Genomic DNA, 115,343 nt, shown 5'->3' on the forward strand with positions numbered 1-115,343 from the left:
CACGACCACGTAGCCTGTTTGAATTCGGTGGAACTGCGGATTTTACACCCGTCTGGCAATATGCCGCCCAGTGTAGTCGAAACTGCTCGTTTCCTTCAGGTGAGGCCGCTACAGCAGCAGCAACACTGGCTTTGATTGTGTTCATCCCGGTGAGATGGCGGTTCCTTTCAATCGCACTGGTTTCGCCAGTCTTACTTTTCGCGTCCATTAACCGTGTATTATTTGGCGCCCACTTTCTTTCAGATGTCTTCGTCGCCTGGGGTCTGATGCTGTGTCTAATGGTGTGGCTTTGGAAGAAAGTTTCTGAAAATGCACGTAACATTGACGACTTGATCGAAAGCTTCGGGGTCAAGAGCGGAGGCACTGACTGAAGTTCTTATCGAGTGCACTAGAAAGCCAGGAGGCTTGCCTATGTTATTGGAATTTGCAAGTCCAACAGTCATGCTTTTGGCTTCAATCTCGCTCCAAATGGGTGCAGCTGGCGCGCTTTGCCAGCTCGATTGATTAGCTAGAGAGGCATGAGGGTTTCAGACTGGTAGAATATTCTACGTGAAGTTTCGAGCTCGACCGCCTATCCTTGCGGCAAAGCCGCTATAACGGTGACTTTGGAGTCAAAAAATATGTTCAGATTTAACTTTCGGATCGCAGTATAGGCGATGCTCTTTGACAGATCGACACAAATATCGTCGTAGTTTAATATGATCCGGTCAAGTGGGTAGACTGCTTTATAGACGGCTTCCTTCACACAGAATAATATGCGGTCAGCAAGAGCTGAGCTGTCATATTGACCGCAAATGTCTTCCGGTGTTCTCACCAGCGAGATTATATCCTCCGGTAAAGGACCTGCAGTTTCGATATCAATACCCAGACCCAGATAGTCTTTGTTCCGACCTATGACAGCGACGGCCATTTCGTCATCATGGGCAAGTGAACCAACAACGCCCTTTGGCCACAGAGGCTCACCGGTGGAAGACCTGAGAATCGAAAAATTATTGAACCCAATCTTAGCCAAAATCTGCCGTGATAGAACGCGCGCAGCGCCGCTCGCATCAAGTCGTTTCGTATTGTTGGCAGGAAGCGATGATTGTTCCTCAGGCCTGAGAAGCATCCTGTCATTTAACTGGATTGATCTCCGCCCCAAGAACACTTCGCTTGGAAAACAAGGGCTCAGTCCAAGCGACGTGATCGAACTATCCTTCAATGTTCATTCTCGCAATCATTTCATCATCTTCATCAAGGCCAATTTCGACAAAGCCAGCTTGCGCGTATAATCGGCTTGCTGGCAAATTCTCAGGATCATAGCAGACTGAAACTGATTTAATTCCTCCAAGCCCATTGATTTCGTCGAGAAGAACGCGCAACGCAGCCTTTCCGTAACCCAATCCCTGAAACGACTTATCGATCATGAAACGGTAGAGTTGCGCTTTTCCGGGCTCGCTGGTGGCATCATACATTAGAAAGCCCACCAAGCGTGCATCCGCCAAAATGGCTCGCGGCATTGCATCGTCGTCTTCGTCTGCCTCTAGCAAAGATTCAATGTTGCTGGCAACCCAATGGATTTGTTCCACACCTATCGTCAATGCGGAAACCTGCGACCAATTTTCATCAGTCACAGGCACAAGTCTGACGTTACTTTCCGCTGACGCCACCTTTTTCAGCTCACGGCCTTTTCTTCGTCATCGCAACACTACCCTTCTTATGAAGTTTTCCCGCATGGATGACATCTTTTATGACGATACCGTTCTCATCCACCGGCACAACGAACCGGTTCAGTTTAGCAGGATTTCCACGCCAAACTGAGTAAGCTTCCAACACTTCGCCTTTCATCACGAAGGAATCCACGTCCACAATAGAACCCTCTCCCATTACGACACCGTAATGCACAAATGCCGATGGGCCTAAGGTGCAGCCGCTACCGATACGGATAAAGTCGGATTTGAAAGCGCCCTCCTCTAATGAGTGAGGTTGAATAACCGACCCTTCATTGAGGGTCGCATCGTCACCGATTTCAACAAGTGAGCGCTCTGTCAAATTGGCTCCCCCGTCATAAATGCGTTTTCCTACCTTCACACCGAGCATTCTCAAAATGATCGGACGGAACGGCGTTCCCGCAAAGAGTTGTGTTATCGGAGAATCTGACAGTTTCCAATGGCGTTCATGTCGCCAGAACGCTTCGTCATAGATCGTCGTCATTCGTGGCTTGAGCCCTTTGAAGCCCAAAGAAAGTCTCTCGATAATAACATAGAACGGTATCGCAATTCCGGAGGTTAAGACCACGGCTGCGAAAAGTGCCTTATGTGTCCATGCATCATAGTAGTTAAGCGCACGGTCCCAGATCGCAATCGTCACAAATAACATCAACCATTGGCTCGCCAAAAACATCAATCCAGTCCGAAGATTGTGAAAGTTCTTGCGGCGCAGGCGGCGGAGGCGATCTTGTCCATTGATGTTAGCAATGAGTTCCTTATCTCGATTAACGATGCGTGGTATCTCGAACGATGGTGATCCCAACAGACCAACATTCTCACGGATAGCACCATCGATCGGCACCATCACCTTCGTTCCCAACAAGCAATTGTCACCGGTACGGCCATCTGGTGGGTAAAAGATATTGTTGCCGAAGTAATTGCGTTCACCGATTTTGGTATGCTCAAGGCGAAATGTTGCCGCCGACTTGTGCATGTTGATCATAAACAGCCCGTCAGACACCATTGTCTGAGTACCAATTTCGCAGAGAAGGGGGTTCTCTTGTTGTTGGTTGGTTCCGAAATTCGATCCAGTCTGCACGACTTTATTTAGGTTCCATCCGATCGCACGCATGTAATGGACGATGGCTGAACTGTCGCCAAACAGCAAATTGAGAAGACGCGAATTTCCGCTCAACTCCACCATCGACTGCAACCAGTAATGAAAGCCGTAAAGGGTGTAGGTACGGTTGGGCTTGAGCACAATGCTGACAAATCGTGGTACGACGACGGCGGCAATCAGTGAGACTGCGATCGCTCCAAATAGTGTAACAGTCGTACCTATCGCCACGATCCCGATCGTTTCCTGATAATCGTCACTCACATTCTGCCAATAACTATGAAAAAGCAGAGGAAATGGCGTAATAAGAGTGAACAAACCGACAAGCTGGACGATTTCAAAGGCAATACGACGCGTTTTCGACAAGGTGATGCTGCGAACCTTGCAATATTCAGCGTCCGTCGGCGTTGCTGGCGAACCATGCCAATGCTCACCGTCCGGGATGTATTGACCGCGCTGAAGGGAGGAAGCGTGTCCCAGCTGCGATCTGTTCCCCATCTTGGTGTCGATATCCAGGGTCGACCCCACCCCCACGAATGCATCGTTTCCGATCGAAACGGAACCCGTATGAATATAGCCGCTTTCCGCGCGGTAGCCCAAAATATTGGATTCTCTCCGCAAGATTGAGTTTTCACCGATGGAAATCAGGTCTGTACATACAGGAATTGCGCGACATTCAATGGCGGTATTTCGACCAAGCTTAGCACCCAAAAGCCGCAAATAGAGACTGTAAAGCGGATTGCCACGAAACAGGACGACTGGTGCGGTCCTTATTAGCGTCTTTACAACCCAGAAGCGGTAATAGCGCAAGCCCCAGATTGGGAACTTCTCTTCTTTCCAACGGCCGATGAGCAACCACTTTGCTGCGACTGCAAATCCAGTCATTCCAAAGAAGGAAGCACCGGCGAGCACGACGCAGCGGAAATATAGTTGGAAGGGCTCGTCAAGTTTTGCGTAGACCCAATCAAGGCCCTTGTCGAAAAACATTAGTGCGATATAGCTGTATACCGCATAAAAAGTGAGCTGCGCTGCACCACAAGTCCAGTAGATCAGGTTCGAAGCTTTATGCGTAACGCTTTGTTCGGTGACGGAAGCTACGGTCTGTTGTGGAAGATGAAGGTGTTTGGCAAGACCTGCAATAGATGGATGCAAGTAAATATCGCGCATCGATGCCATTTCCCATCCTTGTGCGGTGCGTAACCGGGCACAAAAGCGGGCCATTAACAGTGAATTGGCGCCGAGATCGTCAAAGAAATTGTCCTCGACGGAGACCTCATCCAGATTGAGTATCTCGGCCAAGGATTGCGCCATAAACCGCTCATCGTCGTCGCGAGGTGAGACAATGCTGCGTTCAGCAGATAGACGGACGTTCGTTGGTTTTGGCAGCCGACGAAGATCAGCCTTGTTTGCGACTGTCATCGGGATTGCGTCGAGTTCCTCCAGATAGGAAGGAACCATGTAAGAAGGTAAGCGCCGTTTTAACTCGCGTGCAATATCCGCACGGTGAACGGATGGGACCCCTGATTTTTGAGCATAGTAAGCAACAAGCTCGACACGACCTGGTTCCACCTCCCAAGTAGTGACTGCGGCCTGGCCAATTGAAGGATCGTCGAGGAGAACCGCTTCAATCTCACCAAGTTCGATGCGATATCCACGGATTTTGACCTGCGTGTCAATTCGCCCCCGGTATTCAATTTCGCCATGCTCATTGATCCGGCCAAGATCACCAGTTCGGTAAATTCGCTTCGAGGGATTATTTGGCAAGCCTATAAAATCGGGAATGAATTTTTGTTCTGTAAGATCTTGTCGGTTCAGATAACCGACAGCGAGCCCTATTCCAGCGATACCAATTTCACCCAGCTCATCTGGACTTGTCAGTTTTGATTCACTTGGATCAATAATGACGATTGAGTAGGTTGGCAGCGGCGTACCGATTGTTACAGCTTTGTCGGGTCTCAGAACGCCCATCGTCGCTGTGACTGTTGCCTCTGTTGGACCGTAGGTATTCAAAAGCAGGCGCCCGGGCTTTGTCCAACGGGCGACCAGGTTTAATGGGCAAGCTTCACCGCCCACCATCAGCAATCGAAGCTTAGGCACATCGCTTTCGATGGATGACAGCAATGTCGGACTGCATGCCATACAATTGATGTCATTTATGCGCAGAAAATCTGCTAGTTCTTCTCCAACCAAAGTCATTGGTCCCGGAGCCGGTATCACTGTCGCACCGGCAACAAAAGGAACCCAGTATTCCTCCGCAGAGAAATCAAAGGCAATCGTCATTCCGTGATAGACGCGATCGCTTGGAGTATAGCCATATGATAGAGCTGCAACGCGGAGAAAATTGCAGAAACTTTGGTGACGGATGGCAACGCCCTTTGGACGACCAGTCGTCCCGGAGGTGTAAAGTATATAACAAATCTGGTCTGGATTTGCTGTTCTCTCCGCCACATCGAGCCGAGCGCTTGAATATTGGGAAATCTCAACGGAGCAATTATCGACCAAAAGATGAGGGACCGGCATCGTATCCACTCGCATGCTATAGGCATGAATGGAGATAACGAGCTTTACTTTGGCATCCTCGATGATGAGCGCCATACGATCGTCAGGAAAAGCAGTGGCAAGCGGAACGTAAGCTGCACCAGCTTTCATGACGGCCAACAAAGCTATGTAAGTATCAGCAGACCGATCGAGCAGCAAACCAATCCGGTCACCCGGTTGAACACCGCGTTCAATTAGCAGCCGCGCAAACTGATTGGAGCGTTCGTCCAGCTCTTCGTATGTCCAGCTGCGCCCGTCAGCAATTACAGCGCACGTATCGGTATATTTGTCAGCAAGCTCTTCAAAGAAAAGATCCAGCCGCTCGTCAATCAACGCAGGCCGTGGAAAGTCGGCTCCGAGCAAAATCTGCTGCCCGTTACCAACCCTGTTTGGACCTGCCTCCTGTTGGGCGTTTTGGTAATCGCTTAATTCATTCGCATTCTGTGTTGCTGGAAACTTGTTTGATCCAGCATCATCAATACCATGGCTCATATTTCTTACTCACTGACCGAAGGTCGCGCATCGCCGGGCATTCGTACGCGTTAGCTTAGACACCTGGGTTCCTCAGGTATGGTCTATCGTCGGACTGTGCACAGCGGCTCATAGACCGCTTTTCGCGGCTAGCGCTGTATCAAATTCTAGAAAATATGAAAGTGACATTATCTTTACTAACAACATTGCCTGGACGGTGTTGCAGATTGGTACGGAACTGTCTGACCGTGTTCGTATGAGTGGGTTGTCGTTCATCGAAAACAACCGTCAAGAGCCAACAGCAAACCGTGAGGAAAATACTGCTCCACGGGTGCGACTAGGACGCGCAGCAGTTTATGACTATGTGCTCATATGATCGGTGACACAGAAGGTTGCAACGACACAATAGCTTGTCGGCTGTATGTCCCTTGCCCAGGAAAGCAGATGCCTCTACTGTCGGCTGCGGAGGTCGCACGCTCATTACAATGTACCAATTTCTTAAAAATCACATAAATATTGGCTGGGGTGCGTCCGTCTCCCTCGCGACACATCTTCTGCTCGCTATTCTTTTATTCTACACCCCTTTTTGGCGATCAGTTTCTGAAGTTTCTCAAGAAGTTGATGTCCAGCTTGTTCCTCCGGCAGTTCAAAAACCTGCCCCTGAAGAAGAGAAAATGTCTCAAGCGCCCATGCCGCAAGCATTCGAAAGCGCGAGCAAAGAGCAATCGGAAGAGTTGAGTGAACCGGAGCCTCTAGGTAATAACGCCGCATCGCATGTGGCGAGCCCCCTGGCACCTCAGCCGAATCCGATTGAGCGGGGCGCGGCTTTAGAACCACAGGCACAAGGCAACGAAGCAACAATGCCTCCGACCAGCGCAACAACTGATGGCGCTGCTCACAATGCTGAGGACGGGCAGCGACCACCTTCGAGCGCAGCAAAGCCGGCAGCGGCCAATGCTTTGGATAAGCTTGAGCGAGCACGCAAGATTTATTCAAAGGACGCGTTAAACAATCCGCGGGTGAAGCAAGCACTCGGAAAGCTTCCCTTTCGGGATCGCCTGGTCCAGATTTGTGGTATCGAAGCATTAGAGCAAGTCCGTAACCATCGATCTGGATCATTTCCGGATATGCTCGCCCCTGACGGAGGCATAGTTGCTCAGAACAGTTTCACCATAAGGGATGGTGCCTTTCGTAGCAAAGGAACATGGTATTCAATCGACTTCCGCTGCCTGGTTGATGATGACGCTATGGAAATCAAGAACTTCAGTTACGCCATCGGCAAAGCGATTCCGAGGGCTGAATGGAATTCACGGCAACTACCAATCGATTGATACAGGTGGAGGATCTCATCGATTGTTCATCGATTGACCGATCCGGCATGACCTCGTTGGTCAATGCATCTCATCAACGTGCCAAAACAAGATCATGAGCATTTGCACCATCCCAACCCAGTTTGATGTTACGAGATTTCGCAGCTTGAGAATGTGTCTGTTCAAGCTGCGAACACTTATCACCCAAACTTGCAGCACAATCCTTCTCCGTAGTGGCACAACCCGCAGAACTTAGCGATATTACCAGCGCAATTAGTATTTTGACTGTCTTTATCATTCTATTACTTCCGTATAATTTAATTTACGAATCCTATTGATAGATGTTTTTGGATCGATTCATTTATATTTTGTTCGCTTTCCTGATTTGACAATTTCTACTAGATATGTGAGCGTTTACTCACATTGTCTACTCGCTTTCAGGAGATGAATTTTGACGACCAAAATTTTAACAAAACCCAGGAAAACCGCGTCTCAGAAGCGATCACAAGTAACAGTTGAGGCGATTTTGGATGCGACTGCTCGCGTTTTAGTACGGGAAGGCTATGCCCGGGCGAGTACAAATAGGATCGCCCTTGTCGCAGGTGTCAGCATTGGTTCTCTTTACCAGTATTTTCCCAGTAAGGAGGCATTGGTTGCAGCGCTAATCGCCCGTCACAATCGAGACATGCTTATTCTGCTTGAAACCTCTATGCGCCAATGTGCCAAAGATGATCTGCCGACTGCGATGCGGGAGCTCATTCGTGCAATGTTCGCGGCCCACCGCGTTGAGCCTGAGCTACACAGGATCCTGAAGGAGGAGGTTCCAAGGATAGGAAAACTCGCAGAAGTGGAAGACATCCGAAAAACGACTTTTGAACTCGTCAGGCGCTACATGGAGGAGTGCAAGGATGAAATTCACTTAAAGGATCTTGATACTGCAGCATTTATTTGCGTAACGGCCGTAGAAAGCTTAACGCATGCGCTCATCATCAATGAATGCGGCCATCCCCTCTCGGACGAGGCCGATATCGTCGAACATTTGACACGGCTCATTGCAGGTTACCTGGGCCAGGCCCCTTCTCCCGTGCGTCCGATACTCAAAGTTGAGGACAAGCCGAGCGAAAGCTGATTTGAATAATCAGCTGCCCCGGCACATCACTGCAAAGATGGAATGACTTGGCATCTTGCCAATGACAACTCAAGGTCAGCCATTTAATTGTTGCTTAGCTCGGAAGCCCCAGTAATGGGGCATCCGGTGCGTTGCAGAGGCATTGGACTTGAGAAGCGCCTTTATTCGTGGAGCTCAACGAGTTCACTAACGTTCTCAGCAACTGATCTGGCCTGAACTTGACCGTTATTCGGTCGTCGCTGCATTGATATCAGCCAAATTTGCGACGATTGCTGCAGCCTCATTTTGCAGCGCATCCTTTACAGTGGTTCGAGCCTTTTCGATTGCGAGATCGGCATTGAGGCTTCGCTCATTTGCCTGCAAGCCGTCATCCTTGCTGGCATCAAGTTCACCTTGGTTCTCACCACGGGCAGCCAGACGTTCCGTTTCCTTGTTGATTTCGTCGCGACGGTCGGCTTCATTAAGCGATATCACTGTTTTTTCACGCTGTGCCTTCAAGGCTGCAATATCTTCAACAAAGCGCTGATACTCTTTATCTGTTTTCACGCGCTCCTCATGTTTGGCTTGCAGCGCTGGCAAAACTTTGCTCACATCGCCAAAAAGCCTGTACTTGGCGGGATCAACTTCGCTCCACGGCAAGGCGTTTTCGAAACTCGATTCCCCTGTGGTCTTGATATCGAACGTGCCGGGCAAACTTATATCCGGGGTGACGCCGCGCAACTGGGTAGTGCCGCCATTCACGCGGAAAAATTGGGCAATCGTGAACTTCAATTCACCCAACTTCGGGTCTGGGTTCTGCACGACTTCGTCTAGATTGACGACTGTCTGAACTGTTCCTTTCCCAAAACTTGGTTCTCCAATGATAACCCCGCGGCCGTAATCCTGGATAGCGGCTGCAAAAATCTCGGATGCCGATGCCGATCCTCGATTAATAAGGACTCCGAGCGGTCCGCTCCAAAGTGGCTTGTCGAGATCGTCACTTTCAACCTTAACTTCACCTTTCGCGTTACGCTGCTGTACGACTGGGCCCTTTCCGGTGAAAAGTCCGGTAAGATCAATCGCCTCAGTTAATGAACCTCCGCCATTGTTGCGCAGGTCGAACAAGATACCGTCAATATTCTCCGCTTTAAGCTCGGTGATAAGTTTGGCGACGTCACGACTGGCGCTTTTGTAATCCTTGTCTTCCTTCCGGCGGGCTTCAATATCTTCATAGAAGGCTGGAAGCGTGATCACACCAATCTGACGCGTGAGATTTCCGTCCTTGATCGGCAAAATGGTCTTTTTGGCAGCCTGCTTATCCAGGCTGATTTTATCGCGCACCAGGTTAATCACGTAGTGTTTGCCATCTGGGCCGGCGTCTGCTGGCAGAATATCAAGGCGTACAACCGAACCTTTGGCGCCCCGTATGAGCTGAACAACCTCATCAAGGCGCAGACCCACGACTTCTTTAATTGGGCCGGTTTCGTCCTGTCCAACGCCGACGATACGGTCTCCGACAGCAAGTTTTCCAGATACTTGGGCCGGTCCGCCTGCCACAAGCTCGCGAATGGTGGTGTATTCATCGCGCTCTTGAAGCACTGCGCCAATGCCGACCAGCGAAAGCTTCATCGAAATATCAAATTCGGCAGAAGCCTTCGCGCCAAAATAATCGGTATGGGGATCCACTGAGGTCGTGTAGGCCGCCATAAAAATCTGAAAGACATCCTCCGCTTTCGTCTTATTGGCGCGCGCGAGAGTGTTTTCGTATCTTTTATTGAGAGTTTCACGGATAGTAGCGTCATCCTTGCCGGCGAGCTTTAATCTCAACCAGTCGTTCTTGACGCGTTTCCGCCACAAATCGTCCCGTTCTGCTTCTGTGGCCGGCCATGCAGCTTTGTCGCGAACAATCGTGTAGTCTTCTTGTTCGTTAAAATCGAACCCCTTGTCGAGGAGGCTACGGGCATAGTTCATCCGATCAACGATACGTTGGCTATAAATGTTGAAGATTGCGAATGGAATACTGAGATCTTCTTTGTTGATAGCGTCATCGAGCTCTGCGCGGCCGGTCTTGAAACTGTCGATATCGGCCTTCAAAAAAATCAACCGGTCAGGATCCAGCGAGTCAATGTATCGATCCATGATTTTCGCTGACAGATCGTCATCAAGCGAAACGGGCTTGTAATGAAAGCGCGATAGAAACTCGGCAGTTATACGGGCAGCCTGAAGTTGCTCGGGCAATGGCTTTAATTCTGGCGATGATACGGCTTCAAGAGCATAGGCTGGAGAAGCAAGCATTGCGACGCACAGAAGAAGAGAGGCAAACTTTTTATGTATCAACGTGAATTCCGTTTTCTCGAGGCAGACGATTGCGGTCATAATATCTGGAACAATTATGGTCTTTTAGCAACCGGCTGTCACCCCGCCACTGACCTACGTTTTTACGCTATCGAGAAAAAGTTACCGAAATCCAGTACCACTTAGACCTCCGGCAAAGGAGTGTCGAGGCTCATTGCATGGTCGAGAACACGCTGCAGGTTTGCGGCATGGCTGAAATTGGGTTCCGAGCCGACACCATCACCAACAGCACGTGCGAACCGTTGATAATTTGTCTCGACAGGCTCGACTTCCAGATCTCGCCAAACTGGCGTTTCGATATCCTCCCCGGTACAGCCGCGCAAAGAGGAGCCGGTTGGCGTGTGAATGACCTCCAAAGCACCCTTGTCACCATGTATCCGCAGACGCAATTCATTCAGATGGCCCGTCGCCCACCGGCTTGCATGGATAACACCAAGGGCACCGTTCGAACATTCGGCCATCATGACAAAACTGTCATTTGCGTCCAGCTTATACTCGCCAATATGGTTATTGTCAGCCTTATCAAAAGTTTTGAGCCTCGCAGAGGCTCTTTGCACATCACTTCCGATCGCATAAGAGGCGAAATCGAGAATATGGATACCAACGTCGCCTAAAACTCCGTTGGAACCATGCCGCGTGGACAGCCGCCATAGCCATTTGCTTTCTGTTTTCCAGTCACCCCAAGTTTTGGAAACAAGCCAGCTCTGCAGATAAGAGGCTTCAAAATGGCGTATCTGCCCGATTTCGCCTGATTTAACGATTTGGCGTGCTTTCTGCAAAGGAGCAACATTGCGATAAGTGAGATTGACCATGTTCACTATACCGGCCTGCTCAGCAGCGTCCGCCATTTCGGCGGCTTTCTCATAGCTCTCAGCAAGCGGCTTCTCACAGAAAATATGCTTACCCGCACCGATCAGGATCATAGATGTCGGATGATGGATCGCGTCCGGGGTCACATTTGCAACGGCATCAAACCGGTTCCATGCGAGGACATCCTCAAGACGGGTGAAGCGATTGTGAATATCATGATTTTCGGAGAAGCCATCAACCCGTTCTGCAGAAACATCGCAAGCCGCAACTACTTCCACGCCGTCAATCGCTCTGAACGCCTCGACATGGTTCTTCGCCATACCGCCTGTACCAAGAATGAGAAGACGCATCAAACACCTCACCGATATCCGGCTTCGCCAGCTTCGTGCAGTTTTGGACCGCGTTCAACAATCGGTTCAAGAGCTTCATCAATTGGAACGTTCGGTGCCGTATGAATAGCCGTAAAAGCTGTCTGCTGATTATATGCCCATTTAACCGAGTTCCGTAGAACGGTTTGAACATTTGCATCGTGGTAAGTCGGATAGGTTTCGTGTCCAGGACGAAAATAAAAAATGTTGCCTGCACCACGGCGCCAGGTCATGCCGGATCGAAAGACTTCCCCGCCCGCAAACCAGGAAATAAATACTGTCTCCAATGGTTCTGGTACCGAAAATTGTTCACCATACATTTCCTCGTTTTCGAGAACAAAATTCTCCCCGATCCCGGCGGCAATTGGGTGTCCTCGATTGACAACCCATATACGTTCCCGCTCTCCAGCTTCACGCCATTTCAACGCGCAAGGTGTTCCCATCAGCCGTTTGAAAATCTTCGAGAAATGCCCTGAATGAAGAACTATAAGCCCCATACCTTCGAAAACCCGCTTTGCAACACGCTCGACGACGGCGTCGGAGACAGCGGCATGATCTTTATGCCCCCACCAAACCAGAACATCGGTATTATCTAGACGTTCCACTGGAAGTCCGTGCTCGGGCTCTTGAAGCGTCGCTGTTGAAGCCTCGATTGCGCTGTCTTTGTTGAGGGTGGCCGCGATTGTATTATGCATACCCTTTGGATATAGCGCGCGAACGGTTTCGTTGGTTTGTTCGTGAATATTCTCTCCCCATACAATCGTACGTATCGACACGAGCATTCTCCTTGCTTTGAGCTATTTCAAGCCCTGTGGAAATTCAGGATCGGGCCATCACTTTAGGCAGAGGAACCAACGCCTGAGGGAATTGGTTCCTAAATTACAAATAATTCATGGGCATATTCACGCGATTTGCGCCTTCCCATATTCATCAAAACGATGGATACGCTCACCCGTCGGTGAGACAGACACCATCTCGCCCTGCCTCCTCGCGGAGACACCCGCCTCGCGGACCACAAGCGGTTCGGCGCGTGATAGATCCACATAAATGAAGCTGTCCGATCCCAAGACCTCGGTATGCACAACTCGACCATTCCAGTGGCCTTCTTGAGAAACAATTCTAAGATGCTCAGGTCTTAAACCGACTGTATGTGCACCGAACGCCGCCGCATCCGCTCCATTGAGCAGGTTCATCTTCGGTGAGCCTATAAATCCGGCCACGAACACGGATTTTGGTCGCTCATAGAGCTCCAGCGGTGTGCCTATTTGTTCAACGCGACCGTCTCTGAGAACGCATATGCGATCGGCCAGCGTCATCGCTTCAACCTGGTCATGGGTAACATAGATCATAGTGGTCTGTTCCATACTTCTGTGTAAATTCGCGATCTCCAGTCTGGTGGCGACACGCAAAGCTGCGTCAAGGTTTGAAAGCGGTTCATCAAATAAGAAGACTTGTGGATCCCGAACGATAGCCCGTCCGATCGCTACCCTTTGACGTTGTCCGCCAGAAAGCTGACGGGGCAATCGCTTCATATAATCAGTAAGCTGTAGCATCTCGCACGCCTGCTGAATACGACGCGCACAGTCCTCCTTGTTCCGGCCGGCCAGTTTCATCCCAAATTCCATATTCTGGTAAACCGTCATATGCGGATAAAGAGCATAGGATTGGAACACCATCGCAATTCCACGCTTCGAAGGGCTGAGGCTGTTGACAAGCTTCCCGTCGATCGCAAGGCTGCCTGAACTAATTTCCTCCAGACCCGCAATGAGCCGCAGCAGTGTTGACTTTCCACAGCCCGAAGGCCCGACGAAAACCATAAACTCACCGCTTCGAATATCGAGATCTACGCCCTTGATGACTTCGAAATTTCCAAAAGACTTGCGCAGACCGCGCAGCTGAAGTTCTGCCATATCTTTTTACCCCTTTACGCCGCCCGCAGTCAGCCCTGACACGATCCGTCGCTGAAAGATAAGAACAAGAACAACGAGCGGTACCGTCACAACGACGGACGCAGCCATGATGTTGCCCCATGGAATTTCGAACTGACTGCTACCTGATAGCAGCGCTATCGCAACAGGAACCGTCCGCTGCCCTGACGAGGACGTAAAGGTCAGGGCGAAAAGGAACTCATTCCAAGCGGAGATAAATGCAAGCAATCCAGTCGTCGCCAATGCGGGCCACATGAGAGGCATGAACACCCTTGTGACGATAATCCAGGCCGAAGCACCGTCAACGATCGCTGCTTCTTCGATTTCGACAGGGAGTTCGCGCATAAATGTGGTCAAAACCCACACCGTGAACGGCAATGTGAAGATCAGATATGAGAAGATTAAAGCGAGCGGTGTGTTAAAAATGCCGAAGAAGCGAACGAGTTCAAAGAGGCCCGCGAGCACGGCTATCTGAGGAAACATAGAAACTGATAATATTGTGAGCAACAAAAGGCCCCGTCCCCGAAACTTGACCCGGGCCAGCGCATAGGACGCGGTAACTGCGAGCAGAAGTGATATGGCAACTACAATAGTCGCCACCAATAAAGAGTTGCCAAGGCTTTGCAGGAAACTGCCTTGCGACAGAACCTCCGTATAATTTCTCAAGGATAATGACGATGGCCAGAAGTCTGCCTTAAAGAGGGCAGTACCCGATTTAAAACTCGTCAAAAGCGCATAATAGAATGGGAAGACCGCTACGATCACAATGATTGCGACTAATGCGTAGAAGCCTACAGATTTGGCTATTCGCATGACTATTCTCCCATATGCCCGAGTTTAATCCGCCCGAACATCATGTAGAAAGCGGTGATGGCTGCGATGATAAGAAACAGCATCGTCGAGGCTGCCGCACCATAGGCAAACTTGTCGAAGTCGAAGAGGTTCTCGCGGGCGAAAACTGACATGCTTTTTGTTTGCGCGTTGTTTGGTGTGAGGACATAAACCAGATCGAAGATCCGCATCGCATCAAGCATTCGGAAGATCACTGCCACCATCAAAGCAGGCCTTATAAGGGGAAGGGTGATACGCCAAAAAACTTTGAGCGGATGGACCCCATCGATCTTGGCTGCCTCATAAATATCAGAGGGTACCATTTGCAATCCAGCCAGGATAAGCAACGCCATGAAAGGCGTCGTTTTCCAGACATCCACAATGAGAATTGCAATCATTGCGGTGTCGGGATTGGCGGTCCACGCGATTTTTTGACTGATGAAACCGAAATTCAAAAGGATGTGGTTCAATATACCGAATTGGTCATTGAGCATCCACGCCCACATTTTTGCCGAAACAATTGTCGGAATGGCCCAAGGTATCAAAATTGCAGCCCGCACCAGCCCGCGGCCGCGAAAGATCGCATTCAAAACGAGCGCTACGATCAACCCAAAGAAAGTTTCCAGGCTGACCGAAATAACAGTGAAACGGATTGTGTTCCATACAGCATCCCACCATGCCGGGTCGGCCAGCAAGCCTCGAAAAACAGTACGTCCGCTTTTCAGAGTAACCCAGGTGAGATAGTTCTTGAAACCTACAAACTGAGCGGTCGCAAGGTTTGTAAGGGATGCATCTGTAAAGCTGAAATATACCGTGCGAAACAATGGCCACCCAGCAACCAGCGCTAAGACGAATAAGGTAGGCCCCAGAAAAATCCATGCAGAACGGGTTCGCATATGCTGCAGATCTGATCGGCTTTGAGGCCTGCCTGTTGTACCACAGACATCAGCAGAAGGGTCTGTCATAATCTTCCTCAGCTTATATCGAGGTCCGGACAGGACTCAGTTCGAGTTTAGGCGAGGCCTGCCGAGGCGCCTCGGTGGGTTACCATGCGGAACCTTGAAGCTCTGTGAGTTCGACCTCGAGCATCTCCAAGTTTTCAGCAGCCGTTCCCCGACCGGAAAGGGTGTTATGAACCGCAGACCAGAATTTTGATGAAACCTCATTATATTTGACTTTTGTAGCCGCCGATGGTCTCGGCACCGCATTTTGGAAAATCGGTTTCCAGTGAGCCATGAAAGGCTGCGCGCTTAGAATATCTTTATCGTCGTAGAGGGCCTCAATTGTCGGTAATCGAGAAATTTCAACGGCCTGTACTTTTTGTACTTCTGGTGACGCCAGATATTTCACCAGCGCAATCGCGGGTTCCTGCTGCCGGGAATATTTCGACACTGCCAAATTCCAGCCACCAAGGGTCGATGATGGTGCGTCTCCCTCCTTCGCCGCTGGAAGCGGGGCGACATCGAACTTTCCTTTGACCGCGCTATCTTCATTGTTCCCCAATGCATAAGCATAAGGCCAGTTGCGCATGAAGACCGCATTGCCCGTCTGCCAAACACCGCGGGATTCCTCCTCCTGATAGGCAAGAACACCCTGCGGCGAGATGGTTCCAATCCATGATTTTGCACGCTCTAATGCAGCCGCTGCCGCTTCATTGTTGACCGAAATGTCGCCGTCCAATTCAACGACTTGCCCCCCTCCGGACGACTTGATCCATTCCAATGCGTTGCAAGTCAGCCCCTCATAGGCGTTGCCCTGAAAGACATAGCCCCAAAGATCTCCATTCCCTCCAGCGCGTTCTTTGTCCATAATTTCTTTTGCGGTCGTATTCATGCCATCCCACGTCCTGGGCACCGCCTTACCGTATTTTTCCAACAGGTCTTTACGATAGAACAGCGCTGGCGCGTCTGTGTAGAATGGCAGAGCCACCAACTTGCCATTTACCGTCTGAGACGCGATGATCGATGGAAAATGGCTTGAAGAAACATCCTTTGTAGCCTCCGTTAAGTCCAAAAACTGATCGGCAAGCTGCGGCGCCCAAACCACATCTGTCTGATAAACGTCGATATCAGCATTCCCTGCGGCAAACCATAATCGGTATTGGCTGAACTGTTCGCTACTTGATGGCGGCATGGAGACAATATGAACTTTGTTGCCTGTCGCCTTTTCAAATTTGGCAATCTGTTCCGTCAGAAATTGAATATTATTGCCGGTTGAATTTGCGGCAATCGAAATATCAGCTGCTTGGGCAAACGTGGTCACATAGCCGAATGCGACGCAGGCGATGAGTGCACCTTTTAAAGCCATCGTCCTTCTTTCCTCCCATCCACTCTACTGGCAGATTTCAAAAATCGAAAACGGTTTGGATCCTAAAAAGGTTACAGAAGCCCACTTTACTGTCAAGTCGCAGTTTAGTAACAGTAGATTTCTGGGAGCGATAATGAATTTAGTTATTGAAAATCATCTTGTTATGGCGACACGATCAAAAAGATCGAGTCCGATTGGCTCACAGCAAAAACTGCGTCCTAGATTTTTTTTGAAAACGGTTTGACTCAGTCACACCTTTCTAAGAGGATGGAAAACCGCTTCTCCTTGTGCAATTGTGAATAAGGAGCAACTCGTTATAATCGGCTCGGCAAAGCTACCCTCTGAAAACCAATAGACCAATGAAACTTCGCGAATTCGCCAAACTTATTCGGCTCTCCCCGACCACCGTCAGTCGCGCACTGAGCGGATATCCTGAAGTAGCAGAATCCACGCGTAAACGCGTAATCGCAGAGGCTGCAAGACTCGGATACCGACCCAACGTCAACGCAGTGCGTTTGGTGACGGGTCGAGCGGGCGCTGTCGGAGTGGTCATGGGACGCAACAGCGAGTTTCATTTCGCGGAATTCATGCGCGGGATGGCTGAGCGGCTTAGCCAGGACGAAGTTGATATTCTTGTCAGTCCTATTGCCAGTAACGGAACTGACGACGAGGTGGATATCTGTCGTCGTCTTGCGACCAGCCGACGGGTTGATGCCATTATTGTTACATCGCCAAAACCGAACGATGAAAGAATTCGTCTGCTCGATCAGCTCGGAATGCCATTTCTTGTCCACGGCCGTTCAGAAATCGAGATACCTCATGCTTGGCTTGATATAGACAATGACGGCGCGGTCTACCGATCAACTGCACACCTGCTTGACCTTGGTCACAGTCGGATAGCGATGATCAATGGTCGATATGGTTTCACTTTTTCACTTCATCGGGATGCGGGATATCGCCGCGCGCTTGAAGAGAGAGGGGTCTCTTTCGATCCCGCTCTCGTGGAGCATTGTGATTTTACCGATGAAGCGGGCTATCGCATCGCACTGAAGTTGCTAGACTCCGAGTTGAGACCAACTGCATTTATTGCCGGTTCGATGATGTCAACCTTGGGTATTTATCGTGCTGCACGTTCAGTCGGATTGGAGATCGGGAAAGACATATCTGTAGTTGCCCATGATGATGTCATATCCTTCCTAAGCGCTGACAATATGGTTCCTTCACTGACCGCAACACGGTCTTCCATGCGCTTGGCAGGAAAAAGATGTGCGGACCTTGTGATGGAGATGCTGGACGGAAGGATCGCCACAGATATTCAAGAGTTGTGGCCGGTGGAACTGATTTTAAGGGAGTCCGCTACCCGCGCTCCCTATTGAGATGAGGAAATGGCGAATGAAGTCTGAGGAATGTCTCACCTTCTCCGAACACTTATGGGCGTGGCGCAGGGTGTCAGCCTTCACACCCTTACGTTTTTGATCGCAAAATATTGCTATTGAGCACAAGGTAGGCGAGCAAACCGATAAGCAGCCCCCAGAATGCGCCGCCAATTCCAAAAAGCTTTATATTTGCAGCCGAGGCAAGGAACGTAATCACTGCCGCTTCTCGGGTTGATGGTTCAGACACTGCTCCAGCAAGACTGCCACCGATCGTGCCCAGCAAAGCGAGACCAGCAAGTGTCGTGATAAACGTGGAAGGGAAAGCCATAAACACGGCCGCAAGCGTTACGCCGAATATTCCGACGAGAATATAGAACAATCCAGCGGCAATCCCAGCGATCCAACGCTTCGACGGGTTTTCATGTGCCTCATTTCCTGTTGCAATCGCAGCGGTGATCGCCGCCAAGTTAAAGGCATGTGATCCGAATGGGGCCATGATAAGTGACCCGAGGCCTGTGACAGTGACGATAGGATCAGCACTTGTCTTAAAGCCGTCGTTTCTCAGAACAAGCATCCCAGGCACGTACTGGCCCGTAAGGGTGATGAGAAACAAGGGTAGCGCCATCGACAACGAAGCATTGAGCGAGAACACAGGCATCGTGAATATAGGGACAGCAAATTCCAGGCTCACTTCCGAAAAAGCAATCTTATCTTGTAAAACCAGAAATGATATTCCGACGATAAGAATACCGACCACTGCGTAGCGTGGAATGATGCGTTTCAGGATTATATAGGATGCGATCAGTAAGGTAACCAACACCGGATCCATGGTCGCACCCCCGAAAGCCCCAATTCCAAACTGCAAGAGAACGCCCGCGAGCAGTGCGGAGGCTATCGGCTGCGGAATTAAGCGAACGACCCGCTCAAAGTAGCCTGACAATCCAAGTACAATGAATGCGATTGCCGATAGGATGAATGCCCCTACTGCTTCACGATACGGGGTTGTCGCAAGGGCGGTAACTAGAAATGCTGCTGCCGGTGTTGACCAGGCCGTGATAATCGGCTCGCGAAAGCGCATGCTGAGATATATCCCTGTTATCCCAACACCTATCGAGACTGACCAGACCCAGGAAGCAGTGAGATCAGGGCTTAGGCCGGCAACCTTAGCGGCCTGAAACACAAGTATAAATGTCCCACCGTAATTGACGATCACCGAAACCAAACCGGCTATAATTGGATGAGGCAGATCGCGCAGACTGATGGTGGATGTCGAAGCTGTGGACGGCAAGAGAATATCTCCGGAATTTTGGCATTTGCGAACAGGTTCACATTGACAGGTAACGGGTGATTGGTCTGATGTATCCATCCACTTTCTGTCTGAAGGACCATCCAATTGTTCAAGCATGCCCAGTTGGAAACTGTAAAAGCCTGGATCGCTCTGCCAGCAAATGCAGCGATGCCGCTGCATGCACGCATACAGCGTGCCATCCGGCAGTTGATTATCGACGGTGCCTTGTCCTCAGGTCGACCCCTTCCAGCGTCCCGCATGTTGGCGAAGTCGCTTCAAGTGTCGCGCGATACGGTCGAGGCAGCTTACACTCAGCTTCATGCTGAAGGTTTCATCGACCGGAGGGTTGGCAGCGGCAGCTTTGTTGCTGAGATGAGCGAATTGCTGTCTCATCAATGCTCTCAGAACCGCGTCGTGCCAACGCGTAACCCAGGAAAGCTAAGTAGACGTGGCAACGTCATGGCCCGCAATGGCGGCGTGCGAGAAGCATCATTTCCTCGCCCTTTTTCGCCGGGAGTGCCGGAAACTCGGGCATTTCCGTTAGCTCTTTGGGAACGATTAGAGCGGCAGGTGCGAAAAGAATATGGTGTGCAAACGCTTACGCATGGCGACCCGCAGGGGAGCGAACGTTTACGAAAAGCCGTTGCCGATTATGTCAATCTTGAGCGAGGCGCTCGAGCCACTGCAGAGCAAGTACTGATCTTAACTAGCTCTCAACAAGCTCTGTCACTTTGTGCAAATGTCTTATTCGATCCCGGCGATCGAATTTTCATCGAGGATCCTGCATATCACGGCGCCCGTAAAGCCTTTGAGGCAGCTGGACTTGAGTGCATGCCGGTCCGCGTCGATGAGAATGGGCTTGTCGTCGAGGAGATGCTTGGTTCGGATGTTCAGACCAAGGCAGTCTTTCTCACACCCTCCCATCAGTTTCCCACCGGGGCAACGTTATCCCTTGAACGACGATTGTCAATTATCGAATGGGCTCGGAAAAATCAGACCTGGGTTATTGAAGACGATTACGACAGCGAATTTCATTACGCGGGAAAACCAACTGCCTGCGTGCAGGGGTTGGACGCAGGCGAGCAGACAATTTATATAGGGACATTCACAAAGTCGCTTTTTCCAGGTTTGCGTATTGGCTACGTTGTTCTGCCACCAGCCTTGGTTCAACCGATGACATCCGCCCGAACGCTCTTTGATGGTCATTCAGCTTTAACATCACAATTAACACTCGCGCGTTTCATGGAAGGGGGCCATTTTGGGGCTTATGTCCGCACAATGCGTATCCTTTACGCAAAACGTCTCAGCATCCTGACCGATCTCATTTCCAAGCACCTGTCAGAGTATCTGACGACAAATGTTCCAACAGGCGGCCTGCAATTGGCTTGCACACTCACCGGCCGCCTTTCTGAAGCGTCGTTGATTGAGGCCGGCCGTCGCGCTGGTATCGATCTTTTGGGGCTGTCGCACTTATACATGTGCGATCGCCCTCCAGCAGGTATATTAATGGGCTTTGCGGCCTATACCCCCGGGGAACTCGAAGCAGCCGTGAAGAAGCTGGCGATCTCTATTGAAGATTTGACAGTGAACCGCATTCAAGGTCTGAAGTGAGCAGAAATTGGTCTGCCATTGCAGTTAAAATTGGCGGGGAAGTGCGGACCAAATAGGCGATATAGTGAGGCCTGCATAACGTCGACTTGCCAGCGAGTTTTCCTATGGAAGTGTCTTATGATGGTTGTCTCACTGATGAAGACATCAAGCGGTTTGGGAATGATCCTGCGGCTAGGTTCCGTGAAAATCTTCAGGAACTGCAAGAAAGAATTCTGGTGTGCGCTCAAAGCAACTCTCGCCAGTCACAGGAAGTTCGGCTTCTCCCTGTGACAAAAACTGTCCCTGGTCATATTTTGCGGTTCGGATTTGCCGCAGGTATCAGGGCTTTTGGGGAAAACAAGATTCAGGAAGCACTGCAAAAGCAAGACATTCTGTCCGATCTTGATATTGATTGGACAGTTATTGGTCACCTTCAATCAAATAAGGCCAAGCATCTGATCCGGTTCGCATCTGAGTTTCACGCGCTCGATAGCCTGAAATTGGCGCATGAACTCAATCGCCGACTAACCGCTTCCAACCGCACGCTTAAAGTGTACATCCAGGTCAATACATCAGGAGAGCCGAGCAAGTATGGTCTCCAACCAGATGAGCTTTTACCTTTTCTCGAGCGACTTCACGAATATCCTCAGCTTAAGCCTCAAGGCCTCATGACGCTTGCAGTCTTCGATCCAGATCGTGTTCGCGTCCGGGAATGTTTTCGGCGCCTTCGTCTCCTGCGCGATAACGCCATTTCGATACATAAAGAGATTAAAGGGCTTTCGATGGGGATGAGCGGCGACTTTGAAATCGCGATTGCAGAAGGTGCGACCGTGGTGCGCATAGGCCAAGCCATTTTCGGAACCAGACCCTCTGGAGGCGCGGTCTACTGGCCTGGGTATGTGGGTTCTCCCAGCTAACAAAACAACGAACAAGACTGGCGGTAGAATCTGTCCGCATCGCCCGACAAAACCCGGAAAACTCACGCTTAGCAGCGAGCGCGTCCCTCTCATCGATGGAAAGTCTTACTAAAACATCCCTTAAGTGAGGTGAAGATCAGAGCCCTCACCCCATATTCGTTCGGCTCGAATGACAAAAGGTCCGTTTTGGTCGATGTGTCTGATATTGCATCGAACAAGAATTCTCCGGCATCAAAGATCAGAGGTCGTCGATGCTAGATTTCGATGCTTTCAATTGATAGGTCGCGACGCCTTGCGGATAGGATCAGGCAAATTTTTAAACCCGGCTGAGACTTTGAGCCTCATGGCCAGCCCGTCTGGATCGGGGCTGACCATTTGAGCCTTAGCAACATCTAAAGCCGCCTTTTCCCCCATAGCGTACTTCCTGGCGCTCCCGGAAGAACTCAGCATAACTCATTGGCGTAGTTTCAGGATGGTTCTCCGTAAAATGTCGAACATAATTGTCATAGTCTGGTACGCCGATCATCAGCCTTGCCGTTTGGCATAAGCATTTTCCTGCTCGTAGCATTGTGTCAAACATGAATGTGTCCTTTCGGGAATTTCGTTGCATCAATGCTGATGTGCCAGCTGTGCCTCCCAATTTTCTGGTAGCCGCTCATATGGGACTTCACGAATGCTCGGCTCTTTTTTGCGCCACGCAATCATCGCCGTCTTCACCGAAAAGACTGCAAGCACAATAACAACAATCATAAAGAATGCTGTTAACGTGCCATTGATATAGTTGGCGAGCGCGTCGTGAGGGGTTTTAGCGTTACGTGCGGCTGCAAAGAAACCAATCTTCTCACTGAAGATTTTCTGCCAACCCGCAGTCATCGTGCAGATAAACAGCCAGATCGCCGGAAGGAGAGCCACAAAGACGTAACGCTCGCGTTTCATTTTTACCAGTACCACCGCACAGAGCATCAACGCCATCCCGGCCAGCATCTGATTTGCGATGCCAAATAGCGGCCATAACGTATAGATCCCACCCTTTGGATCGATCGCGCCCTGATAAACAAAATATCCCCAGCACAAGACAACCAACGCTGTCGCAAGGACATTGGCATACAGACTGTCAGTTCGGCGCAGATTTGGGTTCATCATTCCCAAGAGGTCTTGCAGCATAAAACGCGCAGATCTTGTCCCCGCATCGACTGCCGTTAGGATGAACAGAGCTTCAAACAGGATCGCAAAATGGTACCAAAATGACATATTCAGCCAGCTGCCAAGCGCATTGTGAAGAATATGCGCGATCCCTACAGCAAGGGTGGGTGCACCGCCTGCCTTGGCGACGATCGATGTTTCGCCGACATCCTGGGCGATAGCCTGCAGCGCCTCAGGCGTGATATGAAATCCCCAATTGCTGACCACTGTGGCTGCCGATTGTAGAACGTCTTGTGTACCTGCCGGCGCCAGGACGGCCAAAGGCGTATTCATTGCAAAGTAAATGCCAGGATTGATTACGCAGGCGCCAATCAAGGCCATGATGGCGACAAAGGATTCCATCAGCATGCCGCCGTAGCCAATGTAACAACTCTGGTCCTCGTTCGCCAACATCTTGGGCGTGGTTCCCGATGATATCAGCGCGTGGAAACCCGAGACAGCACCGCAGGCAATGGTGATGAAGAGAAATGGAAAGATGTCGCCGCTCCACACGGGACCAGTTCCGTCCGTGAAACGTGTTAAGGCCGGCATTTCAAGGACTGGACGTAGAATAACTATTCCCACCGCCAGAGCGATAATCGTGCCAATCTTCAGAAAAGTCGACAGATAGTCTCGGGGTGCTAAAAGCAGCCACACGGGCAAAACAGCCGCAACGAAACCATAAACGATGATAATTCCGGTAAGCGTCGTCGCTTCAAAAGTGAACAAGGATGCATAGGCGCTGTCTTTGATCCAGCCTCCAGAAACGATTGCGAAAAGCAATAAAACAACGCCGATAAGGGAGACTTCGCCGACCCGACCCGGCCGGAGGTAGCGAAGATAAATCCCCATGAAAAGGGCGAGCGGGATGGTGAAACCGACAGTATAGGTCCCCCACGGGCTTTCAGCGAGCGCCTTCACCACGACCATGGCAAGTACACCCAATATGATGATCATGATCATGAAACAGGCAACAAGCGCAATGACGCCTGCGACATTTCCCATCTCTTCGCGGACCAGCTCGCCGAGCGATCGGCCATCACGCCGGGTGGATATGAACAGGATCATAAAGTCTTGCACGGCACCGGCCAGTACACAGCCCGCCAGAATCCACAGCATTCCGGGCAGATAGCCCATTTGCGCGGCTAAAACCGGGCCGACCAAAGGTCCCGCGCCAGCAATTGCCGCGAAATGGTGTCCATAAAGAATATGCTTATCGGTGGGGACATAATCGAGCCCGTCATTATGCCTGAATGCAGGTGTCATGCGTGTCGAATCCGCCCGCAGCACCGAATTGAGGATAAAAATGCCGTATAGCCTGTAGGCGATGAAGTAGATGCATACAGCGGCGATAACGATCCACATTGCATTAATCGGTTCATCGCGGTTGAGCGCGATAAACCCTAACGAGAATGCACCGACGATTGCAATGACGGCGAGAATAAAAATGGTTAAAGCTGATTTCGGTCTTGAGGTTTGCATGCGTGTCCTCGTTCAAAAAACAGAGAAAGCCCGACCACCCCAAACCTGAAAGACAAGATAATATTTGTCAATCAAACGTCGTCGTCACGACAACAACCTTGGGCGAAAGCCGGTCAAACTTCAAAATCCGTAAGCGCAGTAGAGGTTTTTTCAGTCAGCAAGACCGATGTTAGCTAACCGGCGCTTGATGCAACAGCAGACTTGATTGCAATAATTGAAACCTCTATGAAACCAGTACTTTTGCGAGACACTTGGCTGGCGTGAACCCTCGTCGTCAGTTAAACCAACATTGAGATAGCGATGACCCTTTATCAAGATTACCTGGCTGAGATCAAAAGCAGAGAACCTCAGGGCCTTGCCCCCAAGCCAATTGACGACGGCGGGCTCATTGCTGAAATCATTACTTTGATCGAAGATACTGGAAACGCACTTCGTTCAGAAGCTTTGAAATTCTTCATATACAACACCTTGCCGGGCACCACGAGCGCCGCAGGCGTCAAGGCAGCCTTCTTGAAGAAGATCATCCAGGGCGCATCAGTTGTTGAAGAGATATCGCCACAATTTGCACTGGAACTGCTCTCGCATATGAAGGGCGGCCCCTCCATTGAAGTGCTTCTTGACATCGCACTGAGCGATGGCGACGCTATGGCTCAGGCGGCCGGTGAAATCCTTAAAACCCAGGTATTCCTCTACGACGCAGATATGTTCCGTCTTCGTGACGCATTTCAGGCTGGAAACTTGATCGCAAAAGACGTGCTCGAAAGCTACGCGAAGGCTGAGTTTTTCACGAAGCTTCCCGATGTCGATGATGAAATCAAGGTCGTAACTTTTGTTGCCGCCGAAGGCGATATCTCAACTGACTTGCTCTCACCAGGAAATCAGGCGCATTCGCGCTCGGATCGTCAGTTGCATGGACAGTGCATGATCACGCCTGAAGCGCAGGCAGAAATCGTTGCACTGCAAAAGCAGCATCCCGACAAGCGCGTCATGATGATTGCTGAAAAAGGCACGATGGGTGTCGGATCTTCGCGCATGTCCGGCGTTAACAATGTCGCTCTTTGGACAGGCAAGCAGGCAAGCCCTTATGTGCCTTTCGTCAATTTTGCACCGATCGTCGCTGGAACCAACGGGATCTCGCCGATTTTTGCAACGACTGTCGATGTAACTGGCGGTATTGGGCTCAATCTGAAGAATTGGACCAAAAAGCTCGGCGAAGATGGCAAGCCTATCCTGAACAATGATGGAAATCCCATCCTCGAGCAGCAATACGCGGTCGATACAGGAACTGTGCTCAGCATCGATGCCAAAAACAAGAAGCTGCGCGATGAGGCTGGCAATGAGCTTGTTGATATTGCTTCTGCATTCACTCCCCAGAAGATGGAGTTCATGAAGGCTGGCAGTTCCTATGCCATCGTCTTTGGCAAAAAACTCCAGACGTTTGCGGCCCAGACGCTTGGCATACCGGTCACACCGGTCTTTGCACCCAACAAGGAAATCACCATTGAAGGCCAAGGCCTGACAGCCGTAGAAAAGATATTCAACCGCAACGCGGTCGGAGTTACCCCTGGCAAGGTTCTGCACGCGGGTTCGGACGTACGCGTGAAAGTGAATATTGTTGGCTCTCAGGATACAACCGGCCTGATGACCGCTCAGGAACTTGAAGCGATGGCGGCGACGGTGATTTCACCGCTGGTCGACGGCGCTTATCAGTCTGGCTGTCACACTGCATCCGTTTGGGATAAAAAGGCGCAGGCCAATATTCCTAAGTTGATGAGCTTCATGAATAATTTCGGCCTCATAACCGCCCGCGATCCAAAGGGCGTTTATCATTCCATGACCGATGTCATCCATAAAGTCCTCAACGACATCACCGTTGACGACTGGGCGATCATCATCGGCGGGGACAGCCATACACGCATGTCAAAGGGCGTGGCTTTCGGCGCAGATTCCGGAACGGTGGCCCTTGCGCTGGCAACGGGCGAAGCAACAATGCCGATCCCGCAATCCGTGAAAGTCACGTTCAAGGGCTCGATGCAGCCACACATGGATTTCCGTGATGTGGTTCATGCGACGCAGGCTCAGATGCTTAAGCAGTGTGGCGACAATGTCTTCCAGGGTCGCATTATCGAAGTCCACATCGGGACACTGCTAGCGGACCAGGCGTTTACCTTCACTGACTGGACGGCAGAGATGAAGGCAAAGGCCTCTATCTGCATCTCTGAAGATGAAACACTTATCGAGTCGCTGGAAATTGCAAAATCCCGCATTCAGATCATGATCGATAAGGGGATGGAGAACGCGGCTCACACGTTGCAGGGACTGATCTCCAAGGCGAATGCGCGCATTGATGAAATCCGCTCGGGCAAAAAGCCGGCTTTGGCGCCAGACAATGATGCGAAATATTTCGCTGAAGTCGTCGTAGACCTCGACCTGATTGACGAACCGATGATCGCGGATCCGGACGTTAATAATGCCGATGTTTCAAAGCGCTATACCCACGATACCATTCGCCCGGTATCCTATTATGGCGGAACGAAGAAAGTTGACCTTGGTTTTGTTGGCTCTTGCATGGTGCACAAAGGCGATATGAAAATTGTCGCCCAGATGCTCCGAAACATCGAAAAGGCCGAAGGCAAAGTCGAGTTCAACGCACCATTGGTTGTTGCAGCTCCGACCTATAACATTATCGACGAACTCAAAGAGGAAGGCGATTGGGAAATATTGCAGCGCTACTCCGGCTTCGAATTCGACGATCAGATGCCAAAGAATGCAGCACGCACAGTTTATGAGAACATTCTCTATCTAGAACGGCCGGGTTGCAATCTTTGCATGGGGAACCAGGAAAAGGCCGAAAGGGGCGACACTGTACTTGCGACGTCGACACGACTCTTCCAGGGTCGCGTTGTTGAAGATACAGCAGAGAAGAAGGGGGAATCCCTTCTCGCGTCAACACCGGTCGTTGTGCTTTCAGCAATCCTTGGCCGCACGCCAAGTCCTGAAGAGTACAAGGCTGCGGTCGAAGGCATCGATCTGACAAAGTTTACGCCGCCAAAATCCCCATTGCTGGACACTCTCTCCGTCCACTACTAAACATTCCGATCTCATTTAGATCATGCCCTCCCCCACTTTAATTGCGTTCACGCAGTTAAAGTGGGGCTAAATACACGTGGGCAAGACAACGCGATAATTCTTTCTTTAAAATGGTGAAGCCATTTGCAGCGCTTGCCTCACTTCGTCAGTATGGCGTCAAAGGCTTCGAACCAGTAACTGAGCCGACTAATTCCACGAGCGACCTCAGCCGGCCAGCTCGGCGGCGTTACCAATTCCAATAGGTTGCTCTTCGGCATTCCCGGCAATGCACCGTCGGCGTATCTCGCGCCGAGGATCAAGAAGCTGTTAGCATATTACCTTAGAGAAGCAGACTAGAGCAGTTTCGCTGCCGACTTGGTAAGCGTTATGCCGCCAATAGGCGCTTTCGAGAGCTGCAAGTCACCGCCTGTTAGCGTTTCCAGTTGTTGGGCGGCAACTGCCAAGTCTGAAAAGTTTTGTTTTCCCATAGTGCCCGATACAGCGGTCTCGACCGGCGCTCGCATTGCTGCGAGCCTCTTCAAGCTCTGCAGCCGGGCTCTCGACCTTTATAGATACCTCCTGAGCGGCTTTGCCGTGAGGTTCAGCCACGCGCCGCTGAATAACATCATTTGTCATCTGCCTTGATGCATTCTGGCGATGCGAATTTAAAACACCTGCTGGATAAGCGAAGTCTGTGATCGCCCCTTAGCTAGCACTTGTACGAACGATTCATGTTTGGCATTTTTCAAAACTTGTATGACCAACCTTGGAGGGAGAGTGGATGGAAGAAATGGTGGAAGGAACTAGAGTATATACAAGGCGAAACGGCACCTTTGTTGCGGAGGTAGTGGTAAACCGACGAGTGGTATGGCGACGACAGGGCTATAGATCTCAACAAGAAGCACAGGCGGAAGCTGACCGAAAGTGGACAGATATCAAGCGCAACCGCTGAATCTGATCAACCTAAAGCAATTCAAGTCCCTTGTAGTGGCTTGAGCCTCACTCAAGGGCGGCGCTGTGATCAATCTTCTCCCATTCCGATAGATCAATGATTAGCCCACCACGCACAAAGTGATTGGCCATATCCAACCAAAGCGACGTCGCACTCGCTCTTGCAAGCGTGACCTGATTACCGTGATTGAACTATTTTCGCATCCTCGCGTTCTTCAAAAGGGCAGGTTCAGCGCGAAAGGGAAGTCATTTGAAACACGCCTCTGTTACTGAAAAAAGAAAACTGAGAGAAGCTTTCCCTTACTGGCAAAAAACCCCGAATATTAGCGTGCGTTCGAAGCGCTATCCTACACGCCGACATTACGATGTGGTTGTGGTTGGTGGGGGCATCAGCGGCGCCCTCGTCGCCCATGCGTTAATCGATGGGAAGCGAACAATTGCCGTAATCGATCGCCAAAAGCCTGTGCTTGGAAGCACGATCGCAAGCACAGCCATGCTTCAGCACGAGATCGACGTTCCGCTTTATAAGTTAAAGAAAATGATCAAGGCTGAAGATGCAGAGCGGGTTTGGCTCCGATCTGCCGCCGGCGTCAAAGGGCTTATAGAGCTCGTCAAAAATCTTGATATTTCCTGTAGTATGCAACCCAAGAAAGCCCTTTACCTTGCAGGCGACGACTACGGGTCGCGAGCATTGATTTCTGAAGTGGAAGCGCGAAAGGCTATCGGTCTTGATGCTACACTGCTTGATCGTACTGCGCTTATGCGCAGATTTGGCGTTGATCGAGAGGCCGCAATAAAAAGCAATATTTCTGCTTCAGCCAATCCCGCTCAACTGGCAGCGGGGATTTTGCGGGTTTGCGAAAAGCAGGGCGTTGAGATTATCTCGGACACTGAGATTACCGACTTTGTCGAGATCAATCACAAGGTTGCGCTCGCAACTTCCATGGGAAACGTCCTCAGTACCTCGCATGTGGTGTTTTGCACCGGTTACGAGTTCCTAAAATCGCTGGCCAATAAAGAACACCAGATTATATCAACCTGGGCGATCGCCAGCCGACAGGCCGCCAAGGCGCCGGAATGGCTGCGGGACTACCTGGTCTGGGAAGCCTCCGATCCCTATCTCTATTTCCGTAGCGGTCCCGATGGCAGGATTATTGCAGGTGGCGAAGATGAACCGTCAGACGACGCATTCGAAGATGAGAAAAAGCGCTCTCAGAAGAGTTCAACGATTGCAAAAAAAGTCGGATCTTTGCTGGGATTTGACATGGGAAACCCCGATTACAGCTGGTCGGCAGCTTTCGGTTCAACGAAGCTCGGAACACCGATGATCGGAGCGGTACCAGGTCATGCTAACGTCTATGCAGCAATGGGATATGGCGGAAACGGGATCACATTCAGCAAAATAGCCTCAGAGATTATTGCTTCGATGCTTGCAGGCAAGGACGACCCAGATGCCGATGTCTTTGCTTTCAGATGAGTTTTTTTAAAGGAAAACCCATTCCTGACCGTCCCAATGACGACTATTGGAACTATTTTTGTGACAGTAAGTTAGTCTTCAGATGTGTTTGCCCGTCTAATGGTAAAGCGCCGAGACACAAGTGTTGAATTTTATCCCGCAACGTGAAGTCAGACCCAACTGCAGGGGAATGAAGAGCATGAATTCTAAAAGCACCGATCCACTCACCCAGGATGAAGATATCAAGTTTCTGGCGGAAAATACCGACCTTTCGCCCCTGCAAGCAAAAGATATGATCGAAAAACATGGTCGTGATCGCAAGGTACTCCTTGAGGAAGCCAAAAAATTCAAAGCAGAGAGCTAATCAGTTCCCTTTTTTTGGCAGCAGCCTTCATAACAGTTTTTACTGACTGGTTCCCACATGAAGGAGCCATTTCAACGTGATGCGTTCACCTTCGTCTAGCAGGGGTGCAACGAGACGCTGCTTTGATGCAAGCTCAGCCTCGTCATGCAAAAGATCGTCTTCCCACTGTTTTAGAACCAAGGGATGAATATAAGAGCTTCGGCAGACCGCTCTGGTATTGCAAAGTTGCTGCGCGATTTTGTCGATCTCACAGTTAAGCATCTTTTTGCGTGCCGCGGTCGTCGACGGTCGCTCCAAAGCGATCAATCCTTTAAAGGCAGAGGATGTGGCAGCCCATGTTCTGAAATGCTTGGAGGTAAACTCCGCGTGGGTTGCATTGCGCAAATATGCGTTGATGTCTTGCGATGATATTGCGTGACGCTGTCCAGCCTCGTCAAGGTATTGAAATAACTGTTGTCCGGGCAGTTCTTGCAAGGAACGAATGATCTTCGAAATCCTTCTATCTGAGATTTTCAAATTCCAGTCCTTGCCGGATTTCCCTTTGAATATAAGACGCAACTCACCGCTTTCTTCTCGAAGATGGCGGTTGCGCAAAGTGGTCACTCCAAAGCTTTTATTGTTACGCGCATAGTCGATATTTCCAACGCGCAGCAATAGCCGATCCATCAACCAAATGACGGTTGCAATGACCTTGTCGCGGCTAAATGCGCGTCGCCGCATATCCTTATCTACTCGTCGACGCAAATCACTGAGACCGCTTGCAAAACCGGCAAGATTTGCGAATTTTGAGTTTCCCTGCAAAAGGGTCCAATCCGCGTGATAGCGATATTGCTTTCGACCCCTAACGTCGCGCCCCGTCGCCTGAATATGACCTCTTGGATTTTGACAAATCCAAACATCCTTCCATGCGGGTGGGATGACTATTTTTGCGATACGCTCCTTGTCTTCAAACGAGAGAGCTGCACCTTTTGCGTTTAAATATTGAAACCCCTTGCCTCTTTTCAGGCGTCGAATGCCAGGTTCTTCGTCACTCACATAGACCAGTTCGCCCAGCGATAACATTTCTTCGTGCTCCGACGGCGGAGAAGTTCTCTCTAACAAATTTCACCTCACCAAGGCAGCTGCGCTCAGACTGTCGCCACTAACTCTCGAGAGGCGTTGGAGGTTCCTCAGAGTCATCGAAATGCGGAACCAAGCCCCGTTTTATGAGTTCACTTGGCGAGTGAGAAGGAGCAAGGTTGTGCCGAATGCTTTTTGGAAAGGCTATCTCAAGCTGTCGTTGGTGACTTGTGCCGTCGAACTGCGGCCAGCAACGAGCGAGAGTGAGAGAGTTCGATTTCACACCTTGAACGAGAAAACCGGCAATCGTGTGATAAGCCGTTACATTGATCAGGTCACAAAAAAGCCCGTGCGCGACGAGGATCAGGCTAAAGGCTATGAGAAGGCTGAGGGCGGATATATTATTCTCGATGATGATGAGTTGGAGCAGGTGGCGCTCGAGAGTACGAAAACCATTGATATCGATAAATTCGTGCCCCAGGACCGTATCGGGTGGATTTGGTATGATAAACCGCATTTCCTCACTCCCGCCGACAAAATTGGTGCCGAAGCTTTCGCGGTTATTCGTGAAGCCATGCACCAATCAGCCGTCTATGGCGTCGCGCGCTTGGTTATGTATCGGCGTGAACGTGCTGTATTATTAGAACCGCGTGAGCGTGGCATTGTGCTCTGGACACTTCGATATGGCGATGAAGTTCGAGATAAGCAGGAATACTTCGCTAAGATCGAAGACAAGGATCCGGAAAAGAAAATGTTTTCAATGGTCCGGAAATTAATTAAGGCCAATACCGAGGAATGGAACGGCGATGTTTTGCAGGACCCGGTTCAAAAAAACCTCAAGCGGATGATCGCCAACAAAAAGAAGAAAAAGAAAAACGTTCCTTCTACAAAGAAGGAGGACGCCTCCCCTAAAAGCGATGGCAAGGTGGTCAATATAATGGATGCTTTGCGTAAGAGCCTTGCAAAAGAAACCAAAGGATAATTGGGCGCGCAATTGCCCGTTAGACGGACCAGGCTCCCAAAAGAGGCTCCACGTTGTGAGGAAAATTCTAAGGTTGAAATAGATTAAAGTGACTAGCCAGATTCTCAGCTTGCCTTTTTTGTCGTGGATTTCTTGGAGGTTGATCGCGACTTCTCATTTCCACTCTTAAGGCCAGCGCTCTTGCGCAGTGCCTCCTTAAGATCAATAACAGTAGCTGATTTTGGCTCGGCAGGTTTCTTGAACGGTTTACCTGCCATCTTAGCCTTAATAAGTTCTGCCAGGGCAGCATCGTAGCGATCATCGAAGGTGCCGGGGTCAAATTCTCCTAGTTTCGTCTTTATAATGTGGCCAGCAAGTTCAAGCATTTCCTTATCAAACTTGAAGGTTCCGAGATCTGAAAATGCGTCCCGCGCGGACCGCACTTCGTAATCGAAGTTGAGTGTGGTTGCGACAAGCCCATCGTCATATGGACGGATCAGTAACTTTCTTGCCCGCCGGAAAAGGACTGCTTCGGCGACAGCTGCAACCTTTTCTGTACGCATACCCTCGCGGATTAGCGCGAAAGCCTCGTCGTCGTCGGTGGGAGCGAGATAATAGGGACGATCCAGATAAATATCGTCAATCGCATCGCATTTTACGAAATTGAGCACATTCAGCGTTTTATCGTTCTCAGGAAGTGCCGTCGCAATCTCTTCATCATCGAAGCTGACATAGTTTCCTGAGGATACTTCGTATCCCTTGATTTGCTCATCACGTGGCACAGGCTTCCCGGTGTCACTATCCACGAACTCACGGTTCAGTCTGTTCCCGGTCTTGCGATTGACCAGGTGAAAGGACACTCGGTCTGAAGTTGAAACCGCGGTGAAAAGCGCAACGGGGCATAAGAGCTGATCGACTTTTAGCTGGCCTTTCCAGTTTGCACGAGGCGACATCATTCAAGCTCCGTCTTCATGAGAGGACATATTGCGTGTTTTGCCGAGATACCGGGCGTATAGGAACCCACACGCGACCAACAAGGGAAGCCCAAGCAACACAATCCAGATAAAAAGCGCTCCCATTTTAAACTCCTCGATGTGACGGGGAAGTTTCGATTTAACCTTTATACCGCGTGATGGTTCCAGAACTCGGCCATTTCTGCTGAACAAAAGGGCCGCGTGGGCGCTTGATGCCCAAAACAACAATCTGTTCCAATGGCAAGGCACTGCGTATGGCGTCTACCGCACCAAACCGACCATTTTCAGCTCTTTGGGAACGAAATCGGGCCACAGGCGTTTTGTACCAATTCTCGTATCGGGACGGTTACAATGCAAAATATCGACAGCAAAGACAGGCTGATCCTCGCTCTGGCTTCACTTTTGCGGGCTGAGCGAGAAACGCGCGGCGCGCTGGAAGCTGCACTTGAAAACGATGATGTTTCGCCGGAGACTTTGCGTGCTATCCTGTCTGATCCGGTTCCGGTCATTACACAGGAAGACGTTGATTTTGCTGAGAAATTTGCGATGTCGAGGTATTTTTCGGACATCAACCGGAATGCGCAACGCGCCTTGACGGAAAAAGGGACGCAATAGCGATGTAAGGAAGCAGACTAGAGGATGGCCCGTCGAACCCATTTTCATTCCACGGCCTCTTCATGCAGTTGCGGTCCACAAAAATCAAGCTAGTCTATATCGAGCTCAATGACGTCACAGCTTTGCATCAATTATCGCTGTGTCTTATTCATTATGATTTATTTACTTTGGGGAGAAACAGGTGAGCGAGAAGGATAATTTGAAGGCTGCTTCATTGAGTTCGACATTGGAAGCATCGACGCCCGAGAACAAAGACATCACTCGATCTGTAACCTGCAAAGAATTGATGGAAACCATGGACTGGACCACAAGCCCTCTCGGCCCAGTTGAACAATGGTCGCCAGAATTGCGCTCAACGCTTGACCTGATACTTCCTGCTCATGCCCAGATCGTCATTTTCTGGGGGCCTGAGTTCATAGCGCTCTATAATGACGCCTACAGCCCAACAATTGGCAACAAACACCCACAGGCTTTTGGTCGCCCGGCCCGCGAAAACTGGTCGGAATTGTGGGACGATCTTGGCCCATTGCTTGAGAATGTGATTGCGACCGGCGAGACATTCTCCGCGGAAAATAGAGCGTTTTATATTGAGCGATTTGGTTATCCCGAGACGGTCTATTTCGACATTTCCTACTCCCCAATCCAGGTATCAGAGAACGGGCCCATGGGAGTGCTTTGCATTGTGAACGAGACGACTAAAAAAGTCGTTGCAGAACGCCAGCTGGCGGAAAACCAGCAGCGACTGGAATTGGTTTTCTCCCAGACCGATGCCGGGATTGCCTTAAGTGATCGCTCGGGCCGCTTCATCAAGATCAATCCGCGCCTTTCGGAGATATCAGGATTCCATCATGAAACTCTCTTAGAGACCGGCCTCGCCAAATTGCTGGTTCCTGGGGACATGGACGAGTACAATGCAGCACTTGAACGGCTTTTTTCATCGGGTGAAAGTTTCGTTCATGTGTTCAACCTTACCCAAGATGGCCAGCGTACATTGCCTGTCAGTTGTTCTGCCAGTCCGGTACGCGACGTTAATGGCACGATCACCCACGCGGTCTGGACTATCCTTGATGTGAGTGAACAGTTGCGGGCGCAAGCCTTGGAAAGCCAATTGGCAGCAATCGTTTCTTCGTCGCATGATGCCATTTTAAGCACCGACCTTGAAATGCGTATCTCGAGTTGGAACGAGGGTGCGCAGCGACTTTACGGTTACACGGCCGAAGAGGTTATCGGAAAAAAAGTGACTATGCTTTTACCGCCCGACCGATTGACCGAAGAAAACGATATTATAGAGCAAATCTCGAGCGGATCTCGCGTTGCTCCGCACGAGACTGTTCGTCTTCACAAGGACGGAACGCGATTGGACGTGCAGTTGACTGTTTCTCCCGTTCGCGACGGTGAAGGGAAGATTGTCGGCGCGTCAAAGACTGCACACGACATAAGTGACAAGCGCAAAGCCCGTGAACTGCAACAGGCGATCCTGCTTGAAATGAAGCACCGCGTTAAAAATGTTCTGGCTACTGTCCAGGCACTTGCACGGCAGACTTTTCGCAATGATACCCATAAGGCTGCGTATGAAACCTTCGAGGCCCGTCTTGCAGCGATGGCGAGAACCCACGACATTCTGGCGGCCGACGGCTGGCAGGCCGCAAAGCTAAACGAGATTATTGAGCAGGCACTTTTGCCTTTCGGCCCAAATAATTTCACAGTTAATGGCCCATCCGTTATCGTTTCATCGCGCGCGGCAATGGCCTTCTCACTTGGACTGCACGAACTGGCCACCAATGCGTCGAAATACGGCGCTCTTTCGGTTTCAGGTGGCCGGGTTAACGTTAACTGGCACGTCGATCTTGAGCAACAGCGCCTGCATTTCGCATGGACTGAACAAGACGGTCCACCCGTTATGAAGCCTAAAGACGCAGGATTTGGCACGAAACTCATCCGGGGCGTACTGGCTGCGGAAATCGACGGCGTGGTGGAACTAAACTACAACGCTCAGGGCTTTGTCTGCTCCATCTCGACAGCGCTTAGCAAAATTTCGCAAATCGATTAACGCAGAAGTGCACGAGAAACAGTGTGCTCGCCAGAATGTGAGTAATGGCTTGTGCCGTTACGAAAGAGTTCACTTGCAAACCAAGATGAACATTGGCGCAGTCCCGCTCAAAATTCTCAACGTCAGACAGAAATCGTTTTTGACAAAAAAACGCTGAATGAAGGAAACATTTTTCTTCCTAGACGGTTTGGTGGCTGCCCGCATGTATGAAGCCTGCGGCTAATGCTACCAAGCTTGTAAGGAGAAGTTCCGATGGCCAGAACGAAAGAACGTAATCTTGAAGATCTCTTCTATGATACGCTCAAAGACATCTATTACGCAGAAAGAAAAATCCTGAAGACGCTTCCTAAGATGGCACGCGCTGCTGCAGACGAAAAATTGAAACTTGCTTTTGAGAAGCACCGCGAGCAAACGGAAACGCATGTCGAACGCTTACAGCAAGTGTTCGAGATTCTTGGCAAACGCGCGCAGGGTAAGACTTGTGATGCGATTGAAGGGATCATCGCAGAAGGTGAGGAAATCATGGAGGAGTTCTCCGATAGTCCTGCGCTGGACGCGGGCCTTATTTCTTCAGCTCAGGCGGTGGAGCACTATGAGATTACTCGTTATGGCACCCTGAAGCGCTGGGCAGAGACTTTGGGCTACAAGGATGCGGCGAAGCTGCTTGATGCCACTTTGCAGGAGGAAGGTCAGACCGATAAGGATCTGACGGGTCTTGCTGAGACTTCGGCCAATAGGACTGCCCAAGCTGCATAAGCTAAGAGATGGCAAACATCGGATCGGATGGTGACCATCTGATCCGATCTGTCCAATTCCTTTCGCAATGTGGGCGGGTGAACTGATTTCGCCTATTTATTGGGACGCGCACGCAAGGAGAATTGTCATGGTCTTCGTTACAGGACTTTTCGACACCTATGATGAAGCTGCTAACGCAGTGCATGCGCTTGCAGAGGCGGGAATTGCGGAAGAGGACACTTGTCTTGTAACGAACAACTTCTCTCAGTGCTCAGGAGAGGTGGCTCAGGGCGACAACTCTAGTTTTGCGCATGAGACCCCTTCGGGACCCTTGTCGACACAGTTAGCTGAGGGCCAGAAATGCAAAACCCTCTCCGCAGTTGGACTTGTCGTACTCCCAGGGATCGGCCAGATTGCAGCCTACGGCTTTCTGACGGCTTCGCTCGCCAGTCTCGCTGGCGCATTCAGCGCTGAGGCGGCGACAGGCAACCTTGTGGACACTCTCGTGCAAAACGGAATATCCGAACGAAGCGCGCACACTGTGTGTGAGGCGTTACGACGGGGCAGTACATTAGTCATCGTGAGATGTAGTGAAAAAGAACAAAAGATTGCCGAAGCGACGCTCGATGATTGGGCCCGGATCAACATTGATGCACGCCGTGATAGCTATATCGCAGAGGGATGGACGTTTTTCGACCATTTAAAACCAGCCATGAGCACTGATGAACTTCAGCGGGATCAACGGCTGAGATTGCAGGGTTACGAAAGATTTCCTCCGCAGAGCCGTTCCTAAGGTCTCTTAAACGCTTGGCCGATTTCAGGCCCCTTCCTGCCAAAAACGGGTTTTCCTCTTAAGCTCGCGTTCGTTCACACCCGGACATTTGGCGTTCAGCAGGGATTGTGATGTTCATTGGGGCCACCCCTCCTGCGATCCGCGATCACGAAAATCTCCCTTCTTGTCCATGGCCGAAAACAAATGGCCCTCGATACTCGAAAAGCGGGCGCAGCCCTCGATCACGAATTCGTTTTTGAGCTTCAACGCAAAAAACGCATTGCCGCAAAAATTATCGGATTCGTCGCCCTGCCCATCCGATTTTAATCGTGAAGTATATTACAGACGGAATGAGGAACAACGGTCCTTTCGTATGGTTAGGCGCAGGTCACACAAATTGTGGCAGTCACACCTACACAAATTGGGAAGGAACCGAAAAATGGCCCAGAACCATACACAGGGCGGAAGTCACGAACAGCACGTAAAGGCCGGTCAGCAGAGCCACAAGAATACTGACAAGCAGGCCAGTGACGCTAAAGGTCGCGACAATGATAAGCAATCCTCCTCACGTGGCGGTAGTCATGAGCAGCACGTGAAGGCGGGACAGCAGAGCCACAAAAACTCTTAACTCCCCAGGGGCAGCTTATGCTGCCCCAACCGGACACGCTTCCGGAAAGGCTAAAGCAATGTTTTGCCAGCCAAATTCAAACTATGTGTTACAAGCTGACGACCTTGTCGAGATGATACCGGCATTGCGTGCTTTCTCTCGAACCTTCTACAAAAATAAGGAGGATGCCGAGGATCTCGTTCAGGAAACCTTGATGAAAGCGATCGCAAAGAGGGAAAAATATGCTCCTTATTCACCGCTCAGGTCATGGCTTTTTACGATTATGAAGAACACGTTTTGCACACGTTTACGGGTTGAGAAGCGAGAGGCACCCGGACATGATGCCTGTGTTTCTCCGCAGTTGACGATAAGAGCGTCGCAAGAGTCTGCTCTGGAAGCAAAAGAAGTGCGGATGGCGCTAGAGGTCTTGCCGGAGAAATATCGTCGAGTTCTTATGCTTGTCGTCTTTGAAGGTAATTCTTACGACCGGACGGCCGACATCTGTTCATGCTCGGTAGGTACCGTGAAAAGTAGGTTGCACCGCGCACGTCACAAACTCCATGAGATCGTAGATGGGGTCAACTAGTCCGAGCACGTTGGAATTCCGTGAAAGTGCCAACAAAAAGCACAGTTCGCGCTTGAATTTCGTTCTAAGACATGGCCAATTGTTTGTAATGGCTCATACAATACGAGATGCAATGCATCTACTTGACGGAAAAAATGTTCTGATTTTCGAAAACGATTTCTTCTTGTCTGAAGAAGCGGAACGAAAGCTCGCTGACCTAGGTGTTATAATATCGGGTCCGTTTAACAGTCCAAGTCGGGTTTTAGACTACTTGGCCATTAATTCCGTCGACGCAGTTATCATGGATGTCACCCTTGAACCCGAAGAAGCGCTACCTGTAGTAGCCGTTTTAGATAAAAGCGGCATTCCTTTCATTTTCGCTCTCTCCAGCAATCCAAACCATGACGGTCGTCATTTTGCTGGTTTTATCTTGAGTGGAGAGGATGACGATCTTGCCGCAATTTCGACGGCTCTGTTTTGCAATCGCTCCAAGACGCACTGACGTCAATATGCTACTTTTAATTGTGTTTGATAAGACCGATTGATTGGTTTTAATCGCGTTTATTATCACTGTCATGTGCAACGCTCAGTGTGGTCGCGTTGCTCGTGGTGCAGTCGCTTGAGATTTGAACCAAAGAAGTTCAACCCGTGACTTGAATTCTCATCATCTCGCTTTGCCCAACTGCTCCAAGCGAGAAGTCGTTACTGTCTGCTATCGTACAGAAAAACAATGTCGGATCAGGGTGTTATAGATTGTCCTTCGTCAAGCAGATTCGAGGGGGCATCGTGGTGCGAAGTGCAATAGTTGTCCCAAAAGCAGGATATATGGACGGCGTAATTCAATTGAAGAACCGAATACTAAGAAGCCTTTCTCCCGACGTATTTCATGATATTTTTTCTTCCTTTGAGCCAGTCGCGCTGGAGCGCGGTCAGATAATTGTTCCTGCAAGCAAGCCGATTGATTATCTCTATTTCCTTTGCGATGGAATTGCTTCCGTCATTACCGTGTCCGCAAGCGGCCAGCTTGCTGAAGCGGGCATGGTTGGGCGCGAAGGTTTTGCACCAACATCGATCGCCGTTGGTGCAAATACGAGCCTGCACCAGGTGGTCATGCAGGTGAGCGGCACTGGACATCGAATAAGGGCGACCGATTTACGAGCCCACCTCGACAAACACAGTGTTTTAGCAAATTTACTCGCCCGTTATATTCAAAGCTTTGCTTCTCAAGTTTCCTACACAGTTTGGGCCAACGTCAATCTTCATATCCAGGAACGTCTTGCGCGGTGGTTATTAATGGCGCATGACCGAACAGATACTGATGAGATCGAGCTGACGCATGACTTTATTGCGCTGATGCTCGGCGTAAGACGTCCAAGCATCACAACCGGTATGCATACGCTTGAAGGAAAGAAGCTGGTTCGTTCAGAGCGGGGCCGGATTACAATTCGGGACAGAAAGGGACTGGAAGACTTTGCAGGCGACGCTTACGGGAAACCGGAGGAAGAATATCTTACTCTTTTCGGAACGGTGCTCTAACCGGCCGCAACGGCTTCGACGTCCAGCATGAGGCGCTGATATTCTTTTTCTGCCCATCCATACGCACCTCCAGCATACCGTTCCAAGCCCGAGCGGTCACGAATAATTATGGAGCCACGCAGCGATCTGATCAGGCCCATACCTTCCAGCACGTGCAATGATGTCGTCACACTGGGGCGTCGAACTGCTAACATTACAGAGAGAAATTCGTGGGTCAGCGCAATGTCCTGCCCTGATATTCGATCATCACACATCAAGAGCCAGCGGGCCAGGCGTTGTGTAATTTCATGGAGCGCATTGGTAACTGCCGTTGATGCGAGTTGAACCGAGAAGGCCTCAATCGCCCTTATCATTATCCGGGCAAAACTCCGGCTTTCTTCCATTAAGGCCCTGAAATCGCTGTAGCCCAGAGCATAGCCATGCCCTCCTACCTGCATAATAACCTCATAGGAACTGGTTTCCACACCGGCGACGGCCGAGGTTGGAACATATCCATCCATTCCAAAGATCCCGGCCTCGGCCCTGTCACCTTCTTGAGTGGTAACGATGACCGACCCTATACCGGCAGCCAGAAAATATACGGTATCGATTGGTTTGCCTGTCTCTGCCAACACAGTGTTTCGAGGGAGCTCGACAAAATGTGAACGTGCCCGCACCTCATCGTAATCTTTAGGGGCAAGAAGACTAAGAAGCCTGTTACTCATATTCGCTTTGGCTGGAAAGTCCATTCACGTCACCTCACGTGGTCGCTGAATAAAGCAAACCCAGTGGGACACCCTATTGTTCCAAATGTTGCAAAGACACCGATCACAATTTGTACGGTAACGGACGAAACTCCATTCCCGTGCAATTTTGATTAAGCTAGGATCCTGCCAATGTCTCATTGACTTCACAACAAGGAGATCGACTTGCCCCTTTTTAATGAAGCGAGCAGAATCTACACGCCGGAGGAGATCGAATTCTTACGCGAGTGCGTTACTCAAGCTTCAAACAAGCTTTCGGACAATGGTTATGCTTCACCGCTTTTAGCGCAGCGGGTCCTCAAGTTTTATGAAAGCGGCCTTAGGGACGCAGAACAAATCGTCGATCTGACCGTCCGAATGCACGATCGGGTTAAACAATCCCTTGAACAATATGCGGCAAACTTTGATCCCTCAGCGGACGTAGACGTTCACCGACGCGATTAAGGGGATTCACCCCAAATCCGCTTCAAGTTGGTTTCTCGCACGACACAATCTGCTTTTAATAGTACCGATTGTACATCCAGCCTGCGTTGCAGCATTTTCGTAGCTTAACCCGTTAAAGACGACCATATCGATCACGTTACGGTGGCTTTGAGTTAATTTACTGTATGCGCGCCCGACATCCTGTAAATCCATCGCAGAATCTTGCGGTGGATGGATCACAGGGCCCACTTCATCTCCAAGCGGTCGTTCTCTGCGCGCCTTTTTAAAGCGACTGCAAAAACTGTTCTTCATGATGGTAAAGAGCCAAGATTTAAGCGTCCCATACGGAGTGAACTTTTCCCGGTTCTTCAAAGCTTTGACAACTGTTTCCTGCACCAAGTCGTCAGCATCGGCTGGCTGGCGACACAAAGAGCGTGCAAACTGGTTAAGCGCGGGTAGCAAATCCATTAGCTCGCGCTCAAAATCCTTTTCCGATAACATTTTCGTCTCCCTGTCTCCTTCCCTCGCCTTAAGGTTAAGACGTTATGGCTCGTTTGGTTCCGATAAAGAGGGATTTGGTCCGACACCGTACGGTAAGACCATATCTTCGCTGCAAGCAGAATGCGGTACGGCCGCGATTGGAACGAAAGCACCAATTCAGAGTTCGGCTATCGGAAACCCACTTGTCGATTGGAACAACAAGCTTTGCGATGTCAGCCACCAGTCGAGCACGCAGCGAGGAATAGCGATGGCGCGAGACGCAGACATAATCAGAGACAATCTCCGTTTCGGAAGCGTGCACCTATGCGTTGATATGCAAAACCTATTCGGAGCAGGATCGCCGTGGAATGTACCCTGGAGCGAAGCGATCCTTCCAAAAATTGTAAGCATTTGCGAAGTTTGCGCGGAAAAAACGGTGTTCACCCGGTTTATTCCCCCTAAAAATCCCGGCATCGCAATTGGCGCATGGAAGAAATATTACGAGAAATGGGAATCCGTTACACTTGATAAGATCGACAGCAGACTGGTCGAACTGGCTGACCCTCTGCAAAGGTTTGTCGGTCGCGCGAGGGTGTTGGATAAATCCGTGTATTCCCCCTGGACGGAAGGCCACCTTCAGCGTTCGCTTTACAAACTGCGCATACGTACACTGGTTGTCACTGGTGCTGAAACCGACCTTTGCGTGCTTGCAACAGTTCTTGGTGCGGTCGATCGAGGCTATCGCGTCATTTTAGTGAAAGATGCTGTTTGCAGCAGTTCGGATAAGACACATGATGCCGCTTTATCGCTCTATCACAACCGATTGTCCGAGCAAATTACCCTGATTTCTACCGACGAGCTGCTTGATGCATGGTAAAATTACTCTGCGAGCAGCCATTTAAAACCGGCGCAGCGTCGGCTGGTCAGGGTTTGTCGGCGGTGGTGGCAGGTGCTCAGGCGCAGGCAAGTCAGGCTCTGGTTCGGGTTGCGCAGGAATATCGGGGCCCAAAGGCTCCGGCACGACGTCCGGCTCTTTCTCAGGGACTTGAGCGGGCGGAACGTCTGGAATTTCCGGCGTACCATTGATTGAAGCAAGATTGAAAGCCCGGCGAGTTGATGAATTGATCATAGGGTTTCCTTTCATTCAAACCAACTCGTGGGCAACTGGGTTGTTCCAAATCAAATATGCTCATCGACAGGCAATATATGCTTCTGCACGTCCAATGCTGCACCTAACCGCCAGTCTCTTCATTTGTAGCGTCAACAGGCTTGGATTCTGGTGACCCCTTTTCTCGTAAGTATATTGAGAGGACAACCAATACAGCGGTTAAGAGAAACTCGGACTGCCAGTTCTGAAACGACTCAAACCATAGGCCCGCATCCAAAAGATATGACCAATAGTTGCCAGCGGTCTCTCCGTGAGCGGTCGCCTCATCCACAGCTGCGCGGAAGCTTCCCGCCGTATGAAGTCCAGAACAGAGAATAAATAGTAAGAACAGCGCTATACCCAACGAATGCCGGTAGAAAAAACCCGTTCTAGAATGTTTATTTTCGGCGCTGTTGGGTTCTTCGTCGGGATCTTTTGATTCAGCTGAGCCGCGCTGGAACAGCCATGCAGTGAGGACCACATAAACCCCCATCTGTAAAAATTCACTTTCCCAATTTTCAAAAAGCGCCGACAAGAAATTGCCGCCTGTTATGAAACTTATGAGGCTGACACTTGCTTGTCTGTGCCGCAAAAGTTCTTCATTATGGTGAGCGAAGCCTGCAGCGATCATGCCAATAAGCGAGAGCAGGAAGAGAATAGCGAGAGCTATCGTTAAGCCGTTATCTCTAAAGAATGAATGCTTCGCTTTCGGCATTTGGTACTCTCCTGTGCCATTCCGCTTCGTGTCAAATGCCATCAATCCTGGATGCTCGAGTTTCTCATGCCGGGTCGTATTCGCAGACAACTCGCGGCTCTTTGCCCGTGTTGCTAAGGGGTCGTAAGTTGGCTTCATGTCAATATTTCCTCTCCATCATCGAACTCTCGGAGAGGTGACATGTTCCTTGAGCGCTGAACCGCCGGGTGGACCTGGTGCGCCATGGGAAGGTTTATCCCTGACGTTCTTGGTGTTGGTAAGCTTCACGGCTGCACATAGCTTGTTACGGAAAGCTTGAGCGACCCCTCGTTTGGATTGGTTCCGAAAAATAACGCACCACGCGAGGTGGCCTCTGACGCGACGTAATCAAATGTCGTCACGGCCTGCTCGGGGCCACCTTGACCATCAAGTTCTCCAACGACACGTACTGCAGCAGCACTCGCCTGGCTGAGATTAGTCACGGAAAAGGCCACTCTATAGCTGTCGTTAACGCGCGTGATTTCAGTTGTTTCCAGGCGAAATGAGGCTTCCTGCGGTTGGTAGCGGTAGGTTTCATAGCCGAGCCAACCCAGAAGAAGTGCGATCAGAATGCCTGAGATCGCACCTGCACACCATTCAGTCCAATGCACTTTTTCCGACTGCTCGTCATTCTTGCTGGTCTTGTTTTGGGTAGAATTCATAATGCCTCACAATATCAGTCGTGCCGAAGCCGCACCGATGGCGCCGGGAAAACTCAAGACGATGATCGTTGTTATTGATTGCGCCAATGACGCATCATCTAATCGCTCGAAGGTCCACAGCGCATAGGCACTCGTTGTAAAGGCGAGCAAATATCCTGGCAGCGTAAACCGAACAAATGAGTTCCACCATTGAGTGTTTTCCGGCCCACGATGACTACCTCGAAAATGGATGCTGTAGACGAAACCATGCATGAGAAGGATTGAGCTCAACAGAATAAGGAGTGTTTGAGCCGGCACGATCTTGTAGGCGATTAAGATCATTTCCTCGGTCGGCGCGACGTTCAGGCTCAAGAATAATGCGCCGACGGTCATCATGAAGAGCTCGTTCCAGTAGCCCTCCTCACCCTCATAATCACCTTCTTGTTTATCATCTTTTTCCGAGCGCATTCCGAGCTGGCTCCGACCGAGCAGCGCACCGATGCTCGCTGGCACTGCCTGCAAGGCAATCATTGCGATCATATGATTTAAGGTAAGATCGCTATTGATAAGACCGAACATGGCCAAGACAAGCGCACTTAGGATAATCCCAAGCGCGTAGGCGATAAATGCGTCTCGCGCCGACTGCCGCCAATTCGTAGCCCGCTCAAATCCGATCCGATAGGCCAATCCAATCAACAAAGGAATGTTCACAAAACAAAGCAACAGGATGCGGAAAGGACTAGCATAAAGGCCCAATTCCCACATTTCCATGGTCATAAGCATGGGCAATGCAAATAAGAGCGCACCGGCCAGTCCGCGCGCAAGACCTGTATAGAAGTCTGGATGCATTTCTAACGGCTTAACCTTCACATTATTTCCCCTTCATGGGTGCTAAGGAACAATTTGAATTTTAAACATTGCTTCTCCAATCTTGTTCCACTCACTGCGCACGAGCATTTACGCCTTCATTCATTTGCTCGCCTGCGAAGGCTCCGAGAAACATTTTTTGGGAACCTAGTTCGATCTGGGGAGTTCGGTAAGGGTAGATTTAAAATCACTGGAGAAAACTGATGAAAATCAAGATCTTAGCGCTTGCTTGCGCATGCTTTGTTGCGCCGTCAATTGGCTTCGCCCAAGACACTGGGACAACTTCTCCCGAGACTCCAGCGGTTGCAACCCCTGAGAACAACAATCCCGATGCGCCTGTGAAGGGAGCGAATAGTTTTACAGAGGATCAGGCAAAGTCCCGGATTGAAGAAGCGGGTTACAGTGATGTGACAGCTTTGAAGCTACGAGAAGACGGTGTCTGGGAAGCTTCAGCCATGAAGGGGACTGAAAAGACCGAAGTTCAACTCGATTATCAAGGCAATGTCACCAAGAAGGCGATGTAACGGCCTCGGACATTTTTATGACCAATCAAACTTTCTAAGTATCTCACAAGGGAGACGATAATGAGAACTGTAACAGGACTTTTTGATAGCTATGAAGCAGCAAAAGACGCGGTCGCTCGTCTTGAAAGCGCTGGGATTCCGTCGGATGATATTTCCATTGTTTCTCACCATCGCGACAGCGAAAGCAACGCAGGTTCCGGCGCAGGCGTCGGTGCCGGTTTGGGCGCAGCGGTCGGCGGAGCCGGTGGTTTGCTAACTGGTCTCGGCATCATGGCCATCCCTGGCGTTGGTCCCGTTGTTGCAGCAGGTTGGCTCGCCGCCACCTTGACCGGTGCCGTGGGTGGCGCAGTTGTTGGCGGCGTTGCTGGTGGATTGATCGGGGCTCTTACCGAAAGCGGTGTTTCTGAAGAAGACGCCCATGTCTACGCTGAAAGCGTACGTCGTGGCGGTTCTCTCGTGACAGCCCGTGTTCCCGACGAGCGGGTTGCAGAAGCCGATGCTATTCTCGCCGGTACAAACCGTGTGGACATTGGCACGCGTCGCAAACTTTATGCCGATGAGGGCTGGCAGAGCTTCGATGCCGACGCTGATCCTTATACGGACGAAGAAATTGAACGCGAGCGCAGTCGTTATCTCTAAAATTTAAGCGAAGAGCGGGTGAAAGCCCGCTTTTCTCATTTTGGAAGAAATGTATCAATTTCTGTTTCTTCCCCTTCAAGGAGGAAAGTTATGAATAAGATCCCGAAGCTGCAGGACCCTCGTGGCTTGTATCCGTCACCGCCGTTTCCGCAGCAGCGACAAACAATGCCAGGCGTTGCAGAAAAGATGCAACCCGAACCAGATCATGGGGAAACGTCCTATAAGGGCAATGGGCGCCTTGAAGGGCGGCGTGCGCTTATCACTGGTGGAGATTCTGGAATTGGGCGCGCTGCTGCGATAGCATTCGCCCGTGAAGGTGCTGATGTGGCAATTTCCTACCTGCCGGAGGAAGCGGAAGACGCAGAGACCGTGCTCGCGCTGATTTCTGCTGAAGGGCGTAAAGCTATAGCACTTCCTGGAAATATTATGGACGAGACCTGGTGCCGTGAAATGGTCGAAAAGGCTGCCAGCGAACTAGGCGGGCTTGATATCGTTGTGATAAATGCCGGCCGTCAGCAGTTCCGCGAAGATATCTCGGAACTCACTACAGATGATTTTGATAAGACTATGAAGACCAATCTCTATGCTCTGCATTGGATAGCACAGACGGCAGAACCCCATTTGCCGCCAGGTGCATCGGTCATAACCACGGCTTCGATACAGGCATATCAACCCTCTGAAATTCTGCTGGATTATGCGACCACAAAAGCAGGCATCGTTGCTTACACCAAAGCGCTATCCAAGCAGTTCATCAAGAAGGGGGTGCGGGTAAATGCGGTGGCGCCTGGACCTGTGTGGACGGTACTTCAGCCTTCTGGTGGGCAGCCTGACGAAAAGGTAGAAAATTTTGGCGCCAATAGCGATTTTGGCAGACCCGGACAACCGGTGGAACTGGCTCCTATTTACGTCTTTCTGGCTTCCAGCGAAGCAAGTTTCATAAATGGTGAGGTTTATGGAGCCACCGGTGGCAAGGGCATTGGTTAGCCAGCACTGTCCCCGCGGTCGTCATTGAAATGAGTCTGAGTTAAGGATGCTGGCGGCGGCGTAATTGCCGTCGCCATGTGGATACCGATCACGCTAACCATCTGGCTTGGTGCCTGTAGAGAAGCACAGTGGGCGCGTTCTGTATCGTTTTGGTCAATCCGTCGAGCGCCCTTGCGGATATCGTCGCCTGTCGACGACAAACACCGGAAAGTGTTTGCCCGGCCCAACGATCGTTGGGCATGCAGCTCCCTTAAAAGGATCGCTTCCGTACTCGCCACCTCAGCCGAGTTCATACTGTCAGTCTCAATCGAGCTGACAGTATGTAAGGACAGGCGAGACACCCTATCCGTTCGGACTGATCACAACCTTCACACAGCCATTTTCTTTATCCCGAAACCGTTTATAAGCATTTGGCCCTTCTTCGATCGTCACCCGATCAGTGATGAGAAAGGTGGGGTCAATCTTGCCATCCGCAATAAGCTGCATCAGCGGTGCAAGATAACGCTGAACGTGTGTCTGACCAGTCTTCATCGTCAACCCTTTTCCGACGAAGGGGCCGAGTGCTATCGGAACAGCAGGACCGATAAAAACCCCGGGTAAAAATACGGTACCACCCGGCCGACAAGCAAGCAAAGCTTGGTTAAGAGCATAGGGCCGTTCCAACGAAGTGAACTTGGACTGCATCGTTTCAAGTGCCCCACCCGATCCGTGGCTTTCCATACCCACCGCTTCAATGACTGCATCTGGCCCCGCTCCATCCGTCATCTCTACGATTTTCTGCTGCAGATCTTCGTCGGTATAGTCGAGAACGTCTGCTCCCGAAATTCCGGCCAGTTCCAATCGCTCAGGGACAGTGTCGATAGCAATTACTCTGCCAGCGCCTAAGAGAAATGCGGACTTGATTGCAAACAATCCCACCGGGCCGCATCCGAATACGGCGACAGTCTGTCCAGGTTTGATATCGCAATTTTCTGCAGCCATATAACCGGTGGGAAAGATATCGGATAGAAAAAGGACCTGCTCATCAGAGAGACCATCGGGGACCACGATTGGTCCAACATCAGCGAAGGGAACCCTGAGATATTGCGCTTGTCCTCCCGGGTAGCGGCCATACATTTCAGAATAACCAAAAAGACCAGCGGTCGGATAACCGATCTGTTTAGCCTGTTGGGTTGCGGCAGGATTTGATCGTTCGCAAAGAGAGAATAGGCTCTGGCGGCACATTCTGCACTCCCCGCAAGATATCGTAAAGGGAACAACGACCCGATCCCCTATTTTGAGGCGGCTATTTCCACGGCCGACCTCCACTACCTCTCCCATGGTTTCGTGCCCCATGACATCACCCGCATGCATACCAGGTACAAATCCTCCATAAAGATGGAGGTCAGAACCGCAAATTGCGCAACTCGTTACCTTAATGATTGCGTCGCGATCATCCTGGATAAACGGATCATCGACTGTTTCGCAGCGAATATCACCTGTACCGTGCCATGTGAGAGCTTTCATTGTCAGTTTCCTTTTTGATTAAGTTTTGTTCCCCTGTGACGCACATGCAGTAATGGACGCATCATTCCGGTATGCGGCTCCCCCCAACTCACCGCCGGACCAACTGTTCCCTGCGGACCAATGACTAAAATCTTTGAAACTAAATGGCGTTGGGGGAACATGACGCGGCCATCGGGGTTTGATGTACACCAGCCGTCATTGCATTTACCAAGGAGAAAAATCATGCCCTATCGAGATTGGAATGGCTTTAGCAAGTGGGGAGAAAAACCTGATCCAGGGGTCGCCGTTTCGCCATCGTCTGATCTGTTTTTGTTTGCGTTAATGCCCGCCGAAGGTGCGCAGTTTCAAGATCGCGCTGATGTCGCTGGAGGTGCATTAGTGGTGGCTCGCTCCGCAGCAGATGCGCGACTGGTGGCCGCCGAGAGTGAATACTTACAGGAAAATAGCGTAATACCTGAAGCTGGGATCACTCATAGTTCGGCATTTCGAGATGAGAAGCTTTATCATGTTCAGCAAGTCGACGGCAATCCAGTGGAAGGCGAACGAGCGGTGGTGGCTTCTGAATTCAAAGGCGACGACCGTTGGCGCACCTTTGAAGATTAATGTGTCAGCCCGCGAAATGAAAAATCAGGCACAAGATTCTGGCGTTCCCGATATAGGCGCGAAAATGCCCCTAAAGCCAAGGAGTAACTTGTTGTTCTTACGCCAGGGAATTGAGAGAGACCGAGGTATAAAACCACAGGACCGTTGAATGGGGTTGGCCTCAGGCTTTCTCTCACGCTTGCGTTCAATCTCTGGTCACCCGCGCATCGGGGGCAGTGCCCCCGATGCGATACGGACTTAAAGTTTGACTGCCGGTTCTCGTGTCCACAACCTGATACGACCGCATTGTTCAAAAAAGTTGGCGATCGACGTCTCATGCTGAAGCAGTATCAAACCTTCATCAAGGGTTGGATCGATACCAACCTTTTTCATCAAGCTTATGGCACCTTCTGAGTAGCCTATGAATTTACAGTGTGCGAACGCATCTGAAACGAAATCTCGGGCCGTTGCCTCGCCAGTCAAGCGCTCGGCTGCCTCAGGCTCCAATAGTAGAACCACTGCATCGAACAAGACGGATGGACCTCCGTCAATCATATAGTCGCCTGCTATGATGGTCCCATCATCTGCGACGGCTCCGCCGACCCGTGGCGCGATAACTTCAACCACAGCGCCTCCACTTTCAAACTGGTCCTTGAGCGTTTGAAAAAGAGTATGATCCGTTCCCGGTCCGATCAATATCCCCAATTTGCGACCGGCAAAACTTTCAGGACCGTTCTTGAGAATGCTCAAGGCGTCCGACGGTGGAAGGTCGTCGCGAGGTTCGATAGCTGCGTCTGCGGGTTGGGGCAGTGTTTTAATACCCAGTTTATCAGCAACGTTTGTAGCGAGCCCCTCGTCAATTCGAAGAAGATGAGAGACCATCCTCTCCCGGATGGTTACATTTTCACACCGGCTCAATTCGAATGTTAGAGCGGCTGCAATATGGCGCTGTTCCACTTCCGTCTGGCTAATGAAGAATTGACGCGCTTGACTGTAGTGATCTGCAAAGCTCTCTGGGCGAAGTCGGATCTTTTCTCCTTTTTCGGATTCAGGATAGGTCACAAAACCTTCAGCTGCGCCTTCGCGCGGTTGGTCATCCCAAGAGTTGGGCTGATAATTGACCCGGCCGACGGGATTTCGCATTGCCATGTGTCCGTCCTGTTGGAAATGATGGAACGGGCACTTGGGAGCGTTGATCGGCAGATGTGTGAAATTAGGACTTCCCAAGCGTTTAAGTTGCGTGTCGAGATAAGAGAAGTTCCGCCCTTGAAGCAATGGATCATTGGAAAAATCGATACCGGGGGGAACATTTTGCGTCATGAAGGCAACCTGTTCTGTTTCGGCAAAGAAATTGTCCGGCATGCGATTAAGTACGAGGCGACCAACGGGGATTGGCGGGAGGATCTCCTCGGGTATAATCTTGGTCGGATCTAAGATGTCGAAATCAAAACTGTCTGCGAAATCCTCATCGAACAGTTGGAGAGTAAGCTCCCATTCGGGAAAATCGCCAGATTGTATCGATTGCCACAAGTCGCGTCTGTGAAAATCTGGATCCGCGCCGTTAATCTTGACGGCTTCGTTCCAGGCGACAGATTGCATACCTAGCTTAGGCTTCCAGATGAATTTCACAAATGTGGAGTCACCTTTCGCATTTACCATCCGGAATGTGTGAACGCCAAACCCTTGCATGAAACGGAACGATCGTGGAATAGCGCGGTCAGACATGATCCACATAATCATATGCATGGATTCTGGCGTCAGGCTGATAAAATCCCAAAAATTGTCATGCGCTGACTGTGCCTGAGGAAATGCGCGATCAGGCTCTGGCTTCACCGAATGCACAACATCGGGAAACTTTATCGCGTCCTGAATAAAAAATACCGGGATGTTGTTGCCGACGAGATCCCAATTCCCTTCCTGGGTATAGAACTTCACGGCAAAACCGCGAACGTCGCGCGCTAGGTCGAAGGAACCCTTTGAACCAGCAACCGTTGAGAAACGGACAAAAACTGGTGTTTGTTCACCAGCACGCTGAAAAAGGTCTGCACGCGTATAGGCTGCCAGCGAAGCGTAATTCTCAAAAAAACCATGGGCACCATAACCACGTGCATGAACGACCCGCTCAGGGATACGCTCGTGATCAAAGTGAAAGATTTTCTCCCGAAAATGGAAATCCTCCATCAATAAAGGACCCCTCGCTCCAACTTTGAGCGAGTTTTGGTCATCCGACACGGGCGCTCCTTGCGAAGTCGTCAGTTGTTCCTTATCCTCTGCTGCCACTTGGTGGAGTTCTCCACCATTTCCGCGCTGGAGTTTCTGATCATGAATTTTAGCGGTTGCTGGCTTTTCGTCTCTGGCTGGCATCGCTGCTGTCTCCGTTAAAGATTTTTGACCGCCTAACTTGCCGCGTTCCACAAAGTTCCCCCCGTAAAATTGCGAACGCGATCGAATGTCCCTCATGGAAACAAATCGGCTCTTTCCCGGTTAGTGCTGGGAGCCACACCGTATGCCGTCGTTTACGTTGAGAATTTGCGGCGGCGACTTGCCGTTTCGAAAAGCAGCGGGACCGGCTGACTGTTAAACTGCACCAAAAAGGAAAATCTGATGAACTCGTTGCATCGCAAGCCTCTGACTGCACTCGCACTCAATGCGACCTTGAAAAATTCGCATGGGGGACCTTCATCTACACAGCAACTTCTCGAATATGTCGAAAGCCATTTGGCACCGCTTGGAGTTACAACCCAACATATAAGGCTCAGCGATTACGAAATCGCCCCTGGCGTTACATCCGATGAGGGCGATGGCGATCAATGGCCAGAAATACGCAAGAAGATCGTTGCGTGTGATATCCTGCTCATGGGGACGCCGATCTGGCTTGGACAGCCTTCGAGCATTTGTAAGCGGGCGCTTGAACGAATGGACGCGTTTTTATCCGAAACAGACGCCGAGAACCATATGCCTTTCTATCCGCGTGTTGCAGGCGTAGTTGTGGTGGGCAACGAGGACGGTGCACATCATGTGTCGGCTGAATTGTATCAGGCACTCAACGATGTTGGATTTACTATTCCTGCAAATGCGGTCAGTTACTGGGTTGGGGAAGCAATGCAATCAACAGACTTCAAAGATTTGAAGGTCATCCCCGACACCGTGGTTGAGGCAACAAAATTGTTAGCCATAAACTGCGCGCACCTTGCCCGCATTCTGCGCGAGGATCCCTATCCGGCGAATGGGTGAGACGTGAAGTAAGCATGCATGGACGTGTCGATTTAGATGAGACGGAGGAAGGAGCACGTCGCCATAATCTGGCGGGAACTCGTGAAAGGCTCATTATCGACTGACGTGTTGTCCGCTTTTAGAGCCGTTCCCCCGGCGTGCAGATGATCGACTGACGCAGGCGTTATCGCTCATCCAGAACCGCCATTCGACGTCCACAGCCCGGCTTATGCCAATGCGAGCCCCGCATGAAATCAAAGGAACTTGTTGTCGCGGCTCAAATTCGAAAGGTGCTGCACTCAGCGGCACGCCATCCAACGCAGCCGAAATACCGAGTGCTTGCGTCAATTTTGCGGGTCCTGAACAAAGCGCAGTCAACTGCTTTATCCGTCGCCGCTCCTGCATCTGTTCGATACCTTTGATCGGAACAATTGCTCGTAACAGAACAGCTGAAGCGTCGGAACAAACAAAATTCATGCACCAATGTAACCCATAGATACGATAAACATAGGCGCAGCCGGGAGGGCCAAACATGGAACGGTTACGCTTACTCGGGCCGGTGAAACTGTGAGATGCTGGATCTAACCTATTATAGGCTTCGGTCTCGACGATTGTCCCGCCGACACCGTTAACAAAGAAATTCCAACCAATCATTTCCGGCGCGACTTCAGACGCATCGCGGAAGAAAAAGGCATTGAGCTCCTTATTCTCCACCATAATCGCCTTTCATGCGCAGCAGTTCAGTCTTGAGGGCATCATCACCATGATGAAGCTAACCTGTCAAATCGTATGAAAGAAGATCATTTGCGCTTCACGCCGTATTCTCGACATTCCTTCGCGTCTTTTCCTGGCTTACATTTCTCTTGTTTAATAACTTTCTGCTTATCCTTCGGTGGATTGGCCTTTGGTTGACTTTGTTTTTTGGGCACAACAGGCTTTGCGTTATCGTGAGAGGGGGTGCCTGGAACTTCTGGTTCCTGGCCGCCGGACTGGGTGGGCATACCAGACTCCTGAGCAACCGCCAAACCACAGCTCGTTGCAAATGCCGCGGCAAGAATAATGCGAAACATATCACTACTCCATTTTGATTGAGCTATGAATGCTAAACAAATCGAAGCCAATGGAAGTTCCGCGTTTCGCAGGTGCTGGAAGGTCCAAAATGCGATTGCCCACATTTCTAGTCAAATGGGCTAAAGATGACCACTAAAACACATAGGCTTAGAAGAAAAAATGACAGGCAGGCATATTTGAAAAGCAATCTTTCCCATCGGGAAAGTGACTGAGACCCGTTGGCGGGTACTTTTTTATTCAATGATCGAACCAATTGAAAAGCGGTCAGAAATAAAATTATGACAAGCAAGCCGATTGTCCATGCTAATTCCACCGCTCGGCTCGGATGCCCCGGAACACCTAAAATCCAGGGAAATAGCAACAATCCACACACCGCCGCCACGAAGCCTGCAAACCTCTGATAGATGAAAAACAACATGAATGCTCCGTCAAACTTGCCGTGCTTGCTTGCAAATGACTTATAACGACCCGAGCCGAAAAGAAAGATCGAGCCGAAGTATGAGGCCCGCCTCCAGAACAAGCCACAGGGCTGCGTGATTTTTAAGAACGATCTGAAGTTATGGCGTCGCAACGCTGTGAGCTAAACGCCCCAATGCGCAAATATAGTTTTTGCGGACTTCGGGCATTTGCATTGCGTCAAATCAAACTGATCATTTTCAATAAATATTGAACTTTCCAGTGCGGACAGCGTTTGGAGACAGAGGATTTGATTATCGATCTGCCGAGCGTCGAGGCATACAGACGGGAGAAGCGGCACCGAAGATGACGATTTTTGATTTTACGATATCGGAACAGGCATTTCTCGTCAGCGGAGCAGTTTTCGCTGCCGCATTGGCCTGCATTTTGCTCTGGTGGCTACCTCAGTAAAAGCTATCTATCTGACAGCTTTGGCAAATTTGATTTCAGCGACCAAAACACCTATGTAATGATAATAGGAAAGTTCTGTTTTGGAGTATGATGAGAGAGCTGTTCAAAATCATCTTAATAGGCTTTGGTCTCTTGCCATCAGTCGCTGTTGCCGCGACCGACGCTGAGATCATCACTCAGGCTGCAACAAAGTGTTGGAAGGTTCCTGCAGACGCTTCTTATACGCGGGCCTCGGCGACTTTCGAAGTCACTTATGACGGAAATGGCGAAATCACTGACATTGTCACCGTGGAATATCAGCCAGTCCGCAAAGCAGGGGAAGAATTCGCTGTTAGTGCACAAAACGCCATTCTTGAATGCGCGAACAAAACTACAGTTCGGTCGAGGACCGTTCGGATCGTGATGCGATACGCACAAGCAAAATCGGACGGTCCGCTGATAATGAAACGCAAGCTGCGTTAGCAGAGTTTGAAATGCCAGATTTGGCATTACTCTGAATTAACGCCGAGAACGCGGCATTTCAAGTTGGCCACTGAAAATGCTTCGAAAATTGGCTTCACATTTCTTGACTGACCGCTGATGCTCCCTATTTGGTCGTCTATTCACATCATGTGATTGGAGGGACTAAAAATATGAAGAAAATCGCATTTTGTTTAGTTGCGCTCATGGCCGTTTCAGGCTGTACGTCGACGGAGAAAGATCTCAGTGTCGGAACCGTGGCGGGTGCCGCAATTGGCGGCATTGCAGGTGGAGGTCGCGGTGCACTGATCGGTGCAGGTGCAGGCGCTGTAGGCGGACTGCTTGTTCGAAATCTTCGCAACGGAAATTGTCAGTATCGCGATCGCCATGGTCGAATTTACACCGCGCGTTGTCGCTAAGCCTTCATCGGCGGATCTCTAGGATCCGCCATTCCTTCGCCGCAAAATCACCCTGGAAGGTTCGCGATCAATATTTCTTATTTAAGACCCGTTCAATCATTGCCATTCGCTAAAACCGTTGTTTTATTGAAACCAAATCCTCGCCGGCTCGTTTCCATCTCATAGTCTTATCAAATGATAAGATGAACGATGAGAAGGATAATAGAAATGGCAAATGAGCCAGAGAACACCATCGCCAACCAGATTAGCGAACTTCGTAGCCAGCTAGGCGCGCTTTCAGCTGACCTTTCAGCAAGGCTTGGTAACGCAACTGAAAAGGCTGATGACGCTCTCGTTTCGGCATCCTCTGCATTCGAGGAGGTTGCCACAAACGCTCGTTACCACGGTTCGCGCGCGCTCAGTGCTGCTCGAGAAAATCCCGCCGCCGCATCAACGGCGTTAGCGACGATCGGAATCGTGGGTCTGATTGCCGGTATTTTGGTCGGGCGGTGCCGCCGCTAAGGAAAAGCGCAGACCGGGCCAATTGCTGCGTGGTCTGCATTTCTTTAGGATCCTGTTCAAGGAGACCGAATTCCGCTCCTTGGCCGCGCAATTCTACGCCGAAAATCGATCGTCTCGTCGTCCATTGCTCCCACAGAGCCCCCCACTGCACTAAAGGTGGTTTAGTTGGTAGGCGGTTCGCGTGGGAAAATACCGCACAGAGACGCTTCGCAATGATATAAATTTCAGTAGCAAAGAATTGTCTAAAATCATGAGATGAAGTCTGACCGGTCTCGGATCGTCGATCGGCCCTCATTAATCGCGCGACATTTTAGAGAACAAATATTTCATCATATTGATTAGGCATTTGACAGTTGCGGTGTCAGGGTTTGATTGGTGCGGTTTAAATCGCCTCCTGACCTCGCATGATGAATGTCTACATCTCCGTCAAGCGATTATCGCCCATATCCGGCTTAGTTCCGGTCACCGCAGCGACCAACATTTTTGCCTTTGCCGCCATCGTTCCTGGTCCGTCCCAGAACTCCGCTTGAGCTGGCGTGACGACAATCAGCCGAATGGCAGGATCATCTTCTGATTCCCAGAACGCTTTCGCAAATGGGGTCCATAGTTCCTTGATTTTTTCACGATCATTTGAAACGGCGGCACGCCCTTCCACCAGGAGATAATCATTAGCGCTTTCATCTGAAAAGCTAAGCTGTACGGTTGAGTTTGCATCAATATCTGTAATTTTGTCGCTGTCAGCATCGGTGAGAAAATAGATGGTATTTTCCTCTTCGCGGACGATAGGCGACATTGGGACTTGCTTTCCATTCCAGCCATAAAAACAAACACGATTATTGTCTGCGATTTTCCATGCTCTTTGTTGGTCTTTATCGGACATCGTCTTTCTCCTTGTTGCATAAACAACGATGACGGAATGAATATGTTCCTTATTTTCCTTCGTCGAAATTCCGTTTCTATAAGAGCATCATAACAAAAGCAGACATCGTATTTCGAATTGTCGGTGCCGCCCTTGTGGCATTGGCAACAAAGCGCCATTTGCGAGCCTCAGAAGATAAGTTCATTTGTTTTCCGTTAGTTAGCTTCCCTAAACTTGCAGTTTCTCTGGGCGATATTGAAAGCGCGTTTATATCCAAAGCGCTTGTCTGTGTTGCGGTCGCCTCTTGGCGTTCGGGGCTCGATATGTTTTTAGGTGCAAGCTGCAGCTAGGGAAAGATTAGCTGTGTTTCAAACATTGCTCCGCGTGAACCTGACGATTAATCCGCCAATTTTATTGCCTTTGCGTCCTAAGACTCTTGTTCTTTCGGTAGAGGCTTGTTATTTGACAGGAGAAAGAAGAACTGGCGCATATTACGAAGTTCTTGTGGGCGAAGTTTTGGAGAGAGACCTACGCTCGTTTTTGGTCTTTAATAGCGTCAGCTCAGGCTTGAATAGAAGAGCTTGTAGCGATAATATGTTGTCATTTATTGAGCTATCACACCGGTGTTAGGATTGAAGCGCCCGCATGAAATTTCCAGGTAAACGTCTCATCGTCGAATATAAAAATCGCCGTGTGCGCAAAGATGCGAAATCGCTATGGGGAGACATCAATCTCCAAGAAATCTCTAAAGCGATAGAAGATGAAGCCGCACCGCCGCCGAGCAGCCAGCCGGTGCGTAAGTCGCGCAATATAGCGACCCACAAACAGCCACGCCCCATTCTGAGTACGCCAGCTACGAACGGGAGCCCTGCCGCCTTGGTCGACAACGCCGCCACTGGGCGCATTCTTCCTGCCCTCAATGATGCGACTCCTGTCTTCTATGGCGACAGCCATCAACCTGCTGCAGTTCCAGTCAGCGAAACTGAAACTCCGCCTGTCGTAAAGCAAGAAGCCCCATACGCGACGCCGTCCTCGAAGCAGATCATTCAATCTGTGCAGAAGCCTGAAAAGCCAGTTTCTCGCGCTGATATTGAAACTGATACAGCGAAGCAGTCAGAGGAAATTTTGCCTCCCACAGCGACAGTGTCATCACCTCCATCGGTTGAAAAGGGATTAGTCGAGCCACGCCTCGATCCGGCTTCAGACAAACCTTCAACCGCTGAAATTGTTGAGAAGAAGGTCCCATCCGTTTCGACCAATAAAGCGCTTACGCGTGAGGTGACAGCTCGAAAACCCAAAAAGGCCGATAGCGTTAAAAGCAGCGTATCGGGCTCCCGAAATTCTGCAATTGCACCCACCACAGGGTTTTACTCATTACCAGAAGGGTTTTCCGACGATTTGGAAGCGCTTGACAGAGAAAATGCTGCTCTGAAGCATCGGCTGGCGGAAACGCTTCGCAAAGAAAATTCGCAACTTGAACGAATGTTGGTCCGGGCATCGAGCCCTATAGGGGAATAGGGTAATTCAGCCGTTAAACACTGCTCATTTTTTTGAGCAGGCGGATGAGGCCTTTCCCTCTTAAGTGTTGGGATGCCGAAGGCGATTTTGTATCCGTCGGCATCCAGAAGTGTGCACTGAGGAAAAATATAGGAAATCGCACGCTACAGCATATCCTTAACGGGCCCTCGTTAAGGGTCGGTATTGTTTATGAAATCGGCCTCTTCAAGCTCGTTGGCTTTCTTTTGAGAAGTTTTTTCACCGTCTCTTTAGTCTCTTGCGGCGGCGCATCAGAAAGACACTCCAGTGTCGCGTCAAGCAAATTGAAAGCCACAAAGTCACCCCTCACTTCAGGCGGTAGTTTGCTTTTTTCCGCATCGTCTTGCTGTTGGTTTTCTCGCCAGTTGGCCAAGCCAACACGTGAACCAGGACTGAGGCGTTTCAAGCGACGAAGGAGAAACTTGGCGCGATGTGCAGATTCCAGGTCAAGAACACACAGGACTATCGCAGTAGCGCCGTCCAAATCTGCTTTCCGCAACTGGCTAGGTTGCGAACTCTCGTGATCGACCACGCGCACATCTGCACCTTGAACCGATAACACTTGTGCCAACATAGCGGCGCTCACATCATCAAGGGGACCACGTCCACCAACACAGATGATCCTCTTTGCCTCTCCTGACGGCAATTGCACCGTCTCGGCGCCCTCGCGGTCACTCAGTGTATCAACCGAGACATCCTCATCGTTGTCCTCCTCCTCGTCCGCAATCTGCCTGAGATTTGCGACCACAAGACGTGCGCTTTGAGACACTTGCTGGAGCTGAATGTCACTGAGTACGCCACGTGTGCGATCATTTTCTGCAATCAGCAGCGCGGGTATCGCGACATTTCCATAATATTCCACAAGAAACTGCTTCGAAAGAAACTCAATCGCATTGTCGGTCGCTTCGTTGGGATCGCCCGATAATAAGCGTTGATATAGGCGCTCTTCGGGATTCAGAACGGGCTCGGAGCCGAATAGGATTTCCAAGAACCTGAACTGTGGTACGTAGCGCCCGAGGACAACCAAGCAGACGGTAAGCGGCGTCGACAATACGAGCCCAATGGGTCCCCAAAGCCAAGTCCAAAAAATCGCAGCAACAATGATTGCAAGTGGCGATAAACCGGTTCGCGAACCGTAAAGCCAAGGCTCCATAACGTTGTTACTGATCAGCTCAAGGACAGCAAATAATGCGATGGTCCACAACAACAAGCTCCAGCCCGGCGCGATCGCGATCGCCAAAAACAGGGGCATGATTGCGGCGATCACCGGTCCAATGTAGGGCGCGAAGCGAAGCAGGATAGCGAGCATGCCCCATAACAATGCGTTAGGAATGCCTAGGATCCATAGCCCAATCCCTAATGGGACACCATAGGCCGCATTTACCAAGAGCTGTGTCAGCAAATAGCGGCCGACCCGCGCACCCGCGTCCTGCAATGCAATTGTAGTCTTATGTAGATCACCATGCCCTACCAGGCGGATAAACCGATCTCTCAATTCTTCCCGCTCGAGCAACATGAAAATCACAACGACAATAACGAGGCCAAAGGTTGCAACGGGCCCTACCAGTGGGCTGACAATCGTTTCGAGCGTTTGGATAGGATTGCGTTGAGAAAAAATCTCTACCAAAATTGGCTTGCGTTCTGGCTGCTGTGTTCCAATATTCTGATCGGACTTCTTCTCCTCTTGACTGATTTCCGCACCGATGCGTTCTGCAAGACGGTTTAGACGATCAATCAATCCGTTATCTGTCCCGGCCTCTTTTAGCAGGCGTATTTTTTCAACGATATTATATTGATATGTGGTGACATTCTGGCCGACTTCGGCGACCTGAAACGCCAGCACTGCACCGAACAGGACAATGACAAGAAAGCCACTCGTAACGCTTGCCAATATGGCGGGCAACCGGGGAAGGCCTCGGCGTCTCAAAAAGGCGACAATCGGCGCGAGCATGAACGTAAGCAGCACGGCAAACGCCAAAGGCAGGAAGACATCTTTTGCAAAATACAAAACTGCAACACCAGCAGCAATTGCTGCAAGCGCCGGCATCCGGGACTGCTCATGAGCTGGCATATAGGCGCGCTCGCTTATTTTCAATCCCGGTTCCATCGTACCCCTACTTTTATCGACGCCATTCCCATTGCGGTAGATAGCGCTGAAAAAACAGATGGCAATTGCTATCAGGTCAATCTGGCCAGCCGGTCCTTAACGTTTCATTGGCGGATTACTTTCAATCAACCGAATAAGAACGCATACCGTTCTTGCCTTCCGACTTCACCTCGTAAAGAAGGTCGTCGGCCCGAGCCAGCAAGAGAGTGATCTCCCTTTTTTCGCGGGTCCAGACACATCCGACGCTGATCCCCACTCCGGTGACCACCTGATCGATCACAATGGGAAGACGCATTGCTTCAAGGATTGAATTTGCCAGCCTCAGTCCATCCACCCGGCTCCCGCCATGCACAATTGCAAATTCGTCCCCGCCCATGCGCGCGACAAGATCGCAGGCGTCTACAGTAGACGACAGTCGTTTGGCTGTTTGAACCAAAACTGCATCACCCATTGCGTGACCTAGACGGTCGTTGACAGCTTTGAACCCGTCAAGATCGATAGCCAGAACGGAATAGCCTTCATCGCAATTCAGTTCGCGATAGCCGATCTCTAACCCGTGCCGATTTAAAAGTCCGCTTAATACGTCCGTCCTGGAACGCAACTCGAGATCCGCAAGCCTTGTCCGTTCGGGAGTGAAATCAAGTGCCACTCCGACAATCTTAAGCGGTGCGCCATCGCCGTCACGCAGGAGCCGACGTTCACAACGCATCCACCGCTCGCCATTATTTGTATTGAGCCGATACTCAGTAACAGCGTGCTCGACACGGCCGCTCAACAAATGTGTTAGGTCAGCTGCTGAAAGATCATGGGGATTGATCTTACTCAGGTAGGCTTGCAAGTTAAGCCGTTCCGCGCCCGGGCCATTGATCAGCTCTGCGAGTTTATCCGAGGTTTCGAAGATATCGCTCTTGACGTCGAGATGCCAGAATCCGCCATTTATTGCATCCATTGCGAGCGATAACATGGCAGCCCGCTCTCGCAATTCTCGCTCGGCAGTCTTTGCGCCCGTAATGTCCTCAATCTGAGAAATGAAGCGAACGACCTCCCCTTTGTCATCACGCATTGCAGCAACGTGAATGACGACATAAACCGTTGCTCCGTCGGATCGTATATAGCGCTTTTCAACTTTGTAGCCGTCGCGTTGCGCCGCAAGTACTTCATTGAAAAGTCTTAGATCGAGAGCAATATCCTCAGGGTGAGTGAAATCCTTAAAATGCATTCCCTCAAGTTGGGTTAGCGGGTAGCCAATAAGATTGGAGAACGCTTGATTTGCTCGCAGTAGATGACCATCCGTGTCCACAAGCGCAATGCCTATTGGGGCATGCATGAAAGCGAAGTTAAACAGTGCAATCCAGCTTTGAACGCTAGTGCGATCAAAACCCCCCTTGTCCATTCTGCTCCTCCATTCCGCGGTATCTTTTAAATGGCCCAAGAACCGACAGTTCAACATTTAGCATCTAAATATGTTAGCGAGCAATATTTTCACCGTTTAAATTCGCTCGCTTTACTATTGAGGATGGCGTGAGCTTCAACACTAAAGTACGAAACTCCGACCAAACCATTTTCGGATCAGTCTGAGTTCTTCATTTATTTCCGATAGGACCGACCACTGAAACAGCGGATGATAAAACAAGGTGCGCTCGGGAAGAAATCTTCAATCTAGTTCCGCTATTTCAGCTTAAAAATGGAGCGTTAGGCGCGACACAACCATGAAATTTGGGAGTTGCAGGACGGACTAGACCCAAAGTTAATTCTATTTTATAGAAGTTTAAGAAAAATGTAGTATCTTTAAGCAATAAGTCGATCGAATATTACATAGTCTACAACCCTAACCACGATACCGCAGGAGAACCTCTCAATGGCTGAACAAAATCCAAACGAAGTGACTGAAGCAGCAACCGCTGAAAACGCGCAGCAGACCAGCGCACCAAAAAAGAAAGCGCCAGCAGCAAAAAAAGCTGCAGCTCCTAAAGCTGCCGAAGCGGCTCCTGCTCAAAAGTCACGCCGTCTTACACCTGCTGAGCGCGCCGATTTGCTGGCTGCTGTTGCGAGCGAAACTGCAGACGGCAAGAACACGCTGAAAGACACGCTCAAGAAATTCAACATTAAAGAACAGACATACTACAACTGGAAGAACGACGCACAGGCTAAGACTGCTAAGGCGGCATCGGGCTCCAAGAAGCAGGCAGCTGCCAAGCCTGCCAAAGCAAAGGCATCTACTTCAAAGCCAGCGGCAACGGTGTCCGCACCGGCCAAGGCGACCTCGAGCAAGTCCTCCCCTGCAACCGATGAACTCAAGGCTCTCGTTGCACTTGAAGCTGAAAATCAGCGCCTGCGTAAGTCGCTCGCTGAAAAACTACGCAAGGAAAATGCTGAGTTGCGTAAGCGCCTCGGCCTGTAATTAGATACGACCGCGTCACCTTTCGGGTGACGCGGTCGTCTGCATTCCACCGCCTTTCAAGGACACGGTGTTGGAATGAGGACATTCTTTTTGTTCTCGACAAGCGAATTTGTGCTGTTTAGTCTTCTTATAATGGAGCAACCGGTAAAACGTCGCGCACTCTTCTTCATTGGGGGATATGATCCGAAGACGCCGGACGCGTATTTCGGACGCATGACCAAGGAACTCCGTCGGTTTGACGACCTTTGGGAGACGCGAACTGAACTCTTAGAGTTAGATGGAAGCACAGACATCGCTTCGGCTCGAGTTCAATCACAATGTGTGGCTGAAAGCTGGCAGACCGATTGTGACTTCACCTTCCTGGCACTTAACTCTCTGGTTCTCTCCGACTTCAACCGTCCACTCCCCTGGCGGCTCGCAAAATATCTCTATGCGTTCATAGGCTTTTTGTTCTCAGGCGCCTGGCGCTTTTTCCTGACTGCTTGGCGCTTCGGACTCTATTTTCTTTACCCATTTCTAGCGATTGTCGGCTTTTCGGTCATCGGCGTCGTGGTGGCCCTGCTTGTGCCTTCGATCTTTGGTCCCGCAAAAGCGGTAATCGGCATAATGACGTTTTTTGTGGTCCTTGCAGTTTTCGGCAAACGCTGGTCCGTGAACCATCTCATGGATTTATGGTCATTTTCATTTGATTTCATCAGCGATAAGAGAGACGATGCCGATCAGTTGTTGGACCGCTTTGCCGAGAAGATTGTGCGACAAGTCAAAGACGGCGCGTATGACGAAATCATATTGATCGGGCATAGTACGGGCGGAATGTTGATCCTCGATACAGCAGCCCGTTGTTTGCAACGGGACCCAGATTTTTCTCGACGGGCCAACAAAGTCATTGTCCTCACGCTCGGTTCAACAGCGATGAAGGCCGGGTATCTTAGTCAGGCGAAAAGATTTCGCTCGAACGTACAACTGCTTGTAGACGACGGGAAAATCGACTGGGTGGAAATCCAATGTTTAACAGATCCGATTAATTTTTATAAAACCGATCCAGTCGTTGAGATGGGACTCAGAAGGAATGCGGGCAGAACTTTTCCCCTCGTAAGGGCGGTAAGGATGCGACAAATGCTGTTGCCTGAAACCTACCGGCGGATAAAGCGCAATCTCTTTCGCGTTCATTACCAGTATGTGTTCGCAAATACAGAGCGCTATTGGTACGACTTCTATCAGATCTGTTACGGTCCGCTTTTTCTGATCAACCGGGCGAAACATCACATCATAGGCAATCCATCCGACGAGGAGAGTGTTATATTATGACGTCTCAGATTGCTGTGCTCGTTTGGGCAATTGGTCTCATCATTTGGACCGTAGTTCGGATCCCACATCGTAGGCGCGCACGTAGAATCGGCGTCAACAGTGATGAGCGTACGCTTGCAGACAGACTAGCTCTGTCCATAGCGACTTTGTCGCTTTCAGTGATACCGATCGTCTACATTGTCACAGGATTTCCATCAGGTGCTGACTATAGCTTTCAGAGCTGGCTTGCATGGATCGGGCTTTTTGTTCAAATTGCCTTCCTCCTGATATTTTATATTAGTCACCGGCAGTTGGGACGGAACTGGTCAGTTTCCCTACAAATTCGCGAAAAACATGAACTTGTCACCGAAGGTATCTATCGCTATGTGCGACATCCCATGTATCTCTCATTCTGGCTATGGGCTGTAGCGCAATTTTGTCTGCTCCCGAACTGGTTTGCGGGTGGCGCAGGAATAGTCGGCGTGGGCATATTGTATTTTTGTCGTGTCTCTCAGGAGGAAGCGATGATGCGTACGCATTTTGGTCCCGATTATGACGAGTATTCAAAGAGAACAGGTCGCGTCGTTCCTAAGTTCTGGTGACTAATTTGAGAAATCATCTTCGCTTCTCCACTCGTCCCCTCAATCGGCGCTACATTTTAGCCGCTGGTCTGACACTCTTCGCTGCGCCCACATCGCTTGTGCAAGCGGCGACTAATTCTCGTAGGAGTTCTTTACAAAGCGACGCATCGATTCATCTCCTCCGCGGCTTTGCGAATATTTTTTCCAGGGGACTTGACCAAATTGCAACAGACCTTCGCTCAGCCGGTATTGAAGCGATCGTTCACAATCACAGCGCGTGGCGGTCCGTTGCAGCGACCATAATCGCAGATTATAAGAGCGGTCAGAAGAGATCTGTCGTCCTTATCGGTCACTCTTTGGGTGCCAATGCAATTATATCAATCTCTGAGGAACTGGCCGAAAATGGCATACGTGTTGACTTGCTGGCAAGTTTTGCCGCCACGGCGCCAGCGCCCATACCGCGCAACGTCAAGCACGCTATAAACTATTATTTTTCCGAGAACGGCTGGGGTCTGCCCCTTGTAGCTGGTCCACGATTTAAGGGAAAGCTCGAAAATCGGGACTATTCCCGCGCCAAAGATATCGGGCATTTTAATATTGATAAACAGCGCGCGCTTCAGGTCGAGGTAGAGCGCCAGATCATGTTAATCGTAAAAAGGCGAACCTAGATCGACTAAAATTCCACTATAAGGGTGAGTGCTCGAACTACTAAGCTTATCCGTCGTTCTTATCGAGTTTAAAGGCCTTTATGAAGTGGTTACCGATCGGCGCAGCTCTCCAAAGAATGCTATTCAGCCGAGCGATAATTTTATGACGATAGACCGGCAGCCTTCCTGGAAGCAGCGACCTTATCGCCCTTTCGGCAGTAATCCTAGCATCTATGTCGCCTGCCTTGCTGCCTACAACGACTTTCACCGCTGCACCCATCTGATTGCGCTGGCGCATCGCGTCGAGGGTTCATATGACGAGGTTCGCACCATGTGATCGAAGTCGAAATCTTTCCGAACACTGGTCGGCGCTTTAAGCGTGGAACGGCGGCGTTCATATTTCTATGCCGAAATTTCTCAATCGCCAGGATGAAAATGCGAGCATTTATGTGATTGAAATAAGCGATATTTTCCGAGTAATGCAGCAACGTTCGTCGTACGGCGACAACCGAACGGCAGCCAAATGACGGGTCATCGAGGGCCGACAACCTTCCGTCATTTGGTGTGCTTTCTTCTCAAACGTTCTCAGTTCACAGGGCTAGGATTGGTTTTGGGGTAGGTCTTGACCACCTCAACCGATGAGACCCTGTCATCCATTCCATAACGGCCCAGATTTTGAAGGCCCCATCTAGACAGAGTGACTTTTTGGCTTTGTCCGAAGCGCGGGTCGCTAAAGTCATGGTTGTAAAGGGTAACGTTTAGCCGCCCAGCACGTTGCTTTGGAACGAAGATGCTGCTCATCGTGTCATTCGGTATCCCTAGACTTGCAACATTGAAGCGATATGTTTCCTGTATGTTGGTCTTTAGCCCTTGAGGCGTAAAGATCAGCATTTCTTGTCGCGAAATCAACTTGTCTGGAGTGAGACGTAAGGAGGAGTTCTTGCCTAATCCCATTTCATGTTCGAACACGTGTACATTGTCACCCCATGGGTAAGGCCAGTTTGTCGTATCATCGATTGAAGGAGGACCTTCTTTCGGTATTTCTGGCGCATCGACGTATTCAAGACCCTTAATGTCGAACCAGACTTGCACATTTAGATCGGTCTTTTGTGGATCTGCTGCTATCACGCTCCAGGTCGTGTACGGACCGAATTTGTCCATGTCGATCGTTATCTCGCCTTTTGCCCTGTCGTCTGGGTCGAGCCATTGAGGACCGTCACGCTCAATGGCGACAAGACGCACGTTGAACTTGTTGTTGACGACACGAGGGTGAATTGTTGGACGTATTGTATCCCGTCCGAAATATCCAGGAGCCGGAAGCAGGTCGCTTGGGCCTTTGTCAAATAGCCGATAGGCTTCCCGACCTTCAAACCAAAGATACCACTCCAATTCGTGGTCATGGCCGCGGTTTTCGGAATAGTTGTTCGGGTTCCAACGCGTAAGTTGAACGCTCAATTCCTTTGCCAGCATTTTCTCTTTTCCTCCCATTAAGTAGATATCGAAGCTTGGCAGAAATTCACGTTTTGACAAGTAAGCCGCTTAACGCATGAGGTTTGCTAGGCAAAGGCGCCCTTAGCTGGGTTTACTTAAGCAGCCTTACGCAAAATAGTGCAATCAAAACAGACCGATGCACTGCGGCGCACAAAACACCGGTTTTTTATAAAGGCGGTTCCAAGCCTGCAATGGAGCTGGGCTAACGATGTTCAAACGAAACAATTCATGCGTGAAAGCGTTGTCCTATTCGGCGGCTGAGTTTCCGAGCTTCAACGAAGGAGAAGTAGCCATGATAGAGAACGGTTATAAGGTGAGACAAGAAACCGATGGTACGTGGTCAGTGGTAGAAGCCTATCGCGGCGAACCCGTAGAATACAAAGGTAAGTTTCAGACCGGTTTAACTGAGGCAGAAGCGAATGATTGCCTTGTTCAAGTCACTCGCACATACATGGAGCGACAACACGAAGGCGGAAGCGGTAACTTGCCTTAGATTACTGACATGGGCGACGCCGCCCCAAAGACCGACCATCCCATTTCCTTGCACAATTTTTCAAGGGCGCGAGTTCCAAGCAAGGAGTTGCCATGCTGGTTCAGTCCTGGCGACCAGACAGCGATCGACGCGATACCGGGAACAGTTGCAATGATCCCACCGCCCACGCCACTTTTAGCCGGCACTCCTACCCGAAAAGCGAAATCGCCAGAGCCGTCATAATGGCCGCACGTCATCATCAGCGCGTTAATTCGAAGAGCTCGCTCAACACTGACAATTCGGTGACCACTTAATGGATCCCGACCTGAAGCGGAGAGGAAGAGGGCAGAGCGTGCCAGTTGTTCACAGGACATCGCCAATGCACACTGGTGATGGTAAACGCCTAAAACATGCGAAGGATGGTTATCGAGGTTTTTGTTGGCTTTGAGCAGGTTGGCAAGCGCTGCGTTATTAAAGCCTGTTTGATCCTCGGCTTTCGCAACGCTCTCATCTATGAATATATCGTCGTCATCCGAAACTGAATGAACAAATCGAACAATCTCGCCTATTGTCTCCCGCGGTTTATGAGAACTTAGCAAGATATCGGCGACGACAATTGCCCCGGCATTGATAAAGGGGTTGCGCGGGATGCCTTTTTCTAGTTCCAACAGAACGCTTGAGTTGAATGGATCACCAGATGGCTCGCGGCCTACCCTATTCCAGATGCTGTCACCGCGTTTACCGAGTGCAAGCGTCAAAGCAAAAACTTTGGAAATACTTTGGATCGAAAATTTTTCCTTTGCGTTGCCAACGGAGAGCAATGCTCCCTCATGTAGCATCACCGCCATTCCAAATTTAGCTGGATCGATCTGCGCAAGAGGTGGAATGTAATCCGCAACCTTTCCGCGGGCTTCCTGCTGTGAGATCTCTGCCTCGATATCGGACAGAACGGCGCTCAATCGCTGCTTCAATTCAACTTCCTTCAAGGCTTCCAATTGTGAACGCGAAAGCCGTGATTCGGCTGTCTTTGAAAGAGCTAACACAAGGATTATAGGGAAAACCAAACATTAATGTCCGCCCCGCAAATATCAGATGAACCGTAGCTCTCTGAGGGTCTGCTTCGCTTGAATCAGTATCATGATTGCGGATCTATGTAGTTATATAGAACAGTCTTTCCTGCTCAGTGGTTATTGTGTCTGGCTGTCCTGAAGCGCATTTTGAGCCGGTTCCAACCCTTGAATAGCCCGCGTTTGGACGTGGATTCGAATATTTCCTCTGGACCATTGGGATCGAGGATTTCATTTTCAGCCAACCATTTTTCGATTTCGGAGAGTTGCGGCAGCTTATAGGGATACAAGCTGCGTCCGGTTCCACTCAAGTTTTCGATCGTTTTGATCATTGACCCGGTTTTCGCATAAAGACGCGATACGACCTCTTCCGTCACGCCCAAATGTTCAGCGATAAGGTCGTTACGCAACCAACTGATTTCCAGTCTCAATCCTTCGTATTTATCCCGTTCAGCAGAAAGGATGACATCACATTCACTATCCAGGCGCATTGAGCGATTGTTGAGATTCGATGAACCGACCCGCAATATTGCATCGTCAACAACCATGACTTTGGCGTGGACATAGATGGGGTGCCCGTTCGTCGTCTGCGGATGCCAAATCCGCAGGCGACTTTTATGGTCGATGCGCTGCAAAGCCTTTACCAATCTCGCGCGGGCCGTGTCCATCGCAAGCGGCTCTAACCAACCTTGAGCTGAATTGGGTGTGATGATAACGATCTCAGGTGGGTCTGGCTCTAAGAGACGCTCGGCCAATGCATGAGCGATTTTTCGCGATGCAAAATATTGGCTTTCTGCGTAAATCAAGCGTTTCGCTCGCCGTATCATATCGAGCCAGGCTGCCTCGATTTCATGTACCGGCAACTGATTTTCCATTTTTGGAAGGGTCCGTGCGATACCCAGATGCATATTTGCAAAGGTCGCAACCAAGGTTTCAGGCCAACAATCGTGCCGCTCGGCGCAGGGTCTAAGGGCCTCACCTGTAGCCGCTTCCCACCGCATTCTGGCGAGATCTCCGATTGCCTTGGCGGCGTCGCCATCAAAGGCGCTAGTTGTGTCATGCCACGGCTCCTGTGGAGAGCCGCTTGGCGTAACCCTGCGCGGATCGTCGTCAAGGTGCTCACGGGTGTCCCAGCGCCGCATTGTAAGGTCAATTCCACCGCAAAATGCGATGCTGTCATCGATTGCTACGATTTTCTGATGGTGGGAAGCAGCAATTGGATGTTTTGCATCGAACTTCAACGTAATCCGCGGGTGAGCCTTCCATCTCATCACAGTCCACAGCATGTTACCGCGTAACAGGGCCCTTAGTGCCCCCGTATCCCAGCGCAGCAATCGGATTTCTAATGAGGGCGTCCGATCTGCCAGCCAAAGGATAAAGTCACCCAGATATTGCGGCCCCCCGTCATTTCCCGCGCCAAGCGAGATCCGAGTGTCAAAATCCCAGCCGACAAGCAAGATCGATTGACGTGCCTTCAAGAGCGCCTGTCGAAGGGAGATAAAGTAGTCGGCACCATCGACAATGAACGCAAAGCGTTCAGCGTTTTCGACGCGCCAGCAATTCACTCCAGGCTGCAACAACTGATCTTCGGACATGTCCCCCGTCCTTTACTCGTATCGCCTGCGAAGTGCGGTTCCAACAAAATGGAGCCTCAAACGATCTTGTCGCTTTCAGTCGACGTTCCCGCTTCAATTTGATGGACATCTTCGACTTTTCCATTCGAAAAGAGGACAAGGGTGATTAAGGCAAACACCATAATGATAAGAGCGATGTCAAATGCGTTCACCGCGCAAGCAATCCCAATTGCGCCTGTGGCCCAGAGACTTGCAGCTGTGGCCGTTCCTTTTACAGAGGAACTAAGACGAAGGATTGCGCCTCCGCCTATGAAACCCATGCCGGTGATAACCCCTTCAATTATCCGGGCCAATGCCTCGGGGCTTTGGGCTGTTATCCCTTCGGTTGCCTGGACAAAACCACAGCTAGCAACCGCAACGAGAGGGAATGTCCGCAACCCCGCACTTCGCTCTTCTCTTTCTCGGTGCCACCCGATGGGAAGAGCTAAAACATAGGCGGCTACGAGCGTGATCACATGGGGCCAGATGTTGAAATTGTCGGAATTCAGAGCGTCATAAAGCGCGGCGTGGAATTGTTCCATACGTTCAACCCTCAAGATTTGTGCGTCATAAACGTACCAAGCTCAATAACGTTCCCCCGCCTCTCAAACTGCAGGATGGCTGCACGGTGTTGGAACAAAGGTTCAACAGTTAAGTTAACGCACACCCCTCGGCGGCGACGGCAAAGCCTGACAAGCCGTGATGTAGATGCAGAGAAACGGGGTATTTGGAATTTCTCGGCCTTTCAAAGACCTTATTGATTTGGCAGCAATGAAAGGAACTTCCGTGCGGATTGCGACCTACAATGTGAATGGTATCAATGGTCGATTACCGGTCCTGATGCGATGGCTCAAGGAAGACAGACCCGACATTGTAGCGCTTCAGGAATTGAAGACGACGAACGAGAAGTTCCCTTACTTGGCGTTGTCCGAAATAGGCTATCAGGCAGTTTGCCACGGCCAGAAAAGTTGGAATGGCGTTGCCATTCTTGCCCGGGGCCAGATGCCTGTTTTGACACGCGTTGGCCTGCCAGGGGATACCAGTGATACACAGAGCCGCTATATTGAAGCTGCCGTAAATGGTATTCTTATTGGTTGCCTTTATCTTCCTAACGGCAACCCGGTGCCGAGTTCAAAATACGACTTCAAGCTTTCCTGGCTCAAAAGATTGCACACTTATTCGGCTCAACTCCTGGACCTGAATGTGCCGGTAGCATTGCTTGGCGATTTCAATATTATACCGACAGATTTTGATGTTTACGCCCCTGAACGGTGGCGCGATGATGCGCTCTTTCGTCAGCAAGTCAGAGAGGCCTTTTCTCTGCTCTTAAGCTTGGGGTGGACGGATGCGGTCAGACAGCGGCATCCCAAGCAACAGAGTTTTACGTTTTGGAAATACTGGCGCAACTCATTTCAAAGAGATGCCGGCCTCAGAATAGACCATGTGCTGCTCGACCCCAACCTTGCATCAAGGCTTCGAACGGCAGACGTTCGAAGAGAGCCCCGAGGTTGGATTCGAACAAGTGACCATGCACCTGTAATGGTCGTTCTCGATTAAATCCCCGGATGAATTTAATATGCGCAAAGGTTTATGGGCTGCCGAAATGCGCACTGTCGCGGATTCTTCGAAGTCTTAGGTTAACCGTGCTTCTCCCTCCCACGCGTCAGGTTCTCAATCGGATTGAGCAGGCTTGCTCGGCTGGTCACCGCCAGTACCCGTCTCTGGGGTATTATCTGTCTTGATCTCGCGAGGTGGTTGGCTGGGCGTGTCCGATGTGGGAGGCGTTTGAATGCCCTGTGATGTCTGCCACGAACCGCCGCCACTCATACTCCACACCAAAAAGATGCCGATTATTACGATCAAAACAATCAGAATAAGACGTGGAAAATATCGCAACATCTTAGAGGATCCGCCTTCACCTTTTAAATTCTTCTTCTCGGGCATCATTTCCTCCACCCCAAAAAAGTCGCTACAAAGACCAGTATAACTATGACGAGGAGCGCAGAGATTATTGGAGCAAGTCCTCGCGATTTGCCTTTTTTCTCATATTCGCGTGGCCCGTGATCCCATGCCCTCATGCCACTCGCATGAGTTGTTGCGTTGACGTTTTGAACGCCCTTTTCAAGCTTGGGTGATTGCGCTTCGGTCAGGGTAGGATTCCCGCCCACCTCCGCGTCAGTCTCATAGGGTGCCACTGCCGGATCAAAGCCTGCGACCTTATCACCAGTTTCGCCTTTTTGAATGGCACCACGCGTGCGGGCACCAGAACTCCGGTCAGGCTGAATTTCTTTTACCATTCTAAACCTCCCAATCAGAACCGCACAGTCTCGCAAATGTTCCCTCGCGATACCTCTCCGCGCGTTACAGGGTTTGGGATACAGCAGCCTGATTTCTAATACTCTTAGAAATGCCATCTTTCGTTCACGACAAGCCTTCGCTGATCGCCGTGAATAAAGTTCCGAAGAGGCTGAAACTTTTTGATTGCTGTGGAGTTATTTGAGCAATGCCAAACCAGCTCGCCAGTGAGATAACGACACATTCACTGGCCCTGGTGTCTATTATAAAAGGAGATAATCAACATGAATTCTATCATCTATTTAGTAGGCCTTGTCGTAATCGTGTTGTTCATTCTTTCTTTTCTGGGATTACGCTGATGGTTGACCAAACTGTAATCGATAGTACTTCGGACCGCGGATACATAGACTGGGCCGCAATTTTTGCTGGCGCTGTCGTTGCGTCGGCTATCATGGCCGTTATGACCGCTTTCGCGAGCGGGCTGGGTCTAAGTTCCTTCTCGGTCGATGATGGTGGCGACCTCAGTGTCGCCTGGCTTGTAATAACCGCACTTTTTCTAATTCTGTCGATGGTCGCCTCCTATATGCTGGGTGGTTATATCACTGGCAGAATGCGCCGCCCCACCGGGACGGCCACACGCGACGAATCCACCGTTCGCGATGGGATCAATGGCCTTGTCGTTTGGGGTCTTGGTACTGTGATATCTGCGCTTTTCGCGTTAAGTGTGATTTCAGGTGGAGCTAAAGTTGTTGGAAATGCTGCCCAGACAGCTGTGGAAGCCACGGGTTCTGTGGTTGGCGGCGCTGCACAAGGCGCTGGACAAATAGCTGGTGGTGTCCTGTCAGGCGTAGGAAACGCAGCAGGTGGTCTAGCGCAAGGTGCAGGCCAAGCGGCAGCACCCTCTGTTGAACAGATGTTGCCAGAGGGCTTAAAGACCAATCCGATGGACTATCTGACTGACACGCTTCTTCGGACTGATAATCCAAACACGACAGCTGGTCAGGAAGCCCAGGATGTTGCCAATTTCCAAAGGCAGGCCGCTGGCATCCTCGGTAATTTGCTTTCCACAGGCGAAATATCTGAAGCAGATAAGACTTGGCTGAGCACACAAGTCGCTAATCGCACGGGCATCAGCCAAACTGACGCCGACACGCGTGTTAATCAGGCAGTGGAACGTGTTCAGACACTTCGAACAGAAGCTCAAACGAAATTTGATCAAGCCCAAAAGGCAGTTGCTGATGCAAGAGCTGAAGCTGAGAAGGCAATTGAGGAAGCTAAGACGAAAGCCGCTGATGCTGCGGAGCAAGCAAGGATTACCGGTATTTTGACTGCATTCTTCCTTGCTGCTTCTGCGCTTGTTGCTGCCGCAGCAGCCTATATTGGTGCTGTGCATGGCGGCCGCCATCGCGAGGAAGGTCGCATATGGGGCGGTCTTGCGTATCGCCGATAAGTAGGGATACGAGCAGCCAAACACACAGGATCTCTGTAAAGACAGAGATCCTGTTTGCTATTTATATATTGCAGCCCGATCAAAAATGAGGTTCGGACCTTTGAAAACAGGACCGTTACAAGCCCGATCGGTGTGAAAAGGATCGTGCTTTTAAATCGCGTTACAAGACCAAATGCGGGATCAGTTTGATGTTTTGACGCTCTCTCAAAGTGTTGTGAGGCGCTAATTACAGCGCCTCATCACGCTTTATTATTTTTGAGCGAGTGCTTGAACACCGTCGAGTGCGCACTCGGCGTCGATGCTGCCCGTCGGCGCACCACCGACACCTATCCCCCCGACCAGCGCTTCGCCGATCTTGATTGGAAGACCACCTGCCTGGATGACAAAGCGGGAATCCATATCTCTCATGCCACTATTTGCTGGCTTGGAGGCGATGAAATCGGCGATTTCACCGGAATCGCGGCCGAGCGCTGCTGCGGTGAACGCTTTGCCTGTTGCGCTATTGTCTGTGTGCGGGCCCGAGAGGTCCGCTTTGAGAAGAACCTTGGTCGAACCATCGCGCCCTACAACTGCGACACTCACATTGTGTCCCTTGGCGGCGCAGCTTTCGAGTGCAGCCTGGGCCGCTTTTGTTGCCAGTTCAAGCGGGAGATAAGGGGTGGTAGGAAGCGTCTGGGCAACAACTGCGCCCGGAGCCATCGACAAAGCCAAAATTGCAAGTTTGCGGATCATGGTTACTCCTTAATCGTAATGAGCGCAGTCTAACCCTGCTTTTTGCCTTAGAGTATCCGTAATTACTGCATGATCCTCCGTAGTTCTACTGAGGAGCAACGCCTTGCAACAACATACGTGTCATTTCTGCCTGTGATGTTGTCCCCAATTTTAATCCAATTGCAGCGCGGTGACTGTCGACGGTCCGAGGGGATAAACCAAGGCTATCGGCGATTTGCCTGGTGGTGAACCCTTCTGCAATGCGCTCAAGAACTTCACGCTCCCGGGCAGTCAATGTATCGAGCAAAGCCTGATTTTCAGCCCTGAGGGCCTTATCAATGAGCAGCTGCGAAAGCTTGTTTTGCGCCTTATGAATAGCGTCAATCAAGTCTTGCTCGTCTATGGGTTTGGAGAGGTAATCTACAGCGCCGTTCTTAAACGCTTTCCGGCAAGCCTCGATATCCCCATGACCAGAGATTATAATCACCGGCCAATCAACAAGTTGACCCTCAAGTCGCTCCTGGAGTTTCAGACCGGTCATGACAGGCATGCGGATATCAAAAATCAAACATCCTGGTTGTAACCGGGCGAGTTGGGCCAGGAAAGCCGTCGGATCGGCAAAGGTTCTGACTTCAATGTCGATGGTCGAAAGAAGAAGGCTTAGCGCTTTTCGGACTGCTTCATCGTCATCCACGAGATAAACAGGGTACGCCACTTTGCTATCCTTCGCCTTGAGTATTGGGCAATTCAACCCGGAACAGCGCCCCGCGGCTGTTGGGAATGTAGTGAATCTCACCGCCGAAACCTTCTACCAGCCGCTTGCTGAGCGCCAATCCCAGGCCCGTACCCTCGGAACGTCCGGTCGCAAAGGGGGTGAAAAGCCGGTCGAGCAGTTGTGGGTCCACGCCCGGGCCATTGTCGGCAATTTCGAGGACCGCGAGATTATTTTCAAGCTTCAATGACGCCTCCACCCGACGATCGTTTTGCGGAGCATTGTCTGTAAATGCCTCAATCGCATTGCGCAGGAGATTGAACATGACCTGTTCCATTTCCACCGCATCCACGGTGGCTATTACGGGGGTCAGAGGCATTATAAGGTCAAGACTAACGCTTCGACGGCGCGCTTCAGGGTCGAGCAACGTCTTAACCGTCATCAGCGAGTTTCTCAGATCTGAGGGTTTCTTTCCCTGGCGTTGCGGCCGAGACCAGTTCCGGAGCCGATCCAAAATAGCCGATGCTCTGCGTGCCTGCTGCACGATATCATCAAGCGCTTCTGCGACAGCAGCGAAATTGTTTCGTTCCAACAGTCGCCTGCTTGCCTGAGCACTTGCAAGAAGGGCCGTCAAAGGCTGGGTGAGTTCATGAGCCATGCCACTGGCCATTTCACCGAGCGAATTGACACGCGTTGCATGAGCAAGGCGGGCTTCAAGACCACTTAATTCCGCTTGCTGTTCAGCTTGCCGCGTGCGTTGCGTCTGTCGCGCAATAACCAACCCGCCAAAAAACAGCAGATTTACCAAGACCAGGATCGGAACCAGACGATTGGGCGGCAGTAAATCAGACCAGCCTATAGCGATGGCCGTTTCAAAAATGAGCGGTTGTGTGCTGCTTCCCAGCTTCTTCGAAAATTGTCCGCTATCGAACGATCCGGGATGGCTGGCCAATACTGTTCCATCAGGCATGAGGATGCGACGCGCGGTGCCAGGACGATCCCAAAACGGATCGTCCGAGCTGATCAACGCATCGGCATTTATCGACAGCATGAGCCCATCATGGGGACTTTCGGTTTTGGGGCTGCGTTTTACGATCAAATAGTGGCCGGGTCTTTTGTCCGACGACATGAGGTGGGGAACTTTGCCCGATGACAAAGCTGCTTGTCGAACGGCTGTGATGAGCTCTGGTTCGAGAGGACGACTTCCGATCACTCGTCCTTCGGGATTTACCGGCACCAGCTGGATTTCATCAATTCGCGGGTAAAAGCGGATGATGGTCCCGGCGACTTCCTCAAAGACATCAAGCTGCGAAGTCTCTTCGCTTCTGGCTTTGGATTGTGCGATTGTGGAAAGCGCTGTGAGATGTGCATCGTGCTGATCCGCGCGCTGCGATGCCTGGCGATGCAAGGTGAAACTTGCTGCCTGAAGCTGGGATAACGATGTGGTATGCTGATAAATCGATAGGCATAGAACGCTTGCTATATTGATGAGCAACCAGACGAATAATGGAAGTAGCGCGCGCCGCGACAGCAGGCGCTTTTTTCCATTTTGTCCGTTCATCAATTATACCCGGCTTCAGTGATCCTTTATCTAGCATAATGGCAGAGCTTTGCGTAGCCAACCCCAAATAACAGATCTTTAGTCTCAGTCAGGCATGCGCAAAACAAAAGCTGCGTGATCGCTTTTGTAACGTCCCAAATATCTGGCGATCACGAGCTTACAACAACGAAAATACCAGAGATTGCGGAACATTGAGACGGTCCTGGAGTTCAATTCGTGCATCGCGAAAATTGTGTGATGTGGCTTAGGCTCAAACCTGAATAGAGAAAAATGGACGTCGCACTCATCATCGGCTATCTCGCCTCCCTTTGTTCTGTAACAAGCTTCGTTCCGCAGGTGTTGAAGGTCGTACGGACAGGTGACACCGAAGCAATCTCGATGAGGATGTACACCGTGACGGTGATTGGCTTCGCCTTATGGTCCGCGTTTGGTTTCCTGCGGCATGAGTGGCCAATCATTCTCACGAACTGTTGTTGCTTTTGTCTTTCCGGATTTATTTTGTTGAAAAAATATAGATCCACGTGAGCAGCTGTTTCCGTCGGTCGCGATCATATCATTTTGTGCAAAGCGTCTGTGTGTCACGTCACCGACCATATCAGGGTAGCTGCGACCCCTCACAGGCGCATTCGCGAAAAGCCCGATAGATAGTAGACCCCGCAACTGTTGACTTTACCATGCATCAATTCCATGTAACCAAGAGTATGGGAAAGAAAAGCGACACCGACGCTAAGCGCATGCAAGTGACACAAACCTGGCAGCTCCCTGTTACAGCCACGCTCGGCTCTGGCGTACGCGCCAAGGGGATTCTCCAGGAGATACGGGCACGTGTGCCCTTTATCGTGCGGGACGCTATCAATTTGGAAGCTGGGACAATTTCACTGTCGTTGCCAGTTGATTTACGTGATCGCTTTGATGCAATCGTCGCTTCAATAGACCAAGCCCTTGAAAAAGTGACGGAATTGCCGGTTATTCCAAGAGAAGTAGAAGATATTCTCGCAATATCAACAACTGAACGTCACAAGTGGCTAAAAGACGGACGACTTCCAAGCGCTGGAACGCGCACAGTGAAACTGCGCGGTCGTGCCAGAAAAATTACCTTTCATGTCTTTGATCCCAAAGTGATCGAAGACATACTTGATCGTGGGGCTGCGGAAATATGGCGTGAGCACGATAAGGAGACCGCATCTGAAAATAGAAAACGCGCCGCTGCAAAGGCTAAATTGGCACGGTCCCAGAAGAACCGTGACAAACCAGATCCAGCACTCAAAAACGCAAACGATGGCGGTTTGAAACCAGACGGCTGGGATGAATTCAATGCAGACGGCTTCCTAAAATAAGCACCCCTCATCTTGACTTGATTTGCTTGGGTTAGGTGCGAGCGTGTGTTTTGCCCGAAACAATCTTAAGCAGTTAAAAATCTGAATCCTGATTGGTGAATACTTCGACCTTTGGCCATCCTAGCTTCGGGTCGGGCGAATAAATGCGACAATTGCCGGTATTGAGCGATAAAACCCCATCAGAGCGAGGCTTAAAATAGCGACATTTGTAGCGAAGAACGTCCAATCGACCTGCGTTGGAAACTGATCAAACTTTACCCAGCTTAATCTGACCTGTTGGGGATATCGCGAAAATTGCAAACGTGAGATATCCTGCTCGATCCATTTGAAAGGCCAGCCGAAATTTACCGAGGCTTGATCCGAAAAAGAAGTGACAGATTCGCTCTTCGCGTTAGCAATCGTCCAGATTATGATGCTTGAAAGCGGTAAGCAGCATAAAAACACCTTTATACGATTGGCAAACATAATGATGGCCTTGCTAATACTCGAAAAGTCCGTGCAATATTGTGCTTATTGAGCACCGCATCAAGGTAAATTCTTGGCTTTCGGGCTAAAGCTTAACGCACTTGCGCTTTGGCCCGGTTGATAAGATGTCGCTCGACTTCCTAGCTTGTCATCTTAGCAGTGAAGCGACGTAAACAGCGACCACTAATGAGAACGCCGTACTGCACAGCCTTGAACGCATATGATCACGCCTCTTGGCAGATGAAGAAGCGGCGTTAAGTCTTTCCAGCTTGATCAGAGAACGTATCCTGCATTTGCACGATTCTAAGCAGGGCAGTCCGCAACCAATCTGCGCACAATGAAATTTGTACACTCCTGATTATAGCGTTGATTGTGCAAATGCAAACGCAAGGCAAAATTGTCTCACTAGGCAGGTCAGCTGCGGTTAGCGACACAATCATTAATTTCTACAGGCTCATCCAACCCGAGCTGCGACGCTGATATCATCAACTCAACTGCCGCAGATATTGGAGCGATAATCGGTATTTCAAACCAGGTTCGCAAAAATTCCGCAGCTTCTCCAAGCGGCCCTCCTCCAATTATCACCGCGTCGGCATCGTCTTGTAGACAGTCGTTTACAGCTTTCGCCAATTCTTTACATAATAAGTCATTATTGCCAGCTAATTGCTCTGGATCACCGTGTGTGCAGCGAATTCCCGTATAGGTTTGAGCATAACCAAGCCAATCAGCGCGTGCCGCTATCGCATCTGCCAGATCCGGCGTTACCGTAGCAACTCCAAATTTCCGACCATTTTGTCCAGCCTCAATCATCGATGCCTCACAAATACCGATGACAGGAATTGCAAGTCTGTTTTGAAGAGCAACAACGCCTGGGTCGCCATAGGCACTCACGATGATCCCATCATAATTAGGAGCCTCTCTAGTCGCGATTTCGATAACTTGAGCTGCCGAAGCTTGGAGCTGCACCTCATTCACGATCATCGATGGACTGCGGTCGGCGGTGGCCATATCAAGTTCAAGCCGCCCCTGAGCTGTCCGACGTGCGATGTTGAGCATCATCTCCGTCGTAGCCACTGTACTGTTCGGATTAATCAGCAATATACGCGGAGATGATGACATCAATTTCAAACCTGTTCTTTTGCAGTTTTTAATGTTGTTACTTCTGTTGTATCTAGATCAGCCGGCTGGGTCAGATCTTCCATGGAACGACGATAGGTTTCCGGTCCCAATTGGATACAGAAAGCAAATACCGCATACATTGAAGCTGCGAGACTGAAAACTCCAATCATGCCGAAGTTATCAAACAACGCGCCCGCAATTGTTGGCACAAATGAACCCGCAGCAGAACCACTCGCGAGGATAAGTGCCACGCCGAAGCCGCGTATACGTGTTGGATAAAGTTCTGGTGCGTAGATCCAGATTGATGTGTTTAGGAGCAACACAAAAAACTGGAACACCGCTCCAAAGAACAGAACCAAATACAAGCTGGTTCCTAGATAGATAATGGCCAAGGCGGCAGCACATGCACAAACTGATCCCAGCGTGAGTACTTTCTTACGTGGGAAGTAATAGCCAAAGGCTGAAGCTGCAATTGCGCCTAAAACACTACCACTTTGAATAATCATGCTGTAGAGCAGACTGCCCGAAAGAGTGTGCCCCATCGATATGAAGATCATGGGCATCAGAGTGAGCACAGAAAGCTGCGCGCCGTAACTCATCAAGATTGCGATCGCCACAGGAATAGTTCTTCCGATAAATGGCTGATGGAAAAGCTCTTTCCAGTTTCCTTTTGTCGGTGCAACTTCACTGGCCTCTGGCTTTGAGAGGTACTCTTTCATCTTGAGATTCTTAGGCCGCAAGGTTCCTGAAGCCAAGATTGAGAGTACTTTGTTTGCTTCTTCAGTTTTCCCTTGAGAGGCCAGAAAACGAGGGGTCTCAGGAACATATCGGCGGAAGAATACCACCAGAAACGCAGGGATTGCTAATACAGCAAATAACCAGCGCCAGTTGTTCTCGCCAGGAAACAACGTAAACACGAGCAAGCCAAATGCCGGTGCCAGAAAATTGCCGAAACCACCCGCCCCCACATTCACAAGGCCTGCTGCTGTCCCACGAAACTTTGGTGAGCAAAATTCAGCGAGCATTGTTACAGCTGTCGATATCTCACCGCCCACACCAAAGCCCACAATTGCCCGGGCCACACACATCCAACCAAAGCTCGGCGACAGAGCGCATAATGCCGAGCCTAAGGTGAACAGGAGCAAATTTATGCTAAGCATGACGCGTCGGCCATAACGATCTCCGAGAATTCCGGAGAGAAGACGACCTGCAGCAGCACTCGCAAAGGTTATCGTATTCAAGAATCCAATATCGGTACCCGTCAGGCCCCATTGCTCGCGCAAAATTGGCCCTACCAAGCCAATAGTGTTTTGTTCGAAGCTGTCGAACAGGCATCCGATAAGAACCAAAAGCAATATCTGTTTGTGCGCGCCCGTCACTCCTATGCTTCCCAGCGCTTGTTCCATTTGCTTATTTGCTGGCGAAGAGCCGCCAGTTTGTATCATTTGTTCCCCTGCCATAACGGTCTAACTCCCTTGTTCAGCCGTATGAAATTATTTTTTCATATTGAAGCACAAGAAAATTGATTTTGATAGTTATTTTTTATGCATGATAAACAGATAGATAGTGGATTTCTCGTGCGATTAAAAAGGATGCATGAGGCTTGAAATTCTGCTAATAACTTGCTTCAGTTGAAAATTGGATTTCAATCTGACTCATGAATGCGGCGCCAAGATCATTCCTTTCCCGTGTACGAGATGCGCTGGAAGAACTGCCTCCGGCCGAAAAGCGGCTGGGCGAATTTGTATGTGACTTTCCTGGTGAACTTGCGAGTTACTCGGCGTCCGAACTCGCCTCGCTTGCACATGTTTCAAACGCGACCGTCACGCGTTTCATACGTCGGCTTGGCTATGAAACTTACGAAGAATCCCGTCGTCATGCCCGCGAGGAGAAGCAAACGGGGTCACGTCTGTTCTTGTCGAGCGTCACTGACCTGGCTGAAGGACAATCGCTTGCAGCACATGTCGGCCAGGGAATTGCTAATCTTGAACAGACATTTGTTTCTATTCGCGATGCCCAGATTGACGCTGTGACCCAAACATTGCTCACCGCGCGCCGAATTTGGGTCATGGGCTTTCGCAGCAGTCAACCTTTTGCCTCTTATCTCCAGTGGCAAATGACGCAAGTGGTCGATAACATAGTGGCCATCCCTGGTCCTGGACAGACCCTTGCCGAGTATCTTGTGGCGATTGCGCCAGAGGATCTCGTTATAGTGTTCGCGTTGCGCAGACGCATTTCGAAGTTGGACGACATACTGTCGGCAATTGAGAAGCGGGGCGCTAAGCTCCTTTATATAACTGATGAAGGTGCTCCATTTCGTGCTTCCGCAGATTGGCACTTTCACTGCCAGACTCTTGCACCAGGTCCGCTTTTCAATCATGTGTCGGTCATGGCACTTTGTCATGTACTCACAACAAGGGCGATTGAAAAAGCAGGGGTTGCGGGTCGCAAGAGATTGCGTGAGATTGAAACACTTGGCGATGCACTCGAGGAGCTTTGATCCACCATCAACGTCAATAGATCCCGCGCGAAGTGTTAAGATGGAGCGCCGAATATCAACAAATTGAAGAACCTAGATTTTCCACTGCCCTGAGAGTTTGAATATGTCTGCATTACTCAATCTAGATCAGCAGACCATGTTCGCCCTCAACGCTCTGTTGCTTCTGGTTTTCGCTACCGCTTTTGCCTTTGCCGGAACCGGACGCAATGATCGCCTTTATTGGGCGTATATGGTGATCTCGAACATTGTATTTGCGATATCTTTCCTTGTCTTTTCACAAAAAATACGCGGAAGCTCAGCAGACCTTTTTCTACCGAATTTTCTGATTTTCGTAGGTTTGAGCCTGCGCTGGATTGCAATTCGCGAATTCTATGGCAAGTCAGCGACCATAAAAGCCCTTCTGATCGTCCCGTCAGCCGCAGTGCTCGCCTACATTTCCTGGCCACTGACGGGGCTTGGCACAGTTTTCGGCACAATAAATCTGCTGATTGCCGTTCAGATCCTTGTAATCATCTGGTCTATTGCTTGTGAAAAAGAAGATCTGAAATCAAAATGGGGGCTGATCGCGAGTTACGCAGTGCTGGTAGTATCCTCGTTATTGAGGGTCCTGCAAGGTTCGATCCTTCACCCATCTATGGATTCGCTTTTACCGGCCGATCTTTTTCTGCAGCTCAACCTGGTCGCTGCCGCTATCCACATCAGCGCCTCGGGAGCCTTTTCTTTATTGATCGCATACGAGCGTAGTGTGAACAATCTGCGCGCAATCGCACTACGTGATCCGTTGTCAGGACTCCTTAATCGACGGAGCATAGAGGCATTTGCAAACCCTGACACAGGAAAGAGCCCAACGTCCAAGGCGACGATCATCATGATCGACATCGATTATTTCAAACTGATAAACGATTCCTATGGCCACGCAGCAGGTGACGCCGCGATAAAGCACTGTGCGAATTTAATCAGTGCAACATTCTCCAAAGACAGCTTGATCGCACGGGTGGGTGGAGAGGAATTCATGGTAATTGCCCCGGGCCGGACCTCGGCATGGAGTACAGAAACTTCCGATAGATTTCGCGAAAAACTTCTAGCTGAGCCATTTCATCATAATGGGCAAGCGATCCCGTTTACAGTGAGTATGGGTATTTGCAGTGGACATATAAACACAATCGCAGAGTTCGATGCCCTCTGGAATTGCGCAGATAAAGCTATGTATATTGCAAAATCCGCGGGTCGTAACAAGACCTAAGTAAGTGGGTGCCTGGCAGTAAAGCAGCCGCAGCTAGATGGCCGCGGCTCGATTTTGCCGGTCTCATCCCCATCAGTTTCACGCAACTGAGGTCAGTTGCAACAACGAAACCGCTTTCGCAAGCTGTTCCGTTATTGAGATAATAAGCACTGCGATAGCTGGCATATTTTAAGGCATCAGAATTGCTCGCGGTTCTACAAACTCATCGATCCCAAATGCGCCAATCTCCCTCCCAAGCCCGGATTTTTTGAAGCCGCCAAAGGGCGCTCTTGGATCATGAGGAGCGCCGTTGATGACCACGCGACCAACAATCAATTGCGATGCCACGCGCTGCGCACTATCCATGTCTTGCCCCAACACGTAGGCTTGCAGGCCGTAATCGCTATCATTGGCAATGGCTACGGCCTCTTCTTCATCCCTGTATGGAATAAGGCTAAGAACCGGCCCGAAAATTTCTTCTCGAGCAATACGCATGTCATTTGTGACATCGGTGAAGATCGTTGGTCGGACAAACCAGCCTTTGGTAAGACCATCGGGACGCTCGAGCCCGCCGGCAAGTAAAGTAGCGCCTTCTTCCAGACCAAGACGGATATAGGATTTCACTCGGTTCCATTGCGCCAGACTTGCCATTGGTCCAATTCGAACATCAGGATTACTTGGGTCTCCGACCTTGAATTTGGCAACTTCCTGCTTCAACCGGGTCTCGATCTGGGTAAGAAGTGCCCGTGGTACTAGAATTCTAGTGCCTGCTACACATGCCTGGCCGCTATTGGCAAAGCCCGACAGCAAAGCGATGGGCAATGCATGATCCAAGTCCGCATCAGGCAAAATGAGCGTTGGACCTTTGCCTCCCAACTCAAGAACGACGCGCTTCATATCCTCAACGGCTGCAGTTTGAATGAGCTTGGCTGCAGAGGTCGAGCCTGTAAAACTGATCGTTGCCACATCTTTATCCCCCGTCAAAGCTGCGCCGACAACCGCCCCTGTCCCGTTCACGATGTTGAATAAACCGGCGGGCAATCCGGCCGAATGTAACCGCTCAACAAAGAGCTGGGTCTGGATCGCGCTTTGTTCGGCTGGTTTAATGACGACAGTCGAACCAGAACCAATTGCATGTGCAAGCTTACTCGCAATAAAGCCGAAATTGCTGTTCCAAGGGGTGATTGCAGCTATAACGCCTCTGGGCAGCATTTTCACCATGCTCCGGCCGGCCACACGATCGAAATCATAATCTGCAACCGCTTCTGCCATGACATTGAAAGCTGAGGCTGCATTTTGCGCGGAGAAGCTGCTGAAATAGTGGGGCGCTCCGTACTCTTCACGCATTGCATCAATAAGCTCTTGAGGATTCGCAAGTACCGCTTCTGCAAGGCTCTTGAGCATATCAATGCGTTCGGCTTTGCTAGTTGCTGCCATCGCAGGAAACGCTCGCTTTGCAACCATAACCGCCGCCTTGGCATCATTGGCATTACCGAGGCGAACACTGCCAATCGTTTCCTCGGTAGATGGATTTGATAGATCCAACCATTCATTGCCTTCAGGCGTAATAAAGGCTCCGTCGATATAAATCTGTTCGATCTTTCGCATGATAAAAATCCTTAAAGGTTGCTGCAAGAGAGTTAAGTCTCTGCTATTGACAAGTAAACATGCACGAATGTTTGCGGACTGATGAGGAGAATCGCGCGATGACCAATGCCACACTCGCCGAGTTGCAAGCCGTTGCGGCTGTGGCAAGAAACAAAGGTTTTCGGTCTGCAGCGCGCGAACTCGGCGTCTCCTCATCCGCATTAAGTCACGCTGTTAGAGGTCTGGAAGAGAGGTTGGGTGTCAGGCTTTTCAATCGCTCCTCACGCAGCGTCGCACTAACGACTGCTGGCGAAAGATTGGTTGAGGCCGTCATCCCAGCACTTAATGACATCGACATTGCGCTCGATAACATTCGGGAGGAAGGGCCCGAACCCACAGGCATCCTGCGGTTGAATATGGCACTTGGCGCGGCCCGGATGCTTTTGATCCCAATGATCCTTGAATATCTGCGTCTTTATCCGCGGATGGAGGTGGAGATGATTACCGAAGGTGGCCTTATCGATGTCATTGGCGAAGGTTTTGATGCAGGCGTTCGCCTCAGAGAAGCCGTTTCGCCAGATATGATTGCTATTCCGATCATTCCGAAGATCCGCTCCATAATTGTCGCCTCACCTGCTTATTTTTCAGGGCGTGATAAGCCTGTTCATCCACATGATCTGATGAACCACCAATGCATTCGCGCCAGAATGGTCAGTGGGCGTTACTATCATTGGGAGTTCGAAAATCAGTTCGAAGCGTTCCGTATAGATGTGCCTGGTCAACTCGTTCTAGATGAGAGCGGCTTGATGCTCGAAGCCGCTCTCGCGGGTGCGGGCCTCGCCTATCTCTCCGAATTTTCAGTCGACAAATATCTCAAGACTGGCGAACTCATTCAGGTGCTTGATGAATGGACACCTCCCTATGAGGGATTGTGTATCTACTATCCCGGACGCAGACACGTACCGGCGAAACTCCGAGCCTTTATCGAGCTTGCAAAGCAATATGCTGCCAAACATGACAGTTGAAGGATTATGGCATGATCCGTCCCGATATTGCCGACCGGGACGGTGCCTTCGCCGCAACGCTTTGAAAGCCTCAGCTCGCGCCTGTCAGTAGACTGAACAGCCCAGTCAACGCTGAAGGCTCTGTCGATGTCAGATCATACGGACATGCCACTGAAAGCAGCGCAAAGCCAATAAGTCCAACAATCATATACTTCATCTTAAGCGCTCCTTTTTTGCAGATTAAGTCTCTAAGATCGTCAGTTCCACAGCGATGTTGCCCCGCGTTGCTTTCGAATAGGGGCAGGTCTGATGCGCTTGTTCGACAATTGTGCGAGCCAGCTGCGGATCAATTCCCGGCAAATAGATCTGCAAGCGCGCCTGCAGAAAATACCCGCCGTCATTGGTTCCAAGGTCGACCTCTGCGTTGACGGCTACCTCGGACGGAAGACGAAGCTGTTGCTTGCCTGCAGCAATTGTCATTGCACCAATGAAGCACGCAGACCATCCGGCCGCAAACAGTTGCTCGGGGTTGGTTCCGGTCTTACCGCTGCCGGGAGGTGAAAGCCGTACATCAAGTGCGCCGTCATCACTCAGTGCTGCACCATCACGACCACCCGTCGTGCGGGTTTTTCCGGTATAGAGAACCTTTTCGATAGCAGACATTTTTCTTCCTCTCTTTTTGCAGCTTCGCAAAATAACTGCCAAGCCGCTGACAAGAGAAAATTTAATGTCCAGCAGTATCCTGCATGTTTCAGGAAATACCCAAAATGTATCACTAAGTAGTCAGGATACACTGTTGAGCGGGATCATCACTCCTTTGGAATAATAACCTCAGCAGCCAAACCACCTCCCTCACGGTTGTAAAGCCGCACTTTTGCGCCAATCGCGACACTGAGCTGCTGTGCAATCGCCAGCCCCAGCCCGGTCCCGCCGGTTTCTCGATTACGCGAGTGCTCAAGGCGATAAAAAGGTTGCATCGCGGCCGCTAGTTTATCGTCTGGGATCCCTGGCCCTCTATCGGAAACAGTGATGACGAGCTCCTGGTTCTCCATCCTTTCGACCACTATCTCTGCTGCCCCAGAGAATTTCAGCGCGTTATCGATGAAATTGGTCAGAATCCTTCGCAAAGCGTGCGGCTTGGTCAGTGCCGTTCCTGAAACATTGCTTAAGACTGTGACCTGTTTTCCGGTATCCTGATAGTCATAAGCTACGCTGTCGATGAATGATGACAGGTCGATACGGGACGGCTTTTCACCACGGCCATGTGTACTGCGCGCATAAGCAATCCCGTCCTGAACAAGCTGTTCGATTTCACGAAGATCTTTGATAAGTTTGCGCTTGTCTTCGGTATCTTCTGCCATATCCGCCCGCAGACGCATCCGGGTGATTGGCGTTTGCAGATCATGAGAAATCGCAGCCAGTATCTGAACCCGTTCCTCCAGATAATGTGCAATTCTATCACGCATTGCATTGAACGCACGTGTTGCCTTAATCACTTCAACAGGCCCCGTTTCCGGAACCGGGGGCGTCTTGGTATTGGGATCAAGGGCCGCGGCCGCAGCTGCAAAATCACCGAGAGGTCGCACGGCCAACCTTACGGCAAACCAGACGCACAAAATCAGCAAAATCATTTGTAATATAAATACATAAGGCAGCCAGGATGCGATTGGCATTACCCCGCGGGGCGTTACATCAATCGTTAAAGGCTCGCCATCAGACAATGTCAGATGTGCCTGCAACCGCCGCCCCTCCCCCGGGATAGCTTCAACGCGCAAGGGATATTTATGCCCCGCAGCATCCTCAATACGTTCAGCAATTTCAGCCCCCCGTCCGCTTGTGTCTTCAACTCCAGGATCACCCGCGCCTAAAAGGAGACGGTAATTGCCACGGCTAAGCCGGTTAAGCCACTCGGGCCGCTCCTGCGAAGGCAGGCGATCAATAACCGCGATCGATGTTGCCAGATCGCTCTCTAATGTGCCGAGCATAATTGCTTTAGCCGACATATATCGCTCGGCCACAAGAATACTAAAAGACAATCCATAAGCAATCAGAAGACCTGCAAACAAAATGAGGAAAAGCCGCGCACGTAACGTACGGGGCCAAAAGCGAAACTGAGAAATGTGGCTGCCTTGGATCATTATACGCGCGGCTCCGATATCTCAACAGGTACGGAAAAAACATAGCCCTCTGCACGTACGGTCTTGATGTAAAGCGGCTCTCGGGCATCGTCTCTTAATCTCTGTCGCAAACGGCTGACCAGAAGATCTATGGATCGGTCAAAGAGTTCTGCATCGCGCCCTTGTGTCAAATTGAGGAGCTGATCGCGGTTCAAAACCCGCTGCGGATGATCAATGAAAACGCGTAAAAGTCGATATTCTGCACCACTTAGAGCAACCTCTGTTCCTTCATTATCGAGCAGATGCCGTCCAACAGTATCCAGTCGCCAGTTTCCAAATTTAAGCAAGGTCCCAGCTTCGCTGATCTGAAGGTTCGGTGGCAACATGCGGGTTCGGCGCAGAACGGATTTTATCCGGGCCAGAAGCTCGCGGGCTGCAAAGGGCTTGGAGATATAATCATCCGCCCCCATTTCAAGCCCGATAATGCGATCCATCTCGTCATCGCGCGCAGTCAGCAAAATGACCGGAACTGCCCTGTGTTTGCCAGCCCGCAGTTCGCGGCAAAGCACGAGCCCGTCATCACCGGGCATCATGATATCCAAAACAACCAGATCGACAGAGTTGGCTTCAAGAATACTGCGCATCTGGCGGCCATCAGCCGCAACCGTGGTGCGGAAGCCGTTCTTCTTCAAATAGCTTGAAACTAGCTCGCGGATCTCCCGATCATCATCGACAACCAGTATATGATCGATGTGTTCCATAACGGGCCTTTCAATCTTGTTGAGTTCAGATGGTCTTTATTGCTGCGAAAGCTTGCAGTACACAAAAGCTTTTTGAAGCGAACGCCCGGATATTTTCAATCCGGGCGTCGTACTTCGAACCTGGAACAGGCGTATGTTTCATTGAATCGCACCACATCTGCAAATATTTTCATGCAGCCGTGCCGTGAATGCCTGTCAGCCATCATACGAGTGTCAGTGTCACAGAAATATTGCCACGGGTCGCTTTTGGCTAAGGGCAGGTTTGATGTGCATCATCGATAATGGCCTGTGCGACACTTCTTTCCAAACCTTCAAGCGTAATACGCAATCGTGCCTGCAGCAGATAAGCGTCCCCTGCCATTCCCAGATCGACCTCCGTATCCACTGCCACGTCAGCAGGTAATCGCAATTGGCGTTTGGCGGCTGCTTTCGTCATCGCGCCAATGAAACAAGCAGACCAACCAGCTGCGAAAAGCTGCTCCGGATTGGTGCCGGGCTTGCCGCTTCCAGGCGGTGAAAGACGAATATTGAGCGCTGCATCATCACTCAGCGCCGAACCATTGCGGCCACCTGTGGTGTGTGTGCGCCCTGTATAAAGTATTCTCTCGATTTCAGCCATCATAGCTCTCCGTTCGGTCATTAATGCCTTAACCGGGCATCTGTTACTCTCTTCGAAGAAGTTTTTATTGCGTCGTCGTGTCCCGTGTATTTCACAAAGTACGGGTAATGTATCAAATTGTATCAACCCGAATTTTCCGGTCTGAGCACAAAATATACGCCACGACTGGTTGTTACATTTAAATACAATTGGGCCACAGGTCAGAAACATACCGGATACCCAGGCACATCATAACAGATGCTGTTGCTGGTCGAGCCACATCGCCGCCCAGAGCCTTGCAATCCGGTTTTAAAGGAAACGATGATGACGCTTCTGATAATCGCCTATCTTGGCGGCGTTCTGACGATCTTCAGCCCCTGCATTCTTCCAATTCTCCCCTTCGTCTTCGTCCGTGCGGAGCAACCTTTTTTACGCAGTGCGCTTCCGATGCTTCTTGGCATGGCCTCCACATTTGCACTTTTGGCAAGTCTAACTACCGTCGGTGGGAGCTGGGTGATCAATGCCAATAGTTATGGCAGATACGCAGCTATATTTCTGCTGGCGCTGTTCGGACTGGGACTGGTGTTCCCCCGTTTTGCGCAGTTCGGTACCCAATCTATCGTGAGTTGGGGCAACAGCCTGACAAACCGTTCATTATCCAACAAAGCTGGTCCCACCGCCGCCAACTCCTTCATTCTTGGGATAGCGACAGGACTGCTTTGGGCGCCATGCGCCGGACCTATCCTTGGTCTCATCCTCACCGGTGCAGCACTCAATGGCGCGAGTTTCCAGACATTGTTTTTACTGCTCGCATTTGGAGTGGGTGCGGCAACTTCACTTGGTGTTGCACTTAGCGTCAGCGGGAAGCTGTTCACATCGATGAAGCAATATCTTGGTGTAAGCGAAGGTATTCGCAAAGCGATTGGCATTGGTGTCATCTCAGGCGCCTTGGCGATAGCATTTGGACTGGATACTGGGTTTCTTGCACGCATTTCCTACGCAAATACGGCATCCCTCGAACAATCCGTCCTTGATCGTTTCAGCAGCGCAAAAAACCCAGCCCCAGTCCTCGATGGCACTCAGGTTTCAAGCACGAGCCATGATGAGCCTCAGCTTTATCGCAGCAACCTTCCGGTCGAAGGTTTAGCGCCTCCACTCGATGGTGCCGTTGAATGGCTGAATTCTGCGCCCTTAACCATGGAGCAGCTCCGCGGAAAGGTAGTTTTGGTTGATTTCTGGACATATTCTTGCATCAACTGTATCCGGACCGTGCCATATGTCCGCGCCTGGGCGGAGAAATACAAGGATAAGGGCCTCGTTGTTATCGGAGTGCATACCCCTGAATTTGCATTTGAAAAGAAAATCGACAACGTCAGCAAGGCTGTAGAGAGCTTTAAGATTGGCTATCCGGTCGCCATTGATAACGACTACAAAATCTGGCGCGCCTATAGCAACAATTACTGGCCCGCTCATTACCTAATCGATAGCAATGGCAAAATCCGCTATCATCATTTTGGTGAAGGCAACTATCGCAAAACCGAGCAAGCAATTCAGGACCTTCTCCATGAAGCCGGAATCCAGGCTGCGGCAGAGCCTGCAGTAAATCCGGATGCGAAAGGCGCGGAAGCAAGCCCCGATCTAGGCAATGTCCGCTCCCTGGAAACCTATCTTGGATATGAGCGCGCAACGGGTTTCACCGCATCAGAAAAAATCGTCGAAGACGCAGCCGCATCGTATTCTCTAACCACGCTTGGGTTAAACGAATGGGGCTTATCGGGCACTTGGACAGTTGGCGCCGAAAAGGCAACACCGGACCGGTCCGATGGCAGTCTGGCAATTCGCTTTCGTGCGCGCGATCTTCATCTCGTGATGGGGCTGAGCGAGACCTCGAAGCCAGTAAGATACAAGATCACGATCGATGGCAAAGCCCCCGGCACAGATCATGGTTCAGATATTGACGCGCAAGGCAATGGAACGGTTGAAAACACAAAACTTTATCAACTCATCCGCCAGAGCGCCGATGTGAAAGAACACGAGTTTGAGATCCGCTTTCTGGATAAAGGGGCAGCGGTTTATGCATTTACTTTTGGATAGGACCTGTTGGATAGGCCCCTTTGGATAGGCTTGTGCAGTCCTGCATTTCAATCAGCGCGATTTTAGAACCGTCGGGCGATGGGTGAAACCATTTCCCGATGGTCTCGTTTACTGCTATTGCCGCACTGATATGTACGATTTCAGATACACAGAGAAGCATTATCGACATATCTGGGATACAGCATTGCTCCAGTTTTTGCAGGTCAACTCAGCAATAGGAGTAATGAACTTGCTAAACAAAATCTTCCTGATCGGCGCTCTCATGACATCAATCACCGGGGCGGCCTTCGCCGAGCAGAATCCGACAATTGTACTTGTCCATGGAGCATTTGCAGAATCCAGTAGCTGGGACGGAGTTGTCAAAAATCTCGAAAACGACGGTTTCAAGGTTGTGAGCGCAGCCAACCCGCTTCGAGGGCTGAAGACTGACGCCGACTACGTCTCCTCTATCGTTGGCTCAATCAAGGAGCCGGTCATTCTGGTCGGGCATTCTTACGGTGGCAGCGTCATTTCCAATGCCGCCAACGGTCACACTAACGTAAAGGGCCTGGTTTACGTCGCAGCCTTTGCGCCAGAGGCTGGTGAAAGCGCAATCGCGTTGAGCGGCAAATTTCCCGGCAGTAGTTTGGGACCCACCTTGGCTCCCCCGGTCGAACTGATGGATGGGGGCAAGGATCTTTATATCGATCAGGAAAAATTCCACGATCAGTTTGCAGCCGACGTGCCGGAGAAACAGGCACGGTTGATGGCAGCCGCGCAACGCCCTATCAAAGATGAGGCGCTTTCAGAACCAGCGGGAAAACCCGCCTGGAAAGCCATACCATCATGGTTCGTCTATGGTGACCAGGACAAAAACATACCGCCGGCTGCACAAGCTTGGATGGCCGAGCGGGCACATTCAAAAAAGACCGTCGTGATCAAAGGCGGTTCGCACGTGGTCATGGTCTCTCACCCTGATGTCGTCTCTAACCTTATTGAGAATGTGGCCACCGCCTCTCGATAGCCGACAAGACCTTGTGTTTGCCTTTACGCGATCGGTTACCCTTTACAGCAAAAACTCCGGCTGCAGCTGCAGCCGGAGTTTATTTTTGGTCGAAGTATCAGTTCGAAAATGTTTGTGAAAAATACGTTTGATTAAAACTTGTCAACGTCAAGGATGGCCTGCGCAAATGCTTGAGGCGCTTCCTGGGGAAGATTGTGCCCAATACCGCTGCCCACGTTTCGGTGTTCATACTTTGCTATAAACATCTTGGCATATACTGCCGGATCAGGATGCGGGGCGCCGTTGGCATCGCCTTCCATGGTGATTGTTGGAACGGTGATTTTGGGCGATTTTGCAAGCTTTTCTTCATAGGTGTCGTATTTTCTTTCGCCCCGTGTAAGCCCCAATCGCCAGCGATAATTATCGATAGTGATTGCCACATGATCGGGATTTTCAAACGCTTTCGCCGTTAAATCGAAGGTCGTATCGTCGAACTTCCATTGCGGTGACGCTTGCTCCCAGATCAGCTTATTGAAATCACGCGCATTTGCCGCATAACCGAGCTTGCCTCGTTCAGTGGCGAAGTAAAACTGGTACCACCATAGGAGTTCGGCTTTAGGTGGTAAGGGTTTGGCGTTGGCTGCCTGACTGCCAATGAGATAACCACTAACCGAAACCATAGATTTGCAGCGCTCGGGCCAAAGTGCCGCCATGATATTAATGGTGCGTGCGCCCCAGTCAAAGCCCCCTAAAATGACTTTTTCAATCTTCAGGGCATCCAAGAGTGCGATCATATCAAGCGCGAGTGCACTTTGCTGACCATTTCTTGACGTTTTGGCCGAAATAAAGCGTGTGGAACCATAGCCTCTGAGAAACGGAACGATGACCCTGTATCCCTGTCCTTTGAGCAGTTCGGCAACGTCTGCATAGCTATAGATGTCATAAGGCCAGCCATGAAGCAGCAAAACTGCGGGACCATCAGCAGGACCAACATCCGCATAGCCAATTTCAAGGACGCCGGCCTTGATATGACGTATTTCCGGAAAACCTCCACTTGGCTTTGTTACGCCGCTTTGAGGAGAAACAGATTGGTTTTGGGCGTGTGCAGAGGACACAGTGCCAAGTTGCGCTGCGGCGGCAGCAAAAGCCGCGGCACCTAAAACAAAGCGTCTGTTTGGATGAAACGATTGAGTCATTTGTCATTCTCCTGAGTTAATCAGGAGATAACGACGCTTTTGTGTGTCTGGCGATTGTCGCAGCAAGCTCGTTCTGTGTCTTACTGTATACCGAATGCATCGTGATACAGAAGGCTACAATGAAGTTCTTGAGCGAGCGTTGCTTCCTGGCGCCCCGACCACTTCAAAATATGCAACGGATCGGGCAATTTTTTGATCTCCGTCTCGCAAACAGTGAAAAAAATCCCGTACTTTCGCTTGTCGCAAGATCGTCCGCAGGCACTGGCAATCAACTGCAGCACCTGCGTAACGGAGGCAAGTTCGAACTCCCGCGGAATTTAATGAATGTCGGCTATCGAAAGATGATTGCAGAATGCCGTGTCCGGTCTGTTCATTCCATTCTATTCAAAAATTCGGAAACGGCCTTCATGCATAATGCGCGTTCTTCGACATGCGGCATATGACTGGATTGCTCAAACATCACCCATTGGTTTTGCTTAATATTTTCCACGTAAGGCTTTACCACAAGCGGAGTCGCCTCGTCATAATATCCTGAAATCACAAGGGTGGGCACAGATATGTTGCTCAGACGATCTTCAATCGTCCAGTCTTTCATCGTACCGATGACATGAAACTCCGTTGGCCCATTCATGTTTCGGTAGACGGTATTATCTTCGTCCATGATTGCGAATGTTCTCGCAACTTCTGGAGGCCATGGGTTTAGACGGCAAACATGCCTGTCGTAAAAGACGCGAGAAGCCGCCAGATACTCTGGATCTGTCAACGTGCCCAACCTCTCATGCTTGAGAAGTGTTTGTTGGACCTCTGTGGGAAGTTCGCTTCGCAGTCGGTTTGCTTCCGAGACCCATGTTCGCATATTTGCGGGAGAGTTAGCGATGATCAGCGCTTTAAGGCCCGATGGTTGCCGAACCGCGTGTTCCGCACCAAGCATCCCGCCCCATGATTGGCCGAGAAAGGCATAATGTTGATTAATGCCGAGGAACTGCAATAAATTGTCGAGTTCCTCTAGAAAGAGCTCTACAGTCCAGAAATCAGCCCCTTTATCTCTAAGCCGGGTCGAATTTCCGTTACCAAGCTGATCATAATGGATGACCGCACGGCCATCGAGTGGAGCTATATCCTTGAACGCATCCACATAATCATGCGTACAACCGGGACCGCCATGTGCAACGACGAGCGGGAGTTTGCCTTGATCAAGAGAACCGGTGATACGATACCACGTTTTATATTCGCGAAATGGGATGAAGCCTTCCGTTTGCCTGATAGCAGCCAAGTGATCCTCCGTTTGTACGATTTTTGAGGACCATAGCGCGGCTTTACTGCCCCTGGCAGCTATCACAACTTATAGGTTCTGACTTGAATCAGGCATCAAGAAGTCGGCCGCGCGTCGCCCGCACCACGGCCTGGGTTCGATTTTTTGCACCGAGTTTTTTCGCAGCTGCATTAAGATGCATCACGACCGTTGGCACAGACCGAGCAATGATCCGCGAAATTTCCTTTGCCGATAAACCTTCCGCAGCATGACGCAGACATTCGCGCTCTCTCTCGGTCAAATGTACCTTTCCGGTGCCGCGAATTTGCTCATCAAAGAGTTCATAGGCTGCTTGATGAAAGATCTGCGCCATTAAATTGAAATCTGCTACATAGCGAAGGGCACGTTGCTTGAAATCAGTCCGTGAACCAGAGAACACCCCGGTCACCGTCGCGTAATCGCCGAATGGCATGTGGATGGGAACAGTAACACCCGCCGATATATCTCGCTCGTGGAGGTAGTTTGCGACGGGTGCAGTATCCTCCGTCATAAACTTTTGCAGCAGCGTTTCAGCTTTCTCATCGTAATTCCAAAAGAACGGTGCGGATGCGCGGCAAGCAAGACGCTGCACAGGATCTATCCGAAAATAGCCTTTTTCAGCCCAGAATTCCTGCATATCATCGCTGATATTGCGTAATTTCATCAATGATGGCCCCATCATATTGCCGTTCATATCGAAGGCGGAAGGGGTGTAATCGTAAATAAGTGCCTCAAAGCCAAGTGGCTTCATGGCCGCAAATATCTCATCAATCCGACCGTCGAGTGTCTGATGGGCGGTAAAGCTCTGCCTGAACGTCTCAATCTCGTCGCGCATCGTAATCTCCGAAACTTACCTCCCAAGGCATCCTATCACTTCTTATAGGTGGCATAGTTCATCAATTCGGTCCAAAATCAAAAGAAAAAGATGCTGACAATTCGACGCGGTAAACGAGTCGTTGTGGTGATCGGGGAACAAATGTGGCGTGAGTTGAAGCCGGATGACCGCTATGAGGTGGCCGTTGGCCCGCATAAGGTCGTAGCATATAGCTTTGGAACGGGTGACGATGTCGTCTTCTGTCTCAATGGCGGACCTGGTCTGCCTTGCGATTACCTGCGAGACGCGCATTCGTGTTTGATTGACCATGGCTATAGAGTTGTGGCCTTTGACCAGCTTGGAACCGGTGCATCTGATCGACCGACGGATCGCCATTTATGGACGATCGAGCGTTATGTCGAAGAAACGGAAACTGTCCGTCAGGCGCTTTCGCTCGGAAAAATCCATTTGCTCGGGCATTCCTGGGGAGGTTGGCTTGGGATTGATTATGCGCTGACTTACCCTGAGAACCTCCAAACCGTTATTCTCGAAGACACAGTTGCTGACATGCCGCATCTGGTGAGTGAGCTTGAGAGATTGCGCAATGCTCTCGGCCCAGAAACCGTTGCAATGATGCAAAAGCATGAAGCGCAAGGAACGCTCGACCATCCTGAATATGCTGCCGCGATAACAATCCTGAATTATCGCCACGTATGTCGATTGTCGGACTGGCCACAACCAGTGAGGCGTTCACTCGATGACTGGAATATGGGTCCGTATAAAACTATGCAGGGACCTAACGAGTTTCTCTATACCGGTAACCTCAAAGACTGGAATCGCATCCCTGATCTTGGCAAGATTGATGTCCCTGTCATGATAAGCGTCGGCGAACATGATGAACTGACGCCTGCTTGTTCGCTGCGTATGAAGCTTGCTCTGCGAAATGCCGAGCTGCATGTGATACCAAATGCCAGTCATATGCCGTTTTATGAGAACCCAACCTCATATTACCCGGCCTTACTCGCGTTTTTGAACAAACATCGCATCTCGCAGTCAGTCAAATAGCAGGGAGAAACTGCACGCCTCATGCATCGCTTTCAGTTTGTATTGCGCCGTCCGCTACAGCTCTTACCAGTCCTCTTTGGGATCAGCGTCATCACCTTCATCCTGGTGCGACTGATCCCCGGAGATCCCGCGCGCGTGCTGCTTGGCACCCGCGCAACGCCTACTGCGATCGCAAATATTCGCGCGCAATACGGTCTCGATGAGCCGATGTGGCTTCAATATCTTTACTTCCTGCGCAACATCGCAAATGGCGAGATGGGCAAATCAATCCTTTATAAGATTGATGTTCTCAAACTGATCGCAACACGTATTGAACCCACATTGATGCTTGTTATCTGCAGCGTGATCCTGTCGGTCGTCATTGCTGTACCGCTGGCCGCAATTGCTGCTCGTCGCGCTGGAAAAATGAGTGATCATGTCATTCGCACCGTTTCCACATTTGGCATCGGCTTTCCTCCGTTCTGGCTCGCTTTGATGTTGATCATCCTGTTCAGCGTCAAACTCGATCTGTTGCCTGTATCTGGCTACGGTAATCGTTTGAGCGAAAAACTGGCTCACCTCATTTTACCAAGCCTCACCATCGCGCTTTCACTTTCAACCGTACTGGCTCGGAGCCTGCGCGCGGCAATGATACAGTCGCTAAATTCGGATATTGCGACTGCCGCGCGCGCCCGCGGAATGCCAGAGAGTATCGTATTTTGGCGGCATGTCCTGCCCAATTCAGTCGTACCAACGGTCAACCTTCTGGCGGTTAACATTGGGTGGCTCATTGGCAGCACCGTTGTTGTAGAGAGTGTGTTTGCGCTTCCCGGCATGGGGCAATTGCTGGTTCGGGCGATTTTTTCACGCGACTACATGGTCGTGCAAGGGGTGGCTATGGTGTTTGCTTGCGCAACAGTTCTGGTCAACTTTCTTGCAGATATTGCCACTGTCGCGCTTGACCCGAGAGTGAAGCTATGAGCACCCGTCTTATGTCTGTAGCCTTCATCAACTGGCGCCGCTATTTAAGCCGCCGCACCACGCTGGCAATTGGTATTGTGGTGCTGACCTTTTTTGTGTTGATGGCATTTGCTGCACCGTTGATAGCACCCTACGATCCGGTTTTTCAAAACGCCGAAGTACGCATGCAATCGCCTTCCTGGCTGCATCCCTTTGGAACCGACAACTTTGGCCGCGATGTGCTTTCACGTGTCATCTGGGGCGCGCGAATTGATCTGCAGATAGCGATCTTTGGTGTCATATTCCCTTTTGCCATAGGGACCGTTGTGGGAACCGTCGCTGGGTTTTTTGGTGGCATTGTTGATACGATTTTCATGCGGATCATCGATATCATTCTCGCATTTCCATTTTTGGTCTTGATGCTATCGATTATCGCCATTCTTGGGCCTGGACTAACGAGTTTTTACATCGCAATGGCGCTGGTGGGATGGGTTTCCTATGCTCGCCTTGTTCGAGCGCAAATTCTGGTTCTGAAGTCGACCGACTACGCCCTCGCGGCAAAAAGCCTCGGTTTTAGCCGCTTCCGCATCATGTTTCGCCATCTGCTACCGAATGCGATAGCGGGTTCGCTGGTCTTCGTCATGTCGGATGCAGTCTTGGTGCTGCTAAACGGCGCGGCAATTAGTTATCTTGGCTTAGGAGTTCAGCCCCCACTGGCGGAATGGGGCGTCATGGTTGCCGAAGGCCAGCCTTTTATCACAACCGCCTGGTGGATCACCTTGTTTCCCGGACTTTCTATTGTCTTTTTAGCCTTCGGGTTTAGCATGCTTGGCGATGGCTTGGGCGAAGCGATGGGGGTGCATGAATGATACCGCCAGTGCTTGCCATTCGTAATCTACGGGTTGAAGCCGACCTTCCAGATGAAATGCGCCTTCTGATCGATCACGTTTCGATGGATCTCTACAAGGGAGAAATCCTCGGCCTGGTTGGAGAAAGTGGTTCGGGCAAAAGTTTGCTTTGCCGATCCATTGTGCGGCTTCTTCCGTCCTCAATTTTAAAAATAACTGCTGGCTCTATTTTGCTCGGCGATGCTGATTTGATGAAGGCGAGTGAAACCGACATGCTTGCCGTGCGCGGCAAGCGGATTGGCATGATTTTTCAAAATCCCACAAGCCATCTTGATCCGGTCATGAGTGTTGGAGACCAGATCGCGGAGGGAATTCGCTTTCATCAGGGGCTCAATAAGACAGCTGCAAGAACAGCTGCAATTGAAATTATGAAACAGGTGGGCTTCACGGATCCCTCTCGCCAATATGGCAGCTACCCCCATGAATTTTCCGGTGGCATGCGTCAACGTGCGATGATCGCCGTAGCGCTTTCGTGTGATCCCGAAATCCTTATTGCGGATGAACCCACCACCGCGCTTGATGTCACCATTCAAGCACAAATTCTCGAACTCCTGATGCAGATCCGAGATCAACGCGGACTATCCATCATCCTGATCACACATGATCTGGGTGTCGTCGCACAGACCTGTGATCGAATTGCAGTGATGCGTCATGGTAAGCTCGTTGAACAGGGCGTGAAAGAGGATGTGCTATCGCACCCTGTTCATCCCTATACAAGGAACTTGATCGCGAGCCATCCATCCTTGCCAGAGACGGCACTCGAACATGGAGTTCAAGGGACTGGCGAGAAACCCTTGCTTCAGGTCAATGAACTCCATGTTCGATATCCAGTGGCTGGCGGGTTCCTTAAGAGCCAAACAACAAGTGCCTTGAAAGGCGTTAGTCTTGAAGTTCGTTCCGGCGAAACAATTGGGATAGTCGGGGAGTCAGGCAGCGGGAAAAGCACTCTTGCACGCGCGATCCTTGGTCTGTCACCGATTGCTGGAGGCAGCATCATCTTTGATGGCGAGGTGCTCAGTGCAGATCGAAAAGACGCTCTAAGGCTGTTGCGTCGCGATGCAGCAATGGTGTTTCAGGATCCGTTTAACTCCCTAAATCCACGAATGACTGTGGGAGAAACACTCACTGAGGTGTTGAAGGTCCAAGGAAAGATTGATGGGGCCGAAATTCCAGCGCGCATCAACGAACTCCTGGACCTGGTAGGATTAGACCAAAGTTTTTCTGCGCGGAAGCCACGTAGCATGAGTGGTGGACAATGCCAGCGCGCCGGCATTGCTCGCGCCTTGGCCGTTGATCCAAAGATGATCATTGCCGATGAATGTATTGCAGCTCTTGATGTCACGATCCAGGCGCAGATTGTGGAGCTCTTCCGTGAGTTGAAAGACAGAATGGAATTAACGCTGCTTTTCATCGCTCACGATCTCGCGGTTGTTCGCAATCTCTGTGAGCGCGTCGTTGTTATGTATCACGGAGAAATTGTCGAAGAAGGATTGAGCGCAGAGGTTTTTGCCCATCCGAAAGAGGCTTATACCGCCGCACTTATTGCAGCAATACCAGACATCGACCCGGAAAAATCATTGTTCGCCAGGCAGGTTGTTGCGACAGCTACCTGAACTTGCATCAAGCACACGCATTCAATCAAAACAAAAGGGGATATGAGATGCTAAAAAAATGGATGAAAATCGGTCTCATCACCGTGATGACAAACCTCACATTTGGAGCCGCACTCGCGGAAGCAGCCGGGGTTTTGACTATCGGTCGACGCGAGGATTCCTCAACCTTCGATCCGATCAAAACCGCCCAGAACATTGATAACTGGGTCTTCTCAAATGTCTACGACGTTCTTGTGCGGGTTGATAAAACTGGGACCAAGCTCGAACCGGGACTTGCGGAGAGCTGGTCAGTTTCCGATGATGGTTTGACATATACGTTCAAGCTACGCGACGCTAAGTTTTCTGACGGATCGCCCATCACGGCTGAAGACGCCGCCTTTTCAATCTTGCGAATTCGAGATAATCCGGCATCGCTCTGGAGCGACTCCTATAAAGTGGTCGATACAGCTGGCGCATCAGATCCACGCACCCTGGTCGTCAAGCTGAAGACACCGTCTGCACCCTTCCTTTCCACACTTGCCTTGCCAAATGTTTCTGTTCTTTCAAAAAAGGCATTGGAAGAGATGGGTGAAGATGCCTTCGCGGAGAAGCCGGTCGCGTCAGGAGCCTTTGTCGTGGATGAATGGCGCCGTGGCGATCGCGTAATTCTAAAAAGAAACCCGAATTTCTGGGAAGCGGATCGGGTCAAGCTCGACGGCGTTGAATGGATTTCCGTTCCCGACGATAATACGCGTATGCTGAACGTCCAGGCCGGACAGCTTGATGCAGCTATTTTCGTTCCGTTTTCGCGCGTCGCTGAACTGAAGAAGGACCCTAATCTGAAGGTTCACGAAGATACCTCGACGCGTGAGGATCACCTTCTAATCAATCACGAGCATGGAACACTTGCGAAGAAAGAAGTGCGACAAGCGCTCGATATAGCCATCGACAAGCAGTCGATTGTCGACACTGTCACTTTTGGCATTGGTCAGGTCGCAAATTCTTATATTCCAAAGGGCGCGCTTTATCATTATGCAGACAATCTCAAGCGGCCATATGACCCTGAGAAGGCAAAGCAAATGCTTGCGGACGCTGGTGCGTCTGATCTTACACTTAATTATATTGTCAATGCGGGCAATGAAACCGACGAGCAGATCGCGGTTCTTCTCCAACAACAGCTTCAAAAGGCTGGTGTTACTGTGAACTTGCAGAAAGTCGATCCTAGCCAGAGCTGGGATATGCTTATCGCCGGCGACTACGATATCTCGGTCATGTATTGGACCAATGACGTCCTAGATCCAGATCAGAAGACTACTTTTGTCCTAGGCCATGACACGAATATGAATTATATGACACGCTACAATAACGAGAAGGTCAAAGATCTCGTTGCAGCAGCGCGGTTGGAACTTGATCCCAAGAAGCGTGAAGAGATGTACATCGATCTTCAAAAAATGGCAAAAGATGATGTAAACTGGATTGACCTTTATTATAGCCCTTACATCAATGTGACTGGCAAGAACATCGAGAATTTCTACCAGAACCCTCTCGGTCGCTTCTTCCTGGAGGATACGGTTAAAAATTAAACGTATCGGGCGACTTGATTGCGACTGTCCGGCGGTAGTGCCTTGAGCCGTGAGAGCCGCCGGAAACGCCATACAAAACATTACTGGAACAACGCCCTGGCGCAACCGCACCGGGGCGTTGCTTTTGGAGAACGCTGAAGCACGGCGCAATCGCCGGTCCTTCAGCCGGGTAGTTGTGTGGGTATCACCCGGCAGCGTCCGCTTTCTGATAAGCCCTTATTTGGTCCAGATGCTGTGGTCTGCTTAACTGCTTCACGTTTGGTTCTTCGATTATGTGGACCCTCCTTGTCCAACAGACCATAGGGAAGTGGAGCATCGCTTTGGTACAGTCGTGGCATGAGAACCCGGTCTCCGATTGTCAGCTACTGAGCGTTTTCGATCGGGCTTTTCCACACCAATCGTCGAGAAGTAACCGTTACGCGGGCCCCCTGGATGGTTGAACGATTTGCGCGATTGTTTAAACTGATTCTAATATAGTGCGACTGTGTTCCGATCGACCGGATGACAGAGACTGTTTCAGATGCTGTGCGGGGGGTGTCGTGTGTTGAAACGAATAGATGTATCGTTTTTGTATCTTGCAGCTGCGCTGAAAGCGTTTTTGGTGAGCCTGCGCACATCTCCTACCTTGCGGTCCCACGCGTTAATCGAACTTACGCCACGCTCGCACTCAGGGCTCGACTGCCGCCCTGGTTTGCATTCGCGTGTAGGTTCATCGATTTAGCAAGCGTAACCAGACGGAGAGGAGCAGATGTCGACGAAGGATAATCATCATCAGGCCAAATTTCCTGACGAGGTGTTCGTTTCAACTCAGCTCGTTGATAAAAGTCTGCGAAGCGAGTTCTGGCGGGAGGCATCGCGTCCCTTTTATGAAACTTCACCGATAGTTGGAAGCGAAAGCGATGATTTGGAAGGAGCGATTAGATCACGTGAGATTGCGGGATTAACGTTCGCCTCTGTCGCATTTAACGCTCAGCGCTACAAGCGCGATCGTCGCATCATCGCTTACAGCGAATTAGATCATTTTCTTGTCGCAATCGTGACTGCCGGTACGATATCGGGAGATGGTGCTGGGACCATTTTTTCGGCCAAGACCGGGGATATCTGTCTTCTTGATTTGGAACAGGTTCTTCAAAGCGAAGTGACCTCCGGCGGAACAATATCGGTTCTTATCCCACGCCCCGCACTGGCAAAGGCAACAGGTTTTGCCAACTTGCATGGTCGAGTACTTGCGGCAGAATTGCCTATGACCAAGCTCCTCACGACTTATCTCGAGGGCATGAAGAGTTTAGAGACAAATCTGTCTGACGATAACCGCGCCGCGGTACAGGAAGCATTGATTACGCTACTCGCAGCTGCCCTCCAAGGGGGCAATCCAGCCGACGATGGCGAAGTGCGATATCTAAGCTTGGCACTGCGGCAGCGCGTTCTCGACTTTATCGACCAGAATCTCAACAATCCTGCTCTTAGCTTGGATTCAATTCTCCGCCGATTTAATGTTTCCCGAGCTCACGTTTATCGCGCCTTTGCTGAAGATGGCGGCGTTGCCAGCCTAATCAGAGACCGTAGGCTGGACGCCGCATTTTTGGAACTAAAACAAAAGAATATGGCTTTTCCTTCGATCGCCAAGATAGCATTTGGATTTGGCTTTTCAAATGCGACGCATTTTACACGTTGCTTCCGTGCCCGTTTCGGTTTGACGCCTAACGAGGCGCGCCATGAATGGCTTGCTGGACAAAAAACTTCAGAACTAAGGGCGCATTTATCGCGGTTCGGAAGGCGCGAGACTGCCTAAAATGCCCAAGAGACAAATGGACTATAAATGTGAGACGGCTGGAGGATGCTTGAAAGCCCTTTCTAATATAAAGTCATGTCGTTTTCATTGCGGTCGCAAGGAGATCAAGGAGGAAAGGGCAAGAATTCTCGTATGCGGAAACGTCTTTTACCAATGCGAGTAGGCCTGCTGACTGGCGCGTAAAGCAAGATTCTATTTATTGAAGCGACATTTGTGCAAGAAGGAAATGAGATGGGCAGATTAGATATTTATGAAGCCGACAGAATGAGCGCACAAATCGCTAACACTAATATGCCTATCGTTTACCTTGTCGATGGCGATGATAATTTCCGCAATGAAATGGTACAGGGGCTGTTGAGCCTGGGCTTGATCGTTCGTGGGTTCGACAATGCTGCATCGCTTTACAGGGCTTATGCGACCAGACCGGCAAATGTTGTCGTACTCGACGTTGGGCTTGAGGGAGAAGACGGTCTTTCGATCGCTGCACATTTGCGAACATCGCAAGCAGTGAAAATTGTCATGGCGACGCCTTATGGCGCCACAGATGATCAAATCAACAGCATTCAGGCCGTCGCAGACGCTTATCTTGTGAAACCGATTGACGTCCGTGCGCTCTCGGCCACCATCAATGCCCTTAACGATCGCAATACACGGCCACAAATGCCTGCACTGAGTTCCGCGTCGAGCTGGAACCTTGTGGAAGGGGGCTGGGTCATAATGGACGACAATAAGAATCGCCTGCGCCTGACCACATCAGAACGGCAACTGTTGGAGCGTCTGTTAGCTGATCAAGGAACTATCGTCGCGCGCCAGGCGCTCGTCGAGGCATTGGGCGAAGATATCTATGATTTTAACTACGCGCATCTCGATACAATAGTTAGCCGGTTGCGGCGGCGCGCTCAAAAAGTCGGAATTTCATTGCCGCTGCACGCAATTCGCGGCCGGGGCTTCACCTTTGCCGGCTGAGAAGCTCGACTTGCATTAGGTTTTTAGGACCCTGGCCCACGCGGCCAAAGTGCAACAATCATACACTGTGGCTTGGCATGTTTTTCACAACTGGAAGTTTCGCTCAAAAATAGTCGTGAGGATTCGCAGCTGCTTTCCCCGATGGCGTCGTCTCTCAGCTCGGAAACCACACCCATCCCGGCGCCTCTGTTGCACCAAAGTTACACTCGGGTTCTAATGCTGCGATCAGCTTCGAAATATGTCGAGTGTCCACTCCGATGATTCCCAATTTCAGATCTCGTCCAGCGATAAGTACAACCGTTATGGTTAATGTTTGCAGTCTCGTTTCAAGGCGAATCCTACCGTTATTCAACCCCTACTGATGCTGGTTTTTTAAGTGTGCAACTTAGGTTTGAAACAAGGTAGCATTGAAGCCAAGTTCGCCCTAACGCCTTCAAATCATGAGCACAATCGTGCAGCGCATTATATGTTAGGAAGTGTAAATATCTGACATTTAGTGAAATTGTTAAAACACTATTGAACAGATAGCCTCCGCTGCGAAAAGTTACATTTCGAAGGTCTTGCGCGCGCCCATCGTTGGTTGGGGGCGCTTTGGAATTGATCGGTTGTCAGGGGGCGGGTTCATTGCAGATTATCACCACCAATTCGCACGCGACCCCGTCCGGCTTACTGACCGATGGACTTAGTGAACATGCGACAAGTCGATTGGTTCCAACAGATAATTGGAATTATTCGTCACGGACTTCGGAAAGCCAAAATGGGGTCATTAGTCCTGGCACCAAGAACAGAGCTCATTTGCCTTTTCAAGCATTGACCTTTCCTTCATCGACGGGGTGACGGCGGGTTAAGCCTTCCAGAAAATTCACGCACTCTCAGCAACATGCCCAAAGAGGAATTCTATGTCTATCTCAACCAATATACAGCAGAACACGGAATCGCGTGAAGCGTGGCGTGGTATCCTTCTCCGCGGTGGCCGCGTTGCAAAATATAAGGGCATCGCCGGCGGCGTCGCCCCGCATGAAGCCACTGGTTCGACTTTCTTGACCGGTCTCGCTTCCACTTCACTGATTGCGCTGACCGCTTTTTTTGCTGCGCCTTCAGCCTCGTTGGCGGGCTCTTGCACGACTGGACCAACTTCCGTTTGTTCGGGCCCTGCTGATGCCGCCGATGACACGCAGGCGATTACAGGAACCGATGTTAACGTTACGACTGAAGCCGGTTTCGGGCTCACCGTTGGTGGGGCCGGAAATGCTATCGCAATCACCAGCACCGGAGGCGCTTCGTTTACTGACACCAACGCATCGTCGATCACGAGCGGTACTGCCATTGGCCTAGATGGATATGGCGTGACGGTCGCAAACTCAGGCTCGGGTGACCTGATCGTGAACTCCAATGGGCACATCACTGGAGCTTATGACGCGGTTTCGGTAACGAATAATGCCGGAACAGGCGACGTCATTATCAATGTCAATGATCTTGACGGTGAACGACGCGGCATTGAAGCCGTCAACAATGGTACTGGTGGTATGGCAATCACCTCCACCGGCACGATCAACAGTGCGTGGGACGGTATCTATGCCAGAACAGCTGCTGGTTCCACTGGCGGAATAAAGATCGATGTTAACGAGATTCATGCAACCGGTGCTGCCTACAATGGCATTTACGCATCAAATGGCGGCGCAGGCACGATTGAGATCATTGCCAGTGGACCGATTGAAAGCGCCGGCATAGGCGTTAATGCCGTGTCGGGATTGGGAACGACTGGCGTTACTATCGACGTACAAGACGTTAAAGCTGGCGGTATCGGTATCAACCTGCCCGGCAATGCAGGTACCGGTGATGTTACTGTCAAAGCAAACAATATCGAATCCGGCAGCACTGGCATCAACTTCGATAATGGTCCGCTCACAAACAACTTCACCGTTGATGTAAACAAGATCGATTCCGGCCTTGATGGTATTAACGGCTATGCAAGTGGCACTGGCAACGTTGAGATCAACGTTGGATCGATCGAGGCAGACCGTATTGGCGTCTGGATGGACATCGACGCCAGCCCGAATGCAGGAAAGACGACCCTCAATATCGGCGATATCACCGCTGGCGATCAGGGGATCAATATCGACACCAACGCGAATACCTCAGGGCTGGAAATTAACGTCAATAATATGACGACCGGATCCCACGGCATTTACGTCACCCACCGAGGAACAGGCACTCTCGACATCACCGCATCCGGACTAATCGACGCTGGTGGCACCGGTATTATTGCTGCCGGTACAGCCAACACCACCGGGATTAATATTGACGCTCAGGATATCAAAGCTGGCATTTACGGCATTGACCTAACCGGCAATGCGGGTACCGGTGATATTACTGTCAGCGCAAACAATATCGAATCCGACAGCACAGGCATCAACTTTGATACTGGTCCAGCAACGGGCAGCTTTAACGTTGACGTGAACAAGATTGTGTCCGGCCTTGATGGTATGTACGGCTTTGCCAGTGGCACTGGCGACGTCAATTTCAACGTTGGATCAATTGATGCGGCTCGTAATGGCATCTGGTTTGACGTGGATGCCGGCCCAAATGCTGGAAAGACAACCCTTAATATCGGCGATGTCACCGCTGGAAATGAGGGCATCAATATCGACACCAGCGCGTACACTTCCGGACTGGAAATCAACGTCAACAACGTCAATTCCGGGTCATACGGTATTCGTTTTAATCATAATGGTAGCGGCGATACGATCGTCAATGCCAATGATATCACGACCAAAGCTGGCCATGGTATCTGGTTCAACACCTCGGGCACGGGCGACGTTAATATTGCGGCCCATGACATTAACGCGGCGAGTATCGGTATCGTCTTCGATACCTATTTCACGACTAAGAACCTGAATGTTGACGTAAACAACATCACGTCAGGCAGCGACGGCATCAATGCTATTCATAGCGGCACCGGTGTTGCAACAATCACTTCGACCGGCACGATCAAGTCGGGCGGAGTGGGCATTGACTTCCTTAACGACTCTGCTTCGTTCGGCGCTGCGCCTGACGCCCAGAATATCATTACGGTCAACAACATTGATACGGCTAACAACGTTGCCATCAATGTCGTTTCGAATGCAGCTAAAGGTACTGTAATCAACACCAACGGTGCTATCAATACGCCAGCAGCAGGTCCACTCGGCGGCGACGGCATCCGCGTGGTTGAACACAAAGGTCCTCTCGTGGTCAATGTTGCTGCGAGCAGCACCATCACGTCCTACAATAATACGATGGACTTGACCAACAACAGCGATGCAGGAACGACCGTCAATGTTGATGGCACACTGAAGTCAACTGCGTCACTTCCCGCGTATGACGGCGTTATCTGGGTCTATGGAACGCCTGGCACGACCACCGTTAACTTCAATGACGGTTCCACGGTTCAGGCTGCAACCAAAGCCGGCTTTGCGATCACCGACAATGGCGGCGATTCTGTCGTTAACGTTGGCAAGTCGACAGTAACCGGTGGCTTCCGCCTTGGTGCCGGTGACGATAAGTTGACCTTCAACAGCACCGACATGACCAATGTCGGGACACTTGATGGTGGCGCTGGCAGCACCGGTGGTGATGTTCTGACACTCAATAGTGTTTCGAACTTCACTCGCGACCTTCAGACTGCAACTCAGGAAATCAGAAACTGGGATGCCGTTAATCTGAATGGTGGCACAGCCGATCTCGTTGGAACACTGACCACTGACGTCTTCACTGTGGGCAAGGACAGTGCTGGTAATCCAGCGGTACTTTCCATCGGTGCAGATAATGCCGGTAACACACTGACAACCACTGGCAATTATGTCGGTGCAGGTGGCACCATTGTTGTAGACACCGTTCTCGGCGGAGATACTTCGGCGACCGATGTGTTCAAGGTCGGTGGCAGCACTTCGGGTTCGACGGATCTGCGTGTAAACAATCTCGGCGGCACTGGTGCACCGACTGTTGAAGGCATCAAGGTTATCGATGTTACGGGCGCTTCAAACGGCACCTTCACGCTCGTTGGTGGTAACTACTCGCTCAACAATCAGCAGGTCAAGGTTGTCGGCGCTTACGGTTACACCCTCTGGAAGAACGGTGTTTCCACACCAACTGATGGTGATTGGTATCTCCGTTCGCAGGTTGCACCGGTGGCTCCTGTCGATCCAAGCAACCCAAGCAATCCAGGCAATCCAGGAAATCCAGGTGAGCAAACTAACCCAGGGACTGCAGTTCCGCTTTATTCTGCTGCTGTACCAACCGCTGAAGCCTATGCACAGGCACTGCTTGGTCTGAATGGCGTTTCCTCGCTGCAGCAGCGTGTTGGCAACCGCGTCTGGGCCGGTAACGGAAACAAGGTTGTTGCACAGGGTGCTGATCCAGTTGGTACACCTTATGCTGCTCCTGAAGAAGCAGGCGTTGCAGTTGAAGGCAATGGTGTATGGGGCCGTATCGAAGGCGCTCATAACAGCATCACGCCACGCTCCTCGACGTCAAACACCGAATACGACCAGAATATCTTCAAGCTTCAGGCTGGTATTGATGGTCTGTTGGCTGAAACAGAAACTGGTAAGCTGATTGGTGGGATCACGGTCCACTACGCGCATGGCAAAACCGACATCGACTCTCTGAGTGGTGACGGCAAAATCAGCACGGATGGTTATGGCTTCGGTGGCACACTCACCTGGTATGGTGAGAATGGCTTCTACCTCGACGGTCAGGGTCAGGTGACCTGGTATAAGAGCGATCTCGATGCATTGCTTGTTAATGCCAACATCGACAATGGCAACAAGGGCTTCGGCTATACCCTGTCTCTTGAAGGCGGCAAGCGCATTGCAATTGATCCAACCTGGTCGGTCACGCCACAGGCACAGTTGGTCTATTCCAATGTCGATTTTGATGCCTTCAACGACATGTTCGGTTCCCGTGTCAGCCTTGACCGCGGTGAAAGCCTTCAGGGCCGTCTGGGTCTGACGCTTGATCACCAGACGTCCTGGCAGAATGCCAATGGATCGCTCGACCGCGCCAATGTTTACGGCATTGCAAATCTCTACTACGAGTTCCTCGAAGGAACACGTGTTGACTTTGCAGGTACAAGCGTTGCCAGCGAACAGGAACGTCTGTGGGGCGGCCTTGGTGTCGGTGGTTCTTACAACTGGAACGACGACAAGTTCTCGATCTTTGGTGAAGGTCTTGTCAACACCAGCCTCAACAACTTTGGCGACAGCTATTCCGTCAAGGGAAATGTCGGTTTCCGCGTAAAGTGGTAACAAGCTAAAGACTAACCCTGGCCGGAGCCTTCAAAACGCTCCGGCCAGGGTAAAAGCCTCAGAACATCAAATGCACTAAAAGTATCAAGCCAGGATTGGTGGTCTTCAATTCGGAGGACTGAAACTTGCGGAGTTACACTCCTTACGACTGGACAGGACAAAGCGTTGTCCGAAGAAATAAAAACAAGCGCCGGCTGCTATTGATCTGTAGTGCGCTCGCTCTCCTTCTGTTCTCTGCCTTAGCGCTTAATGAGTTTCTCCCTAAAGAATGGAGATATTTCAGCGCGGCTCAGTTACACTCCCTCTTCTAATAGCGCTCCTTACCAACGAACCAACTTGGCCAAGAAACCCACCTGGCCGGCAGTCAAGCAGCCTAGAAGTCGGGCAGGATTGAAGTCGGCAGGCTGGCAATCAACCAGGCAATTAAAGACTGAGACAGCAAAGTTCCGTAGCCTATGCAGTCTCGTTCTCGCGCTAGAAGTCCTTAGAGCTAACCGCTCTCACACATGTTGAATGATTGGATGCTGACAATGAATGCTTCCGCGGCGACTATCGCCTTCTCTCTCGCCTCTGTTTTCTCTCTCAGCTCCATGTCAGCTGCGATGGCTCAAGACAAGCCACAGAACGGTGCGGCGCCCGCAGCGTGGTCTCTGGCTTGCCGCAGCGCGGATGCCGCAACCGCACCCCTTGATTGCCAGATCGAGCAGCGCTTCTTCAGGCAGCAAACTGGTGAACTTGTCACGGTATTGGCTGTTTCCAAATCCTCAGCCAAGCCTGAACTCTTCATGACGATGGTCCTTCCACACGGGCTTAAGCTGCAGAGCGGCGTTGCCTATCAAGTGGACAAAGGTGAGCTTTCAACCGCTCCGATTTCCAGCAGCACAGCCAATGGTGCAATTGCGTCAATCCCGCTCTCTTCTGATTTCCTTTCTGTTTTGAAAGCTGGGACAACCTTGACCCTCAATCTTGAGACGGACAAGGGAGCGAAAATTTCAATCCCCGTCCCGCTTGCAGGTTTTACGGCGGCCGTGAACCGGTTGGTCAGCATCAAGTAAGGACACCGATCTGAGTTATCGTCTGAAAGACGGTAACTCACTGGGTTAAACTGGCAACCAGCGTTGGCGCTACGTATCGATGCGAACACAGATGAAGACATTGGAAACCGCATTTGTGTTCCTCCGGCAGGTGAACAAACACAATAAACATTGATACTTGGCTATTCGGCCCGGTATCGGCTTACAAACAGAGTTATCGATGACGACCGAAAAACTTAAGCAACCCCATTCTATCGCTCCACCGCTTGTATACCTGGTCGATGACGACGCAGATTACCGCGAGGAAATGGTCTTAAGTTTATCCCAGCAAGGACTGGATGTTCGGGGCTTTGGCAATGCGGCATCGCTCTATCGCGCTTATGCAGCAAAGCCGTGCGATATCATAATTCTCGACATCGGGCTCGACGATGAGGATGGTTTATCGATCGTCTCCTATTTACGCGGATCGCAGTCGGTCGGCATTATCATCGCCACTGCACGCGGATCCGTTGACGACCGGATTGATGGTCTTAAAACTGGCGCAGATGCCTATCTGGTAAAGCCAATCGATGTTCGCGAACTCGCAGCAACCGTCCTGGCGCTTCACGACCGTCTGAAAAGAACTAGTGCCCGTCCTGAGGCGAAAAGCGGCTGGAGCATTCTTGAGGGCGGTTGGACGCTCATCGACAGTTCAGGCAATCGGCTTCGTTTAACTACCGCTGAACGGAGTTTAATGGGTCGATTGTTCATGGATCGCGGCCAAACCGTTACCCGCGATGCGCTGATTGAGGCGCTGGATGAAGACATCTATGAATTCAATTACGCACATCTTGATACGATCGTCAGTCGCTTGCGCCAGCGGGCCAAGAGAGCAAACATGTTGCTTCCTCTGCATGCCGTCCGTGGAAAAGGGTTTACATTCGCAGATTAATCTGTGTTGACCGGCTCCTGAATACTGCCGCTTGAGCGATGCACTGGTGACGCGGAGACGTTTATATCATCTAGATTACGAGAATTTTGGATAGTTCGGTCACAAGTGGTGTTGGTGCATTCAAGGTATAGATGCCAAATTCCGCAATTGGTGCTAACGGAAGATTGTATCGCCCATTAATGACCTCGCAATCTGGTGGCACAGCCTGAGGAAACAGGACCGCCACTCCTAGTCCTGCTCGAAGAGCCGCCAACATTGCGCTCAAGCTTTCAACCCGGCATCCGACCCGCCATTCAATTCCCTTCTCGGCAAGTAAAGCGATCATTCGATCCTGCCAAGAACATGAGGTTGCAAAGAGCACCACGGGAAGTGGCTTGTCATCATCTACATCAAGCAATCGGCTCGCACTCCAGACGAGTTGATTTGAAATGTGACTTACGGGCGCTTGTGTGAAACGAGCCGGGTCGGCAATGACGACGTCTAGATCCCCTTGCGAGAACATTCGTGCAAGTTGAGCGGAATTCGACGATATCAGTTCAATCTCAACGGATGGATGTTGCTGTCGGAATTGAGCGAGCGCGATTGGCAAACGCGTCACCGCCAAATCCTCAAAAAGGCCAAGCCTAATACGGCCAATCAAAGGATTATCAATGAGGCCACGTTGCATATCATCGGTGAGGGCAATGACCTTTCGCGCGTAAGCTAAAAACCTCTCTCCGGCTGCTGTTAAAGTAGCACCACGCGACGACCGCTTTAAAAGCTCACTTTCCAACTCTCGCTCGATTTTTTGCAGTTGCATACTGACCGCTGCCTGAGTACGCGACAAACGATCTGCAGCCTTGCTCACAGCGCCTGTTTCAGCAACTGCGACGAACATCCGGAGCAATCTCAGGTCGTAGCTCGGCTCCATAACGTTTCCTTATAGTGACTTAACAATTATAAGGATACTCGTCACATCCAATCTTTGGCAAGAGATGAGCAGTTGAAATAATGGAGTGACAGATGTCTTCTTATCGAGAAAAACTCGCGGCGTGCGGATTAGACTGGCCACAGCTATCGAGGCCAGATTTACCCTTCTCTCCGACGATTGAAATAAACAATTTTCTCTATGTGTCGGGTCAGATACCTGAAAGAGGAACCGACATTGCCTATGTCGGGCAAGTCGGGCGTGAAATCGACGCGCAGTCTGCCTATGAGAGTGCAAAGCTATGCGCAGCAAATATCATATTCTGGGCAAATGAGGCGCTTGGGGGAGATTTAGATCGGGTGACGCAGCTTGTTAAGCTTACAGTCTTTATCCACGCGGTGCCTGGATTTAGCAACTATTCCCAGATCGGAAATGGCGCCTCGCAGGTCATGCAGACAGTATTTGGCGACCGCGGCGAGCACGCGCGCTCTGCGATCGGCGTCGCGGGATTGCCCGCAAATGTGCCGGTCGAAGTCGAAGCCGTATTTCACCTTCGGTAATCGAGAGCACGCTTCAATGGCTATCCTTCATCTTAACCACAGCGGAGCCGGCCTGCCGTCATCCGAGACGACTGCAGCGATTGTTAACCATCTAAGTCTCGAAGCTCAAATCGGGCCAATGGAGGCTGGAACCGTGGCAGCTGATGCAATCAAGAATACATATCTCGCTGCTGCGAAGCTTCTAGGATGTTCGCCCGATGAGGTGGCTTTCGGATCAAGTCACGGTCAACTCTATGGAAACTTGATCAGTGCGATTTCGCTTTCCAAAGGGGACACGGTACTTGTCAGCCGTCAGGAATGGATAGGAAATGTGCTTTCTCTACAGCGCTGCGCCCAGTTGGACGGAGCATCGCTGTCCTTATTGGCATCTGATGAACTAAGTGCAGTGGATCCGGTCGCACTTCTCGCAAGCCTTACCCCTAACGTTCGCATTGTCGCGCTCACCTGGATAGGTGCAGGCAGTACATTGATCAATCCGGCCGCAGCTATTGGTGCTGCCATTCGTGAGGCTTCATCCTCGGCATTTTTTATCATTGATGCCAGTCAAGCACTTGGTCAGATTCCGATCGATGTCACTGAACTCAGATGCGACGCTCTGATTGGGTGCGGGCGAAAGTTTTTGCGTGGACCCCGCGGAACGGCATTAGCCTATGTTTCGCCCCGCCTTGCCGCAGAGCTTATACCCCGCGGTATCGACAACCACTCCTCAACGCTAAGAAATGGAAGCGTTGTGGTGGCAAACAGTGCTCGAGCTTTGGAGTTTGGGGAAACATCGGTTGCTCTCCAACTAGGCCTTGGCAAAGCACTAGATCAAGCCCTTGATCTCGGCGTCGACAACATTCGACTGCAACTTGACCATAAAGCGGAGCTTCTACGGAAGGCTCTTGCTGGTGTGCAAAACCTTCGACTGCTTGATCTTGGGAAATGCAAGAGCGCCTCTGTCACCTTTGCAATCGACGGCATGTCCTGTGCAACCGTCAAACAGCGCCTCGGCAAGCGCGCAAATATAGGCATGAACGGGCTAAACTATACCCCTTACGATATGGCTATGCGGGGAATTACCGAATTGCTTCGGGCCTCCGTCCATCTGAGCACAACCGATGACGACATCGCCTTTTTCGCCGATGCCATAAAACAAATCCAGTTGCATTAATATCTGAGTGAAGATTCCAAGATGAGAGACACTATACGAACAGCGCTTCTGCTCGGCGGAAGCAGAGGGCTTGGATTTGGCGTTGCCAGCGCTCTGGTAAAGCGGGGTCTAAATGTCATTCTGGTCGGCAGAGATGAAATTGCACTGCGGGCGGCCGAAGATCGGCTCATCAAAAATGGAGGGACGGTCATGTCCTTTCCCTGCGATCTCACAATTCCAGACAGCGTCACTAAAATGATGGAGGATGTCGAAAATTCTCTTGGCTGCATCGACGTCCTTCTTCTCAATGGCGGGGGACCAGCACCCTTTGCCGCATCTCACTTTGACGAAGAGAACTGGAATGCGCAGTTCCGCGGTATGTTTCTCAGTCAGATCGAAGTAGCCGCGCACTTTTTACCTGCAATGCGGGCGCAAAATTTTGGGAGAATTATTGCGGTCTCTTCTACCAGCATTCGCGAACCTATTCCCTCTCTTACCGCTTCCAACGCGTTAAGATCAGCTGTTGCCGGATGGGCAAAGACGCTCGCATCTGAAGTGGCAGAAGATGGCGTCACCGTTAATCTCGTCTT

General features: G+C 50.6%; 103 protein-coding genes (2 of these 103 cut by a window edge). 55 read left to right on the forward strand and 48 right to left on the reverse strand.

Going from position 1 to position 115,343, the window contains the following annotated elements:
- A protein-coding gene (locus KMS41_26465) for a phosphatase PAP2 family protein (GenBank protein QWK81357.1) crosses the window boundary here: on the forward strand, positions 1–371 show its end. The gene continues 400 nt to the left of window position 1, outside the view; 371 of the gene's 771 nt are visible here — the last part of the coding sequence; its start codon lies beyond the left edge, outside the window; the stop codon is at positions 369–371.
- A gap of 200 nt (positions 372–571) precedes the next feature.
- Here KMS41_26465 and KMS41_26470 read toward each other — a convergent pair whose 3' ends face one another.
- The 3 genes from KMS41_26470 to KMS41_26480 form a co-directional block, all read right to left on the reverse strand.
- Entirely contained in the window at positions 572–1,108 is a 537-nt protein-coding gene (locus tag KMS41_26470; GenBank protein QWK81358.1) for a 4'-phosphopantetheinyl transferase superfamily protein, read from the reverse strand.
- An 82-nt stretch (positions 1,109–1,190) separates the two neighbouring features.
- Positions 1,191–1,613 carry a GNAT family N-acetyltransferase gene (locus KMS41_26475; protein QWK81359.1) on the reverse strand — a complete coding sequence of 141 codons (423 nt, stop codon included), beginning with the start codon at positions 1,611–1,613 and terminating at the stop codon, positions 1,191–1,193.
- Positions 1,614–1,659: 46 nt separating this feature from the next.
- The gene (locus tag KMS41_26480) at positions 1,660–5,835 is read right to left on the reverse strand and encodes a non-ribosomal peptide synthetase (GenBank protein ID QWK81360.1); all 4,176 of its coding nucleotides are present in this window, start codon (positions 5,833–5,835) and stop codon (positions 1,660–1,662) included.
- Positions 5,836–6,299: 464 nt separating this feature from the next.
- Between KMS41_26480 and KMS41_26485 the strand changes: the two genes are divergently transcribed.
- Positions 6,300–7,145, forward strand: coding sequence for a DUF930 domain-containing protein (locus tag KMS41_26485; GenBank protein ID QWK81361.1), 846 nt, complete (start codon positions 6,300–6,302; stop codon positions 7,143–7,145).
- Positions 7,146–7,575: 430 nt separating this feature from the next.
- Positions 7,576–8,253, forward strand: a complete 678-nt coding sequence (locus tag KMS41_26490) for a TetR/AcrR family transcriptional regulator (protein ID QWK81362.1) — start codon at positions 7,576–7,578, stop codon at positions 8,251–8,253.
- Positions 8,254–8,478: 225 nt separating this feature from the next.
- Here KMS41_26490 and KMS41_26495 read toward each other — a convergent pair whose 3' ends face one another.
- The 7 genes from KMS41_26495 to KMS41_26525 all read right to left on the reverse strand — a co-directional run bounded on the left by KMS41_26495 (position 8,479) and on the right by KMS41_26525 (position 16,831).
- Positions 8,479–10,608 (reverse strand): carboxy terminal-processing peptidase, encoded by a 2,130-nt coding sequence (locus KMS41_26495; protein ID QWK81363.1) that lies wholly within the window; start codon positions 10,606–10,608, stop codon positions 8,479–8,481.
- Positions 10,609–10,709: 101 nt separating this feature from the next.
- A complete protein-coding gene (locus KMS41_26500) occupies positions 10,710–11,747 on the reverse strand; it encodes a Gfo/Idh/MocA family oxidoreductase (GenBank protein QWK81364.1) in 1,038 nt (345 codons plus the stop codon).
- An 8-nt stretch (positions 11,748–11,755) separates the two neighbouring features.
- Positions 11,756–12,541: a ThuA domain-containing protein gene (locus KMS41_26505; GenBank protein ID QWK81365.1), complete on the reverse strand. Its 786-nt coding sequence runs from the start codon at positions 12,539–12,541 to the stop codon at positions 11,756–11,758.
- A 126-nt stretch (positions 12,542–12,667) separates the two neighbouring features.
- Positions 12,668–13,675 (reverse strand): ABC transporter ATP-binding protein, encoded by a 1,008-nt coding sequence (locus KMS41_26510; protein QWK81366.1) that lies wholly within the window; start codon positions 13,673–13,675, stop codon positions 12,668–12,670.
- Positions 13,676–13,681: 6 nt separating this feature from the next.
- Positions 13,682–14,506, reverse strand: a complete 825-nt coding sequence (locus KMS41_26515) for a carbohydrate ABC transporter permease (protein ID QWK81367.1) — start codon at positions 14,504–14,506, stop codon at positions 13,682–13,684.
- A 2-nt stretch (positions 14,507–14,508) separates the two neighbouring features.
- Entirely contained in the window at positions 14,509–15,489 is a 981-nt protein-coding gene (locus KMS41_26520; protein QWK81368.1) for a sugar ABC transporter permease, read from the reverse strand.
- Between the two features lie 79 nt (positions 15,490–15,568).
- A complete protein-coding gene (locus tag KMS41_26525) occupies positions 15,569–16,831 on the reverse strand; it encodes an ABC transporter substrate-binding protein (protein ID QWK81369.1) in 1,263 nt (420 codons plus the stop codon).
- A gap of 359 nt (positions 16,832–17,190) precedes the next feature.
- On the opposite strand from KMS41_26525, the gene KMS41_26530 reads away from it, so the two are divergent.
- Positions 17,191–18,207 (forward strand): substrate-binding domain-containing protein, encoded by a 1,017-nt coding sequence (locus KMS41_26530; protein ID QWK81370.1) that lies wholly within the window; start codon positions 17,191–17,193, stop codon positions 18,205–18,207.
- Positions 18,208–18,295: 88 nt separating this feature from the next.
- On the opposite strand, the gene KMS41_26535 is transcribed toward KMS41_26530, so the two are convergent.
- On the reverse strand, positions 18,296–19,573 hold the full coding sequence (locus KMS41_26535; GenBank protein ID QWK81371.1) for a benzoate/H(+) symporter BenE family transporter: 1,278 nt from the start codon (positions 19,571–19,573) through the stop codon (positions 18,296–18,298).
- A gap of 27 nt (positions 19,574–19,600) precedes the next feature.
- Here KMS41_26535 and KMS41_26540 point away from each other — a divergent pair, with 27 nt between their 5' ends.
- Both KMS41_26540 and KMS41_26545 read left to right on the forward strand, forming a co-directional pair.
- On the forward strand, positions 19,601–21,106 hold the full coding sequence (locus tag KMS41_26540) for a PLP-dependent aminotransferase family protein (GenBank protein QWK81372.1): 1,506 nt from the start codon (positions 19,601–19,603) through the stop codon (positions 21,104–21,106).
- A 104-nt stretch (positions 21,107–21,210) separates the two neighbouring features.
- Positions 21,211–22,002 carry a YggS family pyridoxal phosphate-dependent enzyme gene (locus tag KMS41_26545; GenBank protein ID QWK81373.1) on the forward strand — a complete coding sequence of 264 codons (792 nt, stop codon included), beginning with the start codon at positions 21,211–21,213 and terminating at the stop codon, positions 22,000–22,002.
- A 382-nt stretch (positions 22,003–22,384) separates the two neighbouring features.
- On the opposite strand, the gene KMS41_26550 is transcribed toward KMS41_26545, so the two are convergent.
- Positions 22,385–22,582, reverse strand: a complete 198-nt coding sequence (locus tag KMS41_26550; GenBank protein QWK81374.1) for a YbdD/YjiX family protein — start codon at positions 22,580–22,582, stop codon at positions 22,385–22,387.
- A gap of 29 nt (positions 22,583–22,611) precedes the next feature.
- Positions 22,612–24,666, reverse strand: a complete 2,055-nt coding sequence (locus KMS41_26555) for a carbon starvation protein A (GenBank protein QWK81375.1) — start codon at positions 24,664–24,666, stop codon at positions 22,612–22,614.
- Between the two features lie 300 nt (positions 24,667–24,966).
- Between KMS41_26555 and KMS41_26560 the strand changes: the two genes are divergently transcribed.
- From KMS41_26560 to KMS41_26570, 3 genes are all read left to right on the forward strand, one after another.
- A complete protein-coding gene (locus KMS41_26560; GenBank protein QWK81376.1) occupies positions 24,967–27,756 on the forward strand; it encodes a bifunctional aconitate hydratase 2/2-methylisocitrate dehydratase in 2,790 nt (929 codons plus the stop codon).
- A 1,180-nt stretch (positions 27,757–28,936) separates the two neighbouring features.
- Entirely contained in the window at positions 28,937–30,163 is a 1,227-nt protein-coding gene (locus KMS41_26565) for an FAD-binding oxidoreductase (GenBank protein ID QWK81377.1), read from the forward strand.
- 178 nt (positions 30,164–30,341) lie between these two features.
- On the forward strand, positions 30,342–30,506 hold the full coding sequence (locus tag KMS41_26570) for a hypothetical protein (GenBank protein QWK81378.1): 165 nt from the start codon (positions 30,342–30,344) through the stop codon (positions 30,504–30,506).
- 39 nt (positions 30,507–30,545) lie between these two features.
- Here KMS41_26570 and KMS41_26575 read toward each other — a convergent pair whose 3' ends face one another.
- Positions 30,546–31,568 carry a DNA topoisomerase IB gene (locus tag KMS41_26575; protein QWK81379.1) on the reverse strand — a complete coding sequence of 341 codons (1,023 nt, stop codon included), beginning with the start codon at positions 31,566–31,568 and terminating at the stop codon, positions 30,546–30,548.
- A gap of 121 nt (positions 31,569–31,689) precedes the next feature.
- Here KMS41_26575 and KMS41_26580 point away from each other — a divergent pair, with 121 nt between their 5' ends.
- On the forward strand, positions 31,690–32,547 hold the full coding sequence (locus tag KMS41_26580) for a Ku protein (GenBank protein ID QWK81380.1): 858 nt from the start codon (positions 31,690–31,692) through the stop codon (positions 32,545–32,547).
- Positions 32,548–32,651: 104 nt separating this feature from the next.
- On the opposite strand, the gene KMS41_26585 is transcribed toward KMS41_26580, so the two are convergent.
- On the reverse strand, positions 32,652–33,479 hold the full coding sequence (locus KMS41_26585; GenBank protein QWK81878.1) for a Ku protein: 828 nt from the start codon (positions 33,477–33,479) through the stop codon (positions 32,652–32,654).
- A 372-nt stretch (positions 33,480–33,851) separates the two neighbouring features.
- Between KMS41_26585 and KMS41_26590 the strand changes: the two genes are divergently transcribed.
- The 8 genes from KMS41_26590 to KMS41_26625 all read left to right on the forward strand — a co-directional run bounded on the left by KMS41_26590 (position 33,852) and on the right by KMS41_26625 (position 40,380).
- Positions 33,852–34,115 (forward strand): hypothetical protein, encoded by a 264-nt coding sequence (locus tag KMS41_26590; protein ID QWK81381.1) that lies wholly within the window; start codon positions 33,852–33,854, stop codon positions 34,113–34,115.
- A 295-nt stretch (positions 34,116–34,410) separates the two neighbouring features.
- On the forward strand, positions 34,411–36,165 hold the full coding sequence (locus KMS41_26595; protein ID QWK81879.1) for a PAS domain S-box protein: 1,755 nt from the start codon (positions 34,411–34,413) through the stop codon (positions 36,163–36,165).
- A 252-nt stretch (positions 36,166–36,417) separates the two neighbouring features.
- The gene (locus tag KMS41_26600; GenBank protein QWK81382.1) at positions 36,418–36,921 is read left to right on the forward strand and encodes a ferritin-like domain-containing protein; all 504 of its coding nucleotides are present in this window, start codon (positions 36,418–36,420) and stop codon (positions 36,919–36,921) included.
- A 127-nt stretch (positions 36,922–37,048) separates the two neighbouring features.
- Positions 37,049–37,693: a hypothetical protein gene (locus KMS41_26605; GenBank protein QWK81383.1), complete on the forward strand. Its 645-nt coding sequence runs from the start codon at positions 37,049–37,051 to the stop codon at positions 37,691–37,693.
- A gap of 418 nt (positions 37,694–38,111) precedes the next feature.
- Positions 38,112–38,300 carry a hypothetical protein gene (locus KMS41_26610; GenBank protein QWK81384.1) on the forward strand — a complete coding sequence of 63 codons (189 nt, stop codon included), beginning with the start codon at positions 38,112–38,114 and terminating at the stop codon, positions 38,298–38,300.
- A 58-nt stretch (positions 38,301–38,358) separates the two neighbouring features.
- Positions 38,359–38,865, forward strand: coding sequence for a sigma-70 family RNA polymerase sigma factor (locus KMS41_26615; GenBank protein QWK81385.1), 507 nt, complete (start codon positions 38,359–38,361; stop codon positions 38,863–38,865).
- Between the two features lie 52 nt (positions 38,866–38,917).
- The gene (locus KMS41_26620) at positions 38,918–39,346 is read left to right on the forward strand and encodes a transcriptional regulator (GenBank protein ID QWK81880.1); all 429 of its coding nucleotides are present in this window, start codon (positions 38,918–38,920) and stop codon (positions 39,344–39,346) included.
- A gap of 323 nt (positions 39,347–39,669) precedes the next feature.
- A complete protein-coding gene (locus KMS41_26625; GenBank protein QWK81881.1) occupies positions 39,670–40,380 on the forward strand; it encodes a Crp/Fnr family transcriptional regulator in 711 nt (236 codons plus the stop codon).
- Here KMS41_26625 and KMS41_26630 read toward each other — a convergent pair.
- Positions 40,377–41,108, reverse strand: a complete 732-nt coding sequence (locus KMS41_26630) for a Crp/Fnr family transcriptional regulator (protein ID QWK81386.1) — start codon at positions 41,106–41,108, stop codon at positions 40,377–40,379. The two genes, KMS41_26625 and KMS41_26630, sit on opposite strands and share 4 nt — an antisense overlap.
- A gap of 180 nt (positions 41,109–41,288) precedes the next feature.
- Between KMS41_26630 and KMS41_26635 the strand changes: the two genes are divergently transcribed.
- Positions 41,289–41,567, forward strand: coding sequence for a hypothetical protein (locus KMS41_26635; protein QWK81387.1), 279 nt, complete (start codon positions 41,289–41,291; stop codon positions 41,565–41,567).
- 6 nt (positions 41,568–41,573) lie between these two features.
- On the opposite strand, the gene KMS41_26640 is transcribed toward KMS41_26635, so the two are convergent.
- Complete coding sequence (locus KMS41_26640; protein QWK81388.1) at positions 41,574–42,047, reverse strand: sigma-70 family RNA polymerase sigma factor; 474 nt, start codon at positions 42,045–42,047, stop codon at positions 41,574–41,576.
- 247 nt (positions 42,048–42,294) lie between these two features.
- On the opposite strand from KMS41_26640, the gene KMS41_26645 reads away from it, so the two are divergent.
- Positions 42,295–42,903 carry a cysteine hydrolase gene (locus tag KMS41_26645; protein QWK81389.1) on the forward strand — a complete coding sequence of 203 codons (609 nt, stop codon included), beginning with the start codon at positions 42,295–42,297 and terminating at the stop codon, positions 42,901–42,903.
- 21 nt (positions 42,904–42,924) lie between these two features.
- Here KMS41_26645 and KMS41_26650 read toward each other — a convergent pair whose 3' ends face one another.
- The 4 genes from KMS41_26650 to KMS41_26665 all read right to left on the reverse strand — a co-directional run bounded on the left by KMS41_26650 (position 42,925) and on the right by KMS41_26665 (position 45,396).
- Positions 42,925–43,155, reverse strand: a complete 231-nt coding sequence (locus tag KMS41_26650) for a hypothetical protein (GenBank protein ID QWK81390.1) — start codon at positions 43,153–43,155, stop codon at positions 42,925–42,927.
- 103 nt (positions 43,156–43,258) lie between these two features.
- Complete coding sequence (locus KMS41_26655) at positions 43,259–43,888, reverse strand: hypothetical protein (protein ID QWK81882.1); 630 nt, start codon at positions 43,886–43,888, stop codon at positions 43,259–43,261.
- Between the two features lie 263 nt (positions 43,889–44,151).
- Positions 44,152–44,568, reverse strand: coding sequence for a TIGR02588 family protein (locus KMS41_26660; protein ID QWK81391.1), 417 nt, complete (start codon positions 44,566–44,568; stop codon positions 44,152–44,154).
- 6 nt (positions 44,569–44,574) lie between these two features.
- Positions 44,575–45,396: a TIGR02587 family membrane protein gene (locus tag KMS41_26665; protein ID QWK81883.1), complete on the reverse strand. Its 822-nt coding sequence runs from the start codon at positions 45,394–45,396 to the stop codon at positions 44,575–44,577.
- Positions 45,397–45,617: 221 nt separating this feature from the next.
- Here KMS41_26665 and KMS41_26670 point away from each other — a divergent pair, with 221 nt between their 5' ends.
- From KMS41_26670 to KMS41_26680, 3 genes are all read left to right on the forward strand, one after another.
- Positions 45,618–45,938, forward strand: a complete 321-nt coding sequence (locus tag KMS41_26670; protein ID QWK81392.1) for a PepSY domain-containing protein — start codon at positions 45,618–45,620, stop codon at positions 45,936–45,938.
- Positions 45,939–45,998: 60 nt separating this feature from the next.
- On the forward strand, positions 45,999–46,577 hold the full coding sequence (locus KMS41_26675) for a general stress protein (GenBank protein QWK81393.1): 579 nt from the start codon (positions 45,999–46,001) through the stop codon (positions 46,575–46,577).
- A 99-nt stretch (positions 46,578–46,676) separates the two neighbouring features.
- A complete protein-coding gene (locus KMS41_26680) occupies positions 46,677–47,561 on the forward strand; it encodes an SDR family oxidoreductase (GenBank protein ID QWK81884.1) in 885 nt (294 codons plus the stop codon).
- 342 nt (positions 47,562–47,903) lie between these two features.
- Here the strand turns inward: KMS41_26680 and KMS41_26685 are convergent, their stop codons facing one another.
- A complete protein-coding gene (locus KMS41_26685) occupies positions 47,904–49,067 on the reverse strand; it encodes a glutathione-dependent formaldehyde dehydrogenase (GenBank protein QWK81394.1) in 1,164 nt (387 codons plus the stop codon).
- Positions 49,068–49,289: 222 nt separating this feature from the next.
- Between KMS41_26685 and KMS41_26690 the strand changes: the two genes are divergently transcribed.
- Positions 49,290–49,670: a hypothetical protein gene (locus KMS41_26690; protein QWK81395.1), complete on the forward strand. Its 381-nt coding sequence runs from the start codon at positions 49,290–49,292 to the stop codon at positions 49,668–49,670.
- A gap of 237 nt (positions 49,671–49,907) precedes the next feature.
- Here the strand turns inward: KMS41_26690 and KMS41_26695 are convergent, their stop codons facing one another.
- Positions 49,908–52,013, reverse strand: a complete 2,106-nt coding sequence (locus tag KMS41_26695; GenBank protein ID QWK81885.1) for a catalase — start codon at positions 52,011–52,013, stop codon at positions 49,908–49,910.
- 240 nt (positions 52,014–52,253) lie between these two features.
- Here KMS41_26695 and KMS41_26700 point away from each other — a divergent pair, with 240 nt between their 5' ends.
- A complete protein-coding gene (locus KMS41_26700) occupies positions 52,254–52,883 on the forward strand; it encodes a flavodoxin family protein (GenBank protein ID QWK81396.1) in 630 nt (209 codons plus the stop codon).
- Positions 52,884–52,976: 93 nt separating this feature from the next.
- Here the strand turns inward: KMS41_26700 and KMS41_26705 are convergent, their stop codons facing one another.
- Both KMS41_26705 and KMS41_26710 read right to left on the reverse strand, forming a co-directional pair.
- Positions 52,977–53,579: a DNA-3-methyladenine glycosylase gene (locus KMS41_26705; protein ID QWK81397.1), complete on the reverse strand. Its 603-nt coding sequence runs from the start codon at positions 53,577–53,579 to the stop codon at positions 52,977–52,979.
- An 83-nt stretch (positions 53,580–53,662) separates the two neighbouring features.
- A complete protein-coding gene (locus KMS41_26710) occupies positions 53,663–53,932 on the reverse strand; it encodes a hypothetical protein (protein ID QWK81398.1) in 270 nt (89 codons plus the stop codon).
- A gap of 1,500 nt (positions 53,933–55,432) precedes the next feature.
- On the opposite strand from KMS41_26710, the gene KMS41_26715 reads away from it, so the two are divergent.
- Positions 55,433–55,678, forward strand: a complete 246-nt coding sequence (locus KMS41_26715) for a hypothetical protein (GenBank protein QWK81399.1) — start codon at positions 55,433–55,435, stop codon at positions 55,676–55,678.
- Between the two features lie 207 nt (positions 55,679–55,885).
- Positions 55,886–56,179 (forward strand): hypothetical protein, encoded by a 294-nt coding sequence (locus tag KMS41_26720; protein ID QWK81400.1) that lies wholly within the window; start codon positions 55,886–55,888, stop codon positions 56,177–56,179.
- Positions 56,180–56,594: 415 nt separating this feature from the next.
- Here KMS41_26720 and KMS41_26725 read toward each other — a convergent pair whose 3' ends face one another.
- On the reverse strand, positions 56,595–57,059 hold the full coding sequence (locus tag KMS41_26725) for a pyridoxamine 5'-phosphate oxidase family protein (protein QWK81401.1): 465 nt from the start codon (positions 57,057–57,059) through the stop codon (positions 56,595–56,597).
- A 624-nt stretch (positions 57,060–57,683) separates the two neighbouring features.
- On the opposite strand from KMS41_26725, the gene KMS41_26730 reads away from it, so the two are divergent.
- Positions 57,684–58,556: a hypothetical protein gene (locus tag KMS41_26730; protein ID QWK81402.1), complete on the forward strand. Its 873-nt coding sequence runs from the start codon at positions 57,684–57,686 to the stop codon at positions 58,554–58,556.
- Positions 58,557–58,743: 187 nt separating this feature from the next.
- Here the strand turns inward: KMS41_26730 and KMS41_26735 are convergent, their stop codons facing one another.
- Positions 58,744–60,681, reverse strand: coding sequence for an AI-2E family transporter (locus KMS41_26735; GenBank protein QWK81403.1), 1,938 nt, complete (start codon positions 60,679–60,681; stop codon positions 58,744–58,746).
- A gap of 121 nt (positions 60,682–60,802) precedes the next feature.
- On the reverse strand, positions 60,803–62,074 hold the full coding sequence (locus KMS41_26740; GenBank protein ID QWK81404.1) for a diguanylate cyclase: 1,272 nt from the start codon (positions 62,072–62,074) through the stop codon (positions 60,803–60,805).
- 465 nt (positions 62,075–62,539) lie between these two features.
- Between KMS41_26740 and KMS41_26745 the strand changes: the two genes are divergently transcribed.
- The 5 genes from KMS41_26745 to KMS41_26765 all read left to right on the forward strand — a co-directional run bounded on the left by KMS41_26745 (position 62,540) and on the right by KMS41_26765 (position 65,934).
- A complete protein-coding gene (locus tag KMS41_26745; protein ID QWK81405.1) occupies positions 62,540–63,082 on the forward strand; it encodes a transcriptional regulator in 543 nt (180 codons plus the stop codon).
- Positions 63,083–63,214: 132 nt separating this feature from the next.
- Entirely contained in the window at positions 63,215–64,390 is a 1,176-nt protein-coding gene (locus KMS41_26750; GenBank protein ID QWK81886.1) for a lipase, read from the forward strand.
- The gene (locus KMS41_26755) at positions 64,387–64,971 is read left to right on the forward strand and encodes an isoprenylcysteine carboxylmethyltransferase family protein (protein ID QWK81406.1); all 585 of its coding nucleotides are present in this window, start codon (positions 64,387–64,389) and stop codon (positions 64,969–64,971) included. Before KMS41_26750 ends, KMS41_26755 begins: the two co-directional genes overlap by 4 nt.
- A complete protein-coding gene (locus KMS41_26760) occupies positions 64,968–65,618 on the forward strand; it encodes a lipase (protein QWK81407.1) in 651 nt (216 codons plus the stop codon). Before KMS41_26755 ends, KMS41_26760 begins: the two co-directional genes overlap by 4 nt.
- Positions 65,619–65,646: 28 nt before the next feature.
- Positions 65,647–65,934 (forward strand): hypothetical protein, encoded by a 288-nt coding sequence (locus tag KMS41_26765; GenBank protein QWK81408.1) that lies wholly within the window; start codon positions 65,647–65,649, stop codon positions 65,932–65,934.
- Positions 65,935–66,182: 248 nt separating this feature from the next.
- Here KMS41_26765 and KMS41_26770 read toward each other — a convergent pair whose 3' ends face one another.
- From KMS41_26770 to KMS41_26785, 4 genes are all read right to left on the reverse strand, one after another.
- Positions 66,183–67,127, reverse strand: a complete 945-nt coding sequence (locus KMS41_26770) for a hypothetical protein (GenBank protein QWK81409.1) — start codon at positions 67,125–67,127, stop codon at positions 66,183–66,185.
- Positions 67,128–67,577: 450 nt separating this feature from the next.
- Complete coding sequence (locus tag KMS41_26775; GenBank protein QWK81410.1) at positions 67,578–68,555, reverse strand: glutaminase; 978 nt, start codon at positions 68,553–68,555, stop codon at positions 67,578–67,580.
- Positions 68,556–68,740: 185 nt separating this feature from the next.
- Complete coding sequence (locus KMS41_26780) at positions 68,741–70,222, reverse strand: phospholipase (protein QWK81411.1); 1,482 nt, start codon at positions 70,220–70,222, stop codon at positions 68,741–68,743.
- Between the two features lie 56 nt (positions 70,223–70,278).
- A complete protein-coding gene (locus KMS41_26785; GenBank protein QWK81412.1) occupies positions 70,279–70,782 on the reverse strand; it encodes an MgtC/SapB family protein in 504 nt (167 codons plus the stop codon).
- A gap of 229 nt (positions 70,783–71,011) precedes the next feature.
- Here KMS41_26785 and xth point away from each other — a divergent pair, with 229 nt between their 5' ends.
- Positions 71,012–71,797: an exodeoxyribonuclease III gene (xth, locus tag KMS41_26790; GenBank protein QWK81887.1), complete on the forward strand. Its 786-nt coding sequence runs from the start codon at positions 71,012–71,014 to the stop codon at positions 71,795–71,797.
- A 114-nt stretch (positions 71,798–71,911) separates the two neighbouring features.
- Here the strand turns inward: xth and KMS41_26795 are convergent, their stop codons facing one another.
- The gene (locus KMS41_26795; protein ID QWK81413.1) at positions 71,912–72,187 is read right to left on the reverse strand and encodes a hypothetical protein; all 276 of its coding nucleotides are present in this window, start codon (positions 72,185–72,187) and stop codon (positions 71,912–71,914) included.
- Complete coding sequence (locus tag KMS41_26800) at positions 72,184–72,537, reverse strand: hypothetical protein (protein QWK81414.1); 354 nt, start codon at positions 72,535–72,537, stop codon at positions 72,184–72,186. Before KMS41_26800 ends, KMS41_26795 begins: the two co-directional genes overlap by 4 nt.
- 356 nt (positions 72,538–72,893) lie before the next feature.
- Here KMS41_26800 and KMS41_26805 point away from each other — a divergent pair, with 356 nt between their 5' ends.
- Positions 72,894–73,985, forward strand: a complete 1,092-nt coding sequence (locus tag KMS41_26805; GenBank protein QWK81415.1) for a hypothetical protein — start codon at positions 72,894–72,896, stop codon at positions 73,983–73,985.
- A gap of 249 nt (positions 73,986–74,234) precedes the next feature.
- Here KMS41_26805 and KMS41_26810 read toward each other — a convergent pair whose 3' ends face one another.
- From KMS41_26810 to KMS41_26820, 3 genes are all read right to left on the reverse strand, one after another.
- Positions 74,235–74,717 carry a heme-binding protein gene (locus KMS41_26810; GenBank protein QWK81416.1) on the reverse strand — a complete coding sequence of 161 codons (483 nt, stop codon included), beginning with the start codon at positions 74,715–74,717 and terminating at the stop codon, positions 74,235–74,237.
- An 85-nt stretch (positions 74,718–74,802) separates the two neighbouring features.
- Complete coding sequence (locus KMS41_26815; GenBank protein ID QWK81417.1) at positions 74,803–75,411, reverse strand: response regulator; 609 nt, start codon at positions 75,409–75,411, stop codon at positions 74,803–74,805.
- A gap of 4 nt (positions 75,412–75,415) precedes the next feature.
- Positions 75,416–76,969: a two-component sensor histidine kinase gene (locus KMS41_26820; GenBank protein QWK81418.1), complete on the reverse strand. Its 1,554-nt coding sequence runs from the start codon at positions 76,967–76,969 to the stop codon at positions 75,416–75,418.
- 270 nt (positions 76,970–77,239) lie between these two features.
- Here KMS41_26820 and KMS41_26825 point away from each other — a divergent pair, with 270 nt between their 5' ends.
- The gene (locus KMS41_26825; protein ID QWK81419.1) at positions 77,240–77,494 is read left to right on the forward strand and encodes a SemiSWEET transporter; all 255 of its coding nucleotides are present in this window, start codon (positions 77,240–77,242) and stop codon (positions 77,492–77,494) included.
- Positions 77,495–77,670: 176 nt separating this feature from the next.
- Complete coding sequence (locus KMS41_26830; protein QWK81420.1) at positions 77,671–78,306, forward strand: hypothetical protein; 636 nt, start codon at positions 77,671–77,673, stop codon at positions 78,304–78,306.
- 879 nt (positions 78,307–79,185) lie between these two features.
- Here KMS41_26830 and KMS41_26835 read toward each other — a convergent pair.
- Both KMS41_26835 and KMS41_26840 read right to left on the reverse strand, forming a co-directional pair.
- Positions 79,186–79,893: an aspartate/glutamate racemase family protein gene (locus KMS41_26835; GenBank protein ID QWK81888.1), complete on the reverse strand. Its 708-nt coding sequence runs from the start codon at positions 79,891–79,893 to the stop codon at positions 79,186–79,188.
- A gap of 2 nt (positions 79,894–79,895) precedes the next feature.
- Positions 79,896–81,350, reverse strand: coding sequence for an MFS transporter (locus KMS41_26840; protein QWK81421.1), 1,455 nt, complete (start codon positions 81,348–81,350; stop codon positions 79,896–79,898).
- A gap of 197 nt (positions 81,351–81,547) precedes the next feature.
- On the opposite strand from KMS41_26840, the gene KMS41_26845 reads away from it, so the two are divergent.
- Both KMS41_26845 and KMS41_26850 read left to right on the forward strand, forming a co-directional pair.
- Positions 81,548–82,390 carry a MurR/RpiR family transcriptional regulator gene (locus KMS41_26845; GenBank protein ID QWK81422.1) on the forward strand — a complete coding sequence of 281 codons (843 nt, stop codon included), beginning with the start codon at positions 81,548–81,550 and terminating at the stop codon, positions 82,388–82,390.
- Positions 82,391–82,493: 103 nt separating this feature from the next.
- Entirely contained in the window at positions 82,494–83,633 is a 1,140-nt protein-coding gene (locus KMS41_26850; GenBank protein QWK81423.1) for a GGDEF domain-containing protein, read from the forward strand.
- A gap of 168 nt (positions 83,634–83,801) precedes the next feature.
- Here KMS41_26850 and KMS41_26855 read toward each other — a convergent pair whose 3' ends face one another.
- The gene (locus KMS41_26855) at positions 83,802–85,220 is read right to left on the reverse strand and encodes an aldehyde dehydrogenase family protein (GenBank protein QWK81424.1); all 1,419 of its coding nucleotides are present in this window, start codon (positions 85,218–85,220) and stop codon (positions 83,802–83,804) included.
- A gap of 98 nt (positions 85,221–85,318) precedes the next feature.
- Here KMS41_26855 and KMS41_26860 point away from each other — a divergent pair, with 98 nt between their 5' ends.
- Positions 85,319–86,224 carry a LysR family transcriptional regulator gene (locus tag KMS41_26860; protein QWK81425.1) on the forward strand — a complete coding sequence of 302 codons (906 nt, stop codon included), beginning with the start codon at positions 85,319–85,321 and terminating at the stop codon, positions 86,222–86,224.
- Positions 86,225–86,443: 219 nt separating this feature from the next.
- On the opposite strand, the gene KMS41_26865 is transcribed toward KMS41_26860, so the two are convergent.
- The 4 genes from KMS41_26865 to KMS41_26880 form a co-directional block, all read right to left on the reverse strand.
- Entirely contained in the window at positions 86,444–86,866 is a 423-nt protein-coding gene (locus tag KMS41_26865; GenBank protein ID QWK81426.1) for an organic hydroperoxide resistance protein, read from the reverse strand.
- A gap of 146 nt (positions 86,867–87,012) precedes the next feature.
- The gene (locus KMS41_26870) at positions 87,013–88,341 is read right to left on the reverse strand and encodes a HAMP domain-containing protein (GenBank protein ID QWK81427.1); all 1,329 of its coding nucleotides are present in this window, start codon (positions 88,339–88,341) and stop codon (positions 87,013–87,015) included.
- Complete coding sequence (locus KMS41_26875) at positions 88,341–89,081, reverse strand: response regulator (GenBank protein QWK81428.1); 741 nt, start codon at positions 89,079–89,081, stop codon at positions 88,341–88,343. The genes KMS41_26870 and KMS41_26875 overlap by 1 nt, the downstream gene beginning before the upstream one ends.
- A gap of 250 nt (positions 89,082–89,331) precedes the next feature.
- Positions 89,332–89,700, reverse strand: a complete 369-nt coding sequence (locus KMS41_26880; protein QWK81889.1) for an Ohr family peroxiredoxin — start codon at positions 89,698–89,700, stop codon at positions 89,332–89,334.
- 303 nt (positions 89,701–90,003) lie between these two features.
- Between KMS41_26880 and KMS41_26885 the strand changes: the two genes are divergently transcribed.
- Both KMS41_26885 and KMS41_26890 read left to right on the forward strand, forming a co-directional pair.
- Positions 90,004–91,773, forward strand: coding sequence for a cytochrome c biogenesis protein DipZ (locus tag KMS41_26885; GenBank protein ID QWK81890.1), 1,770 nt, complete (start codon positions 90,004–90,006; stop codon positions 91,771–91,773).
- Between the two features lie 223 nt (positions 91,774–91,996).
- Complete coding sequence (locus KMS41_26890; GenBank protein ID QWK81891.1) at positions 91,997–92,776, forward strand: alpha/beta hydrolase; 780 nt, start codon at positions 91,997–91,999, stop codon at positions 92,774–92,776.
- Between the two features lie 131 nt (positions 92,777–92,907).
- Here KMS41_26890 and KMS41_26895 read toward each other — a convergent pair whose 3' ends face one another.
- The 3 genes from KMS41_26895 to KMS41_26905 form a co-directional block, all read right to left on the reverse strand.
- On the reverse strand, positions 92,908–93,951 hold the full coding sequence (locus tag KMS41_26895; protein ID QWK81429.1) for an alpha/beta hydrolase: 1,044 nt from the start codon (positions 93,949–93,951) through the stop codon (positions 92,908–92,910).
- Positions 93,952–94,321: 370 nt separating this feature from the next.
- A complete protein-coding gene (locus KMS41_26900) occupies positions 94,322–95,224 on the reverse strand; it encodes a proline iminopeptidase-family hydrolase (GenBank protein ID QWK81430.1) in 903 nt (300 codons plus the stop codon).
- 88 nt (positions 95,225–95,312) lie between these two features.
- On the reverse strand, positions 95,313–96,077 hold the full coding sequence (locus KMS41_26905) for a LuxR family transcriptional regulator (protein ID QWK81431.1): 765 nt from the start codon (positions 96,075–96,077) through the stop codon (positions 95,313–95,315).
- Between the two features lie 141 nt (positions 96,078–96,218).
- Here KMS41_26905 and KMS41_26910 point away from each other — a divergent pair, with 141 nt between their 5' ends.
- From KMS41_26910 to KMS41_26955, 10 genes are all read left to right on the forward strand, one after another.
- The gene (locus KMS41_26910; GenBank protein ID QWK81892.1) at positions 96,219–97,121 is read left to right on the forward strand and encodes a proline iminopeptidase-family hydrolase; all 903 of its coding nucleotides are present in this window, start codon (positions 96,219–96,221) and stop codon (positions 97,119–97,121) included.
- Positions 97,122–97,142: 21 nt separating this feature from the next.
- Entirely contained in the window at positions 97,143–98,081 is a 939-nt protein-coding gene (locus KMS41_26915; GenBank protein QWK81432.1) for an ABC transporter permease, read from the forward strand.
- Positions 98,078–98,929, forward strand: a complete 852-nt coding sequence (locus KMS41_26920) for an ABC transporter permease (GenBank protein QWK81433.1) — start codon at positions 98,078–98,080, stop codon at positions 98,927–98,929. Before KMS41_26915 ends, KMS41_26920 begins: the two co-directional genes overlap by 4 nt.
- Positions 98,926–100,581 (forward strand): ABC transporter ATP-binding protein, encoded by a 1,656-nt coding sequence (locus tag KMS41_26925; protein QWK81434.1) that lies wholly within the window; start codon positions 98,926–98,928, stop codon positions 100,579–100,581. Before KMS41_26920 ends, KMS41_26925 begins: the two co-directional genes overlap by 4 nt.
- A 47-nt stretch (positions 100,582–100,628) precedes the next feature.
- Positions 100,629–102,143, forward strand: coding sequence for an ABC transporter substrate-binding protein (locus KMS41_26930; protein ID QWK81435.1), 1,515 nt, complete (start codon positions 100,629–100,631; stop codon positions 102,141–102,143).
- A 748-nt stretch (positions 102,144–102,891) separates the two neighbouring features.
- The gene (locus KMS41_26935) at positions 102,892–103,935 is read left to right on the forward strand and encodes a helix-turn-helix domain-containing protein (GenBank protein ID QWK81436.1); all 1,044 of its coding nucleotides are present in this window, start codon (positions 102,892–102,894) and stop codon (positions 103,933–103,935) included.
- 231 nt (positions 103,936–104,166) lie between these two features.
- Positions 104,167–104,901, forward strand: a complete 735-nt coding sequence (locus tag KMS41_26940) for a response regulator transcription factor (GenBank protein ID QWK81437.1) — start codon at positions 104,167–104,169, stop codon at positions 104,899–104,901.
- Positions 104,902–107,387: 2,486 nt separating this feature from the next.
- Entirely contained in the window at positions 107,388–110,189 is a 2,802-nt protein-coding gene (locus KMS41_26945; protein QWK81893.1) for an autotransporter outer membrane beta-barrel domain-containing protein, read from the forward strand.
- Between the two features lie 530 nt (positions 110,190–110,719).
- The gene (locus KMS41_26950; protein ID QWK81438.1) at positions 110,720–111,244 is read left to right on the forward strand and encodes an invasion associated locus B family protein; all 525 of its coding nucleotides are present in this window, start codon (positions 110,720–110,722) and stop codon (positions 111,242–111,244) included.
- A gap of 199 nt (positions 111,245–111,443) precedes the next feature.
- Positions 111,444–112,154 (forward strand): response regulator transcription factor, encoded by a 711-nt coding sequence (locus tag KMS41_26955; GenBank protein ID QWK81439.1) that lies wholly within the window; start codon positions 111,444–111,446, stop codon positions 112,152–112,154.
- 70 nt (positions 112,155–112,224) lie between these two features.
- Here KMS41_26955 and KMS41_26960 read toward each other — a convergent pair whose 3' ends face one another.
- Positions 112,225–113,064 carry a LysR family transcriptional regulator gene (locus KMS41_26960; GenBank protein QWK81440.1) on the reverse strand — a complete coding sequence of 280 codons (840 nt, stop codon included), beginning with the start codon at positions 113,062–113,064 and terminating at the stop codon, positions 112,225–112,227.
- A 92-nt stretch (positions 113,065–113,156) separates the two neighbouring features.
- Between KMS41_26960 and KMS41_26965 the strand changes: the two genes are divergently transcribed.
- The 3 genes in view from KMS41_26965 to KMS41_26975 are tightly spaced (at most 21 nt apart) and all read left to right on the forward strand, a layout consistent with a single transcriptional unit that may run on beyond the window.
- Positions 113,157–113,621, forward strand: a complete 465-nt coding sequence (locus tag KMS41_26965) for a RidA family protein (protein QWK81441.1) — start codon at positions 113,157–113,159, stop codon at positions 113,619–113,621.
- A 16-nt stretch (positions 113,622–113,637) separates the two neighbouring features.
- A complete protein-coding gene (locus tag KMS41_26970; GenBank protein ID QWK81442.1) occupies positions 113,638–114,774 on the forward strand; it encodes an aminotransferase class V-fold PLP-dependent enzyme in 1,137 nt (378 codons plus the stop codon).
- Between the two features lie 21 nt (positions 114,775–114,795).
- On the forward strand, positions 114,796–115,343 hold the 5' portion of the coding sequence (locus tag KMS41_26975; GenBank protein ID QWK81443.1) for an SDR family oxidoreductase. It continues 235 nt past the right edge of the window; only the first 548 of its 783 coding nucleotides appear in the window; its start codon is at positions 114,796–114,798; its stop codon lies off the right edge, out of view.

The sequence above is a fragment of the Ochrobactrum sp. BTU1 genome, from assembly GCA_018798825.1.
In the GTDB taxonomy this organism is placed as follows: domain Bacteria; phylum Pseudomonadota; class Alphaproteobacteria; order Rhizobiales; family Rhizobiaceae; genus Brucella.

Bases quoted from the DNA above. Each gene is read 5' to 3' on its own strand.
- KMS41_26840 (QWK81421.1), bottom strand. From the start codon at position 81,350: ATGGCAGGGGAACAAATGATACAAACTGGCGGCTCTTCGCCAGCAAAT.
- KMS41_26650 (QWK81390.1), bottom strand. From the start codon at position 43,155: ATGATCAATTCATCAACTCGCCGGGCTTTCAATCTTGCTTCAATCAAT.
- KMS41_26735 (QWK81403.1), bottom strand. From the start codon at position 60,681: ATGGAACCGGGATTGAAAATAAGCGAGCGCGCCTATATGCCAGCTCAT.
- KMS41_26500 (QWK81364.1), bottom strand. From the start codon at position 11,747: ATGCGTCTTCTCATTCTTGGTACAGGCGGTATGGCGAAGAACCATGTC.
- KMS41_26550 (QWK81374.1), bottom strand. From the start codon at position 22,582: ATGTTTGACACAATGCTACGAGCAGGAAAATGCTTATGCCAAACGGCA.
- KMS41_26825 (QWK81419.1), top strand. From the start codon at position 77,240: ATGGACGTCGCACTCATCATCGGCTATCTCGCCTCCCTTTGTTCTGTA.
- KMS41_26530 (QWK81370.1), top strand. From the start codon at position 17,191: ATGAAACTTCGCGAATTCGCCAAACTTATTCGGCTCTCCCCGACCACC.
- KMS41_26580 (QWK81380.1), top strand. From the start codon at position 31,690: ATGCGGAACCAAGCCCCGTTTTATGAGTTCACTTGGCGAGTGAGAAGG.
- KMS41_26535 (QWK81371.1), bottom strand. From the start codon at position 19,573: ATGGATACATCAGACCAATCACCCGTTACCTGTCAATGTGAACCTGTT.
- KMS41_26795 (QWK81413.1), bottom strand. From the start codon at position 72,187: ATGATGCCCGAGAAGAAGAATTTAAAAGGTGAAGGCGGATCCTCTAAG.
- KMS41_26930 (QWK81435.1), top strand. From the start codon at position 100,629: ATGCTAAAAAAATGGATGAAAATCGGTCTCATCACCGTGATGACAAAC.
- KMS41_26660 (QWK81391.1), bottom strand. From the start codon at position 44,568: ATGAATTCTACCCAAAACAAGACCAGCAAGAATGACGAGCAGTCGGAA.
- KMS41_26720 (QWK81400.1), top strand. From the start codon at position 55,886: ATGGCAAATGAGCCAGAGAACACCATCGCCAACCAGATTAGCGAACTT.
- KMS41_26480 (QWK81360.1), bottom strand. From the start codon at position 5,835: ATGAGCCATGGTATTGATGATGCTGGATCAAACAAGTTTCCAGCAACA.
- KMS41_26700 (QWK81396.1), top strand. From the start codon at position 52,254: ATGAACTCGTTGCATCGCAAGCCTCTGACTGCACTCGCACTCAATGCG.
- KMS41_26645 (QWK81389.1), top strand. From the start codon at position 42,295: ATGGCGCGAGACGCAGACATAATCAGAGACAATCTCCGTTTCGGAAGC.
- KMS41_26665 (QWK81883.1), bottom strand. From the start codon at position 45,396: ATGCATCCAGACTTCTATACAGGTCTTGCGCGCGGACTGGCCGGTGCG.
- KMS41_26485 (QWK81361.1), top strand. From the start codon at position 6,300: ATGTACCAATTTCTTAAAAATCACATAAATATTGGCTGGGGTGCGTCC.
- KMS41_26710 (QWK81398.1), bottom strand. From the start codon at position 53,932: ATGTTTCGCATTATTCTTGCCGCGGCATTTGCAACGAGCTGTGGTTTG.
- KMS41_26690 (QWK81395.1), top strand. From the start codon at position 49,290: ATGCCCTATCGAGATTGGAATGGCTTTAGCAAGTGGGGAGAAAAACCT.
- KMS41_26905 (QWK81431.1), bottom strand. From the start codon at position 96,077: ATGCGCGACGAGATTGAGACGTTCAGGCAGAGCTTTACCGCCCATCAG.
- KMS41_26520 (QWK81368.1), bottom strand. From the start codon at position 15,489: ATGACAGACCCTTCTGCTGATGTCTGTGGTACAACAGGCAGGCCTCAA.
- KMS41_26915 (QWK81432.1), top strand. From the start codon at position 97,143: ATGCATCGCTTTCAGTTTGTATTGCGCCGTCCGCTACAGCTCTTACCA.
- KMS41_26640 (QWK81388.1), bottom strand. From the start codon at position 42,047: ATGTTATCGGAAAAGGATTTTGAGCGCGAGCTAATGGATTTGCTACCC.
- xth (QWK81887.1), top strand. From the start codon at position 71,012: ATGAAAGGAACTTCCGTGCGGATTGCGACCTACAATGTGAATGGTATC.
- KMS41_26715 (QWK81399.1), top strand. From the start codon at position 55,433: ATGAAGAAAATCGCATTTTGTTTAGTTGCGCTCATGGCCGTTTCAGGC.
- KMS41_26610 (QWK81384.1), top strand. From the start codon at position 38,112: ATGGCCCAGAACCATACACAGGGCGGAAGTCACGAACAGCACGTAAAG.
- KMS41_26940 (QWK81437.1), top strand. From the start codon at position 104,167: ATGGGCAGATTAGATATTTATGAAGCCGACAGAATGAGCGCACAAATC.
- KMS41_26820 (QWK81418.1), bottom strand. From the start codon at position 76,969: ATGAACGGACAAAATGGAAAAAAGCGCCTGCTGTCGCGGCGCGCGCTA.
- KMS41_26730 (QWK81402.1), top strand. From the start codon at position 57,684: ATGAAATTTCCAGGTAAACGTCTCATCGTCGAATATAAAAATCGCCGT.
- KMS41_26575 (QWK81379.1), bottom strand. From the start codon at position 31,568: ATGTTATCGCTGGGCGAACTGGTCTATGTGAGTGACGAAGAACCTGGC.
- KMS41_26675 (QWK81393.1), top strand. From the start codon at position 45,999: ATGAGAACTGTAACAGGACTTTTTGATAGCTATGAAGCAGCAAAAGAC.
- KMS41_26560 (QWK81376.1), top strand. From the start codon at position 24,967: ATGACCCTTTATCAAGATTACCTGGCTGAGATCAAAAGCAGAGAACCT.
- KMS41_26855 (QWK81424.1), bottom strand. From the start codon at position 85,220: ATGCGAAAGATCGAACAGATTTATATCGACGGAGCCTTTATTACGCCT.
- KMS41_26745 (QWK81405.1), top strand. From the start codon at position 62,540: ATGGCTGAACAAAATCCAAACGAAGTGACTGAAGCAGCAACCGCTGAA.
- KMS41_26625 (QWK81881.1), top strand. From the start codon at position 39,670: ATGGACGGCGTAATTCAATTGAAGAACCGAATACTAAGAAGCCTTTCT.
- KMS41_26870 (QWK81427.1), bottom strand. From the start codon at position 88,341: ATGATCCAAGGCAGCCACATTTCTCAGTTTCGCTTTTGGCCCCGTACG.
- KMS41_26960 (QWK81440.1), bottom strand. From the start codon at position 113,064: ATGGAGCCGAGCTACGACCTGAGATTGCTCCGGATGTTCGTCGCAGTT.
- KMS41_26955 (QWK81439.1), top strand. From the start codon at position 111,444: ATGACGACCGAAAAACTTAAGCAACCCCATTCTATCGCTCCACCGCTT.
- KMS41_26655 (QWK81882.1), bottom strand. From the start codon at position 43,888: ATGCCGAAAGCGAAGCATTCATTCTTTAGAGATAACGGCTTAACGATA.
- KMS41_26740 (QWK81404.1), bottom strand. From the start codon at position 62,074: ATGGACAAGGGGGGTTTTGATCGCACTAGCGTTCAAAGCTGGATTGCA.
- KMS41_26830 (QWK81420.1), top strand. From the start codon at position 77,671: ATGGGAAAGAAAAGCGACACCGACGCTAAGCGCATGCAAGTGACACAA.
- KMS41_26510 (QWK81366.1), bottom strand. From the start codon at position 13,675: ATGGCAGAACTTCAGCTGCGCGGTCTGCGCAAGTCTTTTGGAAATTTC.
- KMS41_26805 (QWK81415.1), top strand. From the start codon at position 72,894: ATGGTTGACCAAACTGTAATCGATAGTACTTCGGACCGCGGATACATA.
- KMS41_26890 (QWK81891.1), top strand. From the start codon at position 91,997: ATGAACTTGCTAAACAAAATCTTCCTGATCGGCGCTCTCATGACATCA.
- KMS41_26780 (QWK81411.1), bottom strand. From the start codon at position 70,222: ATGTCCGAAGATCAGTTGTTGCAGCCTGGAGTGAATTGCTGGCGCGTC.
- KMS41_26885 (QWK81890.1), top strand. From the start codon at position 90,004: ATGACGCTTCTGATAATCGCCTATCTTGGCGGCGTTCTGACGATCTTC.
- KMS41_26810 (QWK81416.1), bottom strand. From the start codon at position 74,717: ATGATCCGCAAACTTGCAATTTTGGCTTTGTCGATGGCTCCGGGCGCA.
- KMS41_26850 (QWK81423.1), top strand. From the start codon at position 82,494: ATGTCTGCATTACTCAATCTAGATCAGCAGACCATGTTCGCCCTCAAC.
- KMS41_26945 (QWK81893.1), top strand. From the start codon at position 107,388: ATGTACGGCTTTGCCAGTGGCACTGGCGACGTCAATTTCAACGTTGGA.
- KMS41_26950 (QWK81438.1), top strand. From the start codon at position 110,720: ATGAATGCTTCCGCGGCGACTATCGCCTTCTCTCTCGCCTCTGTTTTC.
- KMS41_26800 (QWK81414.1), bottom strand. From the start codon at position 72,537: ATGGTAAAAGAAATTCAGCCTGACCGGAGTTCTGGTGCCCGCACGCGT.
- KMS41_26515 (QWK81367.1), bottom strand. From the start codon at position 14,506: ATGCGAATAGCCAAATCTGTAGGCTTCTACGCATTAGTCGCAATCATT.
- KMS41_26495 (QWK81363.1), bottom strand. From the start codon at position 10,608: ATGACCGCAATCGTCTGCCTCGAGAAAACGGAATTCACGTTGATACAT.
- KMS41_26895 (QWK81429.1), bottom strand. From the start codon at position 93,951: ATGACTCAATCGTTTCATCCAAACAGACGCTTTGTTTTAGGTGCCGCG.
- KMS41_26570 (QWK81378.1), top strand. From the start codon at position 30,342: ATGAATTCTAAAAGCACCGATCCACTCACCCAGGATGAAGATATCAAG.
- KMS41_26605 (QWK81383.1), top strand. From the start codon at position 37,049: ATGGTCTTCGTTACAGGACTTTTCGACACCTATGATGAAGCTGCTAAC.
- KMS41_26585 (QWK81878.1), bottom strand. From the start codon at position 33,479: ATGTCGCCTCGTGCAAACTGGAAAGGCCAGCTAAAAGTCGATCAGCTC.
- KMS41_26470 (QWK81358.1), bottom strand. From the start codon at position 1,108: ATGCTTCTCAGGCCTGAGGAACAATCATCGCTTCCTGCCAACAATACG.
- KMS41_26920 (QWK81433.1), top strand. From the start codon at position 98,078: ATGAGCACCCGTCTTATGTCTGTAGCCTTCATCAACTGGCGCCGCTAT.
- KMS41_26845 (QWK81422.1), top strand. From the start codon at position 81,548: ATGAATGCGGCGCCAAGATCATTCCTTTCCCGTGTACGAGATGCGCTG.
- KMS41_26865 (QWK81426.1), bottom strand. From the start codon at position 86,866: ATGTCTGCTATCGAAAAGGTTCTCTATACCGGAAAAACCCGCACGACG.
- KMS41_26970 (QWK81442.1), top strand. From the start codon at position 113,638: ATGGCTATCCTTCATCTTAACCACAGCGGAGCCGGCCTGCCGTCATCC.
- KMS41_26595 (QWK81879.1), top strand. From the start codon at position 34,411: ATGGACTGGACCACAAGCCCTCTCGGCCCAGTTGAACAATGGTCGCCA.
- KMS41_26725 (QWK81401.1), bottom strand. From the start codon at position 57,059: ATGTCCGATAAAGACCAACAAAGAGCATGGAAAATCGCAGACAATAAT.
- KMS41_26910 (QWK81892.1), top strand. From the start codon at position 96,219: ATGTGGCGTGAGTTGAAGCCGGATGACCGCTATGAGGTGGCCGTTGGC.
- KMS41_26705 (QWK81397.1), bottom strand. From the start codon at position 53,579: ATGGTGGAGAATAAGGAGCTCAATGCCTTTTTCTTCCGCGATGCGTCT.
- KMS41_26590 (QWK81381.1), top strand. From the start codon at position 33,852: ATGCAAAATATCGACAGCAAAGACAGGCTGATCCTCGCTCTGGCTTCA.
- KMS41_26755 (QWK81406.1), top strand. From the start codon at position 64,387: ATGACGTCTCAGATTGCTGTGCTCGTTTGGGCAATTGGTCTCATCATT.
- KMS41_26750 (QWK81886.1), top strand. From the start codon at position 63,215: ATGGAGCAACCGGTAAAACGTCGCGCACTCTTCTTCATTGGGGGATAT.
- KMS41_26525 (QWK81369.1), bottom strand. From the start codon at position 16,831: ATGGCTTTAAAAGGTGCACTCATCGCCTGCGTCGCATTCGGCTATGTG.
- KMS41_26925 (QWK81434.1), top strand. From the start codon at position 98,926: ATGATACCGCCAGTGCTTGCCATTCGTAATCTACGGGTTGAAGCCGAC.
- KMS41_26555 (QWK81375.1), bottom strand. From the start codon at position 24,666: ATGCAAACCTCAAGACCGAAATCAGCTTTAACCATTTTTATTCTCGCC.
- KMS41_26935 (QWK81436.1), top strand. From the start codon at position 102,892: ATGTCGACGAAGGATAATCATCATCAGGCCAAATTTCCTGACGAGGTG.
- KMS41_26880 (QWK81889.1), bottom strand. From the start codon at position 89,700: ATGGCTGAAATCGAGAGAATACTTTATACAGGGCGCACACACACCACA.
- KMS41_26695 (QWK81885.1), bottom strand. From the start codon at position 52,013: ATGCCAGCCAGAGACGAAAAGCCAGCAACCGCTAAAATTCATGATCAG.
- KMS41_26600 (QWK81382.1), top strand. From the start codon at position 36,418: ATGGCCAGAACGAAAGAACGTAATCTTGAAGATCTCTTCTATGATACG.
- KMS41_26785 (QWK81412.1), bottom strand. From the start codon at position 70,782: ATGGAACAATTCCACGCCGCGCTTTATGACGCTCTGAATTCCGACAAT.
- KMS41_26545 (QWK81373.1), top strand. From the start codon at position 21,211: ATGGAAGTGTCTTATGATGGTTGTCTCACTGATGAAGACATCAAGCGG.
- KMS41_26875 (QWK81428.1), bottom strand. From the start codon at position 89,081: ATGGAACACATCGATCATATACTGGTTGTCGATGATGATCGGGAGATC.
- KMS41_26670 (QWK81392.1), top strand. From the start codon at position 45,618: ATGAAAATCAAGATCTTAGCGCTTGCTTGCGCATGCTTTGTTGCGCCG.
- KMS41_26630 (QWK81386.1), bottom strand. From the start codon at position 41,108: ATGGACTTTCCAGCCAAAGCGAATATGAGTAACAGGCTTCTTAGTCTT.
- KMS41_26860 (QWK81425.1), top strand. From the start codon at position 85,319: ATGACCAATGCCACACTCGCCGAGTTGCAAGCCGTTGCGGCTGTGGCA.
- KMS41_26965 (QWK81441.1), top strand. From the start codon at position 113,157: ATGTCTTCTTATCGAGAAAAACTCGCGGCGTGCGGATTAGACTGGCCA.
- KMS41_26615 (QWK81385.1), top strand. From the start codon at position 38,359: ATGTTTTGCCAGCCAAATTCAAACTATGTGTTACAAGCTGACGACCTT.
- KMS41_26685 (QWK81394.1), bottom strand. From the start codon at position 49,067: ATGAAAGCTCTCACATGGCACGGTACAGGTGATATTCGCTGCGAAACA.